Origin of the sequence: Aeromicrobium sp. IC_218 (assembly GCF_004336805.1) — a bacterium.
GTDB lineage: Bacteria > Actinomycetota > Actinomycetes > Propionibacteriales > Nocardioidaceae > Aeromicrobium.
In genome coordinates this window covers 1-113,316 of the sequence record NZ_SJXM01000001.1, presented here as the reverse complement: position 1 = coordinate 113,316, position 113,316 = coordinate 1, and the positions used below count along the sequence as shown (strand labels likewise).

Genomic DNA, 113,316 nt, shown 5'->3' with positions numbered 1-113,316 from the left:
CCCACGACGTGGTCGGCACCCGGCGGGTGCTGGAGATGGTGGCCAGCGTGCGCGGCGACCGGCCGCCCGGACGCGTGGTGCGCGGTCTTGCCTGACCTCGACGCCGCCCGGGCCTGGCTGGCTCGGCGCACCTACCCGCGCGCCGAGCCCGACCTCGACGCGCTGGTCGCCGCGAAGGCCGGCCGGCGGACGTCCGTGCTGCTCCCGGCCCGCAACGAGGCCGAGACGCTCGGCCCGATCCTGGCCGACCTCGGGAGGCTGGTGGACGCCGGACTCGTCGACGAGCTGGTGGTGATCGACTCGCGCTCGTCCGACGGCACCGTCGCGGTCGCGCGGGACGCCGGCGTGCGGGTCGTCGAGGTGTCCGCCGACGGGCCCGACCTGGGCAAGGGCGGGGCGATGCGCGCCGGGCTGGTCGCCATGACCGGCGACCTGGGCGTGTTCCTGGACGCCGACGTCGAGGGCGGCGCCGCGTCGTTCGCCGCCGCGCTGCTCGCTCCCCTGCTCGCCGACCCCGACCTGGTGCTGGTCAAGGGCTTCTACCGCCGTCCGGGCAGCGGTGGCCGCGTGACCGAGCTGGTCGCGCGCCCGCTGCTGAGCCGCCGCGAGCCCCGCCTGTCCGCGCTCGTGCAGCCACTGTCGGGCGAGGCCGGCTTCCGGCGTGACGCCCTGCTGCGCCTGCCGCTCGTCTCCGGCTACGGGGTCGAGACCGGCATGCTGCTGTCGGTGCTGCACGCCCACGGTCTCGACGCGCTCGGCCAGGTCGACCTCGGCGAGCGGCGCCACCGCTCGCAGGACCTGGTCGCGCTCGGTGCCATGGCGCTGCAGGTGCAGGCCGCGCTCGACCTCGTCACCGGCGACGCGGACGTGGTCGAGGACGACCACGTGACGTTCGCGGGCGAGCCGCCCGAGCTCGTCGCCCACCGCGTCGTCACCCGCCTGCTCCCGCCGATCGAGGGCTGAGCCCCGCCGGCTGGCCGAGCCGGTCGCCGCTGGCTGAGCCGGTCGAAGCCGGCCCCGGGGCTACGCTCGCGGCATGTCCGAGCTGACCCCCGACCAGCTGGCCGCGCTGTACGACTTCCCGGCCGACGCCGACCGCCGTCCGTGGGTGCGCACGATGTTCGTCGCGACCCTCGACGGCGCCGCCGCGGACGCATCCGGCCGCTCGGGGTCGCTCGGTGGCGACGCGGACACCGCGGTCTTCCACGTGGCCCGCTCCCTGGCCGACGTCGTGCTGGTCGGCGCCGGCACGGCCCGGGCCGAGGGCTACGGTCCGGCGTCGTTCGACGCGGACGCCGCGGAGCGCCGCGCCCGGCACCACCGCGACCCCGGACTGCCGATCGCCGTGGTGTCGCGCCGGCTCGACGTGCCCGAGGCGCTGCTCGTCCCCGGGACGCTCGTGGTCACCACCGCCGACGCGCCGCAGCGCGAGCGCGACCGGCTGGCCGAGCGGGTCGACGTGCTGGCCCACGGCGAGGGCCAGGTGCACTGGCGGCGGGTGCTCGCCGACCTGGCCGAGCGGGGGCTGCGCCGGGTGCAGTGCGAGGGCGGGCCGAGCCTGCACGGCGAGCTGGTCGGCGCCGACCTGGTCGACGAGCTGTGCCTGACCGTCGCACCGGTGCTGACCGGCGGGGACGCGCCCCGCATCGCGCACGGCGGCGAGGCGGCCGACCGACCGATGACCCTGGCCCACTGCGTCCCGGCCGGCGACGTCCTGCTCACCCGCTGGCTCCGCGCCCGCTGAACCCCGGGGTCGGTTTACCTGGGGCCCCAGGTAAACCGGACGCCCCCAGGTCTGCAGACCTGGGGGCGTCGAGGATTCCTGGGGCGGTGAACGCGCTGCGCGTCAGCTCAGCTGGCGCAGGCGCACCGTCTCCGGCATGGACGCCAGCTCGGCCAGCACGTCGGGCCCGACCTCGGCGGCGACCTCGGTGATGACGTAGCCGACCTCGCCGCGCGTGGACAGCGACTGCGACTCGATGTTGACCTCGTGGTCGCCGAGGATGCCGTTGATGCGGGCCAGGACGCCGGGGGCGTTCTGGTGCAGGTGCGCGAGGCGGTGGCGCTGGCCATCGCTCTTGAGCGTGATCTCGGGCAGGTTCACGCTCAGCGACGTGCCGCCGAAGGCCGTGTACGTGCGCAGCTTCGATGCGACGAAGCGGCCGATATCCTGCTGGGCCTCCTCGGTCGAGCCGCCCACGTGCGGGGTGAGGATGACGTTGGCCAGCCCCTGCAGCTCGGACACGAACGGGTCGCCCTGCGCCTTCGGCTCCACCGGGAAGACGTCCAGCGCGGCGCCGGCGATGTGGCCGGACTCGATGTGCTTGCGCAGCGCGGCGGTGTCGACGGCGATGCCGCGCGACAGGTTGAGGAAGAGCGAGCGCGGCTTCATGCGGCGCATCTCGTCGTCGCCGAACAGGCCGGCGTTGCCCGGACGTCCGTCGACGTGCAGCGTGACGACGTCGGAGACCTCGAGCAGCTCCTCCAGCGTCGAGCAGCGGCGCGCGTTGCCGAGCGCGAGCTTGTCGTCGATGTCGTAGAAGACGACCGACATGCCCAGCGCCTCGGCCACGACCGACAGCTGGCTGCCGATGTTGCCGTAGCCGACGATGCCGACCGTGCGGCCGCGCACCTCGTGGCTGCCGGCGGCCGACTTGTTCCAGACGCCGGCGTGCATGCTCGTCGACTTCTCGTGCAGGCGGCGGGCCAGCGAGATGATCTCGGCGATGGCCAGCTCGACGACGCTGCGCGTGTTGGAGTACGGCGCGTTGAAGACGGCGACGCCGTGGCGGGTGGCGGCGGCCAGGTCGATCTGGTTGGTGCCGATGCAGAAGGCGCCGATGGCGAGCAGCGAGTCGGCTGCCTCGAGCACCTTCTCGGTGATGTACGTCGTCGAGCGGATGCCCAGGACGTGGACGCCGGCGATCTTCTCGATCAGCTCGTCCTCGGACAGGGCCCGGGTCATCGTCTCGACCTGGTAGCCCTTGCCGCGCAGGAAGTCGGCGCCGTCGGCGTGGATGTTCTCCAGCAGCAGGACACGGACCTGCGCGTCGTCGACGCGCTCGGGCAGGGGGGACGTGGCGGTCATGCTCATCATCATGGCGGAACTCCTCCAGTCAGCGGTCAGCGGCTGACGTGGGGGCCCAGGCGTACGGTCCCGCGGTCGTGCGTCAGCTGCTCCCTGGTGGTAGACCACCTCAACGCCAGTCGCAGCTGCGTGATTCCCAGTCTAGGCGACGAGTCCAGGACGCTCGGACGCCCGTCCGCGCCCCGGACGCCCGAGCGAGACGCGGGTCAGGACGCGGTGGACGTCCGCCCGGCGAACATGGCGATCGCCTCGGACGGGACCTCCTGCTCGAGGTTGGCCAGGCGCACCTGGCCCTGCGCGACCAGGCGGCCGTCCGGGCCGACGGTGTCCAGGTGCCACAGCTGCTGGGTGCGGCCGCGGTGGATCGGCGTCGCCGTCGTGGTGACGGTGTCGCCGACCTTGGCCTGGCGGATGAAGTCGGTGGAGTTGTTCGTCCCGACCACGACGCCCTTCGTGCCCAGCCACATCTGGCCGGCGATGCTCGCGGTCGACTCGTGCACCGCGCAGTAGACGCCGCCGTGCGGGATGCCGAACGGCTGCAGGTGCTGCTCGCCGAGCGTCACGCGGACGACCACCTTGTCCGGGCCCACCTCCACGTGCTCGACGCCGAGGATGCCGTCCAGTCCGGGGTTCGAAGTCATGCCCGCACCCTAGCCAGGACCCCGATCGTGCGGAATCACCCGTGTCCCTCGCCCCGCGCTGCGATGCTGCGGCCCATGACGAGGGAGAAGCACGACGCGATGGCACGCCCGGCCCCGTTCCCGTGGGTGACGTTCGTCCTCGGCGTCGTGGTGCTCCTGGCCTGGATGGCGGGCAGCAACATCGACGAGCACGGCTTCGCCGCGAGCGAGCTCGACCAGTCGTGGATGCTCAGCCCCTGGTGGCTCGTCGTGGGATGGGTCGCGGTGATGCCCGTCGGAGCCGTCCAGGTCCTGATCGACCGTCCTGGTCCGCGACGCTGGCTGGCTCGCGGCGTGGCGCTCGTGGCCGCGGTCGTCGTCGTGTGGATCGGGTCCATCGCCATCTGGTTCCGGCTCGTCGGCAGCTCCTCGCCGGTCACGCACGAGGACCTGACGTCGGCGCTGATCGCCGTGCCGGTGATCGCGGCGGGCTACGTCGTGTACGTGATCGTCCTGTCCCGCGCCGTGGCCCGGCGGCGCGCCCGGCTGCCCCGGGCCGACGTCACGGCCGAGGTCAGGACGGCACCCGCCGGAGGACGGGCGATTGCGACCGGCCGCGACGCCGTCCACCACGTGCTGGCGGCGGTCTCGGTGTACCCGCTCGCGGTGGTCGCCCTGATGCAGGTGCGCGGCGTCGGGTCCGGCTCGGGCTACCTGCAGCTGCTGGCGGCCTGGCCGTCGTGGGTCGCCGGCCTCGCTCTCGTCCTGCCCGCGGCCCTGGCGGAGGACACGGCGGTCCGCGCCGGGCGCACCGGGAGGGCCGCCGGCCTCGCCTGGGCAGGCACGGCCCTCGTCGCTCTCGTCTCGCTGTGGCCCCTGTGCGTCCCGGGCCAGCCCCCGACCACGGACGACGTCTGGATGTCGGTCGTCTCGTACGCCGTCCTGCTCGGCGGGTACCTCGTCCTGCTCGGCGTCCTGTCGTCCCGCGAGGGTCGTGCCCGGGCCGCCTGACTCGCGGCGCCCTTGAACCAGATACCCCCCGGGGGTATGTTCAGGAGCGAGCGAAGGAGCACGACATGGATCACGACCACCAGCACCCCGGCTACAGCGACGACAAGGCCGCCGTCCTCAAGCGGCTGCGCCGCGTCGAGGGACAGGTGCGCGGACTCACGCGCATGGTCGAGGAGGACACCTACTGCATCGACGTCCTCACCCAGGTCTCGGCGACCACCAAGGCGCTCGAGGCCGTCGCGCTCAAGCTGCTCGAGGAGCACCTGGCCCACTGCGTCGTCGACGCCGCGCGCGCCGGGGGCCCCGAGGCCGACATCAAGGTCAAGGAAGCCACCGACGCCATCGCGCGCCTGGTCCGCTCCTGACGCACCCACGAGAGGACACACCATGAGCACCAGCACCTACCGCGTCACCGGCATGACCTGCGGCCACTGCGTCAGCGCGGTCACCGAGGAGATCACGGCGCTGCCCGGCGTCACCGACGTCGCCGTCGACCTCGTGAAGGGCGGCACGTCCACGGTCACGGTCACCAGCGACTCCGAGCTGGACGAGTCCGCGGTCGCCGGAGCGGTCGACGAGGCCGGGTACGCCCTGGCCGGGCCGCGCGACCTCCCGCTGGCATGAGCACCGAGCCGCGCGTCGTCCCCGACGCCACCGACCTGGACCTGGTCACCCACCGGCTCGACGTGCACGGCATGAGCTGCACGTCCTGCGCGGCCCGGGTGGAGAAGAAGCTGAACAAGCTCGACGGCGTCCACGCGACCGTCAGCTACGCCACCGAGAAGGCGGTCGTGCAGGCGCCCGCGGACGTCGACGTCGAGGCGCTGCTCGGCACCGTGCGGGCCACGGGCTACGACGCGAGCGTCCGGCCCGACCCGCACGCCCACCACCAGCACGGCGCCGAGCACACCGGCCACGACATGTCCGACGGCGGCCTGCACGGGCCCGCGTCCCTGCTGCGCCGGCTCAAGGTCGCCGCGGTGCTGACCGTCCCGGTCGTGCTGCTGTCGATGGTGCCCGCGCTCCAGTTCGACTACTGGCAGTGGGTCGCGCTGCTGCTGGCCACCCCGGTCGTGCTGTGGTCGGCCTACCCGTTCCACCACGCCGCCGTGCTGAACGCGCGGCACCGCGCCGTCACGATGGACACGCTCGTGAGCCTGGGCGTCGGCGCCGCCTACCTGTGGTCGGTCGTCGCCCTCGTCTTCGGCGACGCCGGCATGGTGGGCATGACGATGGAGTGGCAGTGGCTGTCGCGTGGCGGCGGTCTGCACGAGATCTACCTCGAGGTCGCCACGGCGGTGACCGTGTTCATCCTGGCCGGCCACTACCTGGAGGCGGGCGCCAAGAAGAAGGCCGGCGCGGCCCTGCGCGCCCTCATGGACCTCGGCGTCCGCGAGGTGACCGTGCTGCGCGACGGCGTCGAGGAGCGGGTCTCCCCCGACCGGCTCGGTGTCGGCGACCGGTTCGTCGTGCGTCCCGGCGAGCGCGTCGCCACCGACGGCGTCGTCGAGGAGGGCACGTCCGGCGTGGACGAGTCCATGCTCACCGGCGAGTCCGTGCCGGTGGACGTCGCGCCGGGCGACACCGTCACCGGGTCGACGGTCAACCAGGGCGGACGCCTCGTCGTCCGGGCGACCGCCGTCGGCGCGGACACCCAGCTCGCCCAGATGGCGCGCCTGGTCGAGGACGCCCAGGACGGCAAGGCCGACGTGCAGCGCCTGGCCGACCGCGTCTCGGCGTGGTTCGTCCCGGCGGTGATCGTCGTCGCGCTGCTGACGCTGGCCGGCTGGCTGCTGCTCAGCGGTGACGTCACCGCGGCGTTCACCGCCGCCGTGGCGGTGCTGATCATCGCCTGCCCCTGCGCCCTGGGCCTGGCCACGCCGACCGCGCTCATGGTCGGCACCGGCCGCGGCGCCCAGCTCGGCATCCTCATCAAGGGCCCGCAGGTGCTGGAGTCCACCCGTCGCGTCGACACTGTCGTGCTCGACAAGACCGGCACGGTCACCACCGGCGAGATGAGCGTGGTCGACGTCAGCCCGGCCGGCGGCGTGGACGGGCAGCGGCTCCGTCAGGTGGCCGCGACGCTCGAGCACGCGTCCGAGCACCCGGTCGCCCGCGCCGTCGCCACCCTCGCGACGCCGGGACGGGTCGACGACTTCGCCAACCTCGCGGGCCAGGGCGTCCGCGGCACGGTCGACGGCGCCCCGGCGCTCGCCGGACGCCCGTCGTGGCTGGCCGAGCAGGGCGTGCCCGTGCCCGAGGAGCTGACCCGCACGCTGGGCACGACCGTCGCGGTCGCCCACGGCGGCACGTTGCTCGGCACGGTGACGGTGGCCGACACGGTCAAGGAGTCCTCGCGCCAGGCGGTCGCCGACCTGCGCCGGCTCGGCCTGGAGCCGGTGCTGCTCACCGGCGACCGACGGGCCGTGGCCGAGGCGGTCGCCGCCGAGGTAGGCATCGAGCAGGTGCACGCCGAGGTGACGCCCGAGCGCAAGCTCGAGGTCGTCCGCGAGCTGCAGGCGTCCGGCCGCGTCGTCGCGATGGTCGGTGACGGGGTCAACGACGCCGCCGCGCTGGCCGGCGCCGACCTCGGCCTGGCCATGGGCACCGGCACGGACGTGGCCATCCAGGCCTCGGACCTGACCCTGGTCAAGGGCGACCTCGCCACCGCGGTGGACGCCGTGCGGCTCTCCCGCGCGACGCTGCGGACCATCAAGGGCAACCTGTTCTGGGCGTTCGCCTACAACGTCGCGGCGATCCCGCTCGCCGTGGCCGGTCTGCTCAACCCGATGGTCGCGGGCCTGGCGATGGCGTTCAGCTCGGTGTTCGTCGTGACGAACAGCCTGCGGCTGCGTCGCTTCGGCCGCTAGGTGCGGGCGACGGCCCGCAGGATGAACGCGACCACGTGGTCCTCGTCGGCCTCGGTGGGCGCGACCTCCTCGCGGGCCAGTCGCTCGACCCGGTTCAGCAGCACGGCCGCCGCGGCCTGGGTGTCGCGCGTCGGGTCCTGCGTGCCCAGCGCCAGCGCGGGCACGACGAACAGCTTGGCGAACGCGTCCTCGAGCGACTGCCGGCCGCGGGCGACCGGCGGCGCCGTGGCCAGCAGCGTGTGCAGCCGGTTCGCTCCCCCGACGGCGGCGAGGTCGGCCAGCACGGCCGCCACCGCGGCCCGGATCTTGCCGCGGCTGCCGGCCTGGTCGGCCATGCGCGCCTGCGCGTGGGCGACGATGCGGCGCACGTCGTCCTCGACGACGGCGGTCACGAAGGCGTCCTTGCCGGCGAAGTAGCGGTAGAAGGCGTCGATCGAGACGGACGCCTCCTTCACCACGTCGGCCACCTTCACCGGCTCGCCGCGGCGCAACGTGTCGCGGCCGATCTCGACCAGCCGGGCCACCTCGGCCTCGGCGATCTCGGCGCGTCCGTTGAGTCCCCGGCGCACCGCCTGCTCGGTGATCTCGGTGAAGTCACCCGTCTCGGTCATCCTGACCTCTTCCGCCCGCGGCCCGGCATTGCAGGGCCGAATGTCCATCGGAGAAGCAAGAATAGCGTTCTGGCGGATCTCTCCGCCATTCGAACGGGCTGGCTCAGACGTCGGTGACGCGGACGCCCGCGTGCGCCTTGTAGCGGCGGTTCATCGCGATCAGGTTGGCCGTCAGCGCCTCGACCTGGTGGGCGTTGCGCTTGCGTCCGCCGTACACACCACGGACGCCCGGGATGGTCGCGGCGAGCGCCTGCACGAGGTCGGTCGCCTCGCGGTCGTCGTCGCCCAGGACGAGCACGTCGGTGTCGACGGACGTGACCTCGGGGTCGTCGAGCAGCACCGCGCTGACGTTGTGGAAGGCGCCGACCACGCGGCTGTCGGTGAGGATCGCCGCGGCCTGCTCGGTCGCCGACCCCTCCTCGACCTTCAGCGCGAACGGGCCCTGCTTGTCGAAGCCGAGCGGGTTCACGCAGTCGACCACGATCTTGCCGTCCAGCTGCGGCTTGAGCTCGGTGAGCAGCTCGCGGTGGCCGTCCCACGGGACGACCACCAGCACGACGTCGCCGGCCGCGGCGGCGTCGGCGTTGGCCGCGCCGGTCACGTCGCCACCGGTCGCCTCGGCCAGCTCGGCCGCGGTCGCCGCGGCCTTCTCGGCGCTGCGGCTGCCCAGCACGACGCGGACGCCGGCGGACGCGAAGCGGCGGGCCAGGCCCCGGCCCTGGGGTCCGGTGCCGCCGAGGACGGCCACCGTCCCGAAGTCGGGTGCGGTCTGCTCGGTCACGTCGTGCTCCTCTCGACAGGTGCCTGAAGGCTGTCACATGCGCGGACGGGCCGCGACGGGTGCCCGGCCGGTGGTCGGGCACCCGTGCGGGTCACGCGCGGCGCCGACGTCCGACGAGCAGCAGGACCGCGCCCAGGACGACGGCCAGGCCGCCGCCGAGCACCATCCACGGCGAGGCGGGCGAGCCCGCGTCGGGCAGACCGGCGCGGTCGTCACGGCCGGCCACGTCGCGGTCGTCACCGTCGGTGCCGTCGTCGTCGCGGCCGTCCTCGGTCGACGTGGCGTCGTCCTCCAGGCTGGCGCCCTTGACCCGCGGCGCCGTCTGGAAGTCGTTCGTCACGCGGATGGTCGAGCGCTGCACCGCGGTCGTCGAGCCGGCGGTCACGACCGAGGCCGTGGACGGCGTGCCGTGGTCGACCTTCGTCGAGGTCGCGCCGTGGTCGACGGTCTCGCGGCCCCAGCAGCGGGCGCCGACCGGCAGCAGGGCCGGCTTGCCACCGCGCTGGACGACGACCGTGCGGCGCGCGAGCACCTTGACGTCCTTCTCCAGCACGCGGCGGCCGTCCAGCTCGCAGACGACCCGCACCGTGAAGGGGTGCTCGTCGAGCAGCTCGTGGTGGCGGAACGGGCCGGTGACCCGCTTGGTCACCGCGATCGTCCCGGCCGCGAAGGTGTTGACCTGCACGACCTGCACCGGCGTCGTGACCGCGGCGTCGGTCACCGTGACGGTGCGGGGCGCGGCGGCGCGCACCGCGTCGCCGGCGTCCGTCTCGGTCACCGTGCAGCGCGAGCGGACCGGGATGCCGCCGAGCACGCGCGAGCGCAGCTCGGTGCGTCCGGCGCCGGTCTTCAGCGTCAGCGTCTCGTCCAGCACGCGGGTGCCGGCCAGGTCGCAGGTGACGGCGAAGGTGAACGGCCCCTGCGCGACCGGGGCGCCGACGCCCTGGAGACGCTTGACGACCTGCAGCCCGCCGAGGCGGTAGTCGTTCGTCACCGTCACGCGCACCGGCGCGCTGCCGACGACGACCGAGTCGGCCGAGTACGACACGGAGGTCTGCTGGGCGTCGTCCTCGACGACGCCGCAGGTGGCGCCGACGGGCAGCCCGGCGACCACGGTCGGGGTGCCGTCGCCGGCCACCGCGATCCGGCCACCGTCGACCAGCGGCAGCGTCGTGCCACCCCAGGTGCAGGTGACGGTCATGGCGAACGAGGCCGGAGCGTGGGCGGCACCGTCACCGGTGACGACCTTGGCGACCTCGAGCTCGCCGGACGCGTAGGTGTTCGTCACCGTGACGGCGACCGGGGTGCTCTCGTCGTCGCCGACCACGACGGTCGGGGCCACGACGACGACGTGCGGCGTGTACGGGTTCGCCGCCGACTCCACGACGCCGCAGCGGGCGCCGGCCGGCAGACCGTCCCACGTGACCGTCGCGGCGCCGACCGCGGTGCGCACCGCACCGCCGGGCACGGCCAGCGCGGTCGCGTCCCAGGTGCCGGGACCCGTGAGCGGGTAGCAGGTGAGCGTCAGGTCGTAGTGGCCCGCCGCGGTGACGCCGTGACCGGCCCAGGTGGTGTCCGCCGCGTCGCCGTCGAGCGCCTTGGTGGCGGCCACCGCGCCCAGCTCGAAGCGGTTGGTCACCTCCAGGTCGCGCGAGGTCGCACCGATCGTGAACGCGTCGCCCGCGGTCAGCGCGGTGCCGTCGAGCTCGTAGGACGTGCTCGTGGCGCCACCGTCGTCGGGCTCGGTGGCGACGCACTCGGCGCCGGTCGGCAGGCCGACGACGCGCCACGTCTCGCCGTCACGCAGGGTGTGCGTGTCGTCGTGGACGGTGCGCGGGGTGGCCGACGGGTCGCTCGGGTCGGCCAGGGTGCAGACCAGGCGCACCTCGAAGTCCTGCGGACGTCCCCAGGCCGCGGCACCGGGGCCGGTGACCTGCTTGGTGATCTCGAGCGCGGCGGCCGTGTAGGCGTTCTCGAACTCGACCGCCTGGGCCGGGCCCGACGCCGTGTCGGCCGCCAGGACGAAGGTCGGCTCGTCGGCCGGCCCGGTCGCCGTCGCCCCGGTCACGGTGGCGGTCACCGTGTCGGCGCCGCCGTGGTCGGTCTCCTCGACGGTGCAGCTCGCACCGGCGGGCAGGCCGTCGAGCGTGTGCGACTCGCCGTCGGCCAGCGTCACGGCGCCGCCGTCCGGCAGCGTCACCGGGGAGCCCAACCAGGTGCAGGCGACCGCGAAGTCGAACGGGCCGTAGGTCACCGGCGAGCCGGTCTCGTGCACGGCGCCGCCGTCGTCGACCCGCTTGGTCAGCGTGAAGCCGGCCGAGGCGAAGTCGTTGGTCGCGGTGACCTTCTCCGGCGTCGCCGCCGTGGCGCGGAACGGGTGGTGCACGTTCGCGGCGCCGGCGTAGTCGCGCACGACCGTGGCCGTCGCGTCGGTCGGCGCGAACGTCACCGTCGCGCCGGCCGAGTCGACCTCGTCCAGCGAGCAGTCGGCGAACAGCGGCAGGTTGACCCGGCCGTAGGTGCCGGACCCGCCGTCGTTGACGTGCACGGTGCCGCCGACCGGGAGGGTCACGCGGGTCAGGGCGGCGCCGCTGCCGTCGACCAGGTCGACGTCCTCGCCGGCCGACGTGCACTGCAGGTCGAAGCGGAACGATCCGGGCACGAGCGAGCCCCACCCGGCACCGGCCGGCAGCTCGACGGCCTTGGCCAGGTCGATCGTGCCGGTGGCCATGGCGACGCCCACCTTGTTCGGCTCCAGCACCGACGACGTCGTCGCCGGCTGCGAGCCCGCGCCGAGCGAGCGCGAGGCGGACGCGAACGAGTTCCAGGCGATCGGGTCGGCCATGGCGGCCGTCGCGACGTCGCTGGCGGCGGGCGTCGTCGTGTCGAACGTGATGGCACCCGTCGCCCCGGCCGGCAGGCCCTGGCCGGCCGGGTAGGTGACGACGACCTTGACGGCGCGGACGTCCTCGAGCACCGAGGCCGGGGTGGACGCGGTCAGCTCCTGCCAGCCGCGCCCGCCCGACACCTGCGCGTAGCAGGCGTTCGACGTCGCGAGGCTGTTCAGGCTGTGCTGGACGTCGGCCGCGTTGCAGGTGCGCGACGGGACCGAGGTCAGGTAGTACGTCGTGACCGTCGCGTCGGCGCCGAGGCCGTGGGCCTCGACGTTCCCGGCGAACACCGGGCGGAACTGCGACGCGCGGGCGACGGGCAGGATGACGCCCTCGTCGCCGGCGGCGGGCAGCACGTCGATCAGCGCGATGCGGTTGGCGGCGACGTTGCCGCGGTTCTCCAGGCGCAGCTTCCAGCTCTCGGTGCCGCCCGGCCGGGTGATCGGCACGCACGGCGACGTGTAGTAGCCCTCCGCGTCCGGCGTGCGACACGCGCTGTCGTCGGCGCGACCGTAGGCGAGCACGCCGAGGTCGTCGTGGTTCGGGTCGCCGGCGGGCGCGCCGGGCACGCCGGCGGCGACGCCCTTGACCCGCTTCTCGATCGCGACCTCCGAGCTGAGCTGCGTGCGGACGGTCGTGTCGGCGGCGCAGTCGACCACGCCGGTGGTCGTCGCGAGCGCGGCGTCGGCGGTGTAGGCGTCGTGCGAGGACCGGCACTGGTCGAAGATCCGGTCCGATCGCACCGTGACGGTGTTGTCGACCGTCGTGTCGGGCGCGAGGTCGCCGCGCAGGCGCAGCCCGGCGGTGATCTCCAGGCGCCAGCTCTTCGGCAGCGTGAAGCCGGCCGGCACCGTGAAGGCGACCTCGCCGGTCGTCTCGTCCAGGTGGGCGGCCAGGCCCGTGACGGACTGGCTGGTGCCACCGGTCTGGGCGTTGAACAGGGCGAAGCCGAACGACGCGTCGCCGTCGGGCGCGACCAGGCGGGAGCCGCCGGCGTCCGTGGTGATCTCGTCGGTCAGCACGACGTCACGCATCGTGCGGTCGCCGGTGTTGGTGACGACCATCTTGTAGGGGATCGTCTCGCTGGGCAGGAACAGGTCGTCCGTGGAGCCCGGTCCGGGCACCTTGGTCACCTTGACCGCGTTCGTGCGGTGCTGGACGAGCGTGCTCGTCGTGACGTCGTCGCTCGCCGAGTAGGTCGGCGTCGGACCGCCGCCGGAGGTGTTCCAGCGGGCCAGTCCGTCGGCGCGGGCGTCGTCGGTGATCCGGCCGCGGGTCGGCTCGCCGGGCGCGAGGGCCATGGTCGACAGGGTCGACGGCACCGGCTGGTCGGTCGCGCCGCCCAGGCCGACGCGCAGCTGGTCGCGGCGCGTGACGAGCAGGTCGAGGCGCACGACCGGGTTGGTCGGGCGCTCCCACAGCACCGGGCTGCCGCCCACCTGGCTCTGCGTCTCGACGCGGACGCCGACGACGTCCGCCGCGGTCACGCCGGCCGGCAGGGCGAGGTTGATCGTCGCGCCGGCCGCACCGGTGACGGTCTGCCACGCGCCGGTGCGCCAGCAGCCCGACAGGTCGGTCGAGCCCTCGCAGGTGACGGTGAGCGCGTCGTTGCCGTCGACGCCGAGGTCGGCGACGAGGACGCTGACGCGGGCCGCGTTCACCGGCGTGCGCGTCGCGGGCACGGTGTACTTCACCGCGGACGCCGAGGTGAGCCGGAAGGCGTTCCAGAACGACAGGTCCTCGTCGCGCAGCGTGAGCGTCTCGGTGCGGGCGGTGCCGCTCGGACGCCCGGTGATGCGGACGGAGTAGTCCTTGACGTCGTCCTCGTACCGGGTGGGGACGAGCGCCGCGCCGTTGGCCGTGCGGATCTCCTTGGTCACGGCGACGTCGTACGTCACCTCGCCGAGCACGAAGTCGTCCTGCGCGGTGCGGGTGCGGGTGTTGCTTCCGGTGCTGCCGCCACCGAAGCCGCCGGGGCTGTCGACGGTCGCCTCGGCGACGTTCACGTACGGCGTCGTCGTCTCGGCCGGGCGCCACGACGTGTCGGTGCGGCCCTGCTCGCGCAGCTGGTACGTGAGCACGACGGTGGAGGACGCGTCGGCCGGGATCGCCGGGACGTCGCCGGCCTCGCCGTGCACGACCTTGACGCCGGTGACGTGGGCGAGGACGTCCGACGGGAGCGCCTGGGCCTCGGCGATGGTGAACGGGCCGGCGTCGGCGGGGGTGTAGCCGGACTCCCAGGTCAGCTGTACCGACGTCTTCGCCGCGGGCAGGCCGGTCATCGTCCCGACCGACTGGATCCGGTAGAGGTTGAGGTTCTCGTAGACGCTCGTCGACGACGGCGCGGGGTCCTCGACCGTCACCTGGCGCACGTACTGCTGCGTCGTGTTGGTCGCGACGAGCGTCGCGTCGATGAGCGGGTAGTTCTCCTGCGTCGTGCCGGCGGGCGGCACGGGCAGCTCGGTCTGGTCGAACGTCTTGCTGAGCGTGAGGTTCAGCGGCGTGTCCAGGATCGTCGCCTGGGCGTCGGCGTCGTCGGTGTACGTCGCGCCGCCGAGCGTGGCGGTGGCCCGGACGTGGTTGTCGACCAGGCCGGCGGTGCCGGTGTTGTAGCCGTACGCGTGCGTCGTGCCCAGCACGTACTGCGCCGGGTCGCTGCGCAGGGTCTTGCGGATGCCCAGGTCGAGGTAGACCGGGCGCTCGTCGGACTCCGACGAGACGCCCGAGCCGACTGCCGGGTCGCTGGTGGCGGTGCGGGCGCTGCCCTCGGCGAAGGTGAGGCGCACGGCCGTGGTCTGCTCGCGCTCGGCGGCGCTGAGCTCGTACCCGGGGAAGCGGCCGTCGCAGCCGCTGGCGCAGGCGGCGACCGTCCGGTCGGTCCAGGTGCCGTTCATGAGCAGCTGGACGCTGGTGACGCGGTCGTACGCGATGTCGGGGTCGATCGCCGCGTTGGGGACGCCGCCGGCGGCCGGCAGGATCGGGCGGACGCGGTACAGGTCGAAGGCGTCGTAGAAGGAGTCCTTCACCGGCGTCGTCGGGTCGTCGGTCAGGGTGACCGAGTCCATGGGCAGGCCGTCGGTGCCCCAGCGCAGCCGCACGGTGCGGACGTCGTCGGTGAGCGCGGTGTAGGTGTCGGCGTCGCCCAGCCAGTCCTTGAGGACGAGGTCGGGGTGCAGCCCGGCGCCCGCGCCGCCGTCGAGCGACCGCAGGTCGACCGCGTCGGAGGCGGTCTCCGTGTCGGTGGACGGCGACGCGGCGGCGCTCTGCACCGTGGCGGACGCCGTGTTGTCGAGCCGGCGGTCGGTGCCGGCGACCGGGGCGGAGCCGCCGCGCTCGGTGCTGCGCACGGCCACCTTGACGTACGGGCCGACCTCGAAGCCGGGCTCGAGCACGCCGCCGGCCCGCTTCGGCGTGAAGACCATGCGGAAGCCCTCGGCGACCGCGCGCACGGACGCCGGGACGCCGTAGGACAGCGTGGCGCCGCCCGTCGCGCCGGTCAGCGTCTTCCAGGTGCCGGCCTCCAGGTACTCGACCGAGAGGTTGGCGTTCGTGGGCACGGCGACCGGACCGACGGCGGTCAGGTCGAAGCTGCGCCAGAAGTCCGGCGAGGTGGCGCTGGAGTCCTCGACGACGAGGCGGTCTGCGCCCACCGTCGAGGCGTCCGCACCGGTGTCGTTGACCCGGGCGGTGTAGCCGACGCGGCTGCTGGAGCCGGCGACCGACCACATCTCGTCGCGGACGATGCCCTTGGTGACGCGGGTGCTGACCCGCACCGGGCTGACGGTGACGTCGTCGGACGCGACGTCCGAGGCGGTGCCGCCGTCGGTGTCGACGACGGTGGCCTCGGTGGTGTTGGTCGCGGTGAGGTCGGCACCGGCGGAGGCCGTCACGGTGAACGGCACGGTCGCGGCGGCGGACTCGTCGATGACGTCCTCGCCGGCCGGCGCGCTGAAGGTGACCGTGAAGCCGACCACGTCGGCCGGGTCGACGGCCGAGACGGCCGGCACGGGCAGCGTGTCGGCGGTCGTGGTGCTGCCGGCGTCGAACGTCCCGCCGCCCGCGAGGCGGTAGACGATCGCCGCGGACGTCGCACCCGCCGGCCACTCGAGCGCCGAGGTGAAGCCGCCGAAGACGAGGCCCTGGTCGTGCAGGTCGGCGCCGCCCGGTCCGGGCTCGGCCACGACGAGGCGGTTGACCGGCTTGCCGCGGTTGGTCGCGCGCAGCGTCACCGTCGTGCCCTGCCCGGCGACGAGCGTGTCGCGGGCGAACTGCTTGGTGACGGCCACCTGCGGCGGCGTGCTGACGATCGAGAGCGGGCGGTCGGCGGTGACCGGGGTGCTGCTGGACGAGGCGCGCTCGACCCAGGTGCCGGCCCGGTTCGGCACGGTCGTCGTGCCGGACGGCAGCGCCGAGACGGACGCGTTCGTCCGCGTCGCCAGGCGCACCACGGCGGTGTCGGAGCCGGACGCGGGCAGGCGTCCACCGTCCTTGGTGAACACGAACCGCAGGCCCTGGACGTCGGCCGGGGTCGCTGGGAGCAGCGTGCTCGGGTCGCTCGGCGGCGCCACCGGGGTGCCGGTGTGCCAGGTCGTGCCGTCGAACCAGTCCAGCTGCACCCGGTCGGCGCCGCGCGGCAGGGTCAGCGTCTCCAGGTCGACCAGGTCCAGGTGCTGCAGCGGCGACGGGGTGCCGTCGGCCGGGTCCTGCAGGACGAGCCGGTCGACGGTCACGTTGGACGTGTTGGCGGCGGTCAGCGTGTAGTCGACGTCGCGATTCGGCACGGCGGGCACCGTGCCGGGGTCGACGGCCTTGGTGACCGACGAGCCGAGGGCGGTGGTGACCGCGAGGCGCAGGTCGGCCGACGACGTGGCGGCGTCGGCGTTGTCGGCGTCGATCGTGGCCGTGTTGGTGAGCGTCGTGGCGTCCAGGTCGGCCGAGACGTCCGCCGGGACGATCGCGCGGATGGTGATCGTCGCCTCGGAGCCGGCGCGCAGGCCCGCGCCCGTGCCTGGGGTGGTGAACGTGACCGTCGCGCGGCGCCCGCTGACCGCGACGTTCGACGTGCCCGAGGTGTAGGTGACCGTGACCGGGTTGCTGGCCGCGAGCTCGAGCGGCTCCGGCAGCGGGTCCACGACCGACGCGTTCTCGCAGTAGGAGCCGGCGTCGACGGCGCTGCACGTCACCTTCAGCCGGTACTCGACCGTCGCGCCCGGCGCGAACGTCGGGGTGCCGCTGGTGGCGCCCGCGATCTCCTTCTCGATGCCGACGAACGACTGGCCCGCGGCGGCCGCCGGCGGGGTGAGTCCGGCGAGGACGAGGAGCCCGGCGAGCAGCACGAGCGCACGGGGCGCGCGGCGCGTGGGACGTCGGTGGGCGGGGCGGGGACGCGAGCCGAGCATGTGGAACCGTTTTTCAAGAGACAGCAGGCTCCCGAACCCAAGCAGCACCGGGCCCGCGGGCGGAGGCTCCGCGGGGTGAACGACGGGGTGAACCGTCCGTCCGGTTCAGTCGTCGAGCAGACCGAGCTCGTGGCCGCGCGCGACGGCGTCGCTCCACGACGTGACGCCGAGCGTCCGGTAGAGCCGGCGCAGGTGCGTCTTCACCGTGTTGCGCGACAGGACGAGCCGCTCGGCGACCTGGTCGACGCCGAGGCCGGCCGCGATCAGCTCCAGCACCTCCTGCTCACGCGGGTTCAGCGGCACGACCTGCACCGGCACGGCGTCCACCGCGGGCACCGCGGCCGCGTCGAGGGCGTCCAGCACCGGTGCCAGGCCCGGCACGGAGCGCAGCCACGGGGCGTCCCGCTCGCCCAGCGCCGCGAAGGGGCTCAGCACGCCGCCGGCCTCGGCCTGGACCAGGGCGCGCCCGAGCAGGTCGCGGGCGAGCGCCTCGTCGCCCGCCTCGTGGCTGGCGCGGGCGCGCAGCACCATCGCCTCGACCCGGACCCGGCGGTAGGCGTGCGGCCCCTCGCACCGGGCCAGGCTCACCGAGGCGAGGCGGGGGTCGCCGGCCAGCAGGTGCATGCGTCCGCGGGCCAGCTCGACGAGCGGGTGCGGGGACGGGCTGCGCGCCAGCAGCGCGGCCGCGCGGGTCCCGCGTCCCACGGACAGGTTCGCCTCGGCCTCCGCCGCGACGGCGACGTGGTGGGTGAGCCAGCGGGCGTCCCTCGGGACGTGGGTGGCCACGGCGAGCCGCAGCGCCTCGAGCGCGTCCGCCGAGCCGCCCCACAGCCGGGCGAGCCGGACGCGCAGGAGCGCGACCACGAACCACAGCTCGTGCTCGCGGCTGGGCAGCGCGATCGCCGACAGCGCGGCCTGCGCGCCGGCGCGGTCGAGCGACTCCAGGGCCAGGAAGGCGTCGACGACGCGCTCGTCGGTCCGGACGTGCTCGGACATCCAGGCGTCCCGGGCCCCGGCACCGGGCTGCTCCGTCCGCACGCGGCGGGCCTCGCGCAGGTCGCCCTGCATCGCGTAGGCCAGGCCCAGCTTGGCGCTCGCGTCCGCCGCCACCGCCGGGCCACGGCCCGGCTCGGCGTGGAGCCCGGTGCTGAAGTCGCGCACCGCGACGCGCAGGTCGTCGGCCATGAACCGCGTGAGCCCGGCGTGCACCACGGCGAGGCTCTGCTCCCACGGCACCGTGCGCGACGTTCCGGGGCGCCCGTCGACGAGGTCGCGGGCGACGGACTCGGCGTGCGCGGCCTGGGCCAGCGCCTCCTCGAGGCGTCCGGCGTGCCGGTTGGCCGACATCGCGACCACCGTCAGCAGGGCGAGCCGGGGTGGCGCGACCCCGCGCGGCCCGGGCTCGACCAGCTCCCCGCGCAGGGCGCGAGCCAGCGCGTCGAGCTCGGCGTGCCAGCGGACGACCGCGTGCGGCAGGGCGGCCATCGCCGTCTGCAGCAGCGACGACTCCTCCAGGAGCACCGTGGGCCACTCCTGTTCGAGCACGTCCGCGACCGCGACCCAGGACCGTGACCGGACGCCCTGGCGCACCGCGTCGAGCACGGCTCCCTGCGCGTGCAGGGCCCGGACGACGCCCTCCATGGCGACCGGCTCGGTCTCCTCGACCTCGCGCGGCGAGATGCCGAGCCCACGGGCCAGGTCGGCGTGCACGGAGTGCCAGGGCGCCCGGCCCCGCCAGTCGCGCGGGCCGACGCCCAGCCGGTCGAGCAGGGCCAGCAGCCGGTCGCCGTCCGCGCCGGCGAGCCCACGGACCGCCGTCCCCGAGTACACGTGCAGCAGGGGCAGGAGGACGACGTGCCGGCGCAGGTCGGCCGGGACGAGCCGGCGCGCGCGCACCGTGATCGCCTCGCGGAGCGCGGCCGGCGACCACCACGCGGGGCGTCCGTGGACGAGTCCCAGCGCGACGAGCGCGGGCACGCCGTCGGTCTGGCGCACCACGTCGGCGGCCTGGGCGGGAGTCATCTCGCCGCCGAGCCCGACGACCAGCCGGCGGATCTCGTCCGCCGACAGCGCCAGGTCGGCGTGCTCGACCACCGCGACCGGGACGCGCCCCTGCGCGTCGCGGACCGGCGGCGGCCAGCTGCGGGCGGCGAGCACCAGGTGCGGCAGCCGCCCCTCGGCCACCGCGTCGACGAGCGGACGCACGACGTGGTCGGCGTGGCGGTCGGCGGCGTCCAGGACGAGCGGCGACCCGGACCCGAGCGCCTGCTCCAGGGCGGCCGCGACCTCGTGCGCGTCGGCGTCCTGGGCGACGAGCACCGTGCCGGGGGCGTGCTCGGCGTGCTGGCGCAGCAGGACGCTCTTGCCGCTGCCGGCGGGCGCCTGCACGAGCACGAGAGGGGCGGGGCCGTCGAGGGCGGCGAGGAGGTGCGGGCGCACGAGCAGGCCGCGTCGCACCGACTCCGAGACGGCCACCCGAGACTTCCTTCCCACCCGCTGCCACCGGGTGTGCCCGGCAGTCTAGCCAGGCACGGCGTGCAGGGCCGCACTACGATCGGGACGTGACCAACGACCCCACGCGCCCCTCCGTCCTCGCCGTCCCCGTCACGGTGACGATCCCCGAGCGGGTCGGTCTCGGTGGCGGCGCCGTCGTGACCGTCAAGCTCGTCGACTCCAAGAGCGAGGTGCTCGCCGCCACCAGCGTCGAGACCACGTCGACGCCGGTCGAGGTCACCCTCCAGGTCGACGTCGCCGACGTCCGCAACCCCCAGCGCCTGTTCCTGTGGGGCAAGCTGAACAGCACCGTCGGCGTGTGGGGCACCGTCGAGCTCAAGAAGGTCCGCGACGACGAGAGCGAGCTCGTGCTCACCCGGGTCGACGGCGCCGGAGACTGATGCCCCGACCGAGCCCCGTCGTCACCCACCTGACGAAGGACGACCTGCGCGGCGACGAGCCGGTCGTCCCGCGCATCGCCCGCCTGCTGCGGCCCTACCGTGGCCGCATCGGCCTCGTGCTCGTCGCCGTGGTGGTCGCGGCGGCGCTCACGTCGCTCGTGCCGTTCCTGACCCGGGCCATCTTCGACGACGCCCTGTTCCCGCTCGACGGCGGCGGGCCGCACCTGCACCTGCTCGGCCTGCTCGTGGCCGCCATGTGCGTCATCCCCGTGGTGACCGCGCTCATCGGCATCGGGCAGAACTGGCTGACGTCCACCATCGGCAACTCGGCCATGGCCGACCTGCGCGGCGACCTGTTCGCCCACCTGCAGAAGATGGAGCTGGCGTTCTTCACCGCCACCAAGACCGGCGCCATCCAGTCGCGGCTGGCCAACGACGTCGCCGGCGTGCGCACCGTGCTCACCGACACCGCCACGACGATCGTGCAGAACTCGGTCACCGTCGTCGCCGCCGTCGTCTCGATGCTGCTGCTGTCGTGGCAGCTCACGCTGCTGACGCTGGTGCTGATGCCGCTGTTCGTCTGGATCCAGCTGCAGGTCGGCCGGCGCCGCCAGCGGCTGGCCCGCAAGACGCAGGAGTCGCTGTCGGAGATGACCGCGATCACCGAGGAGGCGCTGAGCGTCTCGGGCATCCTGCTGTCGAAGGTGTTCAACCGCGCCGACTCCGAGGTCGAGCGCTACCGCGCCGCCAACCGCGAGCAGACCCGTCTGCAGGTCGAGCAGGCCATGACCGGCCGGACGTTCTTCGCGACGGTGCAGACCTTCTTCGCCATCACCCCGGCCCTCATCTACCTGGTCGCCGGCCTGCTCATCACCGGCCGCCTGCCCGGCGGCGAGGACGCGCTGACCGCCGGCACCCTGGTGGCGTTCACCACGCTGCAGTCGCGCCTGCAGATGCCGCTGCTGCAGCTCATGCGCGTCACGCTGGACGTCCAGACGTCGCTGGCGCTGTTCCGCCGCATCTTCGAGTACCTCGACCTGGACCCCTCGATCACCGAGCGGCCAGGCGCCGTCGCCCTCGACCCGGCCACGCTGCGCGGGCGGGTCGAGCTGCGTGACGTCTCGTTCCGCTACCCCGAGCCGCGCGAGCTCACCGGCTCCGCCCGCCGGGCCCGGTTCGAGGACGCGGCCCCGCAGGACCGCATCGAGGACCCCGACGCCGTCCAGGGCTCGGGCTGGGCGTTGCGCCACGTGTCGCTCGTCGTCGAGCCGGGCCAGCTGGCCGCGCTCGTCGGCCCGTCCGGCTCGGGCAAGACCACGGCGTCCTACCTCGTGCCGCGCTTCTACGACGTCACCGAGGGCCAGGTGCTCATCGACGGGCACGACGTGCGCGACCTGACGCTGTCGTCGCTGGCCGACACGGTCGGCATGGTGACGCAGGAGCCGTACCTGTTCCACGGCACGATCCGCGAGAACATCGCCTACGCCAAGCCCGGCGCGAGCGCCGCGGAGATCGAGCAGGCGGCGCGCGACGCCAACATTCACGACCGGATCATGAGCTTCCCCGAGGGCTACGAGACGGTCACCGGCGAGCGCGGCTACCGGCTGTCCGGCGGCGAGAAGCAGCGCCTGGCCATCGCCCGCGTGCTGCTCAAGGACCCGTGCATCCTCATCCTCGACGAGGCCACGAGCGCGCTCGACACCGAGACCGAGCGGCTCGTCCAGGAGGCGCTCGAGCGCGCCACCCACGAGCGCACGACCATCGCCATCGCCCACCGGCTCTCGACGATCCGCAAGGCGGACGTCATCTACGGGCTCGAGGACGGGCACCTGGTCGAGGCCGGCACGCACGACGACCTGCTCGAGAACGAGGAGGGCCTGTACGCGCGGCTCTACCGCGAGCAGCTCACGAAGCCCACGCCCTCGGCCGGGCGTCGCGCCGACGTCCCGCTCTGAGCCGTAGGCTGCGGGCATGGACGACGACGGCACCGTGACCTACCTGCTCGTCGACGGCGAGAACATCGACGCGACCCTCGGTCAGTCGATCTTCGGCCGCCGCCCGCAGCCGCAGGAGCGCCCGCGCTGGGACCGCCTGCTGCGCTTCGCCGAGAAGCACTGGGACCAGCCGGTCAAGGGCCTGTTCTTCCTGGCCGTCAACGGCGAGCTGCCGATGCCGTTCGTCCAGGCGCTCATCGCGATCGGCTACCGGCCGGTGCCGCTGTCCGGCGGCCCGGACGACAAGGTCGTCGACATGGCCATCCAGCGCACGCTGGAGGCCATCGCCCAGCGCGGCGACGACGTCATGCTGGCCAGCAACGACGGCGACTTCCTGCCCCAGATCGAGACGCTGGTCGACGGCGACCGCCGCGTCGGCGTCATGGGCTTCGAGGAGTTCCGCAACAGCGGCTTCCACGCGTTGGAGCACCGCGGCCTGGAGCTGCTCGACCTCGAGCACGACGTCGAGGCGTTCAACGTCGTCCTGCCGCGCCTGCGGGTCATCCCGATCGACCAGTTCGACCCGCTCGACTTCCTCTGAGGGGCTCACCCCGGTTCGGCTCCGCCGAGATGTGGGCAGAAAAGGACCACGATCACGCCGATCGTGGTCCTTTTCTGCACATTTCGCGCCGGAGGCGCTAGAGGGCCAGGCCGACGTACTTGGTCTCGAGGTACTCCTCGATGCCCTCGGTGCCGCCCTCCCGGCCGAAGCCGGACGCCTTGACGCCGCCGAACGGCGCGGCCGGGTTCGACACGATGCCCTGGTTCATGCCGACCATGCCGGTCTCCAGCCCCTCGTAGACCCGGATGGCGCGCTGGTAGTCCTGGGTGAAGGCGTAGGCGACCAGGCCGAACTCGGTGTCGTTGGCCATCGCGATCGCCTCCTCGTCCTCGCGGAAGGTGAAGACCGGCGCGACCGGACCGAAGATCTCCTCACGGAAGACCCGGGCCTCGGTCGGGACGTCGACGAGCACGGTGGGCTCGTAGAAGTAGCCCGCGCCGTCGACCGCCTTGCCGCCGGTGAGGGCTCGCGCGCCCTGGGCGACGGCGTCGTCGACGAGCTCGGCGACCTTGTCGCGCTGCTTGCCCTCGACCAAGGGGCCGACGTCGATGCCGTCCTCGGTGCCGCGACCGACCGACAGCCCCTCCATCCGCTCGGCCAGGCGACGGCTGAACTCCTCGGCGACGGACTCGTGGACGATGAACCGGTTCGCAGCCGTGCAGGCCTCGCCGATGTTGCGCATCTTGGCCAGCATCGCGCCGTCGACCGCCTTGTCGAGGTCGGCGTCGCCGAACACCAGGAACGGCGCGTTGCCGCCCAGCTCCATGGAGACGCGCAGCAGGCCCTCGGCGCTCTGCTCGACCAGCGAGCGTCCGACCTCGGTCGAGCCGGTGAAGGTCAGCTTGCGCAGGCGCGGGTCGCGGATGATCGGCTCCATGACGTCGCCGGTCGACTTCGTGGTCACGACGTTGAGGACACCCTTCGGCAGGCCCGCCTCGGTGAGCAGGTCGGCGAGGTAGAGCATCGTGAGCGGCGTCAGGCTGGCCGGCTTGATGACCATGGTGCAGCCCGCGGCGATGGCCGGGCCGATCTTGCGGGTGCCCATCGCCAGCGGGAAGTTCCAGGGCGTGATCATGAGGCACGGGCCCACCGGCTGCTTGAGCGTGAGCAGGCGGGTCGCGCCGTTCGGGGCGACCGAGTAGCGGCCGGCGACGCGGACGGCCTCCTCGGAGAACCAGCGGAAGAACTCCGCGCCGTACGCGATCTCGGCCTTGCTCTCGCTGAGCGGCTTGCCCATCTCGAGCGTCATCAGCATGGCGATCTCGTCGGTGCGCTCGACGATCAGCTCGAACGCCTTGCGCAGGATCTCGCCACGGTCGCGCGGGGCGGAGGCCGCCCACTCCTTCTGCGCGGCGACGGCGGCGTCGATGGCCGCCTTGCCGTCGGCGGGCGTGGCGTCGGCGACCTCGACGAGCGTCTCGCCCGTGGACGGGTCCTCGACGGCGAAGGTGCCACCGCCCTCGGCGGCGCGCCACTCACCCCCGATGAACAGCTGGGGCTTCACGGACTCGACGACGCTCTGCTCGCTCTTCTCGCTCATCGGCCGACCTCCGTGAAGATCGCACGGTACGGACGTCCGCCGCTGAGAGTCCTGATGGGTCGCTCGCTTCGCTCGCTCATGCTCCCCACGCTAGGTCGCCGGGCCCGACCTCACACTTCGTCGTCGCCCTCGTCCTGCCAGGTGCAGACGCAGGCCTCGTTGCCCTCGGCGTCGGCGAGCACCCACCAGCTCGGCGCGTGCTCGGACGTCTCGAGGTGCCCGCCGGTGGCCAGCGCCGCCGACACGCGCTCGTCGGCCCGGCTGGCCGGCACCCAGACGTCCAGGTGCAGCCGGTTGCGCTGGGTGCGCGGCTCGTCCATGGGCTGGAACCACAGGGTGGGCCCGACCCCGGTGGGGTCGACCAGGTCGATCGCGTCGCCGCGCCGGCGCTCCTCGTAGCCGAGCACGGCAGCCCAGAACGGCCGGATGCGGGCGGCGTCGCGGGTGTCGATGGCCAGCTGGACGGTCTGCGCGGGCCGCTCGGTGGTCTCCAGCTCCATGTCGTCGAGCAGCTCGCTGATGCGCTGGGCGAGCCGTACGTCGCGCTCGGTCAGCGTGCCGGCGTCGTGCGAGACCAGCCGGAACCGCACCGCGGAGTAGCGCAGGTCGACGTCCGGGTGGTGGTTCGCCGCCTCGGCCAGGTCGCCGACGAGGGTCACCAGCTCCAGCCCGTGGGCGAAGTCGGAGGTGGCGACGCTGGCGACGAGCGTGCCGTCCTGGACGGTCCAGTGCCGGGTGTCGACACCGGCGGCTACCTGGGCGGTCGTGAGCGTGGTCATGGAGCCATCGTGCGCCTCGGCACCGACAGGGTCCAGGGATCTCGCTGCGTGGGACCTACTTCTCGCGGTGGAAGCGGGGCAGCTGCCGCACGCGGACGACCACGAACACGGCGATCACCAGGACCACGGCGAGGATGACCAGCTTCTGGAAGGTGTCGGCGTACGGCTCGACCTCGGTCCAGTTCGCGCCGAGCCGGTACCCGGCGATCACGAAGATCGCGTTCCACAGGAAGCTGCCCGCGGTCGTGAACAGCAGGAACAGGCCGACGTTCATCTTCTCCACGCCGGCCGGGAGCGAGATGAGGCTGCGGAAGATCGGCACCATGCGGCCGAAGAAGATCGCCTTGTAGCCGTGCTTGGCGAACCACGCCTCGGTGCGCTCGAGGTCCTCGATCTTCAGCAGCGGGACGTGCTCGAACACCCACACCGCCCGGTCGCGGCCGAACAGCCGGCCGAAGCCGTAGAGCAGCAGCGCACCCACGACCGAGCCGAGCGTCGTCGCCACCAGGGCGGCGGTGAGGCTGAACGTGCCCTGCGCGGCGGCGAAGCCGGCCAGCGGCAGGATGATCTCGCTCGGGATCGGCGGGAAGACGTTGTCCATGCCCACCGCGATCGCGGCGCCCAGCGGGCCGAGGGCGTCCATGAGGTCGACGACCCACCCGGCCAGGCCGTCGGTGGGGGCGCCGGGGGCGGCTTCGGTCAGGAGCGAGGACATCACCCGGCGAGACTAGCGGGGACGTCTGAGGGCGGCCTGTGACTGCACCCGGCGTCCGGGCAGGATGCCGCCATGTCCTTCCAGGCGTACCTCGACGCGGTCGAGACCAGGACCGGCAAGACCCCGCGCGCCCTGCTCGAGGAGGCGCAGGCCCGCGGGTACGGCCCGGGAACGAAGGCCGGCGAGATCCTGGAGTGGCTGAAGACCGACTACGAGCTCGGCCGCGGGCACGGCATGGCGATGGTGCACGTCATCACCAAGGGGCCGCAGATCAGCGCCAAGCACGTCGGCACCGACGGCACGCACCGCGACGAGTCCGACACCCTGTGGCTCGACGGCCAGGCGACGAAGCCCGCTCAGCCGTAGAACTCGCCGGCCGCCGCCCCGCCGCCGTCGCCGGCGTCGTGGGCCATCGGCGTGAAGCGCGAGTAGTGGCCCTGGAAGCTGACCGCGACCTTGGAGACCGGTCCGGAACGGTTCTTGGCCACGATGATGTCAGCCTCGCCGGGACGCTCGGACTCGCCGGCGCCGGTGGCGTCGGGACGGTGCAGCAGCAGGACCATGTCGGCGTCCTGCTCGATCGAGCCGGACTCACGCAGGTCGGAGATCATCGGCGTCTTGTCGGTGCGCTGCTCCGAGCCACGGTTCAGCTGGCTGATCGCGACGACCGGGACCTCGAGCTCCTTGGCCAGCAGCTTGATCGCACGGGAGAACTCCGAGACCTCGACCTGACGGTTCTCGACCTTCTTGCCCGAGCTCATCAGCTGCAGGTAGTCGATGACGACCAGGTCGAGCCCGAACTGCTTCTTGATGCGCCGGGCCTTCGAGCGGATCTCGGGCATCGTGAGGTTCGGGCTGTCGTCGATGATGATCGGTGCACCGTTGACCTGCGGCATCGCGCGGCTGATCGCGTCCCAGTCGCGTTTGGACATGCCGCCGCCGCGCATGTGGTGGATGGCCACCTTCGCCTCGGCCGACAGCAGACGCATGGCGATCTCCGACCCCGACATCTCCAGGCTGAAGATGGCGCACGTCTTGCGGTTCTTGATCGCGGCGGCACGGCAGAAGTCGAGTCCGAGGGTGGACTTGCCGACACCGGGACGCGCGGCGACGACGATCATCTGGCCCGGACGGAAGCCCGTGGTCAGGCGGTCGAGCTCGGGGAAGCCCGACGCCAGACCGGCCATGTCGCCGTCGCGGTTCTGGATGTCGTCGATCTCCTGGATGGTCTCCGGGATCAGCTCGGTCATCTGCCGGTAGTCCTCGGCGGCGCTCGCGCCGTCGACGTCGAGCACGGCGGCCTGGGCGCGGTCGACGACCTCGGCGATCTCGCCCTGCTCGGCCCAGCCCATCTGGGCGATGCGCTGGCCGACCTCGACCAGGCGGCGCAGGACGGCCTTCTCGCGGACGATCTCGGCGTAGAAGTCGACGTTCGAGGCGATCGGGACGCTGGCGACGAGCGTGTGCAGGTACGGCGCGCCGCCGACCTTGGCCAGCTCGCCGCGGCGCTGCAGCTCGGCGGCCACCGTGATGGCGTCGGCCGGCTCACCGCGCTGGGACAGGTCGGAGATGGTCTCGAAGACCAGCTCGTGGGCCGGGCGGTAGAAGTCGCGGCCCTCGAGGACGTCGGTCGCCGGGTCGATCGCGTTCTTGCTGAGCAGCATGGCGCCGAGGACGCTCTGCTCCGCCGGGATGTCCTGCGGCGGGACGCGACCGAGGTCGCCCTCCTCCGGCTCGGGCTCGGCGGCATACAGATCCGTGACGCTCACGCAGCAAGTCCCCTCTCGTCGGTACGCACCCTGCCCGGCACCTCTGACAACCATCGTGCGCCGGTCCGACGCGTCACCGTAGGACGCGCGCCGGGGCGTCTCCAAGCCCGCCGTGAACAGCCCCTGTGCACAGGTCGTCCACGGCTGTGGGAAACGCCGCCGGGCTGTGTGCACAGCTTGTGGAACAACCTGGGGACGAAGCCTCTGCGAGACGGTGGAAACACCGTCTGACCTGCACCGATGCTGCACACACGGTGTGCACACAAGAAAGATTTCCCACCCCCGCCCACCGGTGCAGACTTGTCGACACGGCAGGCTGTCCCCATGCGAGACCTGGACCGCCGGATCGTCGCGATCGCGGTCCCCGCCTTCGCCGCGCTCGTCACCGAGCCGCTCATGCTGGCCGTCGACACGATCGTCGTCGGGCACCTGGGCACCGTGCCGCTGGCCGGGCTGGCGGTCGCCTCGACGGTGCTCGGCACCGTGGTCGGGCTGTGCATCTTCCTGGCCTACGGCACGACCGCGACGGTCGCCCGCCTGCAGGGTGCCGGCGACGTCGCGGGCGCCCGGCGCGAGGGCGTCAGCGGCGTCTGGCTCGCCATCGGTCTCGGCGCGGTGCTGGGCGGGCTGCTCGCCGTGCTCGCCCGTCCGCTCACCACGGCGCTGTCGAGCTCGGACGCCGTGGCCGAGGCCGCCTTCGACTACCTCGTGGTCAGCGCGGCCGGCGTCCCGGCGATGCTCGTCGTGCTCGCCGCCACCGGCGCGCTGCGCGGCACGATGGACCTGCGCACCCCGCTCGTCGTCGCCGTCGTGGCGAACCTGGGCAACGTGGTGCTGAACGTCGGGCTGGTCTACGGGCTCGACCTCGGCATCACCGGCGCCGCGCTGGCCACGGTGCTCGCGCAGTGGGGCGCGGCCCTGTGGCTCGGCGGCGTCGTCCTGCGCGACGCGCTGCGGTCCGGCGCCTCGGTGCGCCCGCACGGCGCCGGGGTGCTGCGGGCGGGCCTGGACGGCGTGCCGCTGCTCGTCCGCACCGCGACCCTGCGGGCGTCGCTGATCCTGGCCACCGCGATCGCCGCGACGCTCGGTGACACCGCGCTCGCCGCCCACCAGATCGCCACCACGATCGTCACCTTGCTGGCCTTCGTCCTGGACTCGCTGGCCATCGCCGGCCAGACGCTCACCGGCACGAGCCTGGGGGAGGGGGACGCCGACGGGACGCGCTCGATCGTCGCGCGGCTCATGGCCTGGGGCGCCGGAGCGGGCGTGGTCGCGGCGGTGCTGCTCGCGGCCACCGCCGTGCTGCTGCCGCCGCTGTTCACCCCCGACGCCGCGGTGCAGGACGCGCTGCTGCCGGTGCTGGTCGTGGTCGCCGTCATCCAGCCGCTCTCGGGCGTCGTGTTCGTGCTCGACGGCATCCTCATCGGCGCCGGCGACGGCCGCTACCTCGCCTGGGCCGGGCTCGTCGTCCTGGCCGTGTACGCGCCGCTGGCGCTCGTGCTCGGACGCACCGGACTCGTCGGCCTGTGGTGCGCGTACGGCGGGTTCATCGCCGCCCGGCTCGTGGTGCTGCACGTGCGCCAGCGCGGCGACCGCTGGATGGTGCTGGGCGCCCGCTAGCGCCGGGTGCGGCGCCGGAACCAGGGGAACAGCGACCCCGCGACGACGCCGGCGGCGAAGACCACGAGCAGCCAGATCCAGGCCGGCATCGAGGTCGACCAGAACAGGAACCGCACGCTCTTGCTCTCGGTGTTCTGGAACACGAACGTCAGCGCGAGCAGCGCCAGCACGACGGCGACGACCGTGCGGACCCGCACGGTGCGGGCGGTCGGCTCGGACCGGGTCACGACGCCCTCCCGCTACAGGTCGACCGGCTCGCGGACGATCGGCCCGGTCATGCAGTGCCCGCCGCCGCGTCCGCGGCCGAGCTCGGCGCCGACGATCGGCAGCACCTCGATGCCCGCCTTGCGCAGCAGCGAGTTGGTGTGGACGTTGCGGTCGTAGGCGAGCACCACGCCGGGCTCGAGCGCCACCAGGTTGTTGCCGCTGTCCCACTGCTGGCGCTCGGCCTGGTAGCGCGTGCCGCCCGTCTCGACGACGCGCAGCGCCGGCAGGCCCAGGGCGTCGGCCACCACCTCGGTGAACGGGCGCCGCTCCGGCACGACGTGGACGCCGGTCGGCGAGTCGTCCGGCACGAGGGTGAACGGCTCGATGACGTCCACGATGTCGGGGTAGACGGTGACGACGTCGCGGTCGGCGAACGTGAAGACCGTGTCCAGGTGCATGGCGGCCCGCAGCTTCGGCATGCCGGCGACCACGACCTTGCGGGCGGCGCCCTGCTCGAACAATCGCGCCGTCACCTGGGTGATGGCCTGGCGGGACGTCCGCTCGCTCATGCCGATGATGACGACGCCGGCCCCGGGGACGAGCACGTCGCCGCCCTCGATCGTGGCCAGGCCCCAGTCCTGCTCCGGGTCGCCCCACCACACCCGTGCCTCGGTGTAGTCGGGGTGGAACTCGTAGATCGCCTTCATGAGCAGCGTCTCGTCGTGCCGGGCCGCCCAGTACAGCGGGTTGAGCGTCACCCCGCCGTAGATCCACGACGTGGTGTCGCGGGTGTAGAGCATGTTCGGCAGCGGCGGCATGAGGTACTCGGCCAGCCCGGCGTCCTCGCGGGCCAGCGCCAGGTAGCCGGTGCGCAGCTCGGCGGGCAGGTCACGGGTCGACAGCCCGCCCACGAGGTGCTCGGCCAGGGCCCGCGGATCGAGCGAGTCCAGGTAGGCGCGGGTCTCGCTGACGAGCCCCAGCCCGACCGCGTTCGGGACGATCTTGCGGTCCAGCAGCCAGGCCCGCGCCGCCGGGTCGGCCATCGTCTCGGCCAGCAGCTCGTGCAGCTCGACCACGTCGACGTCGCGCTCGCGCATCGTGCGGACGAAGTCCTCGTGGTCGCGCCGGGCCGCGTCCACCCACATCACGTCGTCGAACAGCAGGGCGTCGCTGTTGGTCGGCGTCAGGCGCTCGTGGGCGAGCCCCGGCGAGCAGACCAGCACCTTGCGCAGGCGGCCGACCTCGCTGTGCACGCCGTACGTGGACGAGACAGGGTTCACGATTTCCTCCTACAGGGTGAGCCACCCCGAGATGAGGCCGTACAGGCCGACGACGGCCCCGGCCACGATGGCGACGAACAGGACGACCTCCGGCACGGTGAACACCCGGCGCTGGTTCTCGCGCCGGGCGATCACGTACAGCACCGCGCCCGGGGCGTAGATCAGGCAGGTCACCAGCAGGTACTTGGGCCCGGCGACGACGATCAGCAGGACGCTGTAGAGCGCGGCGAGCGTCCCGACGACCAGCTCGCCGCGGCGGCCGGCCGGGTCGTCGCCCGGCTCGGGGCGCAGCGCGATCTTGACCGCGTACCCGGCGGCGAGCAGGTAGGGGACGAGGGCGAGGCTCGTGCACAGGTCGAGCATGAAGTTGAGCGCGTCGTCGGCCAGCAGGGTCACGAGCAGCAGCAGCTGGACCATCGCGCTGGCCAGCAGCAGCGCCGCCGTGGGCGTGCCGTTGCGCTCGCGGGCCAGGAACCGCGGCATGTCGGCGTTGCGGGCCGGCATGAACAGCACCTCGGCGGCCATGAGCGTCCAGGCCAGGTAGGCGCCCAGCACCGACACGACCACCCCGACACTGATGAGCACCTTGCCCCAGTCGCCGACGACCGAGTCGAGCACGCCGGCCATGGACGGCTGGCGGACGTCGGCCAGCTCGCTGCTCGGCAGGACGCCGTAGCTGGTGAGCGTGACGAGGGCGAAGATCGCCAGGACGCTGAGGAAACCGATCACCGTCGCGCGGCCGACGTCCTCGCGCCGCCGGGCGAAGCGCGAGTACATGCTGGCGCCCTCGATGCCGAGGAAGACGAAGGTCGTGACGATCATCGTGTCGCTGACCTGCTGCACGAGCGTGCCGAAGCCGGGGTCCTCGCCGCCCCACAGGTTGTCGCGCATGATGCCGGCGTCGAACGACACGAGCACGACCAGGATGAACACCAGGATCGGGATGATCTTGGCGACCGTGACGATGCGGTTGATCGTCGCCGCCTCGCGGACGCCGCGCAGCACCAGCGCGCAGAACGTCCAGACCGCGATCGACGACAGCGCCACCGCCAGCAGCGTGTCGCCGTCGCCCAGCTGGGGGAACAGCGCGCCCACCGTGGTCATGATGAAGACCCAGTAGAAGGCGTTCCCCGCGCAGGCCGACGCCCAGAAGCCGAAGGCGGAGTTGAAGCCGACGTAGTCGCCGAAGCCGGCCTTGGCGTAGGCGAAGATGCCGGCGTCCAGGTGCGGTCGCCGCACGGCCAGGTTCTGGAAGACGAAGGCCAGCATGAGGATGCCGCCGCCGGCGATGATCCAGGCGACGACCGCGCCGACGACGCCGGTGGCCGAGCCGAACCGCGCGGGGAGGGAGAAGACGCCGGCGCCGATCATGGAGCCGACCACCATCGCCGTGAGCGTCGGCATGCTCATGCCGCGGTCGGTCCGCTCCTGCGTCTGCGCCATGGGCCCCCCTGCCTTGACGTCACCGTAGACCGGGCGACATCGTCCTGGATAGACCCCGAGCAGAGGAGCCCCATGACCGAGGCGGTCGCTCCGTCACGCTCCCGCCGCGCGCTGCGCCGGCTGCTGACCCTCGCCGCGATCGCCCTGGTGATCGTCCTGGCCGCTCGGGCGCTGCTCGGGTCGGTCGACTGGTCCGAGGTCGGGGACGCGCTGGGGCAGCTGCGACCGACCGTGCTCGTCGTCCTGGTCGTCGGGCTGCTGGTGCGCCAGACGCTGAGCGCGGCTCCGCTCTCGTTCTTCGTGCCTCGGCTCGGCCTGGTCCGTGCCGTGCAGAACGACCAGGCCGCGTTCCTCGTCTCGACCGCCGCCCCGCCGCCGGCCGACCTGGCCATGCGCCTGGCGCTGTTCCGCTCCTGGGGCGTCGCCCCCACGACCGGCGCCGCCGGCACGGTGATGAACACGCTCGCGTTCTACGTCATGCGCTTCGGGGTGCCGGTGCTCGGCCTGCTGCTGCTCACCACGGTCACCGGCTACGAGCCCGAGGCGACCGTGCCGGCCCTCGGCTGCGCCGCCCTGAGCGTCGCGCTCGTCGTGCTGGCCGTCGTGGTCGCCCGCGGCAGCGACGTGCTGGTGCGGCTCGCCGCCCGCGCCGCCGCGCTCGCCCGCCGGGTGCACCGCTCGGTCGACGCCGACGCGTGGACCGAGGGCGCCGCCGGGTTCGCGACGCTGCTGCGGACCCACCTGCACCGCTCGTTCGTGCTCGCCGTGGGCTGTCAGCTGCTCATGGCGCTGGTCGACGGGCTGCTGCTCGTGCTCGCCCTGCGCGGCGTGGGGGTGAGCGCCGCGGAGGTCTCGACCCCGCTGGTGCTCGGCGCCTTCCTGCTCGCCTACCCGCTCACGCTGCTGCCGCTGGCCGGGCTCGGGGCGCTGGACGCGGTCGTGGCCGCGACCCTCGTCGCGGCGACGTCGGTCGAGCTCGAGCCGTCGGTGCTCGCCGGGCTGGCGGCCTGGCGCGGGGTCACGCTGCTGGTGCCGCTGGCGCTGGGCGTCGGCGCCGTCGTCCACTGGCGCCTGGCCGGGAACGACGACGGCCGGCCACCCCCGCAGGGATGACCGGCCGTCGGCCGAAGAGCGGTGCTACTTGGCGGCGACCACGTTGAGCGTGGCGGACGCGCTGACCTCGGGGTGGATGCGCACCGTGACGGTGTGCGGGCCCAGGGCCTTGATCGGGTTGCCGATCTCGATGCGGCGCTTGTCGACCTGCGCACCGGCCGTGGCGAGCGCCTCGGCGATGTCGGAGACCGTGACCGAGCCGAACAGACGGCCGCCCTCGCCGGCGCGGACCGGCAGGTTGATGGCGCCGTTCTCCAGCGTGGCCTTGATGGACTGCGCCTGCTCGAGGTCGTGGACCGCGCGCGAGTCGCGGGCCGCCTTGATGGACGCGACCTGCTTCTCGCCGCCCTTGGTCCAGCGGATGGCGAAGTTGCGCGGCAGCAGGTAGTTGCGGCCGTAGCCGTCCTTGACCTCGACGATGTCGCCGGGCTGGCCGAGGTTGGAGACCTCGTGGGTGAGGATGAGCTTCATTCTGGTTCTCCTCTCCCGGTCAGCGGGTGGTGGACGTGTAGGGCAGCAGCGCCATCTCACGCGCGTTCTTGATCGCCTTGGCGATCTGGCGCTGCTCCTGGACGGAGACACCGGTCACGCGGCGCGCGCGGATCTTGCCGCGGTCCGAGATGAACTTGCGCAGGAGCGCGGTGTCCTTGTAGTCGATCGTGGTGACGCCGGCGGCCGCGAGCGGGTTGCTCTTCTTCTTCGGCTTCCGGACAACAGGCTTGGCCATGATGTTCCTTGGTGTGTCTTAAGAGTGTGTGTCGATCAGAACGGGGGCTCGTCGTTCGAGCCACCCCAGGCGTCGGCCTGCGGCGCAGCCGGCTGGGTCGACCAGGGGTTCGCGGCGGGAGCCTGCTGGCCACCACCGAAACCGCCCTGGCCGCCGCCGGCGTTGTTGCCGCCGAAGCCGCCGCCGTTTCCGCCTCCGAACCCGCCACCCTGACCGCTGTCGGAGCGGCTGATGCGCGTGACCTTCGCGGTCGCGTAGCGCAGCGAGGGGCCCACCTCGTCGACGTTCATCTCGACGCTGGTGCCCTTCGAGCCGTCCTGGCGCTCGTACTGACGCACCTTGAGGGCGCCGGTGACGATGACGCGCTGGCCCTTCTGCAGGGACTCGGCGACGTTCTCGGCCAGCTGGCGCCAGGCCGCGCACCGGAGGAACAGCGTGTCGCCGTCCTTCCACTCGTTCGACTGACGGTCGAACGTGCGCGGGGTCGAGGCCACGGTGAAGTTCGCGACCGCCGCTCCGGACGGGGTGAACTTCAGCTCGGGATCGTCGGTGACGTTGCCGACGACGGTGATGATGGTCTCGCCTGCCATGGTGCCCAGCCTTTCAGGGGTTCGGGTGTCCCAGTGAAGCGCAGTCCGGCGACACGACGCGAAGGTTCGTCCACATCGCGGCGCCGGCCGGGCTCACTTCGCGTCGGGTCGGAGGACCTTCGTGCGGACGACGGACTCGTTGAGGGTGAGCTGACGGTCGAGCTCCTTGACGGTCGCCGGGGTGGCGGTCAGGTTCACGACGGCGTAGATGCCCTCGGACTTCTTGTTGATCTCGTAGGCAAGACGGCGCTTGCCCCACACGTCGACGTTCTCGACGGAACCGCCATCCTGTCGCACCAGGTTCAGGTACGTCTCCAGGCTGGGGGCGACCGTACGCTCGTCGAGGTCGGGATCGAGGATGATCATGAGCTCGTAAGGACGCATGGTGACTCCACCTCCTTCGGTCTAAACGGCTACGGACTTTCCGTAGCAGGAGGGTCACTGCATGCACCTCCCGCAGGAGGCAACCTGACGATCCTACGCGACACCGTCGCCCCGGGGAAATCCCCCCGGGGACGACGGTGGCCGGCTCAGGCCGAGGAGATCGCGGTGAGGACGTCCAGCCGGGCCGCCCGGCGGGCGGGCAGGACGGCGGCCAGCACGCCGACCAGGGCGGCCACCGCGACGAACACCGCCAGGCGCAGCCAGGGGACCGCCAGGTCGGTGAGCCCGTCGTCCTCGAACGCCGCGCGCAGCACGACGCCGAACACCAGGCCGGCGGCGACGCCCAGCAGGGCGCCGAGCACGGCGATGGCGATGGACTCCAGGCGCACCATGCGGCGCAGCTGCGGGCGGCTGACGCCCACGGCGCGGAGCAGGCCCACCTCGCGCGTGCGCTCGATGACGCTCAGCGCCAGCGTGTTGACGATGCCGAGGATGGCGATGACGATCGCCAGGCCCAGCAGTGCGTAGATCAGGTACAGCAGCGTGTTGACCTGGGCGCGCTGGGACTCGGCGAAGTCCTGCTTCGTCTGGACCGTGACGGTGGGGAAGTCGGCGGTGGCCTTCTCCAGCCGGTCGCCGAGCGCCTCGACGTCCACGCCCGGCTCGGCGTCGAGCGCGACGCCGCTGTCGGTGCGCTGCACCTGCGACGCGACCACGGTGCTGAGCGGGACGAGCGCGGTGCCGATGACGTAGGTGTCCTCGTAGACGCCGGTGACGGTGGCCGGCTGCTCGCGGCCGCCGAGCGCGACGTCGACCGTGTCGCCCACGCCGACGCCGAGCTGTCCGGCCTTCGTCTCGTTGAGCGCGATCTCGCCGTCGCGCTGCGCGGACTCGCCGGAGCTGTAGACGATGTCGAAGATCTCGTCGAGCGGCCCGGCCTCGGCCGCCGTGGCCCACGTGTCGGAGTCGTCGACCTTCATCGTGACGGTCTGCTGGGCCGAGACCACCGCGACGCCGTCGACCTGCGCGACGTCCTCGGCGATCTGCGGCGAGAACGGCTGTCCGACCGCGTTGGAGATGAGGTAGTCGCTGGTGAACTGCTCGTCGACGCCGACGTCGATCGACTTGTTCACCGAGGCGCCGAGCACCGACATCGTCGTCACCAGGGCCATGCCGATCATGAGCGCCGAGGACGTGGCCGCCGTGCGCCGCGGGTTGCGCCGCGAGTTCTGCGTGGCCAGGCGGCCGACCGTGCCGTAGAGCCGCGAGTAGACGACGCCGAACGCGGCGAGCACCGGCTGCGCGAGCGCGGGACCGGCCAGCACGATGGCGAGCAGCACCGCGAGCACCCCCAGGCCGACCTGCAGGGCGTGGTCGGACGCGACTCCGGCCAGCCCGGACGCCATGAGTCCGGCACCGACCACGGCCAGCACCGCGCCGGCGACGACGCGGCGGCGGATGGACGACTCGGGCAGCGCCACGTCGTCGCGCATGGCCGCCACCGGGGCGATGCGCGAGGCCCGCCGGGCCGGCAGGTAGGCCGCGACCATCGTGACCAGCAGGCCGACCACGTACGACACGACGATCGTGCTGGGCTGCAGCACCAGGGCGGTGCCGGACAGGTCGAGCCCGAACTGCCCGAACAGCGCCTTCAGCGCGGCGGCCAGCCCGTAGCCGACCGCGACACCCAGGGTGGACCCGACGAGCCCGACGACCGCGGCCTCGGTGAGCACCGAGCGTGACACCTGCCCGCGCGAGGCGCCGAGCGCCCGCAGCAGCGCGAGCTCGCGGCTGCGCTGCGCGACCAGGATCGAGAACGTGTTGACGATGAGGAACGACCCGACCACCAGGGCGATGCCGGCGAACACGAGCAGGAAGGTGTTGAGGAAGCCCAGCAGCTGACCGACCAGGCCCTCGATCTCGTCGGTCAGCTCGTCGCCGGTGACCGCCTCGAGGCCGTCCGGCAGCGCCGGCTCGACGGCCTTCACCAGCTCGGCCTGCGTGACGCCGGGGTCGGCGGTGAGCGCGATCGAGGTGAACGCGTCCTGCCCGTCGAGGAAGACGTCCTGCGCGGTGGCGGTGTCGAAGAAGACCAGGGACGCGCCGGCCAGCCCGCCGCCGGCGAACTCGGCCAGGCCGACCAGCTCGGCCTGCACGCGCGGCTGCTCGCCGGCGGTGATCATCTGCACGGTGTCGCCGACCTCGTAGCCGGCCTGGTCGGCGGCCCGCTCGTCGAGCACGACCTCGCCGGACGCCTGCGGGGCCCGGCCGGACGTGATGGTGGCGACCGGCTCGCCGAGCGTGTTGGGCGCGTCGGTCCAGTTGAACGCGAGCGTCGGGGCACCGGTGCCGCCGAGCAGCTTGCCGTTCTTCTTGACCACGAACAGGCCCTGGCCGTCGACCGAGCCGTCGGCGCGGGCGACCCCGTCGCGCGCGGCGAGCTCGGCGACCGTGGACGCCGGGATGCTGCGGGCGTCGAGGTTGAACCCGCCCCCGGTCGTGCCGTCGGCGCCCGAGCCGGCCTGGCGCACCATGGCGTCGTTGATCGAGCCCTCGACGATGCCGTCGAAGGAGGAGTCGATGGTGTCGGTGAACACCAGGGACCCGCCCACGAACGCCACGCCCAGGACGATGGCCGAGGCGCTGAGCAGCAGCCGGACCTTGCGCGCGAGCAGGTTGCGCAGCGTGACCTTGCGCATCACTGCCCGCCCAGCTGACGGGTCTGCAGCGCGGTCATGTGCTCCAGGACGCGCTCGGCGGTCGGCTCGCGCATCTCGTCGACGACGCGGCCGTCGGCCAGGAAGACGACCCGGTCGGTGTAGGACGCCGCCACCGGGTCGTGCGTGACCATGACGATCGTCTGGCCGAAGTCGGTGACGCTGCGCCGCAGGAAGCCCAGCACCTCCGCGCCGGACGTGGAGTCGAGGTTGCCGGTGGGCTCGTCGGCGAAGACGATGTCGGGCCGGCTGACCAGCGCGCGGGCGCAGGCGACGCGCTGCTGCTGGCCGCCGGACATCTCCGAGGGCCGGTGGTCGAGCCGGTCGGCCAGGCCGGTGGCCTCGATGACCTGGTCGAACCAGGCGGCGTCGGGCTTGCGGCCGGCGATCGAGACCGGGAGCAGGATGTTCTCGCGCGCCGTGAGCGTCGGCACCAGGTTGAACGCCTGGAAGACGAACCCGATGCGGTCGCGGCGCAGCTCGGTGAGCGCCTTGTCCTTGAGCGAGTACAGCTCGGTGTCGCCGATCAGCACCGACCCGCTCGTGGGGGTGTCGAGGGCGGCGAAGCAGTGCATGAGGGTGGACTTGCCGGACCCGGACGGGCCCATGACGGCGGTGAACTCGCCGGCGTGGACGTCGAGGGAGACGCCGTCGAGGGCACGCACCTCGGCGTCGCGGGATCCGTAGACCTTGGTGAGGTCGGTCGCGCGCGCGGCGACCTGGCGGGTGGCGGGGGCAGCAGCGGTCATGGGTTCTCCTGGGGCGTCGGCCGTCAGGCGTCACGCTAGTGCCGCGCGGCGACACGGGGGAGTACGTGATCGACCTGATCGGACCCTGGCCCGCGGGCTAGGGTCGGGCCATGGCCGAGCTGGACGTGGTGGGACTGCTGACCTCGCCGCGCAACCGCATGGACGGACGCCCGGCCGACGGACTCAAGCCGTACGACGGGCCCGAGCACCGCGACAGCGTCCGGGTGCGCGCCCACAAGGGGCTGGTCGGCGACCGCTACTTCGGCACCCGCTTCACCTACGCCACCGTCACGATCATCGCCGCGGAGTCGTTGGCCTGGCTCGAGGACGAGCTGGGCGCCGGACCGTTCGACCCCATGCTCGCCCGGCGCAACGTCGTGACCCGTGGCCTGGACGTCGACGCGCTGGCCCGGCACGAGTTCACCCTGGACGCCGGCCACGGTCCCATCCGGTTCCGGTCGCTGACGCCGGCGAACCCGTGCGCGTGGATGAACGTGGTCTACGCCGACGGGGCGCACAAGGCGCTGCGCGGACGCGGCGGCATCCGGTGCGAGCCGCTCGACGACGGCGAGCTCGCGCTCGGCCCGGCGACGATCACCGGCGTCCGCGCGCTGGAGCCGGACGAGCTGCGTCGGCGGGTCGCGGCGGCCCCGACGAGCTGACCCGGACCGGACGGTCCGCGACGACCGCGCCCTGCGGCCGGACGCCGGGGTCGGTGCGGGCGTGGGTCTCGCGCACCACGAGCCCGGCGTCGCGCAGGCGGTCCGCGAGCGCGTCCACCGGCCAGCGGTGGGCCGTGGTGACGGCGTGGTCGAACGGCTCCACGACCGTCCCGGTGAAGAACCCGAGCAGGACGCTGCCGCCCGGGCGCAGCGCGCGAGCCACGGCGGCCAGCGCCGCCGGCACGTCCTCGGGCGCGGTGTGGATGACCGAGAACCAGGCCAGGACGCCGTCGAGCGAGGCGTCCGGGACGCCGAGGTCCTCCAGCCGGCCGGGCCGGAACCGGCACGCGGGGAACCGGTCGCGGGCGAGCGCGAGCATCTCCGGCGTGGGGTCGACGCCCTCGACGTCCAGGCCCTCGCGGCGCAGCAGGTCGGTCCAGTGGCCCGGTCCGCAGCCGGCGTCGACGACGGGCCCGGACCGCTCGCGGGCCCAGCGGAGCACGAGCGAGCGGTCGGCGTCGGCCACCGCGTCCATGCGGCCGAGCAGGTCGGCGTACTCGGTGGCCCGCGCCCCGTAGGCGCGGACGGCGTCGGCGGTCACCCGCCGCAGGCTACGCGCGTCCGGGCCTAGGGTCGTGCCCGTGCCCGACCCGACCGACGCCCCGCTGTCCGACCTGTACGACGTGATCGCCCGCCGCCGCGACGTGCGGGCCGAGTTCACCGGCGAGCCCGTGCCCGAGGACGTCCTGCTGCGGGTTCTGGGCGCGGCGCACGCGGCTCCGAGCGTGGGGCACAGCCAGCCGTGGGACTTCGTGCTGGTGCGCGAGCCCGGCACCCTGGACGCCTTCGCCACCCACGTGGCCACCGAGCGCGACACGTTCGCCGCGAGCCTGCCGGCGGACCGCCGCGCGACCTTCGACCGGATCAAGGTCGAGGGGATCCGTGAGTCCGGCCTCGGCGTCGTCGCCACCTACGACCCCACGCGCGGAGGCCAGCACGTCCTCGGCCGGCACGCGATCGCCGACGCCGGGCTGTACTCGGTGTGCCTGGCCATCCAGAACCTGTGGCTGGCCGCGACCGCCGAGGGCCTGGGCGTGGGCTGGGTGTCGTTCTACCGCGAGCCGTTCCTGCGCGAGCTGGTCGGTGCGCCCGAGCACGTCCGGCCCGTGGCCTGGTTGTGCGTGGGCGACGTCGAGCGGCTGCAGCAGGTGCCCGACCTCGAGCGGCACGGCTGGCGCACCAAGCGCCCGCTCGAGCAGGCCGTGCACGCCGAGCGCTACCCCGGCTGACCTACGCGATCGTCGAGGAGACCGCCCACAGGTCGACGCCGCCGTCGACCGCGTGCTCCTCGATCGCGGCGATCTCGTCGTCGCTGAAGTCGGTGCGCGCCGCGGCGGCCAGGTTCTCGTCGAGCTGCTCGACCGAGGACACGCCGACGAGCGCCGACGTCACGCCGCCGGGACGGAGCACCCACGAGACGGCCATCTGCGCCAGCGTCTGGCCGCGCCCACGAGCCACCTCGGCCAGGCCCCGCACGCGGTGCAGGTTCTGCTGGGCCACCTCGTCGTCGAAGCTGGGCCGCTGCTGGGCCCGGTCGGGGTCGGACGCGTCGACGTACTTGTCGGTGAGCAGGCCCTGCGCGAGCACGGTGAAGGCGATGGAGCCCAGGCCGGCCTCGTCCAGGACGTCCAGCAGGCCACCCTCGACCCACCGGTTGAGCAGCGAGTACGAGGGCTGGTGGATCACCAGCGGCGTGCCGAGCGCGCGGGCGGCCGTGATCGCCTCGCGCGTGCGCTCGGGGCCGTACGAGGAGATGCCCACGTACGTCGCCTTGCCCTGGCGCACCGCGGTGTCGAGCGCGCCGATCGTCTCCTCGACGGGGGTGTCGGGGTCGGCGCGGTGGGAGTAGAAGACGTCCACGTGGTCGACGCTCATCCGCTGCAGCGACGCGTCGAGGCTGGCCAGCAGGTACTTGCGCGAACCGAGGTTGCCGTACGGGCCGGGCCACATGTCCCAGCCGGCCTTGGAGGAGAGGACGAGCTCGTCGCGGTACGGCTTGAAGTCGGTGCGCATCATCCGGCCGAAGTTCTCCTCGGCTGCGCCGTACGGCGGGCCGTAGTTGTTGGCCAGGTCGAAGTGGGTGATGCCGTGGTCGAAGGCGTGGCGCAGGATCTCGCGCTGGCTGTCGAACGTCCGGTTGTCGCCGAAGTTGTACCAGAGGCCGAGCGAGATCGGCGGGAGCAGCAGTCCCGAGCGTCCGACCCGGCGGTACTCCAGCTGCTGGTGCCGGTCGGCGGCGGCGACGTACGGCCGGTGGGTCTCGGGGACGTCGGCGGCGAAGTAGGGGGTGCTCACCCGTCCACGCTAGTCGCGCGGCCACGGGACGCACCGTGAGCGGCGAGGTGACGCCACCTGGGCGATCCGTCAGGAACCCTGTCCCGGCGGGGCGTTCGCGGCTACTGTTCCTCTCGGAAGGGGCACCCCATGACGGCTGAGCACGTCCTGGTACTCAACGCGAGCTACGAGCCACTGCAGCGCGTGTCGGTGCGACACGCCATCAAGATGCTCGTCCGTCAGGTCGCCGTCGTCGAGGAGGCGACCGACCAGGACTTCGGCCCGTTCAAGGTCCCCAAGGTGCTGCGCCTGGTGCGCTACGTGGTGATGCGCTGGACCCACGGCCGCACCCGGCTGTGCACCAAGGCGGCGATCAAGGCCCGCGACAAGATGTGCGCCTACTGCGGCGGCCACGCCGAGACCGTCGACCACGTCGTCCCGCGCAGCCGGGGCGGCACGCTCAGCTGGGAGAACGCCGTCGCGGCCTGCCTGCGCTGCAACCACCGCAAGGCCGACCGCACCCCGGCCGAGGCCGGCATGACGCTGCTCCTCACGCCGTCCGCGCCCGGCTACCTCGCCCTGGTCTGAGCCCACCTTCCGCGCGAGCTCCGCTCGGGCGGTGAGTCGTCCACCTCGGGACGTCCCGCGGTGGTGGACGACTCACCAGCCCACGCCGAGGTGCGTGGACCACTCACCGCTCACGCGGGAGGGCGGGGGTCAGAGGCCGACGGACTCGTAGATCTCCTCGATCGCGTCGAGGTAGGCGCCGGTGTCGTCGCCGGCGGCGGCGTAGGCCGCCTGGGCCCGGGCGACCACGTCGTCGGCGACCGTCGCGTAGCGCGCGTTCCACGCCTCGGCGTCGAACTGCCAGTAGCCGCAGGTGTAGAAGTCGGTCTGCGCCCAGCCGAGCGTCTTGCGCAGGTGGCGGCGGACGGCGCGGCTGGCGCGGGCCTCGCCGGCGAACCAGACGTAGCGCTCGCCGGCGGTCTCGGGCAGCGAGCGGCCGAGCACGGCGCGGGTGAGGGCGTCCTCGACCCCGCGCTCGTCCTGGACGACCTGCCACGTGATGGTGACGTCGCCGAGGGTGGGCAGGTCCATCTCGTCGGCGGCGTCGGTCAGCACGACGAGCGCCTCGGCCCGCTGGCCGGGGCGCAGGCCGCGCAGGATGCGGGCGAGGGCCGGCACGCCGGTGATGTCGCAGACCAGCAGCTGCCACGGGACGTCGGGTCCGGCGCCGTACAGCCCGCGCGGCTCGATGACGCCGACCTCGGAGCCGATCGCGCAGTCGCGCGCCCAGGCCGCGCCCGGGCCGACGTCGTGCAGCGCGACGTCGAGGTCGATCTCGGCGGTGCCGGCGACGGTCTCGCGGTGGTCGGAGATCGTGTAGACCCGGCTGATCGGCTCCGCCGCGCCCTCGGGGTAGGTGACGTTGAACTTCTCGTCGATCTGCGGGAGGACGAGCTCCCGGCCCTCCGGCGCGATGAGCACGCGCACGTACTCGTCCGGCACCCCCGTCGTCATCGGCTCCGGCAGGGCGAGCGTGAGCCGCACCAGGTGCGGGGTCAGCGGACGCCGGTCGGTGACGGTGGCACGGACGGTCTGCATGGGGTTCCTCTCGGCGGACTACTTAGGGAAGGCTAACCGACATCTCCTCAGAAGCCCAGGTTGGTAGCCTCGACGGGTGACCCGACCCCTGCGCGTCCGACCGATCACCCCTGAGCAGCACCTGGCGTTCCTGCGCACGCAGCCGTCCGCGAGCTTCCTGCAGACCCCGGCGTGGGGGCAGGTGAAGAACGAGTGGCGCAACGAGTCCGTCGGCTGGTTCGAGGGCGACGAGCTCGTCGGTGCCGGCCTGGTGCTCTACCGCAAGGTGCCCAAGCTCGACCGCTACCTCGCCTACCTGCCCGAGGGACCGGCGATCGCCTGGGACGCGGCCACGCTGGACGACTGGCTGACCCCGCTGCGCACGCACCTCAAGGCGTCGCACGCGTTCGGCATCCGCATGGGCCCGCCCGTGGTGCGCCGCCGCTGGCACGCCGACACGATCAAGAAGGCGCTGGCCGACGACGGTCTCAACACCCTCGGCGAGGTGCCGGCCGACGAGGCCGACCCCGCGGCCGAGGCCGTCCGCGACGCCCTCGTGGCCGCCGGCTGGACGCCGGTGCCCACGACCGGCGGCTTCTCGGCCGGGCAGCCTGCGTTCAACTTCCAGCTGCCGCTGGCCGGGCGCACCGAGGACGAGGTCCTGGCCGGCATGAACCAGCTGTGGCGCCGCAACATCAAGAAGGCGGCCAAGAACGGCGTCGAGGTCACCCGCGGCACGCGCGCCGACCTGGCCGACTTCCACCGGGTCTACGTCGAGACCGCCGAGCGTGACCACTTCACGCCGCGACCGCTGTCGTACTTCGAGCGCATGTGGGACGCCCTGACCGCCGAGGACCCGGAGCGGCTCACGCTCTACCTCGCGCACCACGAGGGCGACCTCGTCGCCGCGACCACGCTGGTGCGCGTCGGCGAGCACGCCTGGTACTCCTACGGCGCCTCGACCACCGAGAAGCGCGACGTGCGCGGCTCGAACGCCGTGCAGTGGCAGATGATCCGCGACGCCCTGGCGGCCGGTGCGACCGTCTACGACCTGCGCGGCATCACCGACACCATCTCCTCCGACGACCCGCACCGCGGCCTGATCCAGTTCAAGGTCGGCACCGGCGGCGAGGCCGTGGAGTACCTGGGCGAGTGGGACCTGCCGATCAACCGCGTGCTGCACAAGGCGTTCACGGTCTACATGGGGAGGCGCGGATGAGCTTCCGGCTTCACGTCGACGGGGCGCGCTGGCGCGCCCACCTGCGCCAGCACGCGGCCGACCACCCGGGCATCGTCCCGGTGGTGAAGGGCAACGGCTACGGCTTCGGCCGCGACGTCCTGGCCCGCGAGGCCGCGGCGCTCGGCGTCGACATGATCGCCGTCGGCACCTACGCCGAGGTGCCCGGCGCCCTGCAGGACTTCGCCGGCGACGTGCTGGTGCTGACCCCGTGGCGTCCGTTCCTGGACGACGTCGTGCTCGGCCCGCGGGTCGTGCACACCGTCGGGCGGGTCGAGGACGTCGCGGCGCTCGCGGCCACCGCTCCGGCCGGCACCCGCGTGGTGGTCGAGGGCGAGACGTCCATGTCGCGCCACGGGCTGGACCGGCACGAGATCGCCGCCGCGGTCGCCGCGCTCGGCGACCTGCAGGTCGAGGGCTTCGCGCTGCACCTGCCGCTCGGACGCGGCCACCTGGCCGAGGCCGAGAGCTGGGTCGCGGCGCTCGAGGCGTCCCGCCTGGACACCACGACCGTGCTCGTCTCGCACCTGGACCCGGCCGAGCACGCGGAGCTGGCCTCGCGTCGGCCGCACCTGACGATCCGGCCCCGGATCGGCACGTCGCTGTGGCTCGGCGACCCGGGCGCCCTCTCGGTGCGCGCCCACGTGCTGGACGTCCACCAGGTCGAGCGGGGCGAGCGGATCGGCTACCGGCAGCGCCCGGTGCCGCGCGGCGGCTACCTGCTCGTCGTGGCCGGCGGCACCAGCCACGGCATCGGCCTGGAGGCGCCCAAGGCGGTCAGCGGCGTCGTGCAGCGGGGCAAGTCCGTCGCTCGCGGCGGCCTGGAGGCCGCCGGGCTGTCGCTGTCGCCGTTCGTGGTCGGCGGCCGGCAGCGCTGGTTCGCCGAGCCGCCGCACATGCACGTCAGCCTCGTGCTGCTGCCCGAGTCGGTGACCCCGCCCGCCGTGGGCGACGAGGTCACCGCCTCGGTGCGGTTCACCACGGCGTCCTTCGACGCCGTGGTGATCGACTGACCTACTGGCCGCTCGGGGCGGCCGGGCCGCCGCCGCCCGGGTTCGGGGTGACCGGCGGCGTCGTCGGGGTCGGCTGCGTCGGGGTGGGCTGCGTCGGCTGGGTCGGAGTCGGCTTCACCGGCGTCGGCTTCGTCGGCGTCGGCTCGGGCTTCTCCTCCTCCTCTTCCTCCTTGACGCACTTGGACTTGCCCTTGTTGAGCGTCTCGCCGTCCTTGCAGTCGGGCACGGTGCTGACGCACTCGCCGGCCGAGCTGCTGTAGCGCTTGCCGTCGCCGCAGGTCGGCGCCGGCGCGACGTAGTCGGTGCCCTGGTCGGCCTTGATGTTGGCCGGCGGGGGGAACGAGCCGCAGTCGGAGGAGTCCAGGACCTTGTTCATGTAGTTGGCGAAGGTCTTGGCCGGGTACTGGCCGCCGTAGAACGTGGGCATGTAGCCCTCGAGGTCCTCGTTGCCCTTGCCGCGGTTGTACATGACGGCGGTGGTGAGCTTCGGGGTCGTGCCGACGAACCACGACGACGACACGTGCTGGTCCTTGCGCGGGCCGGCGGTCGCCGTGCCCGTCTTGCCCGCGGTGGGGCAGACGGTGCGGCCGTTGGTGCCGGTGCCGTTGCTGACGACGCCCTGGAGCGCCTTGAGCGTGTCGGCGGCGACGTCTTCGTCGATGGACTGCTTGGGGCGGGCGTCGTGCTTGTAGAGCACCCGCTTCTCGGGCGACTCGACCCGCTTGACGACGTACCACTCCGAGCGCTTGCCCTCGGCGGCGAGCGTCGCGTACGCGTTGGCCATGTCGATGGTCGGGATGACCTCGGTGCCCAGCGACGTCACGACGCCGCGGACGTTCTCGTCGTCGTAGACCGACAGGGCGCGCTCGCTGACGCCGGCGTCGCGGGCGGCCTTGACGATCTTGTCCGGGCCGTCCTCCATCTGGACGGTCAGGTCGACGAACGCGGTGTTGATCGACTCCTCGGTGGCGCGCTCGAGCGGCACGCGTCCGAAGGACTGGCCGCCGGAGTCGCCCTGGTTGCCGATCGTCACGCTGCTGCCGGGCAGGCGGTAGGGCGAGTTTCCGTCGAGCTGGGTCTTGAGGCTGAAGCCGTTGTCGAGGGCGGCGATGACGCCGAACACCTTGAACGTCGAGCCGGGCTGGGCGCCGAGCGTGGCCCAGTTGAGCTGGCTCTTGAGGAAGTCGTCGCCGCCGAACATCGCCTTCACCGCACCGGTGCCGGGCTGGATGGTGACCAGCGCCTGGTGCAGCTCCTTGAGCCCGTCGGGACGCGACTCGCGCACGGCCTCGACCGCCGCGTTCTGCATCTTCCGGTCGAAGGTGGTGACGATGCGCAGACCGCCGCCGTCGATCTGGGCGTCGGTGTAGCCCAGGCCGACCAGCTTCTTGCGCACGAGGTCGAGCAGGAACCCGCGCGTGCCCTTGTAGCGGCCGCTGTTGGTCTTCTTCTTGAACGTGGGCAGCTTCTCGGCGTACTTGTCGTAGTCGGCCTGGCTGATCGCGCCGGCCTTGAGCATGCCCGACAGGACGTAGCGGTAGCGCGGCATCATCCGCGTCTCGACGTCCTCGGAGTACGGGTCGTAGTAGCTGGGGTTGTTGATGACCGTGGCCAGGGCCGCGGCCTCGTCGACCTGGAGCTTGGACGCGCTGTGGCCGAAGTACGTCTTGGACGCGACCTGCACGCCGTACGCGCCGTTGCCGAAGTAGATCGTGTTCAGGTAGCCCTGGAGGATCTCCTCCTTGCTCTGCTGGCGCGAGATCTTGAGCGACAGGATCGCCTCCTTGACCTTGCGGCTGTAGGAGCGCTCCTGGTTGAGGTAGAGCACCTTCACGTACTGCTGCGTGATGGTCGAGCCACCGCTGGTGATCTCGCCGCTCGTGGTGTTGTTGCGCACCGCGCGCAGGATGCCCTTGAAGTCGATGCCCTCGTTGTCGTAGAACGTCCGGTCCTCGGCGGCAATGACGGCCGCGCGGATGGTCTCGGGCATCTGCTCGAAGTCGATGGACTCGCGGTCCTGGGTGGCGAAGCTGCCGATCTGGGACTTGCCGTCGCTGTAGTAGACCTTCGTGGTCTGCGTCTTGAAGTCGGCGTTCGCACTGGGGACGTCGATGAGCTGGTACAGCGCGAACAGCGTGGCCACACCCAGGACGAGACCCAGGGAGAAGAGCACGGCGAGCCAGCGGAGGGTCGAGACCCACCACGACTTTCCGGTGCCGCTGATCTTGCGCGCGAGCTTCTTCACTCCGGGCTTCTCCATCGTTCGAGGACGTTGCACAGGGCCGCACCCGTCCGAGGACCGGCACGACATCCGGTCCAGTGTGGCGGATCGAGCCACAAAATCGAGAGTCGTGAGCGTGGGGTGTTCCCGAACACACCCTCTCGATGTATCGTCTCGATATAACGCGAACGGCGCATCGAGTGGGAGGAGTGGACGTGGCACGACGCAGCAACGCGCTGGAGCTGGCCGTCCTCGGCCTGCTGCACGAGGCGCCGATGCACGGCTACGAGCTGCGCAAGGAGCTCAACGTGGTCCTCGGCTGGGGACGCGTGCTGTCGTACGGCACGCTCTACCCCACCCTCAAGGCGCTCGTCGCGGCCGGATCCATCCAGGCCGAGACGCCCGCGCTGCCCGAGGCCGACGCGCTCGCCCGCGGCCGCAAGGCCCGGATCGTCTACCAGCTCACCGGCGACGGCAAGGACCGCTTCGCCGAGCTGCTGGAGGACGCCGGGCCGAGCACGTGGGACGACGAGAGCTTCGACGTGCGGTTCGCGTTCTTCTCCCGGGTCGCGGTCGCCACACGCATCCGCGTGCTGGAGGGCCGCCGCGCCCGGCTGGAGGAGAAGCTCGAGCGGATCCGCCGCGCGTACACCACGCGCCGGCGAGGCAAGGACGCCTACCGCCTGGAGCGCCAGCGACACCGTCTCGAGCTCGCCGAGCTCGAGATCCGATGGCTCACCGAGCTCATCGACCGGGAGCGGGCGGCACAGACGTCGCCGCGCCCCGACACCGTCAACGAGTAACACGGAGGACCCATGGGTTCGGTTCGAGTAGCGATCGTGGGCGTCGGCAACTGCGCGACGTCCCTGGTCCAGGGCGTGACGTACTACAAGGACGCCCCGGCCGACGGCCAGGTGCCCGGCCTGATGCACGTCCAGTTCGGCGAGTACCACGTCAGCGACGTCCAGTTCGTCGCCGCGTTCGACGTCGACGACAAGAAGGTCGGCAAGGACCTCTCCGAGGCCATCGGCGCCTCCGAGAACAACACCATCAAGATCTGCGACGTCCCCACGCTGGGCGTCGAGGTGCAGCGCGGCCACACGCTGGACGGCCTGGGCAAGTACTACCGCGAGACGATCGAGGAGTCGGCCGCCGACCCGGTCGACGTCGTCCAGGTGCTCAAGGACACCCAGGCCGACGTGCTCGTGTCCTACCTGCCGGTCGGCTCGGAGGAGGCGGACAAGTTCTACGCGCAGTGCGCCATCGACGCCGGCGTCGCCTTCGTCAACGCGCTGCCCGTCTTCATCGCCTCCGACCCCGAGTGGGCCAAGAAGTTCGAGGACGCGGGCGTCCCGATCATCGGCGACGACATCAAGAGCCAGGTCGGCGCGACCATCACGCACCGCGTCATGGCCAAGCTGTTCGAGGACCGCGGCGTCACGCTGGACCGCACGTACCAGCTGAACGTCGGCGGCAACATGGACTTCAAGAACATGCTCGAGCGCGAGCGCCTGGAGTCCAAGAAGGTCTCCAAGACCCAGGCCGTCACCTCGAACCTGACCGGCGAGCTGTCGGGCAAGGTCCACGACCGCAACGTCCACATCGGCCCGAGCGACTACGTCGCGTGGCTGGACGACCGCAAGTGGGCCTACGTCCGCCTCGAGGGCCGCGCCTTCGGCGACGTCCCGCTGAACCTGGAGTACAAGCTCGAGGTCTGGGACTCGCCGAACTCGGCCGGCATCATCATCGACGCCATCCGCGCGGCGAAGATCGCCAAGGACCGCGGCATCGGCGGCGCCCTGCTGAGCGCCTCGTCCTACCTGATGAAGAGCCCGCCGGTGCAGCGCGCCGACGACCACGGCCGCGCCTCCCTCGAGGCGTTCATCCGCGGTGAAGAGGAGCGCTGAGCGCTGCTCGCAGCCTGACGACGGGCCCCCGACCACCTGGTCGGGGGCCCGTCGCCGTCTCACGGGGTCCGGGTGGCCTCGACCGCCACGAGCACGAGGTCGCCGACGGCGTCGGGGAGGCGCTCCTGCGGGCGCCAGACCGCGGTGAGCGGACGACGCAGGTCCAGCCCCACCGGCACCTGCACCAGGCGTCCGGTCTCGAGCTCGGCGACGACGGCCCGCGCGGGCACGACGGCCGGCCCGATGCCGGCCAGGGCGGCGCCGACGAGGGCGGTGGTGCTGCTGGCCTCGAGCGCCACGTCCACCTGCCGGCGCACGGCGGTCTCGAAGGTGCTGCGGGTGCCGCTGCCCGGCTCGCGCATGACCCACGCCCGGGCGGCGAGCGCGTCGGCACCCAGCGGCGTCCGGCGCCGGGCCCAGGGGTCGCCGGGCGCGACGACGACCACGAGCCGGTCGTGGCCGATGGTGCGGGTCTGCAGGTCGGTGGGCCGCGCGGCGGTCTCGATGAAGCCGACGTCGACGGCCCCGGAGCGGACGAGCTCGCCGACGCGGGCGCTGTTGACCACCTGCAGCCGGGGCTGCAGGTCCGGCCGGCGCGAGCGCAGCTCGGCGATCCACCGGGGCAGCAGGAACTCGGCGACGGTGAGGCTCGCCGCGATCGCGACCTCCCCGCCGCGCTCGGCGCTCATGGCCGCCAGCCCCTCGCGCATGGTGTCGAGGTGGTGCAGCACCGGGCGCGCCCAGGCGACCACCGCGCGTCCGTCGGTGGTGAGCGTCGACCCCCGGGCCGAGCGCTGGACGACCGCGAGCCGCCACCGGGTCTCGAAGGCGCGCACCCGGGCGCTGGCCGCGGGCTGGGTGAGCCCGAGCGCCGCCGCGGCGGCGTTGATGCTGCCGCGCTCATCGAGCGCGACGAGCAGCCGCAGGGTGGTCACGTCCAGGTCGGGAGGAGTCATCACCTCACGTGATACCCCGTCCCGGTCGCGGTGTCTACCGGCACGGCCGCGTCGGCGCGACGGTGGACGGGTGCTCAAGCCCACCCCGCCGCCACGTCGCGGCCCCGCCGTCGTGGTCCTGCTGGCCGCCGGTGGCGCGTCCCTCGGGCTGAGCCTGGTCGTCCCGTGGGCGGGTCCGCTCCTGCTCGCGCTCGTCCTGGGCGGGGTCGTCGCGGCCACGCCCGGGGCCGGGCGCGGCCCGCTGGCCGGGCACGCACCCGTCACCCGCGCGCTGCTGCGCGGCGGCATCGTCCTGCTCGGGCTGCGCCTGCCGCTCGACCGCGTCGCGGACGTCGGGGTCGGCGGGGTCGCCGTGGTCGTGCTGACGCTCACCACGACGTTCGCCGTCACCACGACGGCGGGACGCGTGCTGGGCGTGGACCGGCGGCTGACCGCCCTGGTCGCCACCGGGTTCTCGGTCTGCGGCGCGGCGGCCGTCGCCGCGGTCGAGGACGCCGTGCGGCCGCGCGAGCGCGACGTGGCCGTCACCGTGGCGCTCGTGACCGTCCACGGCACCGCCCTCGTGCTGCTCGTCCCGTGGGCCGCCGCCGCCCTCGGCCTCGACGACCGCCAGGCCGCGGTGTGGGCGGGCGCCAGCATCCACGAGGTCGGCCAGGTCGTCGCGGCCGCGGCGCTGCTCGGACCGGGCGCACTGGCCGTGGCCACCGCCGTGAAGCTCACCCGCGTGCTGCTGCTGGCGCCGGTGTACGCGGTCGTCGCCCGGGGCGCCGGCGCGGGCGGGCGGCCACGCGGGACCCCGGTGGTGCCGTGGTTCGTGGCCGGGTTCGCGGCGGCCGTCGCCGTGCGCACCGCGGACGTGCTGCCCGCCCCGGTGCTCGACGTCGCCGACGGGGCGGCGTCGGTGCTGCTCGCGGCGGCGATGTTCGGGCTCGGACTGGGGCTGCGCGTGCGCGACCTGCTGCCCCTGCCACCGGGCGTGCTGGCGCTCAGCGCCGTCGCGACCGCGACGGTCGCCGGCACCTCGCTGGTGCTCGTGCTCGCGCTGGTCTGACCTACCCCGCGAGCAGGGCCGACAGCGTCCGGCGCATGGTGGCGCTCGCGGCGGCGACGTCGAGCCCGAGGTCGTCGCGCAGGATCGACCAGGTGTTCCAGCTGGCCGCCGCGGTCAGCGCCAGCGCCTCGGTCTCGCGGGCCGCCGGGTCGAGCCGGGCCAGCTCGCCGGCGAAGACCTCCTCGACGTCGTCGCGCACGCGCTGGACGTGGTGACGGCGGCTGGCCTTGAGCGCCGCCGAGAACGGCTCGGCCAGCGCGGCCGAGCGCGCGGCCGGGGCGATGTTCTCCAGCCGCCGGGCCCGCTCCGCGACGAAGCGGTCCAGCCGCTCCTCCAGCGCCAGGGACGGCTCGACGTGCTCGCGCAGCTCCCAGTCCGAGCGCAACCAGTAGTCGGTGGTCGCGTCGAGCAGGCCCTCCATGTCGCCGAACGCGACCCAGAGGGTGCGGACCGAGACCCCGGCGCGCTCGGCGATGGTCTGCGCGGTGGGCTTCAGGTCGCCCTCGCGCAGCAGCGCGGAATGGGCGTCGACGATGCTGCGCCGGGTGCGCTCGCCGCGCAGCCGACGCCCGTCGCGCTGGCGGAGCGCCTCGGGCCGCAGGCGGGGCGAGGGGTGTTCCACGGGGGACAGCATGCCCTGCTCGTCAAAGTTGCACCACCCCTGCAACTTGTCAGTGACCCGCACCACTCTCTAGCGTCCCGGTCAACCACCAGGCGGGAGAGAACGTGCTGTCGGTCCAGAACCTCGAGGTCGTCTACCACGACGTCGTGCTCGTGCTGCGAGGAGTGAGTCTCGACGTGCCCGACGGCGCGATCGTGGCCCTGCTCGGCGCGAACGGCGCGGGCAAGACGACCCTGCTGCGGGCCCTGTCGGGCCTGCTCGACGTCCATGACGGGAAGGTGACGAAGGGGCAGGTGCTGCTCGACGGCACCGCGATCGAGCGCTGGCCGGCCCCGCGCATCGTCCAGGCCGGGCTCAGCCAGGTGCTGGAGGGTCGCCGCGTCTTCGCCGAGTTCACCGTCGAGGAGAACCTGCGGGTCGGCGGGCACAGCCACCCCGACGGCCTCGACGCCGCGATCGGGGAGGTGTACGAGCTCTTCCCGGTGCTCAAGGAGCGCAAGGACCGCACGGCCGGCTACCTGTCCGGCGGCGAGCAGCAGATGCTCGCCATGGGCCGCGCGCTGGTCGCCCGGCCCAAGCTGCTGCTGCTCGACGAGCCGAGCCTCGGCCTGGCTCCGCGCATCGTGCAGCAGATCGCCGAGATCGTGCAGGAGATCAACGCCCGGGGCACCACCGTGCTGCTGGTCGAGCAGAACGCCACCATGGCGCTCTCGATCGCCCAGCACGGCTACGTCATGGAGCACGGCAAGATCGTCATGGACAAGCCCGCCGCCGCGCTGCTGGACGACGACGACATCCGCGACTTCTACCTGGGACGCGGCGAGCTGGCCACCTCGTACCGCGACGTCAAGCACTACAAGCGCCGCAAGAGGTGGTTGTCATGAGTCCCGACCCGATCCTGCAGGTGCGCGACGTCGAGCTGCGGTTCGCCGGCGTCACCGCCCTGAGCGGCGTCACCTTCGACGTCCTGCCCGGCGAGCTGTTCGCCGTCATCGGCCCCAACGGCGCCGGCAAGACGTCCATCTTCAACGTGCTGTCCGGCGTGTACCGGCCCCAGCAGGGCAGCGTCGTGTTCGACGGCCACGAGCTGGTCGGCGTCCGCCCGCCCCGCATCGCGGCGATGGGCGTGGCCCGCACGTTCCAGAACATCGAGCTGTTCGGGAACCTCGACCTGGTCGACAACCTCATGCTCGGGCGCCACCACCACCTCGGCTACGGCTGGGCCGCCGCCGTGGCCTGGTTCGGCAAGGCCCGCAACGCGGAGGTCGCCAACCGCCGCCGGGTCGAGGAGATCGTCGACTTCCTGGAGATCGAGGCCTACCGCGGCATGCCGGTCGGGATGCTGCCGTACGGCGTCCAGAAGCGGATCGAGCTCGGCCGGGCGCTCGCGATGGAGCCGCGGCTGCTCCTGCTCGACGAGCCGGTCGCCGGCATGAACGGCGAGGAGACCGAGGACATGGCCCGGTTCATCCTCGACGTCCGCGACGAGCTCGGCATCGCCATGATCCTCGTCGAGCACGACATGGGCCTGGTCATGGACCTGGCCGACCGGGTCATGGCCATGGACTTCGGCCGGCCGCTGGTCACCGGCACCCCCACCCAGGTGCAGGAGCACCCCGACGTCGTGGCGGCCTACCTCGGCCTGCCCGCGAAGGAGGACGCGTGAGCGAGCCGACCAGCCTGGCCCAGCGGGTCAGGGAGCACGCCCGCCGCACGCCCGACCGGGTGTGCCTGCGGGAGAAGAACCTCGGCCTGTGGGAGGAGGTGACCTGGGACGGGTACTGGTCCACCGCCGCCCGCGTCGGCCACGCGCTCGTCGCGCTCGGCGTCCGGCCCGGCGACCGGGTCGCCATCCACAGCGAGAACCGGCGCGAGTGGCTCTACACCGACGTCGGCACCACCGCGGTGCGGGCCGCCACGGTCGGCCTGTACCCGACGAACCCGGCGCCGGAGGTGCTGCACGTCCTGCGCGACAGCGGCGCCTGCGTCGTCGTCGTCGAGGACCAGGAGCAGCTGGACAAGACGATGGAGGTCATCGAGCAGCTGCCCGACCTGCGCCACGTCGTCCACCTCGAGCACCGCGGCATCACCGGACGCTACGACGACCCGCGGCTGATGTCGTGGGACGCCTTCCTGGCGCTCGGCGACGAGCACGCCGCCGCCCACCCCGGTGCCGTCGACGCGCTCACCGACGCCGCGGAGCCGGGCGACCTGGCCACGCTCGTCTACACGTCCGGCACCACGGGCCCGCCCAAGGGCGCGATGCTGACCGTCGCGAACGTCGAGTTCGTCGTCCACACGATCCAGCAGTCCGAGTCGTTCGTCAGCCCGCCGGCCGGGCCGAAGGACGTCGTGCTGTCCTACCTGCCGCTGTGCCACGTCGCCGAGCGGGTCTTCACGACCTGGTTCAACGCCGGCCTGGGCACGCAGGTGTGCTTCGCCGAGTCGATCGACACCGTCCAGCAGAACCTGCGCGAGGTGCAGCCGACGCTGCTGTTCGCCGTGCCGCGCATCTGGGAGAAGATCGTCGCCGGCGTCCACGTCCGCATGACCGGCGCCTCGCGGCTCAAGCGAGCCACGTTCGGCTTCTGGATGAAGGTCGCCGCCGGCATCGGCCGCGAGCTGGTCCAGAACGAGGGCCGTCACACCTGGCGCACCCGGCTCAAGTACGCCGCCGGCTGGCTGTTCGTCTACCGCCCGCTCAAGGAGCGGCTCGGCCTGGCGCACGTGCGGTACGCCGCGTCGGGCGCCGCCCCGATCTCGCCCGAGGTGCTCGTCTTCTTCATGGGCCTGGGCGTGCCGATGCACGAGGTCTACGGCATGACCGAGAACAGCGCCGTCGCCACCGCCAACATGACCGGACGCGTCAAGGTCGGCACCGTCGGCGAGGCCCAGCCCGGCGTCGAGGTGCGGATCGCGGACGACGGCGAGGTGCTCACCCGCCACGACGGCACGTTCGCCGGCTACTGGAACAACCCCGAGGCCACGGCCCGCACGATCGACCCGGACGGCTGGCTGCACACCGGCGACGTCGGGGAGTGGGTCGACGGCACGCACCTGCGGATCACCGACCGGATCAAGGACATCATCATCACCTCCGGCGGCAAGAACATCTCGCCCAGCGAGCTGGAGAACGCGCTCAAGGCGTCCCCCTACGTCAAGGAGGCGATCGTCGTGGGCGACCGTCGCAAGTACCTGACCGCGCTGGTCGGCATCGAGCTCGACACCGTCGGCAGCTGGGCCCAGCAGCGGCGCCTGGCCTTCACCACCTACCGCGACCTCACCGAGAAGCCCGAGGTCCGCGCGCTGGTGCAGCAGGTGGTCGACGAGGTCAACACCGCCTTCGCCGCCGTGGAGACGATCAAGCGCTTCACGCTGCTGCCCAAGGAGCTCGACCACGACGAGGGCGAGCTCACCGCCACCCAGAAGGTGAAGCGCTCGGTCGTCGCCGAGCGGTTCGCCGACCAGATCGAGCAGATGTACGCGGGGAGCCCCCAGTGACCGACTTCGTGCAGGCGCTCGTCAACGGCCTCGGCCAGGGCTCGGTCTACGCCCTGCTCGCCCTGGGCTACGTCATGATCTACAAGGCCACGAAGGTGATCAGCTTCGCGCAGCCGTCGCTGATGATCATCGGCGGTCTGTTCGCCTACCACTTCACCCGCGTGTGGGAGCTGCCGTTCTGGATCGGCCTGGTCCTGGCCGCCCTCTGCGGTGCCGTGCTCGGCATGGTCGTCGAGCGGCTCGCGATGCGTCCGATGGTCGGCAAGCCGGTGTTCACCCTGGCGATCATCACCATCGGCGTCGACATCGTGCTGCGCATCATCGCCAACCGGTACATCGGCGTGCAGTCCAAGATCGTCGAGTACCCCGGTGGGTCGGAGCGCCTCTCCGTCGGCGGCGTCTCGATCTCGCACCAGACGCTGGGACTCATGGTCGTCACCGCGCTGGTCGTGGTCGGCCTGCTGACCTTCTTCCGCAAGTCCCGCACCGGCCTGGCCATGCGCGCCACCGCGCTGGACCAGGAGACCGCGCTGGCCCAGGGCATCAAGGTCGGCACGATGTTCGCGCTGGCCTGGGCGATCGCCGGCGGCCTGGCCGCGATCGCCGGCACCTTCGTCGCCACGCAGGCGGCCGGCATCGAGCAGACCACCTGGATCATCGCGCTCAAGGCGCTGCCGGCGATCATCATCGGCGGCCTGGAGTCGATCAACGGTGCCGTCATCGGCGGTCTGGCCGTCGGCGTCGTGGAGGCGCTCACGGCGGTCTACCAGCCCGACGTCGCCCCGTGGCTGGGCGCCAACTTCGCCCTCGTCGCGCCCTACGCCCTCATGTTCGCCGTCCTGCTCGTGCGTCCGTACGGCCTGTTCGGCCAGAAGGAGGTGGAGCGCGTATGAGCCGCTCCGCACTGCGCAACCGTCCGCTCCTGCGCACCGCGTACACGCAGGAGATGGCGATGCTCAACACCCCGGCGAAGCGCCGCTCGGTGCTGGCGATCGTCGTGCTCGCCGCGCTGCTGCCCTTCGTCGTGACGGACGACCTGCTGCTGGTGCTGACCCTCGGCATGATCGCCGCGGTCGGGGCGATCGGTCTCAACCTCGTCACCGGGTACGCCGGACAGGTCTCGCTCGGGCACGCCTTCTTCATCGGCCTGGGCGCCTACACCGGCGCCGTCCTGGGCGGCGACCCCGAGGGGCCGGTGCTCGGCTACGGGCTGCCGATGTGGATCTGGCTGCCCGCCGCCGGCGTGGTCGCCGCCGTCGCCGGCCTGCTGGTCGGGCCGCTCGCCGTCCGGCTGCGCGGCCTGTACCTGGCCATCGTCACGCTCGGCCTGGTGTTCCTGGGCGACCACATCTTCCGGGAGGCCCGCGAGATCACCGGTGGCCCGGGCGTCGGCCGCCGTGGCCCGGAGCTGACGCTCTTCGGCATCGACTTCTCCCAGGACGGGGAGGTGCTCACCCGCGGACAGCTGCAGTTCCTGCTCGCGCTCGTGTTCCTGGTCGTCTTCGCCGTGCTGGCCCGCAACATCACGCGCTCGGGCGTCGGACGCGCGTTCGGCGCCGTCCGCGACCGCGACGTCGCCGCCGCCGTCATCGGCGTCGACCTGACGCGCACCAAGCTGCTGGCCTTCTCCATGTCGTCCTTCTTCGCCGGGGTCAGCGGCGCGCTGTACTACGCGGTCGTGGGCGTCTTCGAGCCCAGCGCGTTCAGCCTGCTGCTGTCGGTGCAGTTCCTGGCGATGGTGCTCATCGGCGGCGTCGCGACGATCAGCGGGTCGATCATGGGCGCCCTGTTCATCGCCTCGCTCGGCCGCATCTCCGGCGAGATCGCGCACTGGCTGCCGTTCATCAGCGACGCCTCGGGCAGCTCGGGCCTGCTGTCGGTCTTCCAGCTCGAGGCGATCCTCTACGGCCTGCTGATCATCGGCTTCCTCATCTTCGAGCCGCGCGGCCTGTTCGGCATCTGGCTGCGCGTCCGCAACTACTGGAAGGGGTGGCCCTTCTCCTACTGACCCCGCTCCACCTCCCGGCGCGGCCGTCGGCCGTCCACCCCGAAAGGAACCGTTCCATGAAGCTGCACACCCCCGTGCTGCGTGCGGCCGTCGGCCTCACGCTCACCGCGCTCGTCCTGACCGGCTGCCGCAGCGGCGGCGACGACGAGGGCAGTGGCGCCGTCGACGGCGTCAGCTCCGACGCGTGCCCGGCCAAGATCAACCCCGACAACGGCTGCATCTACCTCGGCGTCATCTCCGACCTCACCAAGGGCCCGTTCGCGCCGCTCGCCGTGCCGATCACCGACGCGCAGAAGGCGTTCTGGAAGAAGGTCAACGAGGACGGCGGCGTCGGCGGGTACGACATCGACGTCGAGAGCAACATCGCCGACGCCGAGTACAACCCCGAGGTCCACAACCGCAAGTACCAGGAGATGCGCAAGGACGTCGCCGCGCTCGCGCAGACGCTCGGCTCGTCCCAGACGCTGGCGATCCTCGAGGACATGAAGAGCGACGACGTCATCGGCGTCCCGGCCTCGTGGAACTCGGCGTGGGAGTTCGAGGACCAGATCCTGGAGAGCGGCGCGAACTACTGCTTCGAGGCCATGAACGGCGTCGACTGGGCGGTCGCGAACCGCGGCGTGAAGGCCAAGGTCGTCGCGGTCGGATACCCCGGCGACTACGGCGGAGACGCCGCGGCCGGCGTCGAGGCGGCCGCGAAGGCGAACGGCCTGGAGTTCAAGAAGATCGAGACCCCGACCGGCCAGGACAACCAGGCCGGCGCCGTGGCGGCGATCCTCAAGGAGAAGCCCGACCTCGTGGTCGTCAGCACCGGTCCGGCCGAGATGGCGACGCTCGTCGGCGGCACGGCCGCGCAGGGCTTCAAGGGCACCTTCGTCGGCTCGAGCCCGACCTGGAACCCGGCACTGCTGGACTCCGCGGCCGCGCCGGCGCTCAAGGCGCTGTACTTCCAGGCCGGCCCGTGGGGCCCGTTCGGCACCGACACGCCCGGCCACGAGGCGATGCGCCAGGCGATCGGCGAGGACGTCTCGCCCAACGACGGCTACACCGCCGGTTGGACGTGGAGCTACCCGCTGCTCGCGGCGATCAAGAAGGCCGCGGACGACGGTGACGTGACCCGCGAGGCGATCGTCGAGGCGGCCAAGAACCTCGACGAGGTCGACTACGAGGGCATCCTGCCCCCGGAGGCCGGCCGCACGACGGGCGAGCCGAGCGAGACCGCCTACCGGGCGAGCGTCATCAGCAAGGTCGACGAGTCCGCGCCGACCGGCGTGACGATGGCGCAGGAGCTGACGGTCGGCCCGACGGCCGAGGGCTACGACTTCTCCGAGCCCTGCTTCAGCCTGCAGTGACCCCTCCGGCGACCCCGGTCCGGCACCCGCCGGACCGGGGTCGTCGCACGTCTAGGCGCGGGCGGCCCACCAGGCGCGCAGCGCCTCGGCCGCGTCGTCCTCGCTCATCGGGCCGCGGTCCATGCGCAGGTCGAGCAGGAAGCGGTAGGCCTCGCCGACGACCGGCCCCGGCTCGAGGTCGAGGATCGTCATGATCTGCTGGCCGTCCAGGTCCGGACGGATGGACGCGAGCTCCTCGGCCTGCGAGAGCACCGCGATGCGCTCCTCGAGGTGGTCGTAGGAGCGGCGGAGCCGGGCGGCCTTGCGCTGGTTGCGGGTCGTGCAGTCGGCGCGCGTGAGGATGTGCAGCCGCTCGAGCTGGTCGCCGGCGTCGCGGACGTAGCGGCGGACGGCCGAGTCGGTCCACTCGCCGCTGCCGTAGCCGTGGAAGCGCAGGTGCAGCTCGACCAGCGTGCTCACCTGGTCGACGACGTCGTTGCTGTAGCGCAGCGCCTTCAGCCGCTTGCGGGCCAGCTTCGCGCCGACGACGTCGTGATGGTGGAAGGTCACCGCCCCGCCGGGCTGGAACCGCCGGGTGCGCGGCTTGCCGATGTCGTGCAGCAGCGCGGCGAGCCGGACGACCAGGTCGGGTCCGCCGAGCCGGTCCTCCTGCTCGATCGCCTGCTCCAGCACGGTCAGCGAGTGCTCGTAGACGTCCTTGTGCCGGTGGTGCTCGTCGCTCTCCAGGCGCAGCGCCGGCAGCTCGGGCAGCACGTGGTCGGCCAGCCCGGTGTCGACGAGCAGCGTCAGCCCGGCGCGCGGGTCACGGCCCAGCACCAGCTTCGACAGCTCCTCGCGGACCCGCTCGGCCGAGACGATCTCGATGCGGCCGGCCATGGCGGTCATCGCCTCGACCACGTCCGGCGCCGCGGTGAAGCCGAGCTGGGAGGTGAAGCGCGCCGCCCGCATCATCCGCAGCGGGTCGTCGTCGAAGGACTGCTCGGCGGTCACCGGCGTGCGCAGCACCTGCGCGGCCAGGTCGTCCAGCCCGCCGAACGGGTCGACGAACTCCAGCGACGGGAGCCGGACGGCCATGGCGTTGACCGCGAAGTCGCGCCGCGACAGGTCGCCCTCGATGTGGTCGCCGAACGCGACGGAGGGCTTGCGCGACGTGCTGTCGTACGTGTCGGCGCGGTAGGTGGTGATCTCGATCTGGTCGTCGCCCTTGCGCAGGGCGATGGTGCCGAACTCGCGGCCCACGTCCCACACGGCGTCGGCCCAGCCGGCCACGACCCGCTCGACCTGCTCGGGCGTCGCGGACGTCGTGAGGTCCCAGTCGACCCCCGGGCGTCCGAGGAGCGCGTCGCGCACCGGACCGCCGACCAGGGCCAGCTCGTGCCCGGCGGCCTCGAAGCGCCCGGCCAGCTCGAGCAGCGGGGCGGAGGCGACGTGGCGCTCGACGGCGGCGCGCTGCTCGGGGCTCAGGGTCGGGGACACGAGGGACCACTGTACGCGGCCGGCCCCTCTACGATGTCCGGGTGACCACGCCCGCCCGACGTCGACTCGCGGGTCTCCTGGCGGTGCTGGCGACGGCCGTGCTGGCCCTCACCGCGACCCCCACCGCCTCCGCCGCCACCGACCCCGACGACCTCCAGGTGCGGCTGACGGCGATGAGCCAGACCCAGCTCGTCGAGGGCGCGCCGCTCGTGATGTCGGGCACCGTCACCAACCGCGGCAGCGAGACCTGGACCGACGCGCAGGCCTACCTGGTCATCGCCCCCTCGCCGTTCACCACCCGCGCGCAGGTGCGCGACGCCGTCCGCAGCTCCACCGCCTACACCGGCGTGCGGGTCGTCGAGCTCGACGCGATCGCCCAGCTCGGCGACCTCGCCCCGGGCAGCACGACGTCCTTCACCCTGCGCGTCCCCTACGGCCTGCTCGGGGTCACCGGCGCCGACGGCGTCTACCCGACCGGCGTCCAGGTGCTGGCCACCGACCCCGAGGGCGTCCGCGAGAACCAGGCCGTCGCGCGCGCCACGACATTCCTGCCGAAGCTGTCCGGCACCCGGGCGCGCGTGCCGGTGTCGGTCGCCTGGCCGTTCACGAACCCCGACGTCCTGGGCAGCGACGGCACCTACCGCGACCCCGAGGCGCTGCTGGCCGCGGTGTCGCCGGCCGGACGCCTGCGCCACGTGCTCGACCTGGCCCGCACGTCGCCGGCCACGAGCACCTCGGTCCTGGACCCGTCGCTGCTCGTGGAGCTCGACGACCTCGCGCGCGGGCGCCGGCTGCCCGGCGAGCTCGAGCTCACCGACGCCCAGCGCCAGCAGGTCACGTCCTTCCGCGACGACCTGCTCGCCTTCGCGCGGCGCACCTCCCTGTGGGTCGTCGACTACGCCGAGCCCGACGCGCTCGCCCTGTCGCGGCACACCACGAGCGGCGCGCTGCCCGACGTCATCGCCGACGCCACGTCCCGCACGCTGGAGGAGCTCGGCCTCTCCGGCCGGCGGGTCGTGTGGAGCCGGGGCGTCGACACCGCGCTCGTGGCCGACGTCCGGCGCGAGGACGACCGCCCGCTCGTCGTCCCGAGCGACGCCCTGGAAGACACCGAGTGGTCCCAGGGCTCCGTGGTCGGCTACGAGGCCGACGGCGGCACCGTCCCGCTCGTGCTCCAGGACTCGGTGCTCGACCGCGTGCCGGGCGAGGACTCGGTGGTGGGCCTGCGCCAGTGGCTGGCGGCGGAGTCGGCCCTGGCCTCGCTGCAGCGCAGCGTCGACCCCGCGGCCACGACCGACGCCGTCGTCGTGCTGCCGCGCGGCTGGGACCCGGGGTCGCAGTGGCCCGCCGGCGACCTGGGCCAGCTCTACGACCTGCCGTGGGTGCAGGGCGCGTCGCTCGACACCCGGCTCGGCGGCACCGTCCCGCGCACGACGGCGACCGTGCCGGCCACGTCCGACGTCGACACGCTGTCCGTCGAGCAGGTCCGCGCCGCCGAGCGCCTGGCCGAGCGGCAGCAGGCGCTGAGCTCGGTGCGCAGCGAGGAGGACGACACCCTCGCCGACGAGCAGCTGGTCGCCATCGCCGCGTCGGCCCGTTGGCGCGACGACCCCACCGGCGGACGGGCCTTCGTCCGCGAGCTCGAGAGCCGACTCGACGCCGAGCTCGACGACATCAGCCTGGGCACGCCGCAGCAGGTCACCCTGTCCGGCAGCCAGGGGCAGTTCCCGCTGACCATCAGCAACGACACCGCCAGCCCGGTCACCGTCGGCGTCGAGCTCAGCTCCAGCCGTCCGGGACTGACGCTCGAGGACGTCGACCCGGTCACCATCGACGCCGGGGCGCGCTACACGTTGACCGTGCAGGTCGACGTCGGCGACCAGGGCTCCTCGACCCTGCGGGCGTCGCTGGTCACGCCGGACGGCGACCGCATCGGCACCCCGGTCGACTTCAACGTGCGATCCAGCGCCGTCGGCTCCGTGCTGTGGGTCGCGATCGGCCTGGCCGGCCTGTTCGTCGTCGTCGCGCTCGTGCGCCGCTTCCGCTTCCGCCGCCGCGACCGCCGGGAGGGCACCGCGTGAGCACCGACGAGCAGCAGGGCGGCGGCGAGCTCGTCCGCGCCAGCGCCTGGATGGCCCTGGGCACGATCGTCTCGCGGCTGAGCGGGTTCGTCCGGCTCTTCCTGCTCGCGTACGTGCTCGGCTCCGCGCTGGACGCGGACATCTTCAACAACGCCAACACGGTGCCGAACGCGGTCTACATCCTGGTCGCGGGCGGCATCTTCAACGTCGTCCTGGTGCCGCAGCTGGTCCGGGCGATGAAGCACGACGCCGACGGCGGCGACGCCTACGCCCAGCGCATCATGACGCTCGGTCTCGGCGTCCTGGCCCTGGCGACGGTCGTGCTGGTCGCCGCGGCGCCCTGGGTGGTGCGCCTGGTCTTCGCCGACAGCTTCTTCGAGCCCGAGCTCGCCGCCCAGCGCGCCGACGCCGAGCTGCTGATGCGCCTGTGCATGCCGCAGGTGTTCTTCTACGGCGCGTTCGTGCTGGCCGGGCAGATCCTCAACTCGCGGCGGCGCTTCGGCCCGATGATGTGGGCGCCGATCGTCAACAACCTGGTCGCCTGCCTCGTGCTGGTCGTGTACGCGGTCGTCTTCGGCGCGGCCGAGCGCGGCACCACGGACGTCGACGGCTTCACCACCGGCGAGGCGTGGCTCCTCGGCGCCGGCTCGACGGCCGGCATCGTGGTGCAGGCGCTCGTGCTGGTGCCCTACCTGCGCTCGGTCGGGTTCCGGTTCCGCCCGCGGTTCGACCTGCGCGGCACCGGCCTGGGCCACACCCTGCGGCTGGGCTACTGGACGCTGCTGTTCATCCTGGTCAACCAGGTCGCGTTCGTCGTCGTGAACCGCCTGGCCACGTCCGCCACGGTCTCGGGCGCCACCGACGGCTCGACCGCCGGCGGCTCGGCGGTCTACCAGATGGGCTTCCTCATCAGCCAGGTCCCGCACGGCGTCGTGACCGTCTCGCTGGCCACCGCGCTGATGCCGACGCTGTCGGCCCTGGCCGCCGACCGGGCCTACGCCCCGATGCGGGCCGAGCTCATGCGCACGCTGCGCCTCGCCCTGGCCGTCGTCGCCCCGATCGCCGTGGGCGTCGCCTGCCTGGGTCCGCAGGCCATCGCCCCGCTGCACGCCTGGGGCTCGATCGGCGACAACGCCGAGGTCATCGGTCACGCGGTGCAGGCCTTCGCGCCGGCGATCGTGCTGTTCAGCGTGCACTACGTGATGATGCGCGGGTTCTACGCCGACGAGGACACCCGCACCCCCTTCTTCGTGCAGGTGCTGGTCGCCGCCACGAACATCACGCTGGCGGTGACCTTCGTCCGCACGGTCGAGCCCGAGCTCGTCCCGGCCGCGCTGGCGCTCGCGTACGGCGGCGCCTACCTGGTCGGCTCGGTGGTGGTGACGACGCTGCTGTCGCGCCGCATCGGTCGCGTCCTGGACCCGGTCACGCTCCGCTTCCTCGTGCGGCTCGTCCTGGCGCTGGCCGTCACCGCCGGAGTCGTCCTGGCCGCGGTGCGGCTGCTCGACCTGGCCGGCCTGGACGTCGACCAGAGCGGTGGCGGCCTGGTCGCGCTGGCCGTCGGCGGCGTGCTGGGCGTGGCCACCTACCTGCTCGCCGGCCGGGTGCTGCGCATCGCCGAGATCGGCATGGTGCTGAAGGTCGTCGCGCGGCGCCGCTAGTCCGCCCGCGCGCCGCTGGCCCCATTGCCTAGGCTGGGCCCAAGCGGCGAAAGGGCTCGACATGGCGGACGCGCGGTTCCCCTCCTCAGGGGACCTCGTCGCGGGACGCTACGAGCTGATGGAACGCGTGTCCGAACGCCTCGGCGCCTCCACCTGGCGGGCCCGCGACCACGTCCTGGAGCGCAACGTCGGCATCGAGACCCTCGCCGCCGACGACCCCCGCGCCACCTCGTTCGTCGCCGCGGCGCGGGCCTCCACCGTCGTGGTCGACCCACGGTTCCTGCGCGTCCTGGACGTCCTCGACGACGACGCCGGGTTCGCCGTGGTCGTCCGCGAGTGGGCACGAGCGTTCCCGCTGGACCAGCTGCTGCGCCACGGCACCCTGCCGAACCGACGGGCCGCGCTCGTCGTCGCCGAGGTCGCGCTCGCCCTGGCCAGCGCCCACGAGCAGGGCCTGCACCACCGCCGGCTCACGCCCCACCAGGTGCTGGTGAAGCAGTCCGGCGCCGTCCGCATCGTCGGTCTCGGCGTCGCCTACGCCCTGGCTCCGGGTCCGGACGTGCGCGAGGACGGCCGCGACCCCGAGCGCGAGGACGTCCGCGACCTCGGCCGGCTGCTGTACGCCTGCCTGGCCGCGCGCTGGCCCGGCGGACCCACCGACGGGCTGCGCGCCGCGCCGACCGTCCACGGCCACGTGCTGCACCCGCGCCAGGTCGTCGCCGGTGTCTCGCGCGACGTCGACGACGTGTGCGACCGCATCCTCGGCGACCCGCCGCGCCACGGAGCCCGTCCGCTTCTGACCGCCCGCGACATCGCCCACGAGCTGCGCGAGGTCGGCGACGACGTCGTGCCCGACGAGCAGCCGAGCATGTCGCACCTGGACGGCTCGGACCTGCTGCGGATCGACCCCGTCGTCGTCCCGGCCGGCCCGCCTCCCGGCCTGGAGCCCCCGCGCCGGCGGCCCAAGGCGTACGCCCCCAAGCCGCCGACCGCGTGGCAGCGCGCGCGGGCCCGCGCCCGGCTCATGACCCACGGCGACCGGGCCCTCGTGCTGCTCGGCCTGGTCGTCGCCGTCGTGCTGTCGGGCACCCTCGGCTGGTTCGCGGCCCAGGTCGAGGGCGACGACGGCGGCTACGAGCCGCCCTCGGCCTCGGAGATCACCCGCCTGCCGGTCACCGAGGTGACCGCGATCGACCCCGAGGGACGCGACGGCGGCGAGAACTCCGCCGACGCGCGCCTCGCCGCCGACGGCTCGGACGCGACCGCCTGGCGCACCTCGGAGTACTTCGGGTCGGCCGACTTCGCCGGGCTCAAGGACGGCGTGGGCCTCGTGCTGGACCTCGGTGCCCAGCGCGAGCTGACGTCGGTGGAGGTCCGGGTCGGCTCCGGGCCCACCAGCCTGTCGGTCTACACCTCGTCGACGCGCAAGAGCGCCCCACGGTCCCCCGTCGGCATGCGGCTGGTCGCGAGCCGGCGCAACGTCACCGGCGCGGTCAAGATGGACCTCGAGGACCAGGTGCTCAGCCGGTACGTCGTCGTCTGGCTGCGGCGGGTGCCCGAGGTGCGTCCCGGGGTGTTCCAGGGCCAGGTCCAGGAGGTCGTCGTCCGCGGACGCCCGTGACGTCACGGACCGGAATACCCAGCGCCTAGACTGCGTTGACGCCAGCACACCACCCCGTCGTGGGTCGTCCACCGAAAGGTCGTCCATGTCCGACGTTCGCAACCTGATCATCATCGGGTCGGGCCCCTCGGGTTACACCGCTGCGGTGTACGCCGCCCGGGCCAACCTGAACCCGCTCGTGTTCGAGGGGTCGGTCACCGCCGGTGGCGCCCTCATGAACACCACGGACGTCGAGAACTTCCCGGGCTTCCCGACCGGCATCATGGGCCCCGAGCTCATGGACAACATGCGTGCGCAGGCCGAGCGCTTCGGCGCCGAGCTGATCGCCGACGACGTCACCGCCGTCGACCTCACCGGCGCGATCAAGACCGTCTCGCTGGCCGACGGCCGCACCTTCCAGGCCCACACGGTCGTCCTGGCCATGGGCTCGGGCTACCGCCGGCTCGGCATCGAGGGTGAGGACCGCCTGTCCGGTCACGGCGTCAGCTGGTGCGCCACGTGCGACGGCTTCTTCTTCCGCGACAAGGAGATCCTGGTCGTGGGCGGCGGCGACTCCGCCGTCGAGGAGGCCACCTTCCTGACCCGCTTCGGCTCCAAGGTCACCCTGGTGCACCGCCGCGAGGAGCTGCGCGCGTCCAAGATCATGCAGGAGCGCGCCTTCTCCAACCCCAAGCTGGAGATGGCCTGGAACTCCGAGGTCGCCGAGATCCACGGCGACGGACTGCTCGAGGCCGTCACGCTGCGTGACACGGTCACCGGCGAGACCCGTCGCGTCCCGGCGTCGGCGCTGTTCATCGCGATCGGCCACGACCCGCGCTCGGAGCTGGTGAAGGGCCAGGTCGAGCTGGACGACGAGGGCTACGTGCTCGTGCAGCCTGGCTCCACCGCCACCAACCTGCCGGGCGTGTTCGCCGCCGGCGACCTGGTCGACCACACCTACCGCCAGGCGATCACCGCCGCCGGCACCGGGTGCTCGGCCGCGCTGGACGCCGAGCGCTACCTGGCCGACCTGTCCCTCGCCGGTGCCCCCGCGCCGGCCGAGTCCCTCCTCTGACCCACCCCTCACCCGAAGGAGCCCTCGTGGCCAACATCGAAGCTGTCACCGACGCCGACTTCCAGAGCAAGGTGCTCGAGGCCGACGGTCCCGTCCTCGTCGACTTCTGGGCCAGCTGGTGCGGCCCGTGCCGTCAGGTCGCCCCGATCCTCGAGGAGATCGCTACGGAGAAGGGCGAGAAGCTCACCATCGTGAAGATGGACGCCGACGCCAACCCGGTCACCCCGGCCCAGTACCGCGTGACCGGTCTCCCCACGATCAACCTGTACTACAAGGGCGAGGTCGTGAAGTCGATCGTGGGAGTCCGCCCCAAGTCGGCGATCCTGTCCGAGCTGGAGGAGTACACCGCCTGAGCGGTCGCTAGAACGTCAAAGCAACAAGTCGACAAGGCAACTTGTCGGCTTGTTGCTTTTCTAGGACGTCTTCGGATCCATCAGCGCGACGATGCGCTCGAGGTCCTCGAGCGTGGCGAACTCGACCGTGATCTTGCCCTTGGAGCGACCGAGGTCGACCTTGACCCGGGTCTCGAACCGGTCCGAGAGCCGGGCCGACACGTCGGCCAGCTTGGGAGCCGTCGGGCGCGGACGGCTGGTGCGCCGCTCGGCGCGTCCGTCCGGTCCCAGGGTGACGATCTCCTCCAGGGCCCGCACCGACAGTCCCTCGGCGACGACGCGCTGGGCGAGCCGGTCCTGCACCTCGGCGTCCTCGATCGAGACCAGGGCGCGGGCGTGGCCGGCGCTGAGCACGCCGGCGGCGACCCGGCGCTGCACGGCCGGGGAGAGGCGCAGCAGACGGAGCGTGTTGCTGATCTGCGGGCGCGAGCGGCCGATCCGCCGAGCAAGCTCCTCCTGGGTGCAGCCGAAGTCGTCGAGCAGCGCCTCGTAGGCAGCCGCCTCCTCCAGCGGGTTGAGCTGGCTGCGGTGGAGGTTCTCCAGGAGCGCGTCCCGGAGAAGGTCCTCGTCCTGGGTCTCCCGGACGACGGCCGCGATGGTGTCCAGGCCGGCCTGCTGGTGGGCGCGCCAGCGGCGCTCGCCCATGATCAGCTCGTAGGCGTCGGTGCCGGTCTGGCGCACCACGACCGGCTGGAGCAGCCCGATCTCCTGGATCGAGTGCACGAGCTCGGCCATGTGCTCCTCGTCGAACACCTGGCGCGGCTGGCGCGGGTTGGGCACGATCTGGCCCAGCGGGATCTCGGCGAAGCGGGCGCCCTCGATCTCCTGCAGCCCGGCCTCCTGCGCCTCTGCCGGCGTCGCCGGGATCAGTGCCTCGAGCCCACGGCCCAGTCCACGTCGTGCCATCAGTCCTCCAGCCGTTTCGCCATGACGGTGATCTCGCGGGCCGCCTCCAGGTACGACAGGGCCCCGGAGGACGTGGGGTCGTAGGTGAGGACGGTCTGCTGGTAGCTCGGCGCCTCGGAGATGCGCACCGATCGGGGGATCGCCGTGCGCAGCACCTTCTCGTGGAAGTGCTCGCGCACCTCCTGCGCCACACCGGCCGAGAGGTTCGTGCGGGCGTCGAACATCGTCAGCAGGATCGTGGTGACCTGCAGGCGCGGGTTGAGGTGCGCCTGGACGAGGTCGATGTTGCGCAGCAGCTGCCCCAGGCCCTCCAGCGCGTAGTACTCGCACTGGATCGGGATCAGCACCTCGCGGCCCGCCACCATCGCGTTGACCGTCAGCAGGCCCAGCGACGGCGGACAGTCGATCAGCACGTAGTCGACCCGGCGCCCGGCCCGCTCGCGCACGTCCAGGTAGCTCTGGAGCGCCTTGTCCAGGCGGGACTCGCGAGCCACGAGCGAGACCAGCTCGATCTCGGCGCCGGCGAGGTCGATCGAGGCCGGCAGCACGTCGAGCGTCGGGTGCTCCGGGCACGTCTGCACCAGGTCGACGATGTCGTCGCCCTCGACGATCGCCTCGTACACGCCGGGCGTGCCCTCCGCGTGCGGGATGTTGAGGGCGGTGGACGCGTTGCCCTGCGGGTCGAGGTCGACGACCAGCACCTGCAGACCCCGCATGGCCAGGGCGGCGGCGACGTTCACGGTCGTCGTGGTCTTGCCGACCCCGCCCTTCTGGTTCGCGACCACGAAGATGCGGGTGTCCGCCGGACGGTCGAAGCGCTGCGTGCGCTCGACTCGGGCGGCGAGCTGCACGTGGTCGGCGGCCTCGCGTGCGAGGGGAGTGGCGTCGTCCAGTCCGAGACCCGCGCCGGGTCCGGCCAGGGCGCCGGCCGACGGTGCGCCGAGCGGGTTGTTCATCGAGGCGGCTCCTGCGTTTCACGTGGAACGGTCGGCTGCCAGCCCACGGGCTGGGGCGACGGCGGCGTCGTCCAGGGCCATCCGGTCGGCTCGCTCATCGCGCCACCTCCACCACGGTCGTCGGGTCGTCCTGCGGGCCGTACGTCGTCACCACGATAGACCGGGCACCGAGCTTCGTGAGCACGGCTCCGTCGCGGTCGACCTCGTCCGCGGCCGAGCGTCCCTTGAGTGCGAGCAGCACCCCACCGGGCGCCACCAGCGGCAGGCACCACCGGCCGAGGCGGGCCAGCGGGGCCACGGCCCGCGCCGTGACGACGTCGTACGTCTCGTGCACGTCCTCGGCGCGAGAACGCAGCACACGGACGTTGCTGAGCTCCAGCTGGTCGACGACCTCCTGGAGGAAGATCGTGCGTCGCTGCAGGGTCTCGATGAGCGTCACCTGCAGGTCGGGGCGGGCGATGGCCCAGACCAGGCCGGGCAGCCCCGCGCCCGTGCCGACGTCGGCGACCGTGACGCCCTCGGCCACGCGCGGCAGCACGACGGCGCAGTTGACCAGGTGCCGCTCCCACAGCCGCGGCACCTCGCGTGGTCCGATCAGCCCGCGCTCGACCCCGTCGGTCGCCAGCCGGTCGGCGTAGACGCCCATGGGCGCCAGCCGGTCGCCGAACAGCTCGTGCGCGGCGGGCGGGGGAGTCGTTTCACGTGAAACCGTCACGACGCGGGCAGCACGACCACGTGACGCGAGGCCTCGAGGCCCTCGGACTCGCTGCCGAGGCCGGCCTCGGCCACGACGTCGTGGACGACCTTGCGCTCGAACGGCGACATCGGGGCCAGGGCGACGCGCTCGCCGGACTCCTTGACCTGCGCGACAGCCTCCTCGGCCAGCTTCACGAGCTCGGCCCGGCGGGCGGCACGGTGGCCGTCGACGTCCAGCATCAGACGGCTGCGCTCGCCGGTCTCGCGGTAGACCGCGAGACGGCACAGCTCCTGCAGCGCGTCGAGCACCTCGCCGTCACGCCCGACGAGCGACCGGAGGTCGCCACCGACCACGGACACCGAGGCTCGGTCTCCGTCGACGTCCATGTCGATGTCGCCGTCGAGGTCCGCGATGTCCAGCAGGCCCTCGAGGAAGTCGGCCGCGACGTCACCCTCGCGGATCAGCTTGTCCTGGCTCATCGATTCCCCTTCCCTCCGCCGTTCGGCGGGTTCTGGCCCTTCTTGCGCTGGCTGCGCGGCTGCTTCTTCGGCTGCTGACGCTGGCGCAGCTGCTGCTCGGGGGTCTCCGGCTCCTCGGCCGGGACGACCTCGCCCTTGACGACCTTGCCCTTGGCCTTGTCGCGCTCCTGCTTCGCGGCGAACGCCGGCGTGCCGGGCGCCGGGTTGCGGCGGATCACGTAGAACTGCTGACCCATGGTCCACAGGTTGGTGGTGGTCCAGTAGATGAGGACGCCGATGGGGAAGGCGACGCCGGAGATGGCGAACACGAACGGCAGCACGTAGAGCAGCAGCTTCTGCTGCTGGGCGTAGGGACCGTTGAGGGCCTCGGCCGGCATGTTCTTGGCCATGAGCTGGCGCTGCGTGGTGAACTGCGTGGCGCACATCGCCACGACGAGGAACACCGCGAGGATGCGGGTCTCCCACAGGTTCGTGTTGACGAAGGTGTCGGCGATCTTGCCGCCGAGCAGGATCGCGTTGGACAGGCTCTCGGCCTGCTCGCCGGACAGGAAGCCGCGCGCACCCTCGGCACCGTTCTTGGCCGCCTGGTCGAGCACGCGGAACAGGGCGAAGAAGATCGGCATCTGCACGAGGATCGGCAGGCACGAGGCCAGCGGGTTGGTGCCGGTCTCCTGGAACAGCTTCATCTGCTCCTGGGCCAGGCGCTCGCGGTCGTGGCCGTACTTCTTCTGCAGCTCCTTGATCTTGGGCTGCAGCAGCTGCATGTTCCGGCTGCTCTTGATCTGCTTGACGAACAGCGGGATGAGCAGCGCACGGATCGTGACCGTCAGGCCGACGATCGACAGCGCCCAGGTCCAGCCGGAGTCGGGGTCCAGCACCTGGGCGAACAGCCAGTGCCAGGCGAGCAGCACGCCGGACACCGCGTAGTACAGCGGCGTCATGATGGCCGAGCCGATCGACCCTAGGAAGTCGAGCATTCAGTTCCTCCGTGACGGACGGGCACCGGGTCGAGACCGCCGGCGCTCCAGGGATGGCAACGAGCGAGACGGCGGACCGCGTACCAGCTGCCGCGCACGGAGCCGTGGGTCTGCACCGCCTCGAGGGCGTAGGCCGAGCAGGTGGGGTAGTAGCGGCAGACGTCGCCGTACATCGGGCTGATCACCAGCCGGTACCCCTTGAGCAGCGCGACCAGGACGTGCTTCACGACGTCACCAGACGTCGCGCGACGGTCGAGAGGGCGGAGTCGAGGTCCGCGCCGAGCTCGGCCGAGGTGGCTTGGGCGGCCGAGGGATGCGCGCGCACCACCAGGTGCGCGTCCGCGGGCAGCGTGTCGAGGCGCTCGCGCACCAGCTCACGCAGCCGGCGCTTGACGCGGTTGCGCACCACGGCCGGACCCACGCGGCGGCTCACGACGAAGCCGACCTCGACCGGGCCCGGGGCCGTGGACGCATGCACCACGAGATGCGAACGGCCCGCACGCACGCCGGAGCGCACGACGGACCGGAAGCTCGCACTCGCCCGCATGCGGTGCGCACGCGGGAGCAAGGCTCAGGCAGACAGCTCGGCGCGGCCCTTGCGGCGGCGCGAGGCGAGGATGGCGCGACCGGCACGCGTGCGCATGCGGAGGCGGAAGCCGTGCTTCTTGGCGCGACGGCGGTTGTTCGGCTGGTAGGTGCGCTTGCTCACGGGAGATCCTGTTCTTCGTCGACGGGCGGCGTGGTGCTCGATCGCCACCGCTCGCCCGCGGACAAGACGTCCTGCGGGCAGGCGGCAGTGGTCGTGACAACGACTATCCAACGGTACGGGTGCCCTCCCGTCCGGTCAAACTCGCGCGCAATAGACGATCCGACGTCGAGCGTCCAGACGACACGCCGTACCGTGGACCCCTCAACCAGCGAACCACTTGTGACCGAGCGCTCGACGCTGCTAGCGTCGCCGGGTCGCGGGGGCTTTTCCACAGCATCGAGGGCCCGGAGGCCCCGGACATGCACACCTTGTGGAAAATCATGTGGATGCGAACAAGGGGAGACATGAGCGATCCGGGGACCACCGACGAGAACGACGCCGTCGAGGCGTGGTCGCGCACCGTCGAGACGCTGTCCCCGGGGATGAAGGTGTGGGTCTACTCCGCCCGGCCGGTCACCCTCCACGGCAACACGCTCATCGTGGCCGTGCCCGACGACCTCACCCGCACCCAGCTCGAGACCCGCGTGCGGGCCGCGCTGGAGGAGTCGCTGAGCGCCGCCTACGGGCAGCCGATCCGCCTGGGGGTCACGGTGGACCCGTCGATCGCCGAGCAGCCTGGCAGTAGTCATAACGACTTGTCGACAAATAGATTTGACGTCAAGACGCCGGAGCCGTCCGTGGCCGAGGTGGAGGACGACGACGAGGACGACGAGGACGAGGAGTTCGTCCCCAGCTGGGCCGGTCGCCAGACCGCGGCCCCGCCCCGCAGCGGCTCGGCCGCCGAGGCCCGGCTCAACCAGCGCTACATCTTCGACCGCTTCGTCATCGGCTCGTCCAACCGCTTCGCGCACGCCGCTGCCGTCGCGGTCGCCGAGGCGCCGGGCAAGGCGTACAACCCGCTGATGATCTACGGCGACTCCGGACTGGGCAAGACCCACCTGCTGCACGCCATCGGCCACTACGTGCTCCACCTCTACCCGGGCACGCGCGTGCGCTACGTGAACTGCGAGGAGTTCACGAACGACTTCATCAACTCCATCGGCGACAACCGCCAGGCCGCGTTCAAGCGCAAGTACCGCGAGACCGACGTCCTGCTCGTCGACGACATGCAGTTCCTGGAGAACAAGAAGGAGACGCAGGAGGAGTTCTTCCACACCTTCAACGTGCTCCACAACGAGAACAAGCAGATCGTCATGACCTCCGACCGCCACCCGCGGTACCTGGACCACCTCGAGGAGCGCCTGCGCACGCGGTTCCAGTGGGGCCTGACGACCGACGTCCAGCCGCCCGACCTCGAGACCCGCATCGCGATCCTGCGCAAGAAGGCGGCCATCGAGAAGCTGACGGCGCCGGCGGACGTGCTGGAGTTCATCGCCAGCAAGGTCCAGACGAACATCCGTGAGCTCGAGGGTGCGCTGATCCGCGCGACGGCGTTCGCCAACCTCAACAACCAGACGGTCGACCTGCAGCTGGCCCAGATCGTGCTGAAGGACCTCATCCCCGAGGGTGGCGAGCCGGACGTCACGGCCGGGCTGATCATGGCCCAGACCGCCGCCTACTCGAACTTCTCCATCGACGAGCTGTGCGGCACCAACCGCAGCCGCAACCTCGTGCAGGCGCGCCAGATCGCCATGTACCTGTGCCGCGAGCTCACCGACATGTCGCTGCCCAAGATCGGCCAGGAGTTCGGCGGACGCGACCACACCACGGTGATGCACGCCGAGCGCAAGATCCGCAAGCTCATGGCCGAGAAGCACGCCGTCTACAACCAGGTCACCGAGCTCACCAACCGCATCAAGCAGCAGGCGAAGCAGGGCTGAACCGTCCCGATCGACCCGAAAGTGCCTCCCCGAATCACCCGGGAGGCACTTTTTTTGTGTTTACACAGCTGGGGACAGACCTGTGCACATCGCCGGACGGCTGTGGACGCGACGGGGGACGACGGTGGGTCGCGTGTGGGGACGAATGACACGTCCACACCCGACGGGGCGTCGTCCACGCGACCGCCCGCAACCCTGTCCACGGCCCGGCACCAGCTCCCACCTGCACAAACAGCGGTTTTCCACGACATCCACACCGGCTACTACGACTACGACAGAACTACATACCGGGCGAAGGGCCAAAGCAGGACGACCCGTGTTCCTGTGGACGTCGGGCCGCCGAGGTCCGGTATCCCCGACCCCCGGAGCCGTGGCAGGATTCGTGTCGTTCCCCCGCAGCACGACCTTCCGAGAGGCGACACCAGGTGAGATTCCGGATCGAACGCGACGCGCTCGCCGACGCCGTGGCATGGACGGCCCGCAGCCTGCCCCACCGTCCGAGCGTCCCGGTCCTCGCCGGCCTGCTCGTCGAGACCGGTCCGGACGGGCTCACGCTCTCGGGCTTCGACTACGAGACGTCCACCCGCGCCACGCTCCCCGCCGAGGTCATCGACGACGGCCGCGTGCTCGTCTCGGGCCGTCTGCTCGCCGAGATCGTGAAGTCGCTGCCGAACAAGCCGGTCGAGCTGACGCTGGACGGCACGAAGGTCGCGCTCACGTGCGGCGCCTCGCGCTTCAGCCTGCAGACGCTCCCGGTCGAGGAGTACCCGCAGCTGCCGACGATGCCCAGCTCGTCGGGCACCGTGAAGTCCGACGAGTTCGCCCAGGCCGTCGCCCAGGCCGGTGCCGCCGCCGGTCGCGACGAGATGCTGCCGCTGCTCACCGGCATCCGCCTGGAGATGGAGGGCTCGACGATCTCGCTCATGGCGACCGACCGCTTCCGCGCCAGCCTGCGCGACGTGGTCTGGGCCCCCGAGCAGAACGACGTCACCGCCCACGCGCTCGTCCCGGCCCGCGTGCTCACCGACACCGCGAAGTCGCTCGTCTCGGGCAGCGACGTGACCATCGCGATCGCCACCGGCGACACCGGCGACGGGCTCATCGGCTTCGAGGGCACGGTCGGCACCGGCACCCGCCGCACCACGACCCGTCTGCTCGAGGGCGACTTCCCGCGGGTGCGCCAGCTGTTCGCCACCCAGGGCGAGACGGTCGCCTACGTCGCGACCCAGTCGCTGGTCGAGGCCGTCCGCCGCGTCTCGCTGGTGGCCGAGCGCAACACCCCGGTCCGCCTGACGTTCTCCGACGGCAGCCTGCTGCTCGAGGCGGGCAGCGGCGACGAGGCGCAGGCCTCGGAGTCGATAGAGGCGACCATCGAGGGCCCGGACATCTCGATCGGCTTCAACCCCAGCTACCTGCTCGAGGGCCTGTCGGTCATGCAGGAGCCGGTGGTCCACCTGGCCTTCACCCAGCACACGAAGCCGGCCGCCCTGGCCGGCGTCCCCGAGGTCGGGGCCGTCCCCGACTTCGCGTTCCGCTACCTGATCATGCCGGTCCGGCTGCAGAGCTGACCCGGTCCACCACCCACCCCCACCCCCGCGAGGAGCTCTGGTCCGCGTGCACATCGGCCTCATCGGTCTCGGCAAGATGGGCGGCAACATGCGCACCCGTCTGCGCAACGCCGGCGTCACCGTCGTCGGGTTCGACCACAACCCCGACGTCCGTGACGTCGACTCGCTCGAGGCGCTCGTCGAGGCGCTGCCCGCCGACGCCCCGCGCGTCGTGTGGGTGATGGTCCCGGCCGGCGACCCCACCCGGGAGACCGTCCGCGCGGTCGGCGCCCTGCTCCGCGAGGGCGACGTGGTCGTCGACGGCGGCAACTCGCGCTGGACCGACGACGAGATCAACGCCCAGGTGCTCGACGAGCGCGGGGTCGGCTTCGTCGACTGCGGCGTCAGCGGCGGCGTCTGGGGCCTGGACAACGGCTACGCGCTCATGGCCGGCGGCTCGGCCGACGACATCGCCAAGGTGCAGTTCGCCTTCGACGCGCTCAAGCCCGAGGGCGACTCCGGCTTCGTCCACGCCGGTCGTGTGGGCGCGGGCCACTTCTCCAAGATGGTCCACAACGGCATCGAGTACGCGATGATGCAGGCCTACGCCGAGGGCTGGGAGCTGCTGGAGAAGGTCGACCTCGTCGACAACGTCACCGAGGTGATGGACTCCTGGCGCGAGGGCACCGTCGTCCGCTCCTGGCTGCTGGACCTGCTGGTCAAGGCGCTCGAGGAGGACCCGGGCCTGTCGAAGATCCGCGGCTACGCCGAGGACTCCGGCGAGGGACGCTGGACGGTCGAGGCGGCCATCGAGAACGCCGTCGCCACCCCGACCATCGCCGCCTCCCTGTTCGCGCGCTTCGTCTCGCGCCAGGAGGAGTCCCCCGCCATGAAGGCGGTCGCCGCCATGCGTCAGCAGTTCGGCGGTCACGCGGTGCGCGCGGCGCAGGAGGAGGGCCTGGACCCCGCCTCGGCGGACGCCTCCGACCCCGTCTGACATGCACGTCACCCGTCTGGCCCTGCACGACTTCCGCTCCTACGACTCGGTCGAGATCGAGCTCGACCCGGGAGTCTCGGTCTTCGTCGGCGCCAACGGGCAGGGCAAGACCAACCTGGTCGAGTCCATCGACTACGTCGCGACGCTGGCCTCGCACCGGGTGTCCTCGGACGCTCCCCTGGTGCGGGCCGGCGCCGACAGCGCGGTCGTCCGCGTCGAGGTGCAGCGCGGCGACCGGTCGGCGCTGCTCGAGGTCGAGCTGCTGCCGGGCAAGTCGAACCGTGCCCGGGTCAACCGCTCGCCGCTGCCTCGGGTGCGCGACGTCGTCGGCATCCTGCGCACGGTGATCTTCTCGCCCGAGGACCTCGCCCTCGTCAAGAGCGACCCGTCCGACCGGCGCGCGTTCCTGGACGCGCTCATGGTGCTGCAGACCCCGCGGCTGGCCGGCACGCGGGCCGAGTACGACCGCATCCTGCGCCAGCGCAACACGCTGCTGAAGACCGCCGGCCGCAACCGGCGTGCCGAGCTGAGCACCCTGGACATCTGGGACGAGAACCTGGCCACCGCGGGCGGGGAGCTGATGGCCGCGCGCATCCGGCTGCTCGACGCGCTCGCCCCGCACCTGGCCGAGGCGTACGTGAACGTCGCGGCCCTGGCCGCCGCGGACCGCCGCACCGCGACCGCCACCTACCGACCGTCGTTCGACCTGGCCGACGCGCGCGAGCCGGCCGAGCTGCGCGAGGCGATGCTCGCCCAGATCGAGCGCCGCCGTCCCGACGAGCTCGAGCGCGGCGTCAGCCTGGTCGGCCCGCACCGCGACGAGGTCGTGCTGACCCTGGGCGACCTCCCGGCGAAGGGGTACGCCAGCCACGGCGAGTCGTGGTCGTTCGCGCTCGCGCTCCGGCTGGCGTCGTTCGCCCTGCTGCGCGAGGACGGCGACGACCCGGTGCTCGTGCTGGACGACGTCTTCGCCGAGCTCGACCGCGGACGCCGCGACCAGCTGGCCGCCCTGGTCGGCGACGCCGAGCAGGTGCTGGTCACCGCCGCCGTGCTGGAGGACGTCCCCGGCGGGCTGACGGGACAGGTGTTCCACGTGGAACAGGGGGTGGTGAAGCGTGACTGACGGACCCGACGCGACCCCCGAGCGTCCGGCGGATCCCGCCCCGGCCGAGCCCTCCCCGGCCGAGCCCTCCCCGGCCGCGCCCGAGCCCGAGGACGGGCTGTCGCTGGCCCGCGAGATCGCCGACGCCTACCGCACCACCCCGAGCCAGCCGCGCCGCCGGCGCCGGTCCGGCGGACGCGCGGCCAAGCCCTACCGGCCGCAGCGGGAGGACGCGTCCCCGCTCGCGCAGCACCTGGACGCGCTCGTCTCGTCGCAGGGCTGGACCGACGACCTCGCGACCCACCGGGCGATCGGCGACTGGCCGCGCATCGTCGGCGACGAGGTGGCGCAGCACTGCCACGCGGTCGAGATCGAGGACGGCCGGCTCACCGTGCAGGCGGACTCGACCGCGTGGGCGACGCAGATCAAGCTGCTGGCCCCACGCATCCTGGCCCGGCTGAACGAGGAGATCGGGCAGGGCTCGGTCATCTTCCTGGACGTCCGCGGACCCCAGGGACCGAGCTGGAAGACGGGCCGCCGGTCGGTGCGGGGCGGGCGCGGCCCGCGCGACACCTACGGCTAGGCGCGCACCGGGCGGAAGCCGGCGGCCAGGGCCAGGGTGAGCGAGAACGCGACGCCGGTGCCGCCCAGCACCGCCGCGGCCTCGGCCGCGCCCGCCCATCCGTCGGTCGGCCGCACGCCCACGACCACCACGACGACGCCCGCGGCGACCGAGCCCAGCAGCGCCGTGAGCAGGGTCAGCAGCGCCGGACGCCAGCGGGTGGGGAGCACCAGGCAGACCAGGCCGAGCCAGGCCAGGCACACGAAGGCGGCGACGAGCAGGTCGGCCGGCCGGTGCCATCCGGCCACCAGCATCGACGTGCCGACGAACGTCGCCAGGAACCCGCCCGCGGCGCCGAGCACGGGGCGGACCGTGCGCGGCGCGACGAGCAGGGCGGCGACGAGCACGCTCGTCACCACCGTCGCGTGCCCGCTGGGCAGGCTGTTGTGGTCGCCGAGCCCGAGGTCGGGACGCTCCAGCACGCTGTGCTTGAGCACCTGGGTGGTCAGGTTGGCGCCGGCCACCAGGACGACGGCGGCGACGGCGAGACCGACGTTCCGCCGCGCCAGCGCGGTGACGACGCAGGCGGCGAGCACCGCGGCGGCCGAGCCGATCGACACGTAGCCCAGCACGCTGAGCAGGGTGTCGCGGGTGTCGGTGCCGGCCCACACCGCCTCCATCGCGTCCTGGTCGAGCTGCTGGCCGTCGGCGTCGAGCAGCGCGTGGCGGACCAGCTGCAGGACGGCGACGACCGCGCCGACGAGCGTGAGCACGGCGGCGAGCGGGCGGTGGTTCGGGTGCACGCCACCACTCTGCCGGGCCGTACCCAGCCGCGCGCCGCCGCCCGGCTCGTGGGCCGTCCACCGGCCGCCAGGACGTACCGGAGGTTGGTCGGCGGTCCACGAGCCGATCTGAGGGGCCGTCTCGTCCGTCTCAGCCGGGTGTGGACGGACGTCCACCGCGTGTCGCGAGGCACATGTGTCCCTCAGACGGCGCAGGAGGCCGGTACACTGGACTGGTGACGCAGACTCCGGATTCTCAGGGCCAGACGTACGACGCCAGCAACATCCAGGTCCTGGAGGGTCTGGAGGCCGTGCGCAAGCGCCCCGGCATGTACATCGGCTCCACCGGTGAGCGCGGACTCCACCACCTCGTCTACGAGGTCGTCGACAACTCCGTCGACGAGGCGCTGGCCGGCTACGCCAGCGAGATCCTGGTCGTCATGCAGGCCGACGGCGGCATCCGGGTCGTCGACGACGGCCGCGGCATCCCGGTCGACATCCACCCCACCGAGAAGATTCCGGCCGTCACGCTGGTGCTCACCTCGCTGCACGCCGGCGGCAAGTTCGGCGGCGGCGGCTACAAGGTCTCCGGTGGTCTGCACGGCGTCGGCGTCTCGGTGGTCAACGCGCTGAGCACGAAGCTGCACATCGACGTGAAGCGCGACGGCTACCGCTGGACGCAGTCGTTCACCTACGGCGTCCCGGACGGCGAGCTCGAGCGTCACGAGGAGACCGACGAGACCGGCACGACGAACACGTTCTACGCCAGCGCCGACATCTTCGAGACCACCGAGTACTCCTACGACACGCTCAAGACGCGCTTCCGCGAGATGGCCTTCCTCAACAAGGGCCTGCAGATCACGCTGCGCGACGAGCGCGACCACGCCGGCGAGGACGACGAGGACGCCGAGCGCGAGGTGACCTTCCGCTTCGACAAGGGCCTGGTCGACTACGTCGAGTTCATCAACTCCGGCAGCCGCGAGCCGATCCAGCGCGACGTCATCAGCCTCGAGCGCGAGGACGAGGCGGCCGGCATGTCGCTGGAGCTGGCGATGCAGTGGAACGCCACGTACACCGAGAGCGTCCACACCTTCGCCAACACGATCAACACGCACGAGGGCGGCACCCACGAGGAGGGCTTCCGCACCGCGCTGACCAGCACGGTCAAGAAGTTCGCCGACGCCAACAACCTGCTCAAGGGCAAGGACGAGCTCTCCGGCGACGACATCCGCGAGGGTCTCACCGCGATCATCTCGGTCAAGCTGGCCGAGCCGCAGTTCGAGGGCCAGACCAAGACCAAGCTGGGCAACAGCGAGGCGCGCAGCTTCGTGCAGAAGGCGGTCAACGACGAGCTCGCCGCCTGGTTCGAGCAGAACCCGAACGAGGGCAAGATCATCGTCCGCAAGGCGATGGACGCCGCCAGCGCCCGGCTCGCCGCGCGCAAGGCCAAGGAGCTGGCCCGCAACCGCAAGGGCTTCCTCGGTGGCGGCGGCCTGCCCGGCAAGCTGGCCGACTGCTCCTCGCGCAGCCCCGAGGAGTGCGAGATCTTCATCGTCGAGGGCAACTCGGCCGGTGGCTCGGCCAAGAACGGCCGCGACCCGCGCACCCAGGCGATCCTCCCGCTGCGCGGCAAGATCCTCAACGTCGAGAAGGCGCGGATCGACCGCATCCTGCAGAACGCCGAGGTCCAGGCGATCATCAGCGCGCTGGGCACCGGGGTCCAGGAGGACTTCGACATCGCCAAGCTGCGCTACCACAAGATCGTCCTCATGGCCGACGCCGACGTCGACGGTCAGCACATCACCACGCTGCTGCTGACGCTGCTGTTCCGCTACTTCTACGACCTCATCGAGGCCGGCAAGGTCTACCTGGCGCAGCCGCCGCTGTACAAGATCAAGTGGAGCAACCACGCCCACGAGCTGGCCTACTCCGACGTCGAGCGCGACGCGCTGCTGGCCGCCGGCGAGGAGGCCGGGCGCCGCCTGCCCAAGGAGGCGCCGGTGCAGCGGTTCAAGGGTCTGGGCGAGATGAACGCCTCCGAGCTGTGGGAGACCACGATGGACCCGGACGCCCGCGTCCTGCGCCAGGTCACCCTCGAGGACGCCATCCAGGCCGACACGATCTTCCAGGTCCTCATGGGCGAGGACGTCGAGCAGCGCCGCGACTTCATCCAGAAGAACGCCAAGGACGTCCGCTTCCTCGACATCTGACGCCGCCGCGTCCCGTCGACCTTCCACCGCACTCCACAGGAGCACCTGAACCGTGACCGAGACCCCCACCAGCGGCGACCGGATCGAGCCCGTCGGCCTGACCGACGAGATGCGGCGCTCGTACATCGACTACGCGATGAGCGTGATCGTGTCGCGCGCGCTGCCCGACGTCCGCGACGGGCTCAAGCCCGTCCACCGTCGCGTCCTCTACGCGATGTACGACGGCGGCTACCGTCCCGACCGCGGCTTCTCCAAGTGCAGCCGCATCGTCGGTGACGTCATGGGTCAGTACCACCCGCACGGCGACACGGCGATCTACGACACCCTCGTGCGCCTGGCGCAGCCGTGGGTGATGCGCGCGCCGATGATCCTCGGCCAGGGCAACTTCGGCTCGCCGGGCGACGACCCGGCCGCCGCCATGCGGTACACCGAGTGCAAGCTCGCGCCGATCGCCATGGAGATGGTGCGCGACATCGACGAGGAGACCGTCGACTTCAAGGCCAACTACGACGGCCGCTCGCAGGAGCCGACCGTCCTGCCCTCGCGCATCCCGAACCTGCTGGTCAACGGCAGCGCGGGCATCGCGGTCGGCATGGCCACCAACATCCCGCCGCACAACCTGCGCGAGGTCGCGGCGGGCGCCCAGTGGGCGCTCGCCCACCCCGACGCCGGGCGCGAGGAGCTGCTCGAGGCGCTCATGGAGCGCATCAAGGGTCCGGACTTCCCGACCCACGCGCTCATCGTCGGCACCCAGGGCATCGAGTCGATGTACCGCACCGGTCGTGGCTCGGTCACGATGCGCGCGGTCGTCAACATCGAGGAGGACGCCAAGGGGCGGCTCCAGCTCGTCGTCACCGAGCTGCCCTACCAGGTCAACCCGGACGCGCTCATGCGCAAGATCGCCGACCTGGTCAACGGCGGCCGCCTGCAGGGCATCTCGGACCTGCGCGACGAGTCCAGCGACCGGGCCGGCCGGCGCATCGTCATCGAGCTGCGCCGCGACGCCGTGGCCCGGGTCGTGCTGAACAACCTGTACAAGCACACCGAGCTGCAGACGAACTTCAGCGCCAACATGCTGGCGATCGTCGACGACGTGCCGCGCACGCTCACGCTCGACGCGTTCATCACGCACTGGATCCGGCACCAGATCGAGGTCATCCGCCGGCGCACCGAGTACCGCCTGCGCAAGGCCGAGGAGCGCGCCCACATCCTGCGCGGCCTGGCCAAGGCGCTCGACGCGCTCGACGACGTCATCGCGCTCATCCGCCGCAGCCCCACGGTCGAGGAGGCTCGCGGCGGCCTGATCGCGCTCCTGGAGATCGACGAGCTGCAGGCGAACGCGATCCTGGACATGCAGCTGCGACGCCTGGCGGCGCTGGAGCGGCAGAAGATCATGGACGAGCTCGCCGACTGGGAGCTCAAGATCACCGACTTCAAGGACATCCTGGCCAAGCCCGAGCGGCAGCGGCAGATCGTCAGCGACGAGCTGGCCGACATCGCCGACAAATGGGGCGACGACCGCCGGTCGATCATCACCGCGGACGCCGGCGACCTGTCGATGGAGGATCTGATCCCCGACGAGGAGGTCGTGGTCACCATCACCAAGGGCGGGTACGCCAAGCGCACCCGCACCGACCAGTACCGGCTGCAGAACCGCGGCGGCAAGGGCGTGCGCGGCGCGACCCTGCGCGGCGACGACGTCGTGGAGCACATGTTCTCCACCACCAGCCACCACTGGATCCTGTTCTTCACCACAGCGGGCCGGGTCTACCGGGCCAAGGCGTACCACCTGCCCGAGGCCGGGCGCGATGCCAAGGGCGGCCACGTCGCCGGCCTGCTGAGCTTCCAGCCCGACGAGGAGATCGCCCAGGTGCTGGCGATCCGCGACTACGACGCGCAGCCGTACCTGGTGCTGGCCACCCGCAAGGGCCTGGTCAAGAAGACCCGCCTGGTCGACTACAACAGCCCGCGCCAGGCCGGCGTCATCGCGATCAACTTCCGCGACGAGGACGACGAGCTGATCGGCGCCGACGTGGTCGGCCCCGACGACGACATCCTGCTCATCTCGCGCAAGGCGCAGGCCATCCGGTTCCGCGCCGACGACGAGCAGCTGCGCCCGATGGGCCGCGCGACGTCCGGCGTCACCGGCATGAAGTTCCGCGACGGCGACGAGCTGCTCTCGCTCTCGGTCATCCGGGCGGGCGACGAGGACGACGAGGACAAGCCCGAGCTGTACGTGTTCACCGTCACCGACGGCGGCTTCGCCAAGAAGACGCCGGTGCGCGAGTACCGCCTGCAGGGGCGCGGTGGCCTGGGCATCAAGGCCATGCAGATCAGCGAGGGACGCGGCGTCCTCGTCGGCGGCCTGGTGCTGGTCGACAGCGACGACGTCATCTCGGTCACCGAGCGCGGGCAGGTGACGCGCAGCCTCGTGTCGGGCGTCAAGGCGACCGGGCGTGGCACCATGGGGGTCAAGTTCGTCACCTTCAAGGGCGACGACCGAGTCGTGACCATCGCCCGCAACACCGAGAGCGCCGTCGAGGCCGCCATCGAGGGCGACGACGAGACCACCACCGAGTCCCAGGGGGATGACGCATGAGCGACCAGCAGGCCAGCCGAGGGCTCGGCCGCCAGGACGTGACCGCCGTGTCGCGGCCGCGCTCGGGTGCCGGACGCGCCGACGAGACCGCGGTCATCCCGGTCATCCGCGACGAGCAGGGCGACCGCTCGGCCGCGGCGGGCAAGGCGTCCACCGACGCCGCTCCGACCGCTAAGGCCGGCGCGAGCCGCGAGGCGCGGCTTCGCCTGGTGCGGCTCGACCCGTGGTCGGTCGTGAAGACCGTCTTCACCCTGTCGGTGGCGCTCATGATCGTGGCCGTCGTGGCCATGACCGTGCTGTGGTCGGTGCTGTCGATCGCCGGCGTGTGGGACCAGGTCAACTCGACCGTCACCGCCGTCCTGAGCGACGACAGCGGCTCCTTCGACATCAAGGACTACCTCGGCTTCGGCCGCCTGGTCGGGCTCACCCTGGTGATCTCGGCGATCAACGTCCTGATCTCCACCGCCGTCGCGGCCATCGCGGCGCACCTGTACAACCTCGCCGCGCAGCTGCTCGGCGGCATCACGGTCACGCTGGCCGAGGACGCCTGAGGCGCGACGGGAGCACCACCCCCACCCCGGATTGGGGACCGCGAGGTGCGTGGGGTAGTGTTTCTCGTCGGTACGGGCCTATAGCTCAGCTTGGTTAGAGCGCTTCCCTGATAAGGAAGAGGTCGCTGGTTCAAGTCCAGCTAGGCCCACCATCCCCACCCCTCCAGGAGGACCCCATGAAGAAGATTCTCGCGGTCCTGGCCGTCGGCGGCCTGGTGTTTATGGCCCGCCGTCGCAAGGCGAGCAGCACCGACGCGTGGGCACAGGGAACCGACTCCATCTGAGCCGGACCGCCACGGGGCCGTGGCGCAATTGGTAGCGTACCTGCCTTGCATGCAGGGGGTTAGGGGTTCGAGTCCCCTCGGCTCCACCCGATGAACAGGACCGCCGGTCGACGACCGGCGGTCCTTTCTGCGTCGTGGCCCAGGGCCTCGAGCCGGGCGCGCCGACGGCCCGCGTCCCCCGAGGGGCGCGGGCCGTCGGTCTCGGTGTCAGCGCACCCGCAGCCGGACCGTGTCGTCCGCCTTCAGGTACGACGACGAGCCGCGGTAGGACGCCTTCACCGTGAAGGAGCCCGGCCGGCTCGGTGCCCGCAGCCGGAGGCTGACCCGGCCCCGGTCCCGCTCGGAGACCCGCACGGTGACCGTGCGTCCGCCGATCGAGAGCCGGACGGTGCCGGTGGGCCGCAGGCTGGTGCCGGCCACGCTCAGCCGGACCTTGGCCACGAGCCGGTCACCGGTGCCGGCCGAGCGACGGTTGAGCGTGAGCTCGACCTTCGGCCGCGCCTTGCCGATCGCCAGCGCGACCTTCTTCTCGCCGGCGGAGGTGACCCGGTCGCCGGCGTAGCGGAAGGTGAGCGCGTGGCGTCCGACCCTGAGCCGGTCGGTCCGCAGCGAGAACGCCGCCGCACCCTTGCGCAGCGTCAGCCGCGACACCTTGCGCCCGTCCACCAGCACGTCGACCGTGCCGCTCGAGGCGCCGCGGGCCGAGCCGACGGCGACGATGCCGGCGACCTTCGTCCCGAGCCGCACCGAGGAGTCCGACAGCCGGACCGTGATCCGCGCCGCGTCCACCTTCACCGGGGCCTTGACCGAGGTCGGGTCGGACACGTTGCCCGCCTCGTCCGTGGCCCGGGCCTCGATCGTCGCCGCCTCGTCACCGGCCGGGACCGGCTTCGTGTACGGCGTCCAGGCGCCGTCGCCGACCCGGTACTCGACCGAGGCGACGCCGGAGCCGTCGTCGGTGGCCTCGACCGTGACCGCCCGCGAGGAGGCGTCCCAGGTCGCGGTCACCTTCGGCGCCTTGGTGTCGACGGCGACGTCGAGGGAGCGCGTCGGCTCGGTCTCGGAGTCGTCGACGCTGCGGTACTCGACCTTCGTGCGTCCCTCGGGGAGGGCGACCGGCGCGGAGTAGCTCTTCCACGTGGTGCCGTCGAGCGAGTACTCCAGCCGGGCGTCGTCGCCGCCGCGCAGCACGGACAGGACGAGCTGGGGCGCCTTGACGTACCAGCCGGCCTTGCCGTCGGGATCCTTCGGGTCGAGCGCCGCCTTGCTCTGCAGCACGACCTTCGCGACCGGCACGGAGCGGTCGGTGACGTGACCGGCCTTGTCCGTCGCCCGGACGTCGACGCTCGTGGCCTTGGTGCCGACGGCCACCGGCTCGGTGTAGTCCGTCCAGGGGCCGGTGCCGATCCGGTACTGGACCGAGGCCAGGCCCGAGGTGACGTCGCCCGCGGTGACGGTCAGCCTGCGCGTCTCGTCGTCGAAGGCGGTGTCGAGCGTCGGCGCCGTGGTGTCGACCTTGAGCGCGAGCGTGTGCGCGGCCTCCGTCTCGGACGCGTCACGGCCGCGGTACTGCACCGCCGCGTCGCCGTCGGGGACGGTGAACGGCGCGGAGTACGCCGTCCACGGACCGTTACCGAGGCGGTACTCGGCGACGGTGCCGGGCGCGCCCGACTCCACCTCGAGCGTCACCTTCGGTGCGCTGGAGTACCAGCCGTTCTGCCCGTTCGCGGTCGCAGGAGCGACGGTCGCCGAGGTGACGACCGGGGCCTTCGCGACGGCCAGCGTCTTCTCGTCCGAGACGTTGCCGGCGGCGTCGGTCGCCCGCATCGTCACGGTGTGGGCACCGCCGTCGAGGGCGAACGCCGCGGTGTACGGCGTCCAGGCTCCCGCGTCGATCCTGTACTCACGGGTCGCGACGCCGGACGTCGCGTCCAGGGCGTTGACCGTCGCCTTGCGGGTCGCGGCGTCGAAGGTGCCGCTCACCGTCGGCTTCACGGTGTCGACCTTGAACGTCATCGTCGTGGCGTCCCCGGTCGCGTTGAACGTCCGCGCCCGGTGGGCGAAGGTCGACGGGCCCTCGGCGATGGTCACCGGCGCGGTGTACGTGCGCCACTGGCCGCTGACGACCGAGTACTCACGCGACGCGTTGGCGGTGCTCGTCGTCACGGTGACCTTCGGCGCCGTGCGGTACCAGCCGTCCGTGCCGTCGGGAGCCGTCGGCGCCACCGTGGCCGCGCTCAGCGGCTTCGTGGACGCGATCGAGAAGTCGTCCACGACGATCTCGCCGACCGCCCCGATGTTGAGACCGAAGCTGATGCCGGTGGTGTCGTCGGGGATGGCCGGCGTGGTGAACGCCGCCGACGACCAGCCGGCACTGGCCGGGAACGACGGGCTGGACGTCCAGTAGCTCCAGGTGCCGGCGGTGTTGCGCAGGTAGACCTCGTACTGGGTCGGCACCGTGGACTTGTACCAGCCGCGGATCGCGTACTGGGCACCCTTGACCGCCTCGGGCGCACAGCTGCCCAGGTCGAGCGCGGGCGTCCACTTGGCGTCACCGTCGGTGTAGGCGGTCATCCTGACGCGGCCGGCCCGGCTGCCGGTGCGGCCGGGGCTGACCAGGTCGAACGCGGCGGTGTTGCTGCCCCAGCCGTTGGTCTGCCAGCAGACCGGCTTGCCGGCCTCGACGAGCGTCTCGAAGCCGGGGTTGGTCAGCCCGCTCGCGTCGGGGTTCGGGGTGGAGGTGCCGCCGTCGACCGCGGGCTTGTCGTCGCCGCCGACGACCGCACCCACGGTCCGGGTCTCGGTGCCGCGGGCCTTGAGCCAGTCCAGGAACTGGGCCAGCACCGTCGGGGTGACGTTGAGCTCCCCGCAGCCGCTCGCGCACACCCGGTGGAACGTGTACTGCACCCAGCCGCCGCTTGCGGCCTCGGCGTTCGTGACGCCGGCCTTGAGGTCGTCCAGGGTCCAGGTGTCGTCGTGCTGGTCGAGCGCCTTGGTCTCGTAGGGGTCGGCCGGCGGGATGGTCTCGGCCTTGGCGCAGCCGGCGCAGCCGAATCGCGACTCGATGTCACCGAGGTTGCGGGCGCTGTTGTAGCCGCAGTCCTTGACCGTCTGCTTCGCCGTCGCCGACATGGATGCGAACGGGTACGCGAAGCTGCGGACCTTCAGCCCCCAGCCCTTGAGGGTGGAGCGGTCCTGGCAGACCTCGCGCTTCACCTCGGCGGCGGGGAGGGTGGCCAGGTCCGGGTGGGTGACGGTGTGGCCGCCGACCTCGTGGCCGGCGGCCTCGAGCGCGAGCAGGTCGGCCTTGGACATGAAGCCGGCGGTGCCGATGGTGCCGGAGTTGACGTAGAAGGTGCCGACCTGGCCGCGGGCGGACAGCAGGTCCGCAGCGGTCTTCTGGTCGACGTTGCCGTCGTCGAACGTGAGGCTCACGACCGCGGTACCGGCGGCGCTGGCCGCGGTCGCCGAGACCACGACCGACAGGAAGCCCGCCACGAGCGCGAGCACCGCCACGAGGGCGGTGGACGTGCGCGCGGAGCGGGCGCGGGGGATGGATGTCGAGTGCACGGGGTGCTCCTTGTCTGCTGGAGCCCGCCGCCGGGGTGGACGTTCGTCGGCGGGCCGGACGGTCGCCGTCCGGCTCGGCCGGGGCAGGGTCAGGCGGCTCTCCCACCGTCGAGTCGGCGTCCGGCAGGGTCAACGAGAACCGGACAAGACTGCGGCCCCCCGCCCGGGGTGGACGGGAGGCCGCAAGCAGACGCAGGCGGGCCCCGCACCAGGAGGTGCGGGGCCCGCCGGGACGGCGCGGTCTAGCGCCGCAGGTGCTGCACGACCAGGCCGACGACGGCGCCGGCGGCGATGCCGGCGACGACGACGAGCGGGGCCTTGAGCCGCTGCTCGGTCGCCTCGACCTTGGCGGCCAGGGCGTCGACCGTGGCGGCCAGGTCGGCCCGGGTCTGCTCGATCTCGTGCTCGATGCGGGTGGTCTCAGACATGACGCTCCTTCGCGGCCTCGACGTCGGCCTTCACGCTCTCGACCCGGTTGCCCGGGAAGCTCGGCGCCTTGTCGACGTTCTTCTTGCCGACGAGCGCCAGGACGCCGGCGACGACGAACAGCACGACGGCGACGATCAGCGCGGCCAACCAGGCGTCGACCGCGGCGGCGAGCCCCAGGACGGCGGCGGCGATGAGCACGCCCAGGCCGTAGAGCGCGACGAGCCCGGCGCCGCCGAACATGCCGGCCCCGATCCCGTAGCGCTTGCCGGCCTCGCTCATCTCGGCGCGCGCCAGGCGCATCTCGTCCCGCACGAGGGTCGAGACCTGCTCGCTCAGCGCGCTGAGCAGCTCACCGGTCGAGCGGTCCTGCGGCGCGCCGGTCACGGCTGCTGGGGATCGACCGGGTCGCCGTGGGTCGACGACGGGCTGCCGGCGGAGCCGGACGGGCTCGAGCCGGAGCCGGAGTCCGAGGAGCCGGACAGCTTGCTGCTCGCGGCGTCCTTGGCCTGCGACGCGGCGTCCGAGGCCTTGCTGCCCAGGTCGCTGGCGGTGCTCTTGGCGTAGGTGGTCGCGTCGTCGACGGCGGACTGCACCTGGGGCTTGCGCCAGATCTTGTCGGCCTGGCTCTTGATCTGCTCGTAGCGCTCGCGGCCTGCGCGGGTGCCCAGCACGTAGCCGATGCCGGCCGAGGCCAGCAGGGTGATCTTCTTCACTCGTACCACTCCTATGAGTCGGTGGGCGGACCTCCATCGTGCGACGGGTCGGCTCGGCGCGCCTCTCGAAGCGTCCGCGTCCGGACGAGCAGGTGGACCGCGACGCCCGCCACCAGCGACCAGAACGCGGCCCCCACCCCGGCCAGCGCGGTGCCCGACGCGGCGACGACGAAGGTGACCACGGCGGCCTCGCGCGACGCGGGGTCGGACGTGGCCGCGGCGAGCGCGGCCCCCAGCACCGGGACGAGGGCGAGGCCGGCCGCGGCCTGCACGACGCCCGCGGGGGCGGACGTCACGAGGCCGACGAGCGAGGCCGAGACGACGGCGAGCACGAGGTACGCCCCGCCCGCCGACACGGCGGCCCGCCAGCGACGGCTGGGGTCGGGCCCGGCGTCCGGCCCGGCGGCGAGCGCGGCGCTGATCGCGGCCAGGTTCACCGCGTGCCCGCCGAACGGCGCGGCCACGGCGGTGCCCAGGCCCGTGGTCAGCATCGCCGGGCGCCACGGGACGTCGTAGCCGTGCGCCTTCATGACCGCGACGCCCGGGACGTTCTGCGACGCCATGGTCACCACGAACAGGGGCAGGGCCACGCCGACCACACCGCCGACCGTGAGCACCGGCGTGGTCCACGACAGGTCGGGGGCGACGACCAGGGACGCGTCCGGCCCGGCCGCGACCGCGACGACGAGCGCGGCCACGAGGGCGCCGGGCGCGGCCCAGCGCGGCGACAGCAGCACCAGCACGAGCCAGGTGGCCAGCACCGGCACCACCGGCCAGGCGTCCTGCTCGAGCGAGCGCACCGGGGCCAGGCACAGCGGCAGCACCACGCCGGCCAGCATCGCCTGGGCCACGGGCACTGGCACGCGGGCGACCAGCCCGCCGAGCGCCGGCCACAGCGCGGTCAGGAGCACGAGCAGCCCGCAGACGCCGAAGCCACCGACCGCGGCGGCCCACCCACCGTCGACCGTGCCGGTCGAGGCCAGCAGGGCGGCGCCGGGCGTGGACCAGGCCAGCGTGAGCGGCTGCCGGGTGCGCAGCGCGAGCACGAGCATGCCCACGCCCTGGACCGCGCACAGCACCAGCAGGCCGGAAGCCGCCTGCTCGGTCGAGGCGCCCACCGCGACGAGGCCGGCGAGGACGACGGCGAAGGAGCTGGTGAACCCCACGAGGGCGGCCACCAGCCCGGCGACGTACGGACGGCTGTCGCGCATGCACCCTCCGATCGGCGCGGGACGCGACGAGCCTAGGGCGTCCGCGCCGGCCGGAGGACCGGACCGCTCAGCGTGGGATGACCGAGAACAGGAACTTCTTCTTCACCATGACCCAGAGGGTCAGGATGACGACGGTGTGGACCAGCACGCCCTGCCAGATGCTCATGCGGTCCAGGCCGGGGATGTTGCCCACGGCGAGCACGAAGAACACGTGGACGATGAACACGTACAGGCTGGCCTGGCCGAGCGGGATCCACAGCCAGCCGATCACGGCGTTCACCGGCTTCCAGCACGTGGTCAGGAACGCGTACGCGACCACGAGCATGACGGCGAGGTCGAGCAGGCGGCCCCACTGCAGGAACACGCGGATGTACGCGTGGTCGTACAGGTACCCGTAGGCGTTCGCGGGGAGCAGGTCCGGTCGTACCTCGACGCGGTGGCACAGCCACAGGTAGCCCAGCGCGGCGGCGTACCCGACGACCACGACGCCCACCAGCACCTTGCCCAGGCGCGTGGTGAGCGCCCGCTGGACATGGCGCCGGTAGTGCCCCAGCACGAGCCCGTGCATGAACGGCAGCTGCCAGGTCAGCAGCGGGAAGACGTCCTGGAACTGCGAGGGCAGCACGCGGACGCTGTACGCCGCGTCGAGCAGGTACAGCCCCCAGCTCACGGCCAGCACGAGCCACCACATGCCGCGCCGGACGAACCACATGATGACCGGCAGCAGCAGGCTCAGGACCACGAACAGGCCCATGATGTTGAAGACCCACGGACCGATCTGCAGGAGCAGGAGCTGCTTCACCGCGTACCAGGGCGGCGGGTAGTCGAACAGCCGCGGCGCGTTGGCGTACAGGTCGTAGACGAGGCCCTGCGCGCCCTCGCCCTCGCTGCCCGTGCCGCGGTCGGTGAACGTGGTGATCACCGAGGCGTCGACGAACGGCAGCAGGCTGAGGAGGTAGACGATCATCACCACGGCCAGGGCCACGAGGTACTGCTTGCGGGCGCGGCGCAGCATCATCACCGCGGTGGCCCACTCGCCGAACCGCTTCACGGTGGGGGCGTAGATCATGCCCAGCACGACGCCGGAGAGCAGCACGAACATCTCCGCGCCGGTGATCGCGCCGATCGCGTTGAGCGTGACGTACGAGTACGGACCGCTGACCTCGATGTGGGTGATGACCACGGCGAGGATGATCCAGCCGCGGAACAGGTCCAGCCGCCGGTCGCGCGGGTCGTCCTCGTCCGGGTACCGCCACGACCGGAGGTACCGGCCGGCGAACCCGGAGAACAGGTAGGCGACGGCGAGCAGGACGACGCAGAGGACGATCCAGCCCATCTCGGCGCTGACGTCGTCGGGCTGCCAGCCCTGCTGGCTCGCCTCGTTGCCGGACTCCTGGTCCAGCACCCGGGTGACCGGGCCCAGGTCGACGCTCGAGTCCTCGAGGTCGGCACGCAGGTCGTCGGCCAGGTCGTCGCGGTGGACGGCGCGCCAGTCGACCACGTCGCCGTCGGCCTCGGCCTCCTGGCGGCGCAGCTCGAGCCAGGTGACGCCGTCGACCTGCGGGTGCGACGGCAGCTCGGCGAGCACCTGGCGCCACCACGTGCGCTTGACGTCGAGCTCGCCGTCGCCGCCGCGCGCCTCGACGTTGTAGAGCGCGCCGGTCTCGACCAGCATCGGCTTGTCGCGACCCTCGGCGAACCGGTCGTAGAAGGATCGGCGGCGGCGCTCGTCGCCGTAGCCGGCCTGCTCGTCCAGCCGGGCGGCGAAGTCGCCGTCGTCGGGCCGGACGTTCTCGCCGAAGTCCTGCACCTCGCCGAAGTGGTACAGCGACAGGCCGACCCAGTCGACCGCCTCGTCGCCGGGGTAGTACGGCCCGTAGGGGTCGTCGGCCTCGGTGACGTCGCCGTCGTCGTCCGTGTCGAGGGCGGCGGACCGCTCGGGGTCGACCGACTCCAGGGCGCCGTACGCGGTGCCGTACGGGTAGCCGGCGCCGTAGGCCGGCGACCAGACCATGGCCGCGTTCGGCGCGTCGGCGTGGACGGCGTCGGCCACGACGCGGAAGGCGCGCCGGTAGTCGGTGGGCGACTGGCCCCAGGTGACCCAGCTGGCGTTCATCTCGGGAGCGAAGCGCACGAGCACCTCGGCGTCACGCTCCCGCTCGAGCCCGGCCAGCCGGTCGGCAAGGCGCTCGGCGTCGGCCTCGGTGAGCTGGTCCAGCGGCACCTGCGGCTGCAGCTCCACGACGGCCACGGCACCCTGCGAGGTGGCCTGCTGGACGAACTGGTCCAGGTAGGTGACGTCGTCGGCGGCGAGCGGGTAGTGGACGCGCTGCGCGTACAGCGACGGGCTCGCCCCCAGGTGCTCGGCGTAGCCCGTGGCGGTCTGCTTCTCCCAGTCCAGGTTCGGGCCGAACCAGGCACGGTCCGCGTCGGGCCCGTCCGGGACGGCCTGGGCGGGCGCGCCGACGAGGGTCAGGAGCAGGCCGACGAGAGCGGCGAGCAGGACGTGGACGGTCGTGGGGGGACGACCGCTCACGCGCCGCCCCGCCGGCAGCTCAGCCGCCACAGGTTGCGTCCCGAGGACCGCTCGTAGTCGAGCTGGTCGACCGCGGCCAGGGCGAGCGCGAGCCCGCGGCCGGACTCGGCGTCCAGGTCGGGCATCGTCACGTCGCTCAGGTCGATCGCCGCCGGCAGGCCGTTGTCGACGAACTCGGCACCGACCTCGTCGGGGCTGCACCAGACCGACACCTGCACCCGGCGGCTGTCCGAGCCGGGGGCGTCGAGCCGGCGGGTGTGCCGGACGATGTTGCCGATGATCTCGGCGACCGCCGTCTCCACCCGGATGCGGTCGAGGTCGCCGACGTCGGGCACCTGCTCCCACAGCTCCTGCAGCAGGTCGTGGGTCTGGTCGACCGCGGTCTCCTCGACGCCGGTCGCGAGGGTGAGGCGCACCGGCTCAGCCATCGAAGGCTCCGTCCACCGACTCCCGCGGGCGCAGGACCTTGTCCATGTTGGTGAGTCCGAGGACGGTCACCACCTGCTGGGTCGGCCGGGCGATCCGCAGGTCGCCGCCGGCCTGCCGGGCGGACTTGAGCCCGGCGACCAGGGCGCCGAGCCCGGACGAGTCCAGGAACGTCGTCTCGGCCAGGTCGACGACCACCTTGGTGGTGCCGGCGTCGACGAGCTCGGCGACCGCGGTGCGCAGCTGCTTGGCCGAGACCATGTTCAGCCGCCCCTTCGGCGTCACGATCCCGATGCCCCGGGCATCGGTCCTCACGTCAAAGTCGGTCATGGTCCTCCTCGAGGTCGGGCTCGAACCCTCGGTAGCGAGCCGCGCGGATGATGATGCTGAAGATGGCCAGGTCGAAGATCACCCAGAGGGTGTTCAGCGACCAGCCCACGAGCGTCGCCTGGCCCACGGCGTACCGCACCGCGCCGATGACGGCGGCGCCGGCGAGCGCACCCATGGCCCACAGCTGCGGGCGCACCAGGTGCCAGGCCGGGCCGGTGCTGGCCGGCCGGGTCTTGGGGGTGACGGCGAAGTCGAGGTCGCGGCGCAGGAACACGTTGCCGAAGGCCGAGGTGAACGCCTTGATCCAGGTCGGGAACAGCGCCAGCGAGTACTGCTGCCCGCGCCACGTCGGGCGTCCGGCCGCCACCACCACGAACAGCAGCTGGTTGACGATCAGGAACGGGACGAGCCGGATGAAGAAGTCCGGCCCGTAGGCCTGGACCGGCAGCACCCCGACGGCCAGGTACAGGATCGGTGCGGCGAGGTAGACCAGCGCGGCGAAGCCCGAGAGGTACGACCACATGGTGGCGAAGTACATCAGCCGCTGCGACCACCTCAGCCGGCGCTGGGCGAGCGGGTTCTCGCGGAACAGGACCTGCATCGTGCCCTGCGCCCAGCGCAGGCGCTGGGTCAGCATCGTGGGCAGGTCCTCGGGCGCGAGGCCGTGCGCGAGCACCTCGTCGTGGTACGCGGTGCGCCAGCCCAGGCCGTGCAGCCGCATGCAGGTGGCCATGTCCTCGGTGACCGAGATGGTGGCCAGCGGCATGACCGGCTGGGCCTCCTCGCCGCGGTCGACGTCGACCGCCGACACCAGCGCGGAGACGGTCTCGACCGCGCCCAGCGGCGACCAGTCGCGCGAGGCCATGTGCTCCAGCGTCGTCTCGTCGATGGTGGCCAGGCCGGTGCCGCCCTGGGCGTCGGCCTGCTGCTCCATCGCCGCGATCTCGGCCAGGTCGGCCTGCAGCGCCTGCAGGTCGGCGTCGACCAGGGTGCGCCGCACGTCGTCCATGCGGCGCTGGAAGCGGTAGGTGACGTCGGCCAGCGCGATGCCGCGGGCGATCTCGCGCCGGGCCCGGCCGATCTCGTAGCCGACCAGGTCGAGCGCGCGGCGGGCCGTCTCGTCGTCGGGGCCGAGCTCCTTGCGGGCCCGGGCCAGGACCCGCTTGGCGGTGCGCAGGGCGCGGTGGACGCCGATCTCGACCTCGCCGGCGTAGCGCGTGACGCCGAGCATCATGAGCGCCTCACGCCGGATGACGGCGTTGGAGCCGCAGAAGAACGCCGCGTTCCAGCCGTCCTTGCCCTGCTGGATCGGGCCGTAGAACAGCGGCGCCTGGCTGCCGAGCGGGTCGTCGTCGGGGACGTTCTCGAACCACTGCGGGGTCTGCACCAGGGCCATCTGGTCGTCGCGGAACCAGCCGAGGGTGCGGTCGAGGATCTCGGGCTTGGGCACCTGGTCGGCGTCCAGGATCAGCAGGAACTCACCCTCGGTGGCCAGCAGCGCGTTGTTGAGGTTGCCGGCCTTCGCGTGCCGCGGACGGTCGGGGGTCCAGTCGCCCGAGCGGTTGATCACCCCGATGCCCTCGGCCTCGGCGACCGCGCGCAGGTCGTCGCGGTTGCCGTCGTCCAGGATCCAGGTCGTGTGCGGGTAGCTGATGGCCTGCGCGGCACGGGCGGTGCGCATGACCAGCTCGATCGGCTCGTTGTAGGTCGTGATGAAGACGTCGACCGTGGCGTCCTCGGGCGGGGCCGGCGGCTCGCCGCGCTCCTTGAGCCGCCACATGGTCATGCCGAACAGCAGCGAGTCGATGAGGCTGTAGGTCTCGGCGACGACGAGCGGGACGGCGATCCACCACGCCGACCAGTGCACCGAGAACAGCCAGCGCCACAGCACGTAGTTGACGCCCAGGACCGCCGTGAGGACGACGATGACCCGGATCAGCAGGAGGCGGCGGCTCACGCGGACCGCCCGGCCGGACGGCGGCACACCACCAGGGCGGTCACGTCGTCGACCGGGGTGCGGTCGATCGCCAGCATCATGATCTGGCCGAGGACGTCGCGCGGGTCGTCCGCGCTGTGGAGCAGGGCCGCCAGGGGAGGCATCCAGTCGTCCGGGTCGTCGAGCAGGTCGAGCACCCCGTCGCTGAAGACGAGGACGCGGTCGCCGTCCTCGACGGTGCGCTCGTGCTGGTGGAACCCCGAGCCCGGCATGACGCCGATCGGCAGGTCGCCGCCCGAGAGCTGCTCGTAGCTGCCGTCGGCCCGCACGAGGAGCGCCAGGCCGAGCCCGGCGTCGGCGTAGCGCAGGTTCCCCGTGGTCAGGTCGACCACGCCCTCGAACAGGGTGACGAACGAGCCGGCCCGGTCCAGGTCGGACGCCGCGCCCTGCTCGAGCCGGTCGAGCACGAGCCCGAGGTCGGCACCGTGGACGACGGCGAGGTGGGCCGAGCGCAGCGCGACCCGCATGCCGGCGCCGATGAGGGCGGCCGCGGTGCCCTTGCCCATCACGTCGCCGAGGCCGAAGTGCAGGACCTCGTCCTCGAGCGCGTAGTCGAAGTAGTCGCCGCCGACCGACAGGGCGGGCAGGCAGATGCCGTCGACGTGCCACGAGCCGCGGTCGATCGGGGCCGAGGGGAGCATCGAGACCTGGGCGTCGTGCGCGCGGGACATCTCGGCCAGGGCGAGCACCTCGACCTCGGCCCAGGCGCCCATCTCGGCCAGCAGCCGCTGGTCGCGCTCGTCGAACTCTCGCGGCTCGTGGTCGTAGACGCAGAACGTGCCCATCACGTTGCCGAACGGGTCGCACAGCGGATGGGCGGCGTAGAAGCGGAACGGCGGGTCGGCGTGGACCAGCGCGAGGTCGCGGAAGCGGGGGTCGGTCAGGGTGTCGCGGGAGACCACGCTGCCGCCGATGCGGACCGAGCGGTCGCAGAAGGTGTCGCGCCGGGCCATCGGACGCGCCTCCATGCCGATCGCGGAGGGGAAGCGCACGAGCTCGCCGTCGAGCATCGTGATGGAGGCCAGCGGGACCCCGAACGCGACGGTCGCCATGCGGGTGATGCGGTCGAGCCGCTCCTGGTGGGCCTGGTCGAGGATGCCGACGCTCTCGACGACGCGCTGTCGTCGTTCGTCGACCGGCCCGAGCCCGTCCGACACGAGTGCCACTGCCGGCCCCTTCCCCGAGTGGTGCTTGTGACCGACACCCTAGGGCGGGGACGGGCCGAGCACAGTTCGAGGCCGGGAGGGGCGTTCAGGCCCGGGCGTCGTCCTCGGGGGTCTCGTCGTCGTCGGCCGGCTTGCGCAGGGCCTGCGACAGCGACGACACGACGTCGTCGTCGGGGGAGGCGGCGGCCTTGTTGCTGGCCTCGACCTGGACAAGCACCTCGGTGCGGTGGACCGCCACGGAACGCGGCGCGTCGATGCCGATGCGGACGACGTCACCGCGGACGTCGAGCACCGTGATCGTCACGTCATCGCCGATGGCGATGCTCTCGCCTGCGCGGCGGCTCAGAACCAGCACCGTGCGAGCCTACCGCGACTAGGACTGGAGAGGCGCAGCCAAGGGGTGGTCCTGGTCCTCCAGGACGACCTGGGCGGCCCGGCGCGTGCGGACGTTGATGACCAGCGGGGCGCGCAGGTTGACCGTGGCGGTGGCCAGGCCGTCGGGCGCGCTGAGCAGGACGAGCAGCAGCACGTCGCTCTCGGCGGTGATCTCCAGGTCCTCGACGACCTGGTCGCTGACGACCGGGGCGTAGTCGGGGTAGAAGACGTTCGGCGGCACGACCAGGAAGCGCAGGTCGGTGTCGTCCAGGCACTGCAGCGTGCGCAGCAGGCTGTCGTGGTGGTCCACGATCGTGAAGTGCCGGGCGGCCGGGAAGCCGAGGATCGGCTGGACCATCTCGAGCGTGGGGACGGTCTCGACGGCGGGCGCCTCGGTCGTCGCTGCAGTCATGTCACGCACCTTCGTCGTCGGGCCGCTCATCGCAGGAAGTCCATGAGGCTGGGCTGGATGACCTTGGAGGTCGCGGCCAGGGCCGCCTGGTAGGACACCTGGTGCATCTGCACCTGCATCATCGCCTCGGCCAGCTCGACGTTCTCGAGCTCGGAGACGTTGGAGTTGAGGGACAGCACCGAGTCCTTGGCCGCGTCGATCGCGCTCTCGACGCGGTTGGTGCGGGTGCCCACCGACGACAGCTCGTCGATGATCTTGCCCTTGCGGGCGTCGACCTGGTCGATGCCGGCCTGGATCGCGGTCTTGTCCCCGGCTCGGATCGCGTTGGCCAGCGCGTCGAGCTCGGCGAACATCGAGGTCGCGCCGCTGCCGAACAGCGCGGCACCGTCGGAGTTGATCGTCACGTCGACGCCGTCGGCGACCGTGCGCTGCACGGCGCCGGTGGTGCCGATGAACGTGCCGTCGTCGGCGAAGGCCTTGTCGCCGGCGGTGATGCCGCCGAAGATCGGGCGGCCCAGGTAGGTGGCGTTGGCCTCGGTGAGCAGCTTGTCGCGCAGCTGCTCGACCTCGACGGCCAGCGCCTCGCGGGCCGTGCCGGTGTTGGTGTCGGTGCCGCCGATGAGGCCGATCTCGCGCACGCGGAGCAGCGAGGAGTTCATCGACTGCAGGCGCGAGTCCGTCAGGTTCATCCAGGTGGCGCCGTCCTGGCCGTTGCGGGCGTACTGCTCCTGGTCGGCCAGCGCGCTGCGGGTGCGCATGGCACGCGCGGCGTCGGTCGGGTCGTCCGAGGCGCGGTTGATCCGCTTGCCGGTGGTCAGCTGCTCCTGGCTCTGCGCCAGCCGGCCCAGCGAGGCCTGCAGGTTGGCCAGGCTCGACTGGGTCATGCTGCCGTGCGTCACGCGTCCGATGCTCATCAGCGGGTCACTCCGGTTCGGTTGATCAGGGTGTCCAGGACCGAGTCGAGCGTCGTCATGACGCGGGCGGCGGCCTCGTAGATGCGCTGGGCGCTCACGAGGTTGACCATCTCCTCGTCGATGCTGACGCCGCCGAGCTGCTCGATGGCGCCGTCGACCTGGTTCGTCAGGGCCTTCTGGTTGGTCGACAGGCGGGTCGCCGCCGAGACCGAGGAGCCGAGCGTGGCGACCCAGGACTGGTAGGCGCCCTCGACCGTCTTGTTGTTGCCCAGCCAGTTGGCGTTGTCGGTGTTGAGCACGCCGCCGCCGACCGACGACGCCGCGACCTTGCGCGGGTCGGTGATCGCCACGGTGATCGTGGCCGCCGCGTTGCCGGCCGTGTAGGAGAACATCGCCTCGCCCGCGGCGCCGTCCTGGTCGAAGCCGCCGGTGTGGCGGCCGTTGACCGTGTCGGCGAACGTCGCGGCGATCGTGTTCAGCTCGTCGCGCATGCCGGCGATCGTCACGTCGACCGAGCGCACCAGGCCGCCGACCGTGCCGGTGGCGATGGTCGGGCTGCCCAGGGACGTGCCGCCCTGGCTGAGGTCGAAGGTGATCGGGTCACCGGTCGCCGTGCCGTCGGCCGCGATGCCCGTGCTGACCGAGAGCGTCGAGGCGGTCTTGCCGCTGACCAGGGCCAGACCGCCGAGGTTCACCTGGACGGTGCCGTTGGACTGGATGGTCGACTCGGCGCCGCCGAGCTGGCTCAGCTCGAGCATGAGCTGGTCGCGGCGGTCCAGCAGCGTGTTGTTCGCGGTGCCGTCGAACGAGGCGATCTGGATCTTCTCGTTCAGCGCAGCCATCTCGCCGGCGATCGTGTTGATCTTGTCGACGTTGTCGACCACGCGCAGGCGGGCGTCGGTGTCCTCGCCCTGCAGCATGCGGGCCTGCGAGCGCAGCGCCTCGCTGAGCGTGTTCGCCGCGGCGATGACCTGCGAGCGCGCGGCGCTCTGGTCCGGCGCGTTGACCAGGTCGCCCCACGACTTGCGGAAGCCGTCGAGGGCGGAGTTGAGGCCGGTCTTGCCCGGCTCGCTGACGCCGGCCTCGACGCGCTTGAGCACGTCGGCCTGGATGTCGAGGAACTGCTGGGTGGCGTGCTCGGTGCGGGCCCGGCTGTTCAGCAGCAGGTCGACCGCGCGCGAGACGCCGTCGACCGCGACGCCGTCGCCGTAGCTGTTGCCGCGGGCGTACATCGCGGCGTTGGCCGCGCTGGTCGACGCCGAGGCCTCGACGCGCTGGCGGGTGTAGCCCTTGGAGTCGACGTTCGCGAGGTTCAGGCTCGCGACGTCCATGGCCGTCTGGCCGTAGCGCAGGCCCGAGAGGGCGCTGCCGAAGGAGGAGAAGGTGCCGGCCATGTCACAGGGTCCTGTCGACGAGTCGGTGCGGGGTGGAGGCGATGACGGCCGCGGTGCCGTCGGGGCTGTAGCCCTCGGCGCCCTTGCCGAGCGCCAGGAGCGTCTCGCGGGCCGAGGTGTAGCCGGACGTGATGAGCTCACGGTTGTTCTCGGCGAGGTCGGTGACCTCGTGCACGGTGGAGACGAAGGCGCTGTGGTGGTCCAGCAGGATCGTGCGCCACGGCTCGTCGGCGGCCTCGGCCAGCGCCTGCAGGCTCGGGTTGCTGGGCAGGCCCAGCGCCTCGGCGGCCTGGTCGGCGGCGACGGCGCGCATGACCTCGACGGCGCGGAGCTCCTCCAGCACGTCCTCGACGCCCTTGGCGGCGCGCATCAACCAGCGCGTGCGTCCGCTCGCGAGCACGAGACGCTCGGTCTCGAGCGCGAACTGCAGACGCTCGAGGGCCTCTCGCTCGTCGGCGAGGATGAGTGACAGCTCCTCCACGGGGTACCGCTCCCTTTCGTGCGGACCTCCACCCGCAGGACGCACGTGGACGGTCGGACCCTTCCATCGGGCGGTGCCCGGCCGTCCTGAGCGCTTTGTGGGCACGAGGTGGCCGCGGTCGGCCAAAACTCAGCCAATGCCCAGGTTTCGCGCAAGTTTTCGCAAGGGGTTACGGGCCCTAGGTCCCGCTGTCAAACCGCACAGGTCCCGAATGGGTCCCGTAAAGGGCCCAATCTAAGAGGTCCTTAGGCTCATTTGCCCGATTTTGGCGCTTCGAGGTGCTTGAAGCGACAAAGATTTTTCGTGGAAAGGGGCAAAACCATGAACAACCACGAGCTGGTCACGTCGAATTTGGCACTGGTCGGTCACATCGTCCGCGAGACGATGGGGCGGGTGCCGAGCCACGTGAGCCGTGACGACCTCACCTCGGCCGGGATGCTGGCGCTGGTGCAGGCGGCACAGTCGTTCCAGGAGGAGCGCGGCGTCCCGTTCGCCCGCTACGCCGCCACCCGCATCCGCGGCGCGGTCCTGGACGAGCTGCGCGGCCTGGACTGGGCGTCGCGCAGCGTCCGCCGCCGGGCGCGTGAGCTGGAGGCGACCCGCGCCACCCTCACGTCCACCCTCGGCCGCGCGCCGAGCACCGCCGAGCTGGCCAGCGCGGCCGGCCTGCGCGAGGACGAGGTGGCCGCGAACCAGGGCGACGTCGCTCGCTCGCAGGTCTTCTCGCTCGACGGCGCCGGCGACTTCACGCTCGCCGACCAGCTGGTCAGCCGCTCTCCCCGCCCGGACGAGTCGCTGCTCGGCCGTGAGGAGATGGAGTACCTCGTCGACGCGGTCGCCGAGCTGCCCGAGCGCCTGCGCCACGTCGTGGAGCAGTACTTCCTGGCCGAGCGCCCGATGGCCGAGATCGCCGAGACCCTCGGCGTGACCGAGTCGCGCGTCTCGCAGATGCGCGCCGAGGCGCTCGTCCTGCTCCGTGAGGCCCTGCGCCGTCTGCTCTCCCCCGAGCTGACGGACCAGGCCGCGGAGAAGAAGGCCGGCTGCGCCGCGCGTCGCCGCGAGGCGTACGTCGCGGCGGTCGCCGCGCGCCACGCCGCGGTGGCCCGCCCCGCCGTCGCGGTCCCCCCCCGCCGTCGCGCTCGACGCGTCGGCCTGAAAAAAAGTTCTTCCGACTCCTCAAGCGGAGCCGGGACCGACCGATAGGTCACCCCGAGGCGCCCACGGACGGGTTCCTCGGCACAGCACGACTCACTCAACCAGGAGGGTTTCCCATGAGTCTTCGCATCAACCAGAACATCGACGCTCTGAACTCGTACCGCAACCTGTCGAGCACCCAGAACGCTCAGTCGAAGTCCCTGGAGAAGCTGTCCAGCGGCTTCCGCATCAACCGCGCCGCCGACGACGCTGCCGGCCTCGCGATCTCCGAGGGCCTGCGCTCGCAGGTCGGCGGACTCAAGATCGCCGTCCGCAACGCCCAGGACGGCATCTCCGTCGCGCAGACCGCTGAAGGTGCGCTGACCGAGGTCCACTCCATGCTCCAGCGCATGAACGACCTCGCCGTCCAGCACAACAACGGCACGCAGAGCACCGAGTCGCAGGCGGCCCTGTCGGCGGAGTTCACGCAGCTGCACACCGAGATCGAGCGCATCGAGGCCAACACGAAGTTCAACGGCATCGCGCTCTTCGGCGACGCCGCGCTGACCTTCCAGACCGGCTACGACTCGGCCGACACGATCGAGATCTCGGACACGGCCCTGGCCGGCATCGACGTCTCGGCCGCGGTCATCACGGACAGCAACACCGTCCAGGCCGCGATCACCACCATCTCGACGCAGCGCGCCGAGCTCGGTGCGATCCAGAACCGCTTCGAGCACACCATCAACTCGGTGAACGTCGCGATCGAGAACCTGTCGGCGTCGGAGTCGCGCATCCGCGACACCGACATGGCTTCGGAGATGATGAACCTGACCCGCAGCCAGATCCTGTCGCAGGCCGGCACGGCCATGCTGGCTCAGGCCAACCAGGTCCCGCAGGGCGTCCTGCAGCTCCTGCGCTGATCTGAGACGGAGGGCGGCCCGCCACCACGGGGGCCGCCCTTCGTGCACCAGCACCACACCTGACGTACCCGAGGGGAGCATCCATGGCCACCGCCAGCATGCCCGGCATCATCAGCGGCGTCGACAGCGCCACGATCGCCCAGCTGATGGCGCTCGAGGCGAAGCAGCAGACGGCGCTGAAGACGAAGGTCACCCAGCACGGGACCGTCGTCACCGCCCTGCAGAAGCTCAACGCGAAGCTCGCCACCCTCGCCACCACCGCCGCCGACCTGGCCAAGCCCACCGCCTGGGCGCCGGTCAAGGCGACGTCCAGCAACGACAAGGTGGCCGTCAGCGCCACCAACGGCGCCAGCACCGGCTCCACCACCTTCCAGGTCAAGAACCTCGCCGTCGCGCACTCGGTCCAGCTGACCGAGCTGGCCGGCGCGCTCACCGACGTGGTCGTCCCCGCGGACGCCGACGGCAAGCACCTGGTCACCATCACCGGCGCCGACGGCCCGGTCGAGGTCGACGCCGGCGACGGCTCCCTCGGCGCGCTCGTCGCCGCGCTCAACCGTTCCTCCGCGGGCGTCACCGCCACCACCGTCAGCACGGTGGACGGCTACCGCCTGCGTGTCACCGCCAAGGAGACCGGCGCGGAGTCCGCGTTCACCCTGACCAGCGCGGCCGGCACCGTCCTGGGCGGCGTCGACGCCACCCGCACCGTCACCGGCAAGGACGCCCGTCTGGTCGTCGGCGGCGACGAGGTCACCTCGGCCACGAACACCGTCTCGGGCCTGGGCACCGGCCTGTCGGTCGTGCTGGGCTCGGGCACCCCGATCGACACCGACATCACCGTCGAGGTCAGCGGCGACGCCACGGCGATGACGGCCACCATGAAGAGCTTCGTCGGCCAGATCAACGCGATCCTGGACGACATCGACGCCCAGGCCTCGTACAACGAGACCACCAAGCTCGCCGGCGTGCTGTCGCGCGAGGGCTCGGTCCGCGACCTGCGCTCGAGCCTGCTCAGCGCGGTCTTCCCGCCCGACGGCACCTCGATGGCGTACATGGGCGTGCAGCTGGACCGCTACGGCAACGTCGTCTTCGACGAGAAGAAGTTCACCGACTCCTACAGCGCCGACCCGGTCGCGGTGCAGGCCGCGTTCGCCAACGAGGCGGGCACCGGCCTGGTGCAGCGCTACGAGAAGGTCGCCAAGGACGCCAGCGACTCCGTCGACGGCAACCTGACCCGCGCCGTCGAGGGCCGCCAGGCCACGATCAAGCAGCTCGAGACCTCGATCGCCTCCTGGGACGTCCGCCTGGAGCTGCGCGAGAAGACGATGACGCGCCAGTTCACCGCCCTCGACACCTTCATGAACCAGTGGCAGAACGTGGGCAGCTGGCTGTCGGGGCAGATCGCCTCGCTGCCGGGCTACTCCACGAGCTGAGGAGAGTCATGACCCCGAACCCCCAGAACGCCTACCTCCAGGCCAGCGTCCAGACCGCGAGCCCCGAGCGCCTGCTCGTCATGCTCGTGGACCGCCTGGTGCGCGACGTCGAGCAGGCCATCGACGCCCTCGAGCAGGGCCGGACGCAGGACTCCCACCAGCACTTCCTGCACGCGCAGGACATCGTCGCCGCGCTCCAGTCCAGCCTCAAGGCCGAGCTGTGGGACGGCGCCGAGGCGCTCAACTCGGTGTACGCCTGGCTGCTGTCGCAGCTCGTGCGCGCCAACGTCGAGCACAGCACGACCGTCGCCCAGCACTGCCTGGACCTGTCGCGCCAGGTGGCCGACACGTGGCGCACCGCCGCGCTCGAGGTGGCCAAGCAGAGTGCATGACGACGCTGCGGTCGCCGCATGGCGACCGGTCCTGGACGACCTGACCGAGCGCCTCATGGCGACGGTCGAGGACGTGCGCGCCGGCCGTGAGCCCGGCGACGACTGGCACCCCCCGGCGGGCCTCCCGCCGCTGCCCGAGCGCCTGCGCGCGGAGGCCGAGCAGCTGCTGGACGCCCAGCAGGAGCTCACCCGGCACCTCGCCGCGCTGCGCGACGACGCGCGCTCCAAGCTCACGACCGCGCGCTCCGCGCAGCGTTTCGCAGCGCCCGGCCGCACGAAGCAGGCCGCCGCGCGCTACGTCGACCTCGACGCCTGAGACCCGCGCGAAAGTTTCGCGGAAAACTCTCAACTCGTCCTCGACGGGGCCGAAAGGGTCAGCGAGCCAGGACGGCTCGTGATGCCGACGGATCGGCGCGACCCTGACGTTCCCTTCCCAGGAGGACACCCCGTGTCGTTCGTCGATCCGGTCGGCTCTGTGCTGCACAGCGCCCTGGACGGCCTGGCCATGCGCCAGACCGTCATCGCCGACAACATCGCCAACGTGGACACGCCCAACTACCGGGCGACCACGGTCGACTTCGAGACCAACCTGCGTCGCGCCATCGAGAGCGGCTCCGCCGCCGAGCTGGACGCCCCCGGCATCGACACCGTCGCCACCTCCACCCCGGTCGGCGCGAACGGCAACAACGTCGACCTCCGCAAGGAGACGATGGCCGCGATGCAGACCAGCTACCAGCAGCAGGTCGTGGGCCGGGCCATCTCGGACCGCCACAACCTGATCATCACGGCTGCGAACGCCCGCTGATGAGCGCCTTCGACGCGCTGCGCATCGCGAACAGCAGCCTCGGCGTCCACCAGACCTGGCTGGACACCCTCGCGACCAACATCGCCAACGTCAACACCGTCAGCTCGACCGACCAGGACGCGTTCCAGGCCCAGATGCTGATGCTGCGCTCCTCCGAGGGCGGCGGCGTCGAGGTCTCCGGCGTGGCCGAGACCTCCGCCGAGGGCCGGGTCGTCCACGACCCGAGCCACCCGCTGGCCGACGAGGACGGCTACGTGCGCACCCCCGACACGGACATGAACAGCCAGATGAGCCAGCTCATCATGGCCCAGCGCGGCTACCAGGCCTCGGTGTCCGTCACCAAGACCGCGCAGGACGCGTACACCAGCGCCCTGCAGATCGGAAAGTGATGAGCATCCCCGCCATCGAGCCCGTCGGCGGCTTCACGCCGATGCAGCCCCTGCAGATCGATCCCGACGTCACCGCCGTGCGCGGTGCGGCCGGCCCCCAGGGCGTCTCCGGCGCCCAGTCGGTCGCCGGCACGAGCTTCGGCTCGCTGCTCGCGGACAAGATCGAGGGCCTGGAGGCCATGAACGACCGCACCGACGACCTGGCCGTCCAGGCGACCACCGGTGACCTGAAGAACATCCACGACTACACGATCGCCGCCGCCGAGACGCAGATGACGACGCAGCTCACGGTCGCCATGCGCAACAAGGCCGTCGAGGCGTTCACCGAGATCATGCGGACCCCGATCGGATGAAGAACGAGGTCATGCGCCGGCTCACGAGCGTCCGCGAGACGTTCGCCGGCTACACGAGCGGCCAGAAGGCCACGGTCGTCGTCGGTGGCGCCGCGGTGCTCTTGGCGGCGTTCCTGGCGTTCCGCTGGGCGTCCACCCCGAGCTACGCCCCGCTGTTCAGCGGGCTGTCGTCCGAGGACGCCTCGCAGGTCGTCGAGGAGCTCGACGCCGCCGGCACGCCCTACGAGATCGCCGACGGCGGCGGCACGATCATGGTGCCGGACGACGTCGTCCACAAGACCCGCATCACCATGAGCGGCGAGGGCATCCCGTCGTCGTCCAGCGACGGCTACTCGATCCTGGACAAGCAGGGCGTCGCCGCGTCGGACTTCAAGGAGCAGACCGACTACAAGCGGGCGATGGAGGGCGAGCTCACCAACACGATCGAGTCGCTGGACTCCGTCGACGTCGCCACCGTGCACCTCGCGCTGCCCGAGAAGGTCGTCTTCGCCGCCGAGCAGCAGCCGGCCACCGCCTCGGTGCTGGTCAAGCCGCGCCGTGGCGAGCAGCTGCCCGAGGACCAGGTGCAGGCGATCGTCCACCTCGTCGCGTCCAGCGTCGACGGGCTCAAGCCCGACAAGGTGACGGTCACCGACTCCAGCGGCCAGGTGCTGTCGACCTCCGACGGCTCGGCGCAGGCCGGCTCGGGCTCGCAGCTCAAGCAGGTCGACCAGTTCCAGACCAACATGCAGACCCGCGTGCAGACGATGCTCGACCGCGTCCTCGGCCCGGGCAACTCCACCGTGCAGGTGACCGCGAACCTGGACTTCGACAAGTCGGTCAGCGAGACCACCCGCTACTTCCGCGCGACCAACATCCCGGCGCTGTCGGAGACCACCAAGACCGAGACCTACCAGGGCACGGGCGGCGACGGCGGCTCCACCGGCGTCGTCGGTCCCGACGGCCAGATGGAGGACACCGTCACCGGCGGTGGCGCGAACGGCAACGGCAACTACACCAAGAACGAGCGGACGTCGGACAACGCGATCGACAAGACCGTCGAGCAGCGCGAGCAGGCGCCCGGTGGCGTGGAGTCGCTGCACGTCGGCGTCGTCCTCGACAGCGCCAACCAGGGCGCGGCCACCACGGCCCAGGTCAACGACCTGATCGCCGCCGCGATCGGCACCGACGAGGACCGCGGCGACACCATCGAGGTCTCGTCCATGGCCTTCGACCGCACCGGCGAGGAGGCCGCGGCCCAGGCGCTCGCCGACGCCGCCGCCGCCGAGCGCTGGGACCGGATCTGGGACACCGCCAAGACCGCCGGCATCGTCCTGCTGGTCGCGATCGTCCTGGGTGTCTTCTGGCTCCGCAGCCGGCGCAACGCCCGCGACCGCAAGGAGGCCGCGGACAACCTCGTGGAGCAGCTGCGCCGCGACCAGGCCGCCGCCGACGCGACCGCGGTCAGCCCGGCCGTCGAGGTCATGGCCAGCGAGGAGGAGCTCGAGGCCGAGCGGATGCGTGAGGAGATCGCCGACCTCGTGGAGAAGCAGCCCGAGGACGTCGCGAACCTGCTGCGCGGCTGGCTGGTGGAGCGCCGATGACCGCCACGATGACCGCCCGCCTGGGCGTCCACAAGGCCGCCGTCCTGCTCATCTCGCTCGGCCCGGAGAAGGCGTCCGCGGTCATGAGCCACATGAGCCCGGCCGAGGTCGAGGAGGTCTCGACCGAGGTCGCGCGCCTGGAGTCGGTGGACCGCACCGAGTCCGACGCCGTGCTCGGCGAGTTCCACGAGATGCTCACCGCCCGCGGCCACATCGCCCGCGGCGGCCTGGACTACGCTCGCCAGCTGCTGGAGAAGTCGCTCGGCGAGGAGCGCGCGGCCGAGATCATGGACCGGCTCAACGCCGCCGCCGTGCAGCTGCCGTTCCAGTTCCTGCGTCACGCCGACCCCGCGCAGCTGCGCTCGTTCGTCGCGGACGAGCACCCGCAGATCATCGCCCTGGTGCTGGCCCACATGACGCCGGAGAAGGCGCTCATGCTGCTGGCCAGCCTCCCGCCCGAGGAGCAGGCCGTCGTCGCGCACCGCATCGCGGTCATGGACCGCACGTCGCCGGAGATCATCCAGGTCGTCGAGCGGACGCTGGAGCGCAAGCTCTCGACGATGCTGCAGCCGACCGAGACCTCCCGCGTGGGCGGCATCGACCCGCTGGTCAACATCATCAACCGTTCGGACCGCTCGACCGAGCGCCAGATCGTCGAGGGCCTGGAGGCGCTCGACCCCGACCTGGCCGACGAGGTCAAGAGCCGGATGTTCATGTTCGAGGACATCGTGTCGCTGGACGACCGGTCGGTGCAGCAGGTGCTGCGCCAGGTCGACACCGGCGAGCTGGCCATGGCGCTCAAGGGCGTCACCGAGCCGGTGCGCGAGAAGATCATGCGCAACATGTCCGAGCGTGCGGCCGAGTCGCTCGCCGACGAGGTCGAGATCCTGGGCACGGTGCGCCTGCGCCAGGTCGAGGAGGCCCAGCAGTCCATCATCCGCACGATCCGCCAGCTCGAGGAGCAGGGCCAGATCATGCTGCGACGAGGGAACGACGATGAGTTCATCGAGTGACTCGCCCGTCGTCCGCGGACAGGTGGCGAGCGGGGCGCAGGCCCTGCGCGTCCCCGACCTGAGGCAGGGTGCCTGGACCCGGCTGGGTCCCGACAGCGGCCTGGCCGACGGCGCCACCGAGAACACGCTGGCCGTCGTCGCCGAGCGCACGCGCAAGGCGGCCCAGTCCCAGGGCTACGTCCAGGGCTGGACCGACGGACGCCGCGAGGCCCAGGCCGTGCTGGCCGAGGAGCGCATGCGCCTGGCCCAGCAGGCCCGGGTCGAGCAGGAGCGCCACGACGCCGAGCACGCCGCCGCGATCGAGGCGCTGACCGCGGCCGCCGGCCGCGTGCGCGCCGTGGTCGCCGCCGTCTGCGCGCAGGTGGAGGAGGCCGCGACCGACCTGGCCAGCGACCTCACCGAGACGCTGGTCGGCGAGACCGTCGCGATCTGCCAGGAGCCGGGCATCACGTCCGTGCGCCGGGCGCTCGCGCTCATGCCCGAGTCCCCGTTCGTCCGGCTGCGGCTGCACCCGGACGCCGCCGAGGGCGCCGACCACGAGGCGCTCGCCCAGCGCGGCGTCACCGTCGTGCCCGACCCCTCGCTCGGCCGGATCGACTCCGTCGTCGAGACCGACGAGCAGGTCGTCGACCTGCGCCTGTCGTCGGCGCTCGACCGGGTCCGCGAGGTGCTCCGATGAGCGTGCTGACCGCCGAGGTCGCGAAGCGGGCCATGGACGCGATCCCGCCGCAGGCCATGGGCCGCGTCGCCGGCGTGCTGGGCCTCAAGGTCCGCGTCGTCGGGCTGGACGCCGCCGTGTCCGACCTGGTCGAGGTGCAGGGCCCGAGCCCCGTGCTCGCCGAGGTCACCGCCGTCGACCGCGAGGGCCTGACCTGCCTGCCGCTCGCGCCCGTCGAGGGCGTCCAGGTGGGCGCCGCCGTGCGCGCCACCGGTGGCCCGCTGACCGTCGCGGTCGGCGAGCAGCTGCTCGGCCGCGTGCTCGACGGCCTCGGCCGCCCGATCGACGGCCGCGCGCTGCCCGACGGGCTCGAGCGCGTGGGCGTCGACCACGAGGCGCCGAACGCCCTCGACCGTCCGCGCATCGACCGCCAGCTCGGCCTCGGCGTGCGCGCGCTCGACACCCTCGTGCCCTGCGGCCGTGGTCAGCGCCTCGGCATCATGGCCGGCTCGGGCGTCGGCAAGTCCAGCCTGCTCTCGATGATCGCCCGCGGCACCGACGCCGACGTCAACGTCATCGCCCTGGTGGGCGAGCGTGGCCGCGAGGTCTCGGAGTTCATCCACCACGACCTCGGCCCCGAGGGCCTGGCCCGCTCGGTCGTCGTCGTGGCCACCTCGGACGCGCCGGCCGTCGAGCGCATGCGCTCGGCGTTCGTCGCCACCCGCATCGCCGAGTGGTTCCGCGACCAGGGCAAGGACGTCGTGCTGATGATGGACTCGCTCACCCGCGTGTCCATGGCCCAGCGCGAGATCGGCCTGTCGGCCGGCGAGCCCCCGGCCACGCGCGGCTACCCGCCGAGCGTCTTCGGCCTCATGCCCCGCCTGCTGGAGCGGGCCGGCACCTCGCCGCACGGCAGCATCACCGGCCTGTACACCGTGCTCATCGAGGGCGACGACCTGCAGGACCCGATCGGCGACACCGCCCGGTCGATCCTGGACGGCCACGTCGTCCTGTCCCGTCGCCTGGCGACGGCCGGGCACTTCCCGTCGATCGACGTGCTCGAGTCCATCTCGCGCACCACGTCGCGGATCACCGACCCCGAGCAGCAGCAGGCCGCCCGCCGGCTGCGCAAGCTGCTCGCCGCCCACCGCGACGTGCGCGAGCTCGTCGAGATCGGCGCCTACGCGTCCGGCTCGGACCCCGACGCCGACGCCGCGCTCGCCTCCATGGGCGCCATCGACGGCTTCCTGCAGCAGTCGATGGACGACCAGACGCCCACGCCCGACGCGTGGAACCGCCTGCGTCAGGTGGTGGCGGCATGAGCGCCGTGAAGCACGACGCCGGGCTGCACGCGGTGCTCCGCGTCCGCTCGGTCCGTGAGCGCGACAGCCGCCTGGGCCTGCAGCAGGCGCTGGCCGAGCAGGCCGGCGCCCAGCAGGCCCTGGCCGGCCTGCACGACGCCGTCGCCCAGTCGCCCGCCCTCGACCAGGTGGGGGCCGCCGCCTTCCTGGCGCTGCGCCAGTCGGTCGCCGGCGTCTCGGCCCGCCTGGGCGAGATGAGCGAGGAGGTGTCCTGGCGCGGCACCGTCGCCGACCAGGCCCGGGCCCGTCACGCCGCGGACCGCTCGCGCGAGCGCGCGGTCGAGATGCTGCTCGAGCGCCGCGCCGCCGAGCGTGCCGCCGAGCGCCGTCGCGCGGAGGCCAAGGAGGCCGACGACCTCACGTCGGCCCGCTTCGGACGGGGTGAGAACGCATGAGCGAGCGCAGCGAGCGATCCATGGACGCCGTCCTCATGTGCGGGCCTTCGTACCGTGCTCTTCCCTCGGAGGTCCGCGCATGAGCGTGACCGAGGTCCAGGCCCGCATCGGGCAGATCGAGTCCTACCTGGCCACGCTGGACGGCCGGGTCGCCAGCCTCGCGTCCGGCCGCGCCGCCGGCGCGTCCGCCACGTCGTCCGCGTCGGCCACGCCGTTCGCGACGCAGCTGGCCGACGCGCAGGCCGCGGGCTCGTCCGGCGACGGCCAGGCCGTCGTCGACACCGCCAAGAAGTACCTGGGCGTGCCCTACGTGTGGGGCGGCACCGACCCGGCGAAGGGGCTGGACTGCTCCGGCCTCGTGCAGCAGGTCTACGGCGAGCTCGGCTACGACCTGCCGCGCGTCTCGCGCGACCAGGCCAAGGTGGGCACCGCCGTCCCGAGCCTGGACCAGGCCCGCCCCGGCGACCTGCTCGCGTTCAACTCCCCGGTCACGCACATCGGCATCTACGTCGGCGACGGCAAGATGATCCACGCCCCGAAGCCGGGCGAGAAGGTCCGCATCGAGGACGTCTACGACACCCCGACCGCGATCCGCCGGGTGATCGGCGCCGAGTCGGCCACCTCCGGCTCGTCCGCCCCGGCGGCCGCGGGCTCCTACGGCGTGCTGTTCGAGCGGGCCGAGGCGCGCTACGGCGTGGACGCCGGCCTGCTGGCCGCCGTGGCCAAGCAGGAGTCCGGCTTCGACGCGACCGCGGTCAGCCCGGCCGGTGCGCAGGGGCTCATGCAGCTCATGCCCGCCACCGCCCGCGGACTCGGCGTCACCGACGCCTTCGACCCCGCCCAGGCGGTCGACGGCGCGGCCCGCCTGCTGCGTGACCTGACCCAGCGCTTCGGCTCGACCGAGCTCGCCCTGGCCGCGTACAACGCCGGCCCCGGCGCGGTCATGCGCTACGACGGCGTGCCCCCGTACGCCGAGACCCGCCACTACGTCCGATCGATCATGGCCGACCTGGAAGGTGCCCGATGACGACCCCGATGATCAGCGCCCTGCCGCTGGCGACGGCGCCCACGCCCGAGGCCACCGGTGGCGCCACCGCCCCCACCGCGGGCTTCGGCGCCATGCTGGCCGCCGCGCTCGCCCCGGCGACGCTCCCCGGCGCCGTGCCGGGCACCGTGCCCGCCTTCGGCCGTCCGGCCGAGGAGACCGACGAGGCCGGCGCGTCCGAGCCGGAGACCGGCGACGCCACGGCCGACCCGGACTCCACGCTCCTGGACGCCTTCCTGCTGACCAACGCGGTGACCGGCACCGTCGCCACGCCCACCGCGGTGGTGCCGGCGCAGGCCCCGGCCCTCGCGCTGGCCGGTCTCGACCAGGCCGCCGCGCAGCAGGTCGTGGACGCCGTCGACGGCGCCGAGGGCCTGCTCGCCCCGGCGCCCGGCGACGACGCCCCGGCGCTGCCCGGCGCCACGCTCCCGGCTCCGGCCGAGGGCACCGACGTCACGGCCCCGGTCGTGGCGCGCGGCACCGTGCCGGCCGCTCCCCAGGACGCGGCCGCCGGCCCGTCCGCCGTCATCGTCGCCGAGCCGGACGCGCTGGTGCCGGTCGCCGCCCCGGTCGCGCAGCCCGCGACCGAGCCGGCCGACCCGGCCGCGCCGCTCGCCCCCGTGGCGCGCGTCGAGGCCCCGGCCGGACTCACCGCGCTCGCCCCGGTCAGCGCGCCGGTCGCCCCCACGGCGGTCACGCCGACCGTCTCGGTCACCCCGGCGGCCGTGGTCGACCAGATCGCGCCGCACGTCACGAGCCTGGCCGAGGCCGGCCCGGGCGTGCACCGCCTGAGCCTGACCCTGGACCCGGCCGAGCTCGGCCAGGTGCGCGTCGTGCTCGTCCAGCGCCACGACGAGATGCACGTCGTGCTGAGCGCGTCCGAGGGTGCCCGTGCGGCGCTCCAGCAGGGCAGCCCCGAGCTGCGCCGCCTGCTGGACGCGGTGGGCCTGCCCGAGGCCCGGGTCACCATCACCGACTCCGGCGCCGGCGGGGCCAGCGACCAGCGCGGCGGCCAGGCCAGCGGCGAAAGCCTGCGCGACCAGGCTCCGCGGACGTTCGTCCCGGCCGTCAGCGGCCCGGTGCGCGGCGACGCCGTCCCCACCCGAACCCCGGTCACGGCAGCGGTCTCCGCCGGCCTCGACCTGACCATCTGACGAGGAAGGACCACCATGCCCGTCAACTCCGTCGTCCCGGTCGACGCGACCGGACGCTGGACGAACACCGCCAACGGCACCAGCGGTGGCGTCGAGTCCACCACCGCCAACGACAAGAGCATGTTCCTGAACCTGCTCGTCACCCAGCTGCGGTACCAGGACCCCATGAACCCCACGGACTCCTCGGAGTTCATGGCCCAGACCGCCCAGTTCCAGTCGCTGGAGGTCATGCAGGACGTGGCCAGCCAGCTGTCGGCGCTGCAGTCGTCGCAGATGGCCTTCGGCGCCAGCAGCCTGGTCGGCCGCACGGTCAGCTACCCCGACCCCGCCGACCCCAAGAAGACCCTCACCGGCACCGTCAGCGGTGTCACCTTCGAGGCGACCGGACCCGTCCTGGACGTGGCCGGCACCAAGGTCCCCATGCTCAACGTCATCTCGGTGACCGACGGCTCGACCCCCACCC

106 protein-coding genes, 2 tRNA genes and 1 riboswitch (1 of these 109 only partly in view) are annotated in these 113,316 nt (G+C 72.4%); of the genes, 58 read left to right on the top strand and 50 right to left on the bottom strand.

Going from position 1 to position 113,316, the window contains the following annotated elements; translation table 11 throughout:
* From folP to E0W78_RS00530, 3 genes are all read left to right on the top strand, one after another.
* Positions 1-95: the final stretch of a dihydropteroate synthase gene (gene folP / locus E0W78_RS00540; protein ID WP_242686162.1), read on the top strand. Its footprint begins 778 nt before the window's first position; the window shows 95 of its 873 coding nt (coding positions 779-873); its start codon lies off the left edge, out of view; the stop codon is at positions 93-95.
* Positions 88-963: a glucosyl-3-phosphoglycerate synthase gene (locus E0W78_RS00535; RefSeq protein ID WP_165570349.1), complete on the top strand. Its 876-nt coding sequence runs from the start codon at positions 88-90 to the stop codon at positions 961-963. The genes folP and E0W78_RS00535 overlap by 8 nt, the downstream gene beginning before the upstream one ends.
* A 73-nt stretch (positions 964-1,036) precedes the next feature.
* Positions 1,037-1,744 carry a pyrimidine reductase family protein gene (locus E0W78_RS00530; protein ID WP_131401908.1) on the top strand — a complete coding sequence of 236 codons (708 nt, stop codon included), beginning with the start codon at positions 1,037-1,039 and terminating at the stop codon, positions 1,742-1,744.
* Between the two features lie 102 nt (positions 1,745-1,846).
* Here the strand turns inward: E0W78_RS00530 and serA are convergent, their stop codons facing one another.
* Positions 1,847-3,088 carry a phosphoglycerate dehydrogenase gene (gene serA / locus E0W78_RS00525; RefSeq protein ID WP_242686161.1) on the bottom strand — a complete coding sequence of 414 codons (1,242 nt, stop codon included), beginning with the start codon at positions 3,086-3,088 and terminating at the stop codon, positions 1,847-1,849.
* A 46-nt stretch (positions 3,089-3,134) separates the two neighbouring features.
* Positions 3,135-3,221, bottom strand: a riboswitch (ZMP/ZTP riboswitch).
* Between the two features lie 73 nt (positions 3,222-3,294).
* Complete coding sequence (locus E0W78_RS00520; protein ID WP_131401906.1) at positions 3,295-3,729, bottom strand: PaaI family thioesterase; 435 nt, start codon at positions 3,727-3,729, stop codon at positions 3,295-3,297.
* A gap of 75 nt (positions 3,730-3,804) precedes the next feature.
* On the opposite strand from E0W78_RS00520, the gene E0W78_RS00515 reads away from it, so the two are divergent.
* The 4 genes from E0W78_RS00515 (at position 3,805) to E0W78_RS00500 (ending at position 7,589) form a co-directional block, all read left to right on the top strand.
* Complete coding sequence (locus E0W78_RS00515; RefSeq protein WP_131401905.1) at positions 3,805-4,719, top strand: hypothetical protein; 915 nt, start codon at positions 3,805-3,807, stop codon at positions 4,717-4,719.
* Between the two features lie 65 nt (positions 4,720-4,784).
* Positions 4,785-5,084 carry a metal-sensitive transcriptional regulator gene (locus tag E0W78_RS00510; RefSeq protein ID WP_131401904.1) on the top strand — a complete coding sequence of 100 codons (300 nt, stop codon included), beginning with the start codon at positions 4,785-4,787 and terminating at the stop codon, positions 5,082-5,084.
* Positions 5,085-5,106: 22 nt separating this feature from the next.
* Positions 5,107-5,343 (top strand): heavy-metal-associated domain-containing protein, encoded by a 237-nt coding sequence (locus tag E0W78_RS00505; protein ID WP_131401903.1) that lies wholly within the window; start codon positions 5,107-5,109, stop codon positions 5,341-5,343.
* Positions 5,340-7,589, top strand: a complete 2,250-nt coding sequence (locus tag E0W78_RS00500) for a heavy metal translocating P-type ATPase (protein WP_131401902.1) — start codon at positions 5,340-5,342, stop codon at positions 7,587-7,589. Before E0W78_RS00505 ends, E0W78_RS00500 begins: the two co-directional genes overlap by 4 nt.
* Here E0W78_RS00500 and E0W78_RS00495 read toward each other — a convergent pair.
* From E0W78_RS00495 to E0W78_RS00480, 4 genes are all read right to left on the bottom strand, one after another.
* Positions 7,586-8,200, bottom strand: coding sequence for a TetR family transcriptional regulator (locus E0W78_RS00495; RefSeq protein ID WP_165570348.1), 615 nt, complete (start codon positions 8,198-8,200; stop codon positions 7,586-7,588). The genes E0W78_RS00500 and E0W78_RS00495 overlap by 4 nt on opposite strands.
* Before the next feature lie 103 nt (positions 8,201-8,303).
* Positions 8,304-8,981, bottom strand: coding sequence for an NADPH-dependent F420 reductase (gene npdG / locus E0W78_RS00490; protein ID WP_131401900.1), 678 nt, complete (start codon positions 8,979-8,981; stop codon positions 8,304-8,306).
* A 91-nt stretch (positions 8,982-9,072) separates the two neighbouring features.
* Positions 9,073-17,271: a DUF5979 domain-containing protein gene (locus tag E0W78_RS00485; RefSeq protein WP_131401899.1), complete on the bottom strand. Its 8,199-nt coding sequence runs from the start codon at positions 17,269-17,271 to the stop codon at positions 9,073-9,075.
* A 105-nt stretch (positions 17,272-17,376) separates the two neighbouring features.
* On the bottom strand, positions 17,377-19,746 hold the full coding sequence (locus tag E0W78_RS00480; protein ID WP_131401898.1) for a LuxR C-terminal-related transcriptional regulator: 2,370 nt from the start codon (positions 19,744-19,746) through the stop codon (positions 17,377-17,379).
* An 86-nt stretch (positions 19,747-19,832) separates the two neighbouring features.
* Between E0W78_RS00480 and E0W78_RS00475 the strand changes: the two genes are divergently transcribed.
* Genes E0W78_RS00475 through E0W78_RS00465 form a run of 3 tightly spaced genes read left to right on the top strand, consistent with a single transcriptional unit; the run spans position 19,833 to position 22,700 of the window.
* Positions 19,833-20,165 carry a YbaY family lipoprotein gene (locus tag E0W78_RS00475; protein WP_131401897.1) on the top strand — a complete coding sequence of 111 codons (333 nt, stop codon included), beginning with the start codon at positions 19,833-19,835 and terminating at the stop codon, positions 20,163-20,165.
* On the top strand, positions 20,165-22,120 hold the full coding sequence (locus tag E0W78_RS00470) for an ABC transporter ATP-binding protein (RefSeq protein WP_131401896.1): 1,956 nt from the start codon (positions 20,165-20,167) through the stop codon (positions 22,118-22,120). The genes E0W78_RS00475 and E0W78_RS00470 overlap by 1 nt, the downstream gene beginning before the upstream one ends.
* A 16-nt stretch (positions 22,121-22,136) precedes the next feature.
* The gene (locus E0W78_RS00465; RefSeq protein WP_131401895.1) at positions 22,137-22,700 is read left to right on the top strand and encodes an NYN domain-containing protein; all 564 of its coding nucleotides are present in this window, start codon (positions 22,137-22,139) and stop codon (positions 22,698-22,700) included.
* A gap of 97 nt (positions 22,701-22,797) precedes the next feature.
* On the opposite strand, the gene E0W78_RS00460 is transcribed toward E0W78_RS00465, so the two are convergent.
* The 3 genes from E0W78_RS00460 to E0W78_RS00450 all read right to left on the bottom strand — a co-directional run bounded on the left by E0W78_RS00460 (position 22,798) and on the right by E0W78_RS00450 (position 25,755).
* The gene (locus E0W78_RS00460) at positions 22,798-24,261 is read right to left on the bottom strand and encodes an NAD-dependent succinate-semialdehyde dehydrogenase (protein WP_131401894.1); all 1,464 of its coding nucleotides are present in this window, start codon (positions 24,259-24,261) and stop codon (positions 22,798-22,800) included.
* A gap of 110 nt (positions 24,262-24,371) precedes the next feature.
* On the bottom strand, positions 24,372-25,040 hold the full coding sequence (locus E0W78_RS00455) for a 4a-hydroxytetrahydrobiopterin dehydratase (RefSeq protein ID WP_131401893.1): 669 nt from the start codon (positions 25,038-25,040) through the stop codon (positions 24,372-24,374).
* A 55-nt stretch (positions 25,041-25,095) separates the two neighbouring features.
* On the bottom strand, positions 25,096-25,755 hold the full coding sequence (locus E0W78_RS00450; RefSeq protein WP_131402179.1) for a DedA family protein: 660 nt from the start codon (positions 25,753-25,755) through the stop codon (positions 25,096-25,098).
* A gap of 72 nt (positions 25,756-25,827) precedes the next feature.
* On the opposite strand from E0W78_RS00450, the gene E0W78_RS00445 reads away from it, so the two are divergent.
* Positions 25,828-26,121, top strand: a complete 294-nt coding sequence (locus tag E0W78_RS00445; RefSeq protein WP_131401892.1) for a DUF4287 domain-containing protein — start codon at positions 25,828-25,830, stop codon at positions 26,119-26,121.
* Here E0W78_RS00445 and dnaB read toward each other — a convergent pair.
* Positions 26,112-27,524 carry a replicative DNA helicase gene (dnaB, locus tag E0W78_RS00440; RefSeq protein ID WP_242686160.1) on the bottom strand — a complete coding sequence of 471 codons (1,413 nt, stop codon included), beginning with the start codon at positions 27,522-27,524 and terminating at the stop codon, positions 26,112-26,114. The genes E0W78_RS00445 and dnaB overlap by 10 nt on opposite strands.
* 324 nt (positions 27,525-27,848) lie before the next feature.
* Here dnaB and E0W78_RS00435 point away from each other — a divergent pair, with 324 nt between their 5' ends.
* The gene (locus E0W78_RS00435; RefSeq protein ID WP_131401890.1) at positions 27,849-29,144 is read left to right on the top strand and encodes an MATE family efflux transporter; all 1,296 of its coding nucleotides are present in this window, start codon (positions 27,849-27,851) and stop codon (positions 29,142-29,144) included.
* Here the strand turns inward: E0W78_RS00435 and E0W78_RS00430 are convergent.
* From E0W78_RS00430 to E0W78_RS00420, 3 genes are read right to left on the bottom strand one after another with little or no spacing between them, the layout of a single operon-like run.
* Positions 29,141-29,371, bottom strand: coding sequence for a LapA family protein (locus E0W78_RS00430; RefSeq protein ID WP_131401889.1), 231 nt, complete (start codon positions 29,369-29,371; stop codon positions 29,141-29,143). The two genes, E0W78_RS00435 and E0W78_RS00430, sit on opposite strands and share 4 nt — an antisense overlap.
* Positions 29,372-29,383: 12 nt before the next feature.
* Entirely contained in the window at positions 29,384-30,631 is a 1,248-nt protein-coding gene (locus tag E0W78_RS00425; RefSeq protein ID WP_207392560.1) for an arginine deiminase, read from the bottom strand.
* A gap of 9 nt (positions 30,632-30,640) precedes the next feature.
* Entirely contained in the window at positions 30,641-32,074 is a 1,434-nt protein-coding gene (locus tag E0W78_RS00420; RefSeq protein ID WP_131401887.1) for a basic amino acid/polyamine antiporter, read from the bottom strand.
* A 72-nt stretch (positions 32,075-32,146) separates the two neighbouring features.
* Here E0W78_RS00420 and E0W78_RS00415 point away from each other — a divergent pair, with 72 nt between their 5' ends.
* Complete coding sequence (locus E0W78_RS00415) at positions 32,147-33,187, top strand: lysylphosphatidylglycerol synthase domain-containing protein (protein WP_131401886.1); 1,041 nt, start codon at positions 32,147-32,149, stop codon at positions 33,185-33,187.
* Positions 33,188-33,211: 24 nt separating this feature from the next.
* On the opposite strand, the gene rplI is transcribed toward E0W78_RS00415, so the two are convergent.
* The 6 genes from rplI to E0W78_RS00385 form a co-directional block, all read right to left on the bottom strand.
* Complete coding sequence (gene rplI, locus E0W78_RS00410; RefSeq protein WP_131401885.1) at positions 33,212-33,658, bottom strand: 50S ribosomal protein L9; 447 nt, start codon at positions 33,656-33,658, stop codon at positions 33,212-33,214.
* A gap of 19 nt (positions 33,659-33,677) precedes the next feature.
* Complete coding sequence (gene rpsR, locus E0W78_RS00405; protein ID WP_019144022.1) at positions 33,678-33,914, bottom strand: 30S ribosomal protein S18; 237 nt, start codon at positions 33,912-33,914, stop codon at positions 33,678-33,680.
* 35 nt (positions 33,915-33,949) lie between these two features.
* Complete coding sequence (locus E0W78_RS00400; protein WP_131401884.1) at positions 33,950-34,504, bottom strand: single-stranded DNA-binding protein; 555 nt, start codon at positions 34,502-34,504, stop codon at positions 33,950-33,952.
* 93 nt (positions 34,505-34,597) lie between these two features.
* On the bottom strand, positions 34,598-34,888 hold the full coding sequence (gene rpsF / locus E0W78_RS00395) for a 30S ribosomal protein S6 (RefSeq protein ID WP_020691399.1): 291 nt from the start codon (positions 34,886-34,888) through the stop codon (positions 34,598-34,600).
* 146 nt (positions 34,889-35,034) lie between these two features.
* A complete protein-coding gene (locus tag E0W78_RS00390; protein ID WP_131401883.1) occupies positions 35,035-37,587 on the bottom strand; it encodes an FtsX-like permease family protein in 2,553 nt (850 codons plus the stop codon).
* Positions 37,587-38,354 carry an ABC transporter ATP-binding protein gene (locus E0W78_RS00385; RefSeq protein WP_131401882.1) on the bottom strand — a complete coding sequence of 256 codons (768 nt, stop codon included), beginning with the start codon at positions 38,352-38,354 and terminating at the stop codon, positions 37,587-37,589. Before E0W78_RS00385 ends, E0W78_RS00390 begins: the two co-directional genes overlap by 1 nt.
* Positions 38,355-38,464: 110 nt before the next feature.
* On the opposite strand from E0W78_RS00385, the gene E0W78_RS00380 reads away from it, so the two are divergent.
* The gene (locus E0W78_RS00380; RefSeq protein WP_131401881.1) at positions 38,465-39,016 is read left to right on the top strand and encodes an MOSC domain-containing protein; all 552 of its coding nucleotides are present in this window, start codon (positions 38,465-38,467) and stop codon (positions 39,014-39,016) included.
* Here E0W78_RS00380 and E0W78_RS00375 read toward each other — a convergent pair.
* Entirely contained in the window at positions 38,949-39,617 is a 669-nt protein-coding gene (locus tag E0W78_RS00375; RefSeq protein ID WP_207392559.1) for a class I SAM-dependent methyltransferase, read from the bottom strand. The two genes, E0W78_RS00380 and E0W78_RS00375, sit on opposite strands and share 68 nt — an antisense overlap.
* Before the next feature lie 40 nt (positions 39,618-39,657).
* Here E0W78_RS00375 and bluB point away from each other — a divergent pair, with 40 nt between their 5' ends.
* Positions 39,658-40,305 (top strand): 5,6-dimethylbenzimidazole synthase, encoded by a 648-nt coding sequence (gene bluB, locus E0W78_RS00370; protein ID WP_242686159.1) that lies wholly within the window; start codon positions 39,658-39,660, stop codon positions 40,303-40,305.
* A 1-nt stretch (position 40,306) separates the two neighbouring features.
* On the opposite strand, the gene E0W78_RS00365 is transcribed toward bluB, so the two are convergent.
* Positions 40,307-41,371, bottom strand: coding sequence for an aldo/keto reductase (locus E0W78_RS00365; RefSeq protein ID WP_131401880.1), 1,065 nt, complete (start codon positions 41,369-41,371; stop codon positions 40,307-40,309).
* A 129-nt stretch (positions 41,372-41,500) separates the two neighbouring features.
* On the opposite strand from E0W78_RS00365, the gene E0W78_RS00360 reads away from it, so the two are divergent.
* Positions 41,501-41,938: an HNH endonuclease gene (locus E0W78_RS00360; RefSeq protein ID WP_131401879.1), complete on the top strand. Its 438-nt coding sequence runs from the start codon at positions 41,501-41,503 to the stop codon at positions 41,936-41,938.
* A 129-nt stretch (positions 41,939-42,067) separates the two neighbouring features.
* Here the strand turns inward: E0W78_RS00360 and E0W78_RS00355 are convergent, their stop codons facing one another.
* On the bottom strand, positions 42,068-42,955 hold the full coding sequence (locus E0W78_RS00355) for a siderophore-interacting protein (protein WP_131401878.1): 888 nt from the start codon (positions 42,953-42,955) through the stop codon (positions 42,068-42,070).
* A 76-nt stretch (positions 42,956-43,031) separates the two neighbouring features.
* On the opposite strand from E0W78_RS00355, the gene E0W78_RS00350 reads away from it, so the two are divergent.
* Positions 43,032-44,153, top strand: a complete 1,122-nt coding sequence (locus E0W78_RS00350) for a peptidoglycan bridge formation glycyltransferase FemA/FemB family protein (RefSeq protein WP_242686158.1) — start codon at positions 43,032-43,034, stop codon at positions 44,151-44,153.
* Positions 44,150-45,184: an alanine racemase gene (locus E0W78_RS00345; RefSeq protein ID WP_131401877.1), complete on the top strand. Its 1,035-nt coding sequence runs from the start codon at positions 44,150-44,152 to the stop codon at positions 45,182-45,184. The genes E0W78_RS00350 and E0W78_RS00345 overlap by 4 nt, the downstream gene beginning before the upstream one ends.
* Before the next feature lies 1 nt (position 45,185).
* Here the strand turns inward: E0W78_RS00345 and E0W78_RS00340 are convergent, their stop codons facing one another.
* The gene (locus E0W78_RS00340) at positions 45,186-47,429 is read right to left on the bottom strand and encodes a transglycosylase domain-containing protein (RefSeq protein WP_165570347.1); all 2,244 of its coding nucleotides are present in this window, start codon (positions 47,427-47,429) and stop codon (positions 45,186-45,188) included.
* Between the two features lie 191 nt (positions 47,430-47,620).
* On the opposite strand from E0W78_RS00340, the gene E0W78_RS00335 reads away from it, so the two are divergent.
* On the top strand, positions 47,621-48,208 hold the full coding sequence (locus tag E0W78_RS00335; RefSeq protein WP_131401875.1) for a PadR family transcriptional regulator: 588 nt from the start codon (positions 47,621-47,623) through the stop codon (positions 48,206-48,208).
* A 12-nt stretch (positions 48,209-48,220) separates the two neighbouring features.
* Positions 48,221-49,312 carry an inositol-3-phosphate synthase gene (locus tag E0W78_RS00330; RefSeq protein ID WP_131401874.1) on the top strand — a complete coding sequence of 364 codons (1,092 nt, stop codon included), beginning with the start codon at positions 48,221-48,223 and terminating at the stop codon, positions 49,310-49,312.
* Between the two features lie 59 nt (positions 49,313-49,371).
* On the opposite strand, the gene E0W78_RS00325 is transcribed toward E0W78_RS00330, so the two are convergent.
* Complete coding sequence (locus tag E0W78_RS00325; protein WP_131401873.1) at positions 49,372-50,268, bottom strand: LysR family transcriptional regulator; 897 nt, start codon at positions 50,266-50,268, stop codon at positions 49,372-49,374.
* 70 nt (positions 50,269-50,338) lie between these two features.
* On the opposite strand from E0W78_RS00325, the gene E0W78_RS00320 reads away from it, so the two are divergent.
* Positions 50,339-51,319 (top strand): putative sulfate exporter family transporter, encoded by a 981-nt coding sequence (locus tag E0W78_RS00320; RefSeq protein ID WP_207392557.1) that lies wholly within the window; start codon positions 50,339-50,341, stop codon positions 51,317-51,319.
* Position 51,320: 1 nt separating this feature from the next.
* On the opposite strand, the gene E0W78_RS00315 is transcribed toward E0W78_RS00320, so the two are convergent.
* Positions 51,321-51,941 (bottom strand): TetR/AcrR family transcriptional regulator, encoded by a 621-nt coding sequence (locus tag E0W78_RS00315; protein WP_207392556.1) that lies wholly within the window; start codon positions 51,939-51,941, stop codon positions 51,321-51,323.
* A gap of 104 nt (positions 51,942-52,045) precedes the next feature.
* On the opposite strand from E0W78_RS00315, the gene E0W78_RS00310 reads away from it, so the two are divergent.
* Genes E0W78_RS00310 through E0W78_RS00285 form a run of 6 tightly spaced genes read left to right on the top strand, consistent with a single transcriptional unit; the run spans position 52,046 to position 58,802 of the window.
* On the top strand, positions 52,046-52,825 hold the full coding sequence (locus E0W78_RS00310) for an ABC transporter ATP-binding protein (RefSeq protein ID WP_131401870.1): 780 nt from the start codon (positions 52,046-52,048) through the stop codon (positions 52,823-52,825).
* A complete protein-coding gene (locus E0W78_RS00305; protein ID WP_131401869.1) occupies positions 52,822-53,607 on the top strand; it encodes an ABC transporter ATP-binding protein in 786 nt (261 codons plus the stop codon). The genes E0W78_RS00310 and E0W78_RS00305 overlap by 4 nt, the downstream gene beginning before the upstream one ends.
* Positions 53,604-55,442 carry a long-chain fatty acid--CoA ligase gene (locus tag E0W78_RS00300; protein ID WP_131401868.1) on the top strand — a complete coding sequence of 613 codons (1,839 nt, stop codon included), beginning with the start codon at positions 53,604-53,606 and terminating at the stop codon, positions 55,440-55,442. Before E0W78_RS00305 ends, E0W78_RS00300 begins: the two co-directional genes overlap by 4 nt.
* Positions 55,439-56,335, top strand: a complete 897-nt coding sequence (locus E0W78_RS00295) for a branched-chain amino acid ABC transporter permease (RefSeq protein WP_131401867.1) — start codon at positions 55,439-55,441, stop codon at positions 56,333-56,335. The genes E0W78_RS00300 and E0W78_RS00295 overlap by 4 nt, the downstream gene beginning before the upstream one ends.
* Entirely contained in the window at positions 56,332-57,450 is a 1,119-nt protein-coding gene (locus tag E0W78_RS00290) for a branched-chain amino acid ABC transporter permease (RefSeq protein WP_131401866.1), read from the top strand. Before E0W78_RS00295 ends, E0W78_RS00290 begins: the two co-directional genes overlap by 4 nt.
* A gap of 56 nt (positions 57,451-57,506) precedes the next feature.
* Positions 57,507-58,802: an ABC transporter substrate-binding protein gene (locus E0W78_RS00285; protein WP_131401865.1), complete on the top strand. Its 1,296-nt coding sequence runs from the start codon at positions 57,507-57,509 to the stop codon at positions 58,800-58,802.
* Positions 58,803-58,853: 51 nt separating this feature from the next.
* Here the strand turns inward: E0W78_RS00285 and E0W78_RS00280 are convergent, their stop codons facing one another.
* Positions 58,854-60,278: a CCA tRNA nucleotidyltransferase gene (locus E0W78_RS00280; RefSeq protein ID WP_131401864.1), complete on the bottom strand. Its 1,425-nt coding sequence runs from the start codon at positions 60,276-60,278 to the stop codon at positions 58,854-58,856.
* Between the two features lie 41 nt (positions 60,279-60,319).
* Here E0W78_RS00280 and E0W78_RS00275 point away from each other — a divergent pair, with 41 nt between their 5' ends.
* From E0W78_RS00275 to trxA, 5 genes are all read left to right on the top strand, one after another.
* The gene (locus E0W78_RS00275) at positions 60,320-62,359 is read left to right on the top strand and encodes a DUF6049 family protein (RefSeq protein ID WP_131401863.1); all 2,040 of its coding nucleotides are present in this window, start codon (positions 60,320-60,322) and stop codon (positions 62,357-62,359) included.
* A complete protein-coding gene (gene murJ, locus E0W78_RS00270) occupies positions 62,356-64,020 on the top strand; it encodes a murein biosynthesis integral membrane protein MurJ (protein WP_242686157.1) in 1,665 nt (554 codons plus the stop codon). Before E0W78_RS00275 ends, murJ begins: the two co-directional genes overlap by 4 nt.
* Positions 64,021-64,138: 118 nt before the next feature.
* Positions 64,139-65,641, top strand: coding sequence for a protein kinase family protein (locus tag E0W78_RS00265; protein WP_131401862.1), 1,503 nt, complete (start codon positions 64,139-64,141; stop codon positions 65,639-65,641).
* 85 nt (positions 65,642-65,726) lie between these two features.
* Positions 65,727-66,695: a thioredoxin-disulfide reductase gene (trxB, locus tag E0W78_RS00260; protein ID WP_131401861.1), complete on the top strand. Its 969-nt coding sequence runs from the start codon at positions 65,727-65,729 to the stop codon at positions 66,693-66,695.
* A gap of 26 nt (positions 66,696-66,721) precedes the next feature.
* A complete protein-coding gene (trxA, locus tag E0W78_RS00255) occupies positions 66,722-67,048 on the top strand; it encodes a thioredoxin (protein WP_131401860.1) in 327 nt (108 codons plus the stop codon).
* Positions 67,049-67,108: 60 nt separating this feature from the next.
* Here trxA and E0W78_RS00250 read toward each other — a convergent pair whose 3' ends face one another.
* From E0W78_RS00250 to rpmH, 8 genes are all read right to left on the bottom strand, one after another.
* Positions 67,109-67,993, bottom strand: a complete 885-nt coding sequence (locus tag E0W78_RS00250) for a ParB/RepB/Spo0J family partition protein (protein WP_131401859.1) — start codon at positions 67,991-67,993, stop codon at positions 67,109-67,111.
* The gene (locus E0W78_RS00245; RefSeq protein WP_131401858.1) at positions 67,993-68,949 is read right to left on the bottom strand and encodes an AAA family ATPase; all 957 of its coding nucleotides are present in this window, start codon (positions 68,947-68,949) and stop codon (positions 67,993-67,995) included. Before E0W78_RS00245 ends, E0W78_RS00250 begins: the two co-directional genes overlap by 1 nt.
* Before the next feature lie 94 nt (positions 68,950-69,043).
* On the bottom strand, positions 69,044-69,664 hold the full coding sequence (rsmG, locus tag E0W78_RS00240; protein WP_131401857.1) for a 16S rRNA (guanine(527)-N(7))-methyltransferase RsmG: 621 nt from the start codon (positions 69,662-69,664) through the stop codon (positions 69,044-69,046).
* Entirely contained in the window at positions 69,661-70,125 is a 465-nt protein-coding gene (locus E0W78_RS00235; RefSeq protein WP_131401856.1) for a R3H domain-containing nucleic acid-binding protein, read from the bottom strand. The genes rsmG and E0W78_RS00235 overlap by 4 nt, the downstream gene beginning before the upstream one ends.
* On the bottom strand, positions 70,122-71,102 hold the full coding sequence (gene yidC / locus E0W78_RS00230; RefSeq protein WP_131401855.1) for a membrane protein insertase YidC: 981 nt from the start codon (positions 71,100-71,102) through the stop codon (positions 70,122-70,124). Before yidC ends, E0W78_RS00235 begins: the two co-directional genes overlap by 4 nt.
* Entirely contained in the window at positions 71,087-71,329 is a 243-nt protein-coding gene (gene yidD, locus E0W78_RS00225; RefSeq protein WP_131401854.1) for a membrane protein insertion efficiency factor YidD, read from the bottom strand. The genes yidC and yidD overlap by 16 nt, the downstream gene beginning before the upstream one ends.
* Positions 71,326-71,670 (bottom strand): ribonuclease P protein component, encoded by a 345-nt coding sequence (rnpA, locus tag E0W78_RS00220; RefSeq protein ID WP_131401853.1) that lies wholly within the window; start codon positions 71,668-71,670, stop codon positions 71,326-71,328. Before rnpA ends, yidD begins: the two co-directional genes overlap by 4 nt.
* A 3-nt stretch (positions 71,671-71,673) precedes the next feature.
* A complete protein-coding gene (gene rpmH / locus E0W78_RS00215) occupies positions 71,674-71,811 on the bottom strand; it encodes a 50S ribosomal protein L34 (protein WP_019144060.1) in 138 nt (45 codons plus the stop codon).
* A 344-nt stretch (positions 71,812-72,155) separates the two neighbouring features.
* Between rpmH and dnaA the strand changes: the two genes are divergently transcribed.
* The 5 genes from dnaA (at position 72,156) to E0W78_RS00190 (ending at position 77,860) form a co-directional block, all read left to right on the top strand.
* The gene (dnaA, locus tag E0W78_RS00210) at positions 72,156-73,631 is read left to right on the top strand and encodes a chromosomal replication initiator protein DnaA (protein ID WP_131401852.1); all 1,476 of its coding nucleotides are present in this window, start codon (positions 72,156-72,158) and stop codon (positions 73,629-73,631) included.
* A gap of 425 nt (positions 73,632-74,056) precedes the next feature.
* Positions 74,057-75,199: a DNA polymerase III subunit beta gene (dnaN, locus tag E0W78_RS00205; protein WP_131401851.1), complete on the top strand. Its 1,143-nt coding sequence runs from the start codon at positions 74,057-74,059 to the stop codon at positions 75,197-75,199.
* Positions 75,200-75,245: 46 nt separating this feature from the next.
* Positions 75,246-76,175: a phosphogluconate dehydrogenase (NAD(+)-dependent, decarboxylating) gene (gene gnd, locus E0W78_RS00200; RefSeq protein WP_131401850.1), complete on the top strand. Its 930-nt coding sequence runs from the start codon at positions 75,246-75,248 to the stop codon at positions 76,173-76,175.
* Position 76,176: 1 nt separating this feature from the next.
* Positions 76,177-77,298 (top strand): DNA replication/repair protein RecF, encoded by a 1,122-nt coding sequence (gene recF / locus E0W78_RS00195; RefSeq protein ID WP_131401849.1) that lies wholly within the window; start codon positions 76,177-76,179, stop codon positions 77,296-77,298.
* A complete protein-coding gene (locus tag E0W78_RS00190) occupies positions 77,291-77,860 on the top strand; it encodes a DUF721 domain-containing protein (RefSeq protein ID WP_131401848.1) in 570 nt (189 codons plus the stop codon). Before recF ends, E0W78_RS00190 begins: the two co-directional genes overlap by 8 nt.
* On the opposite strand, the gene E0W78_RS16675 is transcribed toward E0W78_RS00190, so the two are convergent.
* Positions 77,857-78,642: a phosphatase PAP2 family protein gene (locus E0W78_RS16675; protein ID WP_207392555.1), complete on the bottom strand. Its 786-nt coding sequence runs from the start codon at positions 78,640-78,642 to the stop codon at positions 77,857-77,859. The genes E0W78_RS00190 and E0W78_RS16675 overlap by 4 nt on opposite strands.
* Positions 78,643-78,857: 215 nt before the next feature.
* Here E0W78_RS16675 and gyrB point away from each other — a divergent pair, with 215 nt between their 5' ends.
* From gyrB to E0W78_RS00160, 5 genes are all read left to right on the top strand, one after another.
* A complete protein-coding gene (gene gyrB, locus E0W78_RS00180; RefSeq protein WP_242686155.1) occupies positions 78,858-80,831 on the top strand; it encodes a DNA topoisomerase (ATP-hydrolyzing) subunit B in 1,974 nt (657 codons plus the stop codon).
* Between the two features lie 52 nt (positions 80,832-80,883).
* On the top strand, positions 80,884-83,430 hold the full coding sequence (gyrA, locus tag E0W78_RS00175) for a DNA gyrase subunit A (protein WP_131401846.1): 2,547 nt from the start codon (positions 80,884-80,886) through the stop codon (positions 83,428-83,430).
* Entirely contained in the window at positions 83,427-83,981 is a 555-nt protein-coding gene (locus E0W78_RS00170) for a DUF3566 domain-containing protein (RefSeq protein ID WP_131401845.1), read from the top strand. The genes gyrA and E0W78_RS00170 overlap by 4 nt, the downstream gene beginning before the upstream one ends.
* Positions 83,982-84,055: 74 nt before the next feature.
* Positions 84,056-84,133, top strand: a tRNA-Ile gene (locus tag E0W78_RS00165).
* Between the two features lie 145 nt (positions 84,134-84,278).
* Positions 84,279-84,351, top strand: a tRNA-Ala gene (locus E0W78_RS00160).
* A 121-nt stretch (positions 84,352-84,472) separates the two neighbouring features.
* Here the strand turns inward: E0W78_RS00160 and E0W78_RS00155 are convergent.
* From E0W78_RS00155 to E0W78_RS00085, 15 genes are all read right to left on the bottom strand, one after another.
* Entirely contained in the window at positions 84,473-87,835 is a 3,363-nt protein-coding gene (locus tag E0W78_RS00155; RefSeq protein WP_131401844.1) for a polysaccharide deacetylase family protein, read from the bottom strand.
* Positions 87,836-88,077: 242 nt separating this feature from the next.
* Positions 88,078-88,263, bottom strand: coding sequence for a DUF3618 domain-containing protein (locus tag E0W78_RS00150; RefSeq protein WP_131401843.1), 186 nt, complete (start codon positions 88,261-88,263; stop codon positions 88,078-88,080).
* Complete coding sequence (locus E0W78_RS00145; protein ID WP_131401842.1) at positions 88,256-88,648, bottom strand: phage holin family protein; 393 nt, start codon at positions 88,646-88,648, stop codon at positions 88,256-88,258. The genes E0W78_RS00150 and E0W78_RS00145 overlap by 8 nt, the downstream gene beginning before the upstream one ends.
* Positions 88,645-88,977, bottom strand: coding sequence for a YtxH domain-containing protein (locus tag E0W78_RS00140; protein WP_207392554.1), 333 nt, complete (start codon positions 88,975-88,977; stop codon positions 88,645-88,647). The genes E0W78_RS00145 and E0W78_RS00140 overlap by 4 nt, the downstream gene beginning before the upstream one ends.
* An 11-nt stretch (positions 88,978-88,988) precedes the next feature.
* Positions 88,989-90,188 carry a benzoate/H(+) symporter BenE family transporter gene (locus E0W78_RS00135; protein ID WP_131401841.1) on the bottom strand — a complete coding sequence of 400 codons (1,200 nt, stop codon included), beginning with the start codon at positions 90,186-90,188 and terminating at the stop codon, positions 88,989-88,991.
* A gap of 67 nt (positions 90,189-90,255) precedes the next feature.
* The gene (opgC, locus tag E0W78_RS00130) at positions 90,256-92,724 is read right to left on the bottom strand and encodes an OpgC domain-containing protein (RefSeq protein WP_131401840.1); all 2,469 of its coding nucleotides are present in this window, start codon (positions 92,722-92,724) and stop codon (positions 90,256-90,258) included.
* Positions 92,721-93,152 carry an ATP-binding protein gene (locus E0W78_RS00125; RefSeq protein WP_131401839.1) on the bottom strand — a complete coding sequence of 144 codons (432 nt, stop codon included), beginning with the start codon at positions 93,150-93,152 and terminating at the stop codon, positions 92,721-92,723. The genes opgC and E0W78_RS00125 overlap by 4 nt, the downstream gene beginning before the upstream one ends.
* Positions 93,145-93,480, bottom strand: a complete 336-nt coding sequence (locus tag E0W78_RS00120) for an STAS domain-containing protein (protein ID WP_131401838.1) — start codon at positions 93,478-93,480, stop codon at positions 93,145-93,147. The genes E0W78_RS00125 and E0W78_RS00120 overlap by 8 nt, the downstream gene beginning before the upstream one ends.
* The gene (locus E0W78_RS00115) at positions 93,467-95,437 is read right to left on the bottom strand and encodes a glycosyltransferase family 2 protein (RefSeq protein WP_242686154.1); all 1,971 of its coding nucleotides are present in this window, start codon (positions 95,435-95,437) and stop codon (positions 93,467-93,469) included. The genes E0W78_RS00120 and E0W78_RS00115 overlap by 14 nt, the downstream gene beginning before the upstream one ends.
* Entirely contained in the window at positions 95,434-96,642 is a 1,209-nt protein-coding gene (locus E0W78_RS00110) for a SpoIIE family protein phosphatase (protein WP_131401836.1), read from the bottom strand. Before E0W78_RS00110 ends, E0W78_RS00115 begins: the two co-directional genes overlap by 4 nt.
* Before the next feature lie 85 nt (positions 96,643-96,727).
* A complete protein-coding gene (csrA, locus tag E0W78_RS16925; RefSeq protein WP_131401835.1) occupies positions 96,728-96,997 on the bottom strand; it encodes a carbon storage regulator CsrA in 270 nt (89 codons plus the stop codon).
* A gap of 18 nt (positions 96,998-97,015) precedes the next feature.
* On the bottom strand, positions 97,016-97,429 hold the full coding sequence (locus E0W78_RS00100) for a flagellar assembly protein FliW (protein WP_131401834.1): 414 nt from the start codon (positions 97,427-97,429) through the stop codon (positions 97,016-97,018).
* 26 nt (positions 97,430-97,455) lie between these two features.
* On the bottom strand, positions 97,456-98,328 hold the full coding sequence (gene flgL, locus E0W78_RS00095; protein ID WP_165570345.1) for a flagellar hook-associated protein FlgL: 873 nt from the start codon (positions 98,326-98,328) through the stop codon (positions 97,456-97,458).
* Positions 98,329-98,342: 14 nt separating this feature from the next.
* On the bottom strand, positions 98,343-99,737 hold the full coding sequence (flgK, locus tag E0W78_RS00090) for a flagellar hook-associated protein FlgK (RefSeq protein WP_131401832.1): 1,395 nt from the start codon (positions 99,735-99,737) through the stop codon (positions 98,343-98,345).
* Between the two features lies 1 nt (position 99,738).
* A complete protein-coding gene (locus E0W78_RS00085) occupies positions 99,739-100,218 on the bottom strand; it encodes a flagellar protein FlgN (protein ID WP_131401830.1) in 480 nt (159 codons plus the stop codon).
* A 321-nt stretch (positions 100,219-100,539) separates the two neighbouring features.
* Here E0W78_RS00085 and E0W78_RS00080 point away from each other — a divergent pair, with 321 nt between their 5' ends.
* From E0W78_RS00080 to E0W78_RS00005, 16 genes are all read left to right on the top strand, one after another.
* Positions 100,540-101,421: a sigma-70 family RNA polymerase sigma factor gene (locus E0W78_RS00080; protein ID WP_131401828.1), complete on the top strand. Its 882-nt coding sequence runs from the start codon at positions 100,540-100,542 to the stop codon at positions 101,419-101,421.
* A gap of 68 nt (positions 101,422-101,489) precedes the next feature.
* Positions 101,490-102,275: a flagellin gene (locus tag E0W78_RS00075; RefSeq protein WP_131401827.1), complete on the top strand. Its 786-nt coding sequence runs from the start codon at positions 101,490-101,492 to the stop codon at positions 102,273-102,275.
* An 83-nt stretch (positions 102,276-102,358) separates the two neighbouring features.
* Positions 102,359-103,705 (top strand): flagellar filament capping protein FliD, encoded by a 1,347-nt coding sequence (gene fliD, locus E0W78_RS00070; protein WP_131401826.1) that lies wholly within the window; start codon positions 102,359-102,361, stop codon positions 103,703-103,705.
* Between the two features lie 8 nt (positions 103,706-103,713).
* Positions 103,714-104,097: a flagellar export chaperone FliS gene (gene fliS / locus E0W78_RS00065; RefSeq protein ID WP_131401823.1), complete on the top strand. Its 384-nt coding sequence runs from the start codon at positions 103,714-103,716 to the stop codon at positions 104,095-104,097.
* The gene (locus E0W78_RS00060; RefSeq protein ID WP_131401822.1) at positions 104,090-104,413 is read left to right on the top strand and encodes a hypothetical protein; all 324 of its coding nucleotides are present in this window, start codon (positions 104,090-104,092) and stop codon (positions 104,411-104,413) included. Before fliS ends, E0W78_RS00060 begins: the two co-directional genes overlap by 8 nt.
* 132 nt (positions 104,414-104,545) lie before the next feature.
* Positions 104,546-104,902, top strand: coding sequence for a flagellar basal body rod protein FlgB (gene flgB / locus E0W78_RS00055; protein ID WP_242686153.1), 357 nt, complete (start codon positions 104,546-104,548; stop codon positions 104,900-104,902).
* Entirely contained in the window at positions 104,902-105,291 is a 390-nt protein-coding gene (locus tag E0W78_RS00050; protein WP_131401821.1) for a flagellar basal body rod C-terminal domain-containing protein, read from the top strand. The genes flgB and E0W78_RS00050 overlap by 1 nt, the downstream gene beginning before the upstream one ends.
* Complete coding sequence (locus tag E0W78_RS00045; RefSeq protein ID WP_131401820.1) at positions 105,291-105,644, top strand: flagellar hook-basal body complex protein FliE; 354 nt, start codon at positions 105,291-105,293, stop codon at positions 105,642-105,644. The genes E0W78_RS00050 and E0W78_RS00045 overlap by 1 nt, the downstream gene beginning before the upstream one ends.
* The gene (fliF, locus tag E0W78_RS00040) at positions 105,641-107,227 is read left to right on the top strand and encodes a flagellar basal-body MS-ring/collar protein FliF (RefSeq protein WP_131401818.1); all 1,587 of its coding nucleotides are present in this window, start codon (positions 105,641-105,643) and stop codon (positions 107,225-107,227) included. The genes E0W78_RS00045 and fliF overlap by 4 nt, the downstream gene beginning before the upstream one ends.
* Entirely contained in the window at positions 107,224-108,240 is a 1,017-nt protein-coding gene (fliG, locus tag E0W78_RS00035) for a flagellar motor switch protein FliG (protein WP_131401816.1), read from the top strand. The genes fliF and fliG overlap by 4 nt, the downstream gene beginning before the upstream one ends.
* Positions 108,224-108,919 (top strand): FliH/SctL family protein, encoded by a 696-nt coding sequence (locus E0W78_RS00030; RefSeq protein ID WP_131401815.1) that lies wholly within the window; start codon positions 108,224-108,226, stop codon positions 108,917-108,919. The genes fliG and E0W78_RS00030 overlap by 17 nt, the downstream gene beginning before the upstream one ends.
* Complete coding sequence (locus tag E0W78_RS00025) at positions 108,916-110,220, top strand: FliI/YscN family ATPase (RefSeq protein ID WP_131401812.1); 1,305 nt, start codon at positions 108,916-108,918, stop codon at positions 110,218-110,220. The genes E0W78_RS00030 and E0W78_RS00025 overlap by 4 nt, the downstream gene beginning before the upstream one ends.
* A complete protein-coding gene (locus E0W78_RS00020; protein ID WP_131401811.1) occupies positions 110,217-110,654 on the top strand; it encodes a flagellar FliJ family protein in 438 nt (145 codons plus the stop codon). The genes E0W78_RS00025 and E0W78_RS00020 overlap by 4 nt, the downstream gene beginning before the upstream one ends.
* Positions 110,655-110,733: 79 nt before the next feature.
* Complete coding sequence (locus tag E0W78_RS00015) at positions 110,734-111,681, top strand: transglycosylase SLT domain-containing protein (protein ID WP_131401809.1); 948 nt, start codon at positions 110,734-110,736, stop codon at positions 111,679-111,681.
* Complete coding sequence (locus E0W78_RS00010; RefSeq protein WP_131401807.1) at positions 111,678-112,853, top strand: flagellar hook-length control protein FliK; 1,176 nt, start codon at positions 111,678-111,680, stop codon at positions 112,851-112,853. The genes E0W78_RS00015 and E0W78_RS00010 overlap by 4 nt, the downstream gene beginning before the upstream one ends.
* A 15-nt stretch (positions 112,854-112,868) precedes the next feature.
* On the top strand, positions 112,869-113,316 hold a 448-nt coding region (locus E0W78_RS00005), incomplete at its 3' end, for a flagellar hook capping FlgD N-terminal domain-containing protein (protein ID WP_131401805.1).

What these genes read in the sequence shown, in the direction of transcription:
- E0W78_RS00100 (WP_131401834.1), bottom strand. Translation starts at nt 97,429, where the DNA reads ATGACTGCAGCGACGACCGAGGCGCCCGCCGTCGAGACCGTCCCCACG.
- E0W78_RS00505 (WP_131401903.1), top strand. Translation starts at nt 5,107, where the DNA reads ATGAGCACCAGCACCTACCGCGTCACCGGCATGACCTGCGGCCACTGC.
- recF (WP_131401849.1), top strand. Translation starts at nt 76,177, where the DNA reads ATGCACGTCACCCGTCTGGCCCTGCACGACTTCCGCTCCTACGACTCG.
- E0W78_RS00390 (WP_131401883.1), bottom strand. Translation starts at nt 37,587, where the DNA reads ATGCGCAAGGTCACGCTGCGCAACCTGCTCGCGCGCAAGGTCCGGCTG.
- rplI (WP_131401885.1), bottom strand. Translation starts at nt 33,658, where the DNA reads ATGAAGCTCATCCTCACCCACGAGGTCTCCAACCTCGGCCAGCCCGGC.
- trxB (WP_131401861.1), top strand. Translation starts at nt 65,727, where the DNA reads ATGTCCGACGTTCGCAACCTGATCATCATCGGGTCGGGCCCCTCGGGT.
- dnaA (WP_131401852.1), top strand. Translation starts at nt 72,156, where the DNA reads ATGAGCGATCCGGGGACCACCGACGAGAACGACGCCGTCGAGGCGTGG.
- E0W78_RS00170 (WP_131401845.1), top strand. Translation starts at nt 83,427, where the DNA reads ATGAGCGACCAGCAGGCCAGCCGAGGGCTCGGCCGCCAGGACGTGACC.
- E0W78_RS00455 (WP_131401893.1), bottom strand. Translation starts at nt 25,040, where the DNA reads ATGACCACGCTCACGACCGCCCAGGTAGCCGCCGGTGTCGACACCCGG.
- E0W78_RS00510 (WP_131401904.1), top strand. Translation starts at nt 4,785, where the DNA reads ATGGATCACGACCACCAGCACCCCGGCTACAGCGACGACAAGGCCGCC.
- rpsR (WP_019144022.1), bottom strand. Translation starts at nt 33,914, where the DNA reads ATGGCCAAGCCTGTTGTCCGGAAGCCGAAGAAGAAGAGCAACCCGCTC.
- serA (WP_242686161.1), bottom strand. Translation starts at nt 3,088, where the DNA reads ATGACCGCCACGTCCCCCCTGCCCGAGCGCGTCGACGACGCGCAGGTC.
- E0W78_RS00135 (WP_131401841.1), bottom strand. Translation starts at nt 90,188, where the DNA reads ATGCGCGACAGCCGTCCGTACGTCGCCGGGCTGGTGGCCGCCCTCGTG.
- E0W78_RS00330 (WP_131401874.1), top strand. Translation starts at nt 48,221, where the DNA reads ATGGGTTCGGTTCGAGTAGCGATCGTGGGCGTCGGCAACTGCGCGACG.
- E0W78_RS00250 (WP_131401859.1), bottom strand. Translation starts at nt 67,993, where the DNA reads ATGGCACGACGTGGACTGGGCCGTGGGCTCGAGGCACTGATCCCGGCG.
- E0W78_RS00495 (WP_165570348.1), bottom strand. Translation starts at nt 8,200, where the DNA reads ATGACCGAGACGGGTGACTTCACCGAGATCACCGAGCAGGCGGTGCGC.
- E0W78_RS00470 (WP_131401896.1), top strand. Translation starts at nt 20,165, where the DNA reads ATGCCCCGACCGAGCCCCGTCGTCACCCACCTGACGAAGGACGACCTG.
- fliF (WP_131401818.1), top strand. Translation starts at nt 105,641, where the DNA reads ATGAAGAACGAGGTCATGCGCCGGCTCACGAGCGTCCGCGAGACGTTC.
- E0W78_RS00015 (WP_131401809.1), top strand. Translation starts at nt 110,734, where the DNA reads ATGAGCGTGACCGAGGTCCAGGCCCGCATCGGGCAGATCGAGTCCTAC.
- E0W78_RS00245 (WP_131401858.1), bottom strand. Translation starts at nt 68,949, where the DNA reads ATGAACAACCCGCTCGGCGCACCGTCGGCCGGCGCCCTGGCCGGACCC.
- E0W78_RS00285 (WP_131401865.1), top strand. Translation starts at nt 57,507, where the DNA reads ATGAAGCTGCACACCCCCGTGCTGCGTGCGGCCGTCGGCCTCACGCTC.
- fliG (WP_131401816.1), top strand. Translation starts at nt 107,224, where the DNA reads ATGACCGCCACGATGACCGCCCGCCTGGGCGTCCACAAGGCCGCCGTC.
- E0W78_RS00515 (WP_131401905.1), top strand. Translation starts at nt 3,805, where the DNA reads ATGACGAGGGAGAAGCACGACGCGATGGCACGCCCGGCCCCGTTCCCG.
- E0W78_RS00500 (WP_131401902.1), top strand. Translation starts at nt 5,340, where the DNA reads ATGAGCACCGAGCCGCGCGTCGTCCCCGACGCCACCGACCTGGACCTG.
- E0W78_RS00235 (WP_131401856.1), bottom strand. Translation starts at nt 70,125, where the DNA reads ATGAGCCAGGACAAGCTGATCCGCGAGGGTGACGTCGCGGCCGACTTC.
- E0W78_RS00030 (WP_131401815.1), top strand. Translation starts at nt 108,224, where the DNA reads ATGAGTTCATCGAGTGACTCGCCCGTCGTCCGCGGACAGGTGGCGAGC.
- E0W78_RS00360 (WP_131401879.1), top strand. Translation starts at nt 41,501, where the DNA reads ATGACGGCTGAGCACGTCCTGGTACTCAACGCGAGCTACGAGCCACTG.
- E0W78_RS00290 (WP_131401866.1), top strand. Translation starts at nt 56,332, where the DNA reads ATGAGCCGCTCCGCACTGCGCAACCGTCCGCTCCTGCGCACCGCGTAC.
- E0W78_RS00435 (WP_131401890.1), top strand. Translation starts at nt 27,849, where the DNA reads ATGCGAGACCTGGACCGCCGGATCGTCGCGATCGCGGTCCCCGCCTTC.
- E0W78_RS00445 (WP_131401892.1), top strand. Translation starts at nt 25,828, where the DNA reads ATGTCCTTCCAGGCGTACCTCGACGCGGTCGAGACCAGGACCGGCAAG.
- yidC (WP_131401855.1), bottom strand. Translation starts at nt 71,102, where the DNA reads ATGCTCGACTTCCTAGGGTCGATCGGCTCGGCCATCATGACGCCGCTG.
- E0W78_RS00075 (WP_131401827.1), top strand. Translation starts at nt 101,490, where the DNA reads ATGAGTCTTCGCATCAACCAGAACATCGACGCTCTGAACTCGTACCGC.
- E0W78_RS00355 (WP_131401878.1), bottom strand. Translation starts at nt 42,955, where the DNA reads ATGCAGACCGTCCGTGCCACCGTCACCGACCGGCGTCCGCTGACCCCG.
- E0W78_RS00080 (WP_131401828.1), top strand. Translation starts at nt 100,540, where the DNA reads ATGAACAACCACGAGCTGGTCACGTCGAATTTGGCACTGGTCGGTCAC.
- E0W78_RS00345 (WP_131401877.1), top strand. Translation starts at nt 44,150, where the DNA reads ATGAGCTTCCGGCTTCACGTCGACGGGGCGCGCTGGCGCGCCCACCTG.
- E0W78_RS00450 (WP_131402179.1), bottom strand. Translation starts at nt 25,755, where the DNA reads ATGTCCTCGCTCCTGACCGAAGCCGCCCCCGGCGCCCCCACCGACGGC.
- E0W78_RS00120 (WP_131401838.1), bottom strand. Translation starts at nt 93,480, where the DNA reads ATGACCGACTTTGACGTGAGGACCGATGCCCGGGGCATCGGGATCGTG.
- E0W78_RS00530 (WP_131401908.1), top strand. Translation starts at nt 1,037, where the DNA reads ATGTCCGAGCTGACCCCCGACCAGCTGGCCGCGCTGTACGACTTCCCG.
- flgK (WP_131401832.1), bottom strand. Translation starts at nt 99,737, where the DNA reads ATGGCCGGCACCTTCTCCTCCTTCGGCAGCGCCCTCTCGGGCCTGCGC.
- fliD (WP_131401826.1), top strand. Translation starts at nt 102,359, where the DNA reads ATGGCCACCGCCAGCATGCCCGGCATCATCAGCGGCGTCGACAGCGCC.
- E0W78_RS00485 (WP_131401899.1), bottom strand. Translation starts at nt 17,271, where the DNA reads ATGCTCGGCTCGCGTCCCCGCCCCGCCCACCGACGTCCCACGCGCCGC.
- E0W78_RS00325 (WP_131401873.1), bottom strand. Translation starts at nt 50,268, where the DNA reads ATGACTCCTCCCGACCTGGACGTGACCACCCTGCGGCTGCTCGTCGCG.
- E0W78_RS00520 (WP_131401906.1), bottom strand. Translation starts at nt 3,729, where the DNA reads ATGACTTCGAACCCCGGACTGGACGGCATCCTCGGCGTCGAGCACGTG.
- E0W78_RS00400 (WP_131401884.1), bottom strand. Translation starts at nt 34,504, where the DNA reads ATGGCAGGCGAGACCATCATCACCGTCGTCGGCAACGTCACCGACGAT.
- E0W78_RS00420 (WP_131401887.1), bottom strand. Translation starts at nt 32,074, where the DNA reads ATGGCGCAGACGCAGGAGCGGACCGACCGCGGCATGAGCATGCCGACG.
- E0W78_RS00025 (WP_131401812.1), top strand. Translation starts at nt 108,916, where the DNA reads ATGAGCGTGCTGACCGCCGAGGTCGCGAAGCGGGCCATGGACGCGATC.
- E0W78_RS00415 (WP_131401886.1), top strand. Translation starts at nt 32,147, where the DNA reads ATGACCGAGGCGGTCGCTCCGTCACGCTCCCGCCGCGCGCTGCGCCGG.
- E0W78_RS00010 (WP_131401807.1), top strand. Translation starts at nt 111,678, where the DNA reads ATGACGACCCCGATGATCAGCGCCCTGCCGCTGGCGACGGCGCCCACG.
- E0W78_RS00305 (WP_131401869.1), top strand. Translation starts at nt 52,822, where the DNA reads ATGAGTCCCGACCCGATCCTGCAGGTGCGCGACGTCGAGCTGCGGTTC.
- E0W78_RS00380 (WP_131401881.1), top strand. Translation starts at nt 38,465, where the DNA reads ATGGCCGAGCTGGACGTGGTGGGACTGCTGACCTCGCCGCGCAACCGC.
- E0W78_RS00050 (WP_131401821.1), top strand. Translation starts at nt 104,902, where the DNA reads ATGAGCGCCTTCGACGCGCTGCGCATCGCGAACAGCAGCCTCGGCGTC.
- E0W78_RS00460 (WP_131401894.1), bottom strand. Translation starts at nt 24,261, where the DNA reads ATGAGCGAGAAGAGCGAGCAGAGCGTCGTCGAGTCCGTGAAGCCCCAG.
- E0W78_RS00020 (WP_131401811.1), top strand. Translation starts at nt 110,217, where the DNA reads ATGAGCGCCGTGAAGCACGACGCCGGGCTGCACGCGGTGCTCCGCGTC.
- rpsF (WP_020691399.1), bottom strand. Translation starts at nt 34,888, where the DNA reads ATGCGTCCTTACGAGCTCATGATCATCCTCGATCCCGACCTCGACGAG.
- E0W78_RS00045 (WP_131401820.1), top strand. Translation starts at nt 105,291, where the DNA reads ATGAGCATCCCCGCCATCGAGCCCGTCGGCGGCTTCACGCCGATGCAG.
- E0W78_RS00385 (WP_131401882.1), bottom strand. Translation starts at nt 38,354, where the DNA reads ATGACCGCTGCTGCCCCCGCCACCCGCCAGGTCGCCGCGCGCGCGACC.
- E0W78_RS00125 (WP_131401839.1), bottom strand. Translation starts at nt 93,152, where the DNA reads ATGGCTGAGCCGGTGCGCCTCACCCTCGCGACCGGCGTCGAGGAGACC.
- E0W78_RS00150 (WP_131401843.1), bottom strand. Translation starts at nt 88,263, where the DNA reads ATGTCTGAGACCACCCGCATCGAGCACGAGATCGAGCAGACCCGGGCC.
- fliS (WP_131401823.1), top strand. Translation starts at nt 103,714, where the DNA reads ATGACCCCGAACCCCCAGAACGCCTACCTCCAGGCCAGCGTCCAGACC.
- E0W78_RS00465 (WP_131401895.1), top strand. Translation starts at nt 22,137, where the DNA reads ATGGACGACGACGGCACCGTGACCTACCTGCTCGTCGACGGCGAGAAC.
- E0W78_RS00265 (WP_131401862.1), top strand. Translation starts at nt 64,139, where the DNA reads ATGGAACGCGTGTCCGAACGCCTCGGCGCCTCCACCTGGCGGGCCCGC.